This is a genomic window from Anoxybacteroides rupiense, assembly GCF_014196195.1.
GTDB lineage: Bacteria > Bacillota > Bacilli > Bacillales > Anoxybacillaceae > Anoxybacteroides > Anoxybacteroides rupiense.
The window spans coordinates 1-115343 of the sequence record NZ_JACIDF010000004.1 but is presented as its reverse complement, the minus strand read 5'-3'; the positions used below and the strand labels follow the sequence as shown (position 1 = coordinate 115343).

Genomic DNA, 115343 nt, shown 5'->3' with positions numbered 1-115343 from the left:
GCGCGAAAGAAAGTTTGGCTCGATCATTCTAAAAGCCAACGTCCGCTTTTTCTTAGGTTAAGAGCATGCGAGAAGGTAGCCTCTTTCAATTGAATATGGACCACCGCCTGTGGAAAATAGACCTTTCTAAACATGTGCTGTTGCATGAAGGAAGGTCTATTTTTTTATTATTCGGCAGACGACCCATCGTTGTCCCGACCGGAGACAAGCGTAGATGACGATTGTTATAAAATTTACTTATGGTATTTATTGAAAATTATTATTTCACTTATGAAAGAAACCGGGATATGCTGAAGAGGACCATTGGTCAGCGATCTGGACGATCCATTATAATAAAGAGGTGAAGCATCAATGAAAAACGACATCATGGCTGTTTTCAAGCAACCGTCTTCGGATCGCCGTTTGGCTTGGAGGTGGATAGGAGGAGTTGCCTTTTCTTTTTTGTTTGCGGCGCTCGGCTTTGCGTTCGCATCCATTCCCGGCTTGGAGCATTTAGGGCCGCTTGCCTGTGCGATTGTGCTGGCCGTTATGTATCGCCACTTTTTTGGCTACCCGGAAGCGCTTCGGTCTGGAATTCAATTTGCCGCCAAACACTTATTAAGGATGGCGATCATTTTGTTTGGCTTAAAGCTGAATATGGCCGTTGTCATTCATCAAGGTTTAGGGCTTCTTCTTCGCGATGCGGCCGTCATCGTTTTTTCCATTTGGATGATGATGGCACTCGGCAAAATCGTCAAAGCGAACGCTTCTTTATCGCTGTTGCTTGGAATTGGAACAGGGGTGTGCGGGGCCGCTGCGATTGCCGCTGTGGCTCCGATTATAGAGGCGAAGGAAGAAGATACGGCGATATCGGTAGGAATCATTGCGCTGGTTGGGACAGTTTTTTCATTGGCTTATACATTCATTCAGCCATTTCTGCCCGTTTCTCATAAGCATTACGGAATTTGGTGCGGAATCAGCTTGCACGAAATGGCGCATGTGGCGCTAGCCGGTGCGGCGGCCGGACAGGATGCGTTAGCTTTTGCATTGCTGGCGAAGCTGGGGAGGGTTCTATTGCTTCTACCGCTCAGCTTGTTATGTATGTATTGGATGAAGCGAAAAAAGAAGAACGCTGACATGAAAGAAAAGAAAATCGAATTTCCTTGGTTTTTACTCGGTTTTATGCTGTTAAGCTTATTTGGCAGCGTCGTTTCTATCCCGAAGCCACTTTTAAACAGCCTCTCTTCTTTGACTTCTTTTATGCTGACAGCGGCGATGGTAGGCCTCGGCTTAAATGTCAGCCTTCGCGATCTGCGGACAAAAGCGTTGCGCCCGTTGGTTGCAATATGTATCACATCGATTTTGCTATCCTTCCTCTCTTTTTTTGTCGTTTAGCCCATATATAGTTGAGAGGATGGAGCTTATAGCGGAGCGGATTGGCAAGCAGCCGCTCCATATTTTTTCGTTCGAAGGAATGGGCGGGATGTCCTTCTATGATCACCCGCCCAAAAAGCTTTTGGTTGCGCCCTGCTCCCGCAAAATATCGATAAACACTTCCATCGCTTTTGTGTAAAACGGCGTCTTTTGCGTAATAAAGGAGAATTGGCGCACAAAAGGCGCATCATCTATATGGATTTGCCGCAAAGAACCAAGCGCCAATTCCTTTCTCACCGTCCATTGTGAAAGAAAGGTAATTCCCAACCCTGCTTCTACCGCTTCTTTGATTAACTGGGTACTGCCAAACTCCATGAGCTGGCGTGGATAACAGTAGGATTTTGCAAATAGCTGATCGGTTGCTTTGCGCGTGCCTGATCCTTGTTCGCGAATGATCCATGTCTCGCGGCAAAGCTCCTCCATTGTCGCCGTTTGCTTTTGAGCGCACGGATGATGGGCGGAGGCGATGATGAACATTTCGTCCTCGGCAAATGGCTCGATATAGACATCTTTCGGTTCAATCTCCATTTCGATAATGCCGATATCTAATTGATGATTGCTTACTAATTCCGTGATTTCATGAGAATTGCCAATAGTGATGGTCGGTTGAATGTCCGGATATTGTGCACGCAATTGTGCTATCAGATGGGGAAGAATATATTCGCCGTAAGTGTAGCTGGCGCCGATCGCGAGCGTGCCGCTCGCCCGGTTCATTAAGTCATCAAGCAAATGGTTCATGCGGGTATAAAGCCCCAATATTTCTTTAGCATGATGATAGACAATCTGTCCCGCTTTATTCAGCTTTACATACTTATTATTTCGTTCAATCAGCTTTGTTCCTGTGAGGCGCTCTAATGTCTGAATATGCTGGCTTACTGCCGGCTGTGTCATGTGCAGCTCCTCCGCAGCGCGAGTGAAATTTTGTTTTTCAGCGACTTTGACAAACACCTGCAATAATGGGTCCACTTGAGTTCCTCCTGTCCGTATCCCGCTTTATGCTTCATCTTATCATGATTTGGCTTGTTTATCATCCGCTCACTTCCCCTGGAAGGTTCACCACTAGAAATCCTCCTTAATATGCTATACATGGAGAAAATCCGTTTTTGTCCTTCATGCCTATGATTTCCTCCTTAGCTGATGAATCGATGTCATTATCCGCAAAAAGAAGATAAAAAAAGCGGTTGTTTCACGAAAAGGGAGACTGTCGATAAAGCTGGTTGGAATATACATTTACAAAGAAACGAATAGAAAAGCGGATCGGTCAAGGCTGTCGCTATAAGGAGTGTTGCTATGACGAAGGTGTTGTATTTGGGATGGGTAGGCTTTCGAAATTTAGGAGACGAATTGTCATGGCGCTTGTTTCAGCGTTTTAGCAAGAAATACGGCCAATATGAAAAAATCGCTTTTTCTCTGCCGCTGGTGTGCGCCGAACAGATCGCTCCTTATGATGTGGTTGTGCTGGGCGGGGGATCGCTGATAAAGCCTGAATATATGCAAATTTTACAACAAGCGACGCAGATGGAAAAAAAGGTGTTAGTGTGGGGAAGCGGAATCGATGGAATTGACAAGCGAGATGTCGATCTTTTGCTCGCCAACGAGCTGCCCGATCTTACAAAATATTTTTCTTTGCAAGATTCATTTATGCTTAAGCATGCGATGGCCGCAGCTGCTTTTGCCGGGATTCGCGGACCGCTGAGCCAAAAACTGCTTGAAGCGTTAGCTGCCGATCATGACCATATCTATACCGTCAGCGATCCGGCTCTGCTATTGAAAACGAAACGCCCTCGCCAAAAAAGAAACGACGAAAAAATCATTGGCATTAATTGGGGAACCACTTATAATCGACTATTCGGCCAAAATGAAGAAATGGTGGAAAATGCTTTAGCCAAAGTAGCAAAAAAGCTGATGAGGCAAGGATATCATATTTATATTTACGCCGTTTGGGACAATGATCGGGCAGCGTGCAAGCGGCTTTATGATAAAATCAGCTGCCCGTACCGCGTTGTTTGGGATCAAAAGCTCTATTCAGAAAAACAGCTGATTCGGCTTTTATCCCGTTTTTCGGCCACGATTAATTTAAAGTTGCATGCCAATTTGCTTTCATTGGCTGCCAGCGTGCCGCCGGTGCTGCTCGGTTATCGCTTTAAAGTATTTGATTGTGCCGCTTCGCTCGGTCTGGAGCGATATGTCGTATCGACCGATGCGGTAGAATTGGAAGAGGAGCTTTTGCAAAAGCTGGAGCTAGTGAACCGAAACCGTCAGCACATCGTCCATCAGTATAGCGATTACAGAAGCTTTTACCGGCCGCTGCTTATGGAGCCTTTTCAAAAGGAGCTGTTTTTCTGAATCCGAGTGAAAAACAAAATCACTCGCGGTTCGATGGCTGTGCCGGCTTGTTGAAAAGGGCAGCAAACACAAACAGCCTTTCCTTGCGCCGGAGCGGGGAAAGGCTGTTTAGGCAGATTCCGAATAAAAAATCCTATTAGATGATATCATCAAGACGTTCCTTTTGCAGCTGGCGATTGACAAGTTCATCAAGCTGCTTAATTTTCTTCAATGCGAGCGCATCATCGATTTGCCGGTAATGGTGCTTGCCGCCTGGTTCTTCATCCGCCTCATCCGCCAGCTTGATAATGGTCTGCAGCGGTTTGCGTTTAAATTCGCCTTCAGGCAGATAAGAATCGGTATGCAGCAGAATCGCCAAAGCGATCTCCTTGGCATTTTGCGGATGCTCGCCCAAGCGAATGAGCAGTTTATGGGCACGCTCGGCACCTTTGATCGCATGTATATCGTTTTGTTTATATTGTTCGTAATCCCATGTTCCGTTGGAGTACCACTCATAGTGGCCCATATCGTGCAGCAGCCCGGCCTTCGTCGCCAAGTCAGCGTTGACGCCATGCTGAATAGCGAGGCGATACGCATGATACGCCGTAGCAATCGCATGAGCGATGCCAGACCGCTTCAAATACTTTTGCGCAACCGGATGGACAAACACGTCTGTTAACGTGACGTATCTCATAAGCTTCCCTCCGTCCGAAATATTTCTTCCTATCATAACACATCCCACAAAATAACGGCAATGGGAAGATATCACGGATTGATGCGAAAGCATGTCAAAAAACCTCACACAACCACTCCACCAAAATGTCCCTCCATTTTTTCAAAAAAGTATTTGACAAACCCCATGTGCGTTTATATAATAAGATATGTGTTCGATAGAGCACTGCAACAACATACGATTCCGTAGCTCAGCTGGGAGAGCGCTACCTTGACAGGGTGGAGGTCGCTGGTTCGAGCCCAGTCGGAATCATCGAGCGAAATCCCTTGAGCCACAAGGCTTCAAGGGATTTTTTATTTCTGTTGTCATTCGTTATTTTTGGTGTTTTTGGTGACTTGGTGTGATTTTTGGAGTGATTGATTTAAAACTTTATTCCTCCTCAAACAATTGCTCGAATTTTTCGGCTGCTGTTTCTTGTATGCTTGGAAGCAAATGAGAGTAAGTATCCATTGTCATTTTGATACTCGCATGTCCTAACCGTTCCGAAACGACCTTCATATGAACATTTTGTTGTAACAGCAAAGTTGCATGTGTATGCCTTAATGAGTGCAATGTAATATCCTTTTCTAATTTCATCTTTTTATAAGTATTTCGGAATGCCCGTGTTAAGTTATCTACATACACACTTGTTCCGTTTACTGTGCAAATAACTAAGTTGTTGTCCTCATAGTTTTCGTTCTCTGCTTTTTCAATTTCTTGTATTTGTTTATGTTTTTTCAATTCCTCCACAAGATAGTTGCTAATAGCAATGACTCTTGTAGATTGCTTCGTTTTTGTAGAGTGTTGAATCGTTCGTTGATGTTTAAGAAGTGTTTTATTTATTCTGATTGTTTTTCTTTCAAAATCAATATCGTCCCACGTTAAAGCGAGTAATTCTCCGCGCCGCATTCCGGTATGAGCCAGAATTTTAAAGGCAATGGCATAGCGAGTTGTCTTTTCCGCTATCTTAATAAATTCTTTTAATTCTTCAACTGTAAATACCTCAATTGGTTTTTCTCTCTGTTCACGCGGTTTTTCAATCTGATCGGCGACATTTCGTCGAATCAATTCCAAATTAACAGCATCATTTAATCCTTTCCGTAGTATGCTGTAAATTCTTTTTACATAACCGCTGGAATATCTCTGATGAAGGCTATCAATAAATCGTTGAACCATTAAAGGAGTAACATCGTTTAGTTGTACATTTTCAAAAAAATTTAAATGATTGTTAAGAAAGGTTTTATAAAGTTTTTTCGTATTTTGAGAAAGATTATGCCTTCTGCTCAACCACTCTTTAAAGTAGTCTTTTACAGTAATTTTTGACTCTTGAATGGATATTCCTTGCTGCAATTCGTATCTTTTCTGTCTCTCCGCTGCTTCTGCATCAGTTCTTCTAGCAAAACCTCTTTTTTTGTATCTTTTTTTCTTATAAACAAATTCATAATACCAACTTTCTCTTTTCTTTATGGAGTGATCTTTATACACTGGCATAACAAAACCCCCTTAAAGCGTATAGAATTATTTTAGCAGAAAAAGGTAGAGGTATGGAGGGGACTTTTTATCAACCATTGGCATTCTCAGAGAGTATATGGAACGCTCATATTTTTGTTTGAAATTTCCTGAAATTGGGTATTAGGTTATAATTAAAGTATGAACTCAACATATTTTTAAACTTTTTGTTAGTAGGGGGGATAGGATGATTGAAACCGTATGGGAACGAATCAAGGGATGTGAAGGGCAAGTTTTTAAGCAAATCCGTGGAGGAGAGTTTACGTACAAAGTTAAGGGAAATACTATTGAGTTGAGCAGAACTAATCGCTCAATATCAAAAAACACCTTTAAAGAAGCGCTGAAATATGTACCATTAGAAAATACTGTACCTGTACAGCACTTGCAGGCTCCGTCCTATTTGTTTGCAATATTGATGGATAAGAGAATAAGACAAAATGACTGGTAACAATATCACAAAGGATAGTTCAGTGGGGTGAAAAATAAGATGAATCCAGTTTTAGAAAATATAAAATTCAAATTGAGTAATAGAGCCAATAGTGTGTTATATGCACGGGAAGAAAATTTCTATTCAGAAATTAAGATTTTTCTAGATTTTATAAAATCCAATTCTTTACTTAGTGCCATTATTCATGAGATAGAAAAACTAAATTTTGACATTGAATCCTATTTAAAAGGTGACGAAAGAAGACATAGACGCTTTATAGAGTATCCGAACGACTATATTCAAAAAATTGCTTTATGTTACTCGTTAATGAAACTTTTTTCAGAAAATAAGTTAAGTGTTTTAGACACCCTTTTCTTAAATATCACACCAAGCAGAAGTATTGATGATCGTTGTCGCGTGATTGCACAACAATATTTCAAACCTTTATATGAATATATCTGTGAACAAATTGAAGATGGTAGTACAATTTTATACTTATTATTAAGGTATAAGCACCGTACTGAATGGTTTCATAAAGATAGACTTTTCTCTATTTATGAAAGTGATACAAAACGCGGTGAAGAAAATTTAACCTTAGACTTACAGGAGTATTTGCATAACCAAGGAATTGATTATCCATTTTCAACACCACATTCACCTAGCGGACGTTCTGATTTAGTTGGTTTAATTGAAACCAATGATCCAATGGTTCTAGAGGTGAAACTATTTAATTTAGAAAAAGGTTATGATAAGGCATACATCAGAAAAGGATTGGTACAAGCATACCGTTATGCAATAGATTACGGTAAGCCTACGGGTTATCTTTTAATATATAATCTGGATAAAAGAGATTTATCTTTCGAAAAAAATGACGATAGCCCAATAAAATCAGTAAAATTAGGGGACAAAGAAATTTACATTATTGTAGTTAATTTATATTCTGACGGTAAATCTGCTAGTGAGATAAAAAAGCCACTACCTTATATAATCGATGACACATACCTTTTAAACTTTGAAGAAGAATAAGTTTTTCAAAGAGAAAACAACTGCAATAAAATTGATTCTATTACCGTTTATTACCAAAAACAAATATTTTATAATTAAAGCAGACATCTATATAAGTTCACACTGAAAAATCGACATAATCAAAATGTTTGAGTCGACTGAAAGAATGATCGAAACGGTTTGCATGTGTCGGAAAATCAATCTGTACTTAACATAGATATTTTAGACCAAAATATAATTATTACGCTTTCGAATGAAGTATAATAATGCCGAAAATATATTAATCAGGTGATATTATATGGGGTTTAACACAGAAAAATATAGGTATTATCTGGGGATGGGTATTGAATATCAAGTAATTAGTAAGTTTTTTTTACTTGGTTTTGAGGCATACAAATTACCAATTGATTTTGGTTTTGATATTCACGTTACAAATAAAATGATACAAACGTATAAGGAAGAAGAGCCTCAAAAAGATTTTTATATTCAAGTAAAAAGCAGAGTGATCTTACCTCCGTCAGAGAATCCAAATAAAGAAACGGTAGTACGTTTCTATATTAAGAAAGAGGACTTTAATAATCTAATTAAAAAAAGTGATTCAGTACTAATTTTATATTATGTAAGTGGTGTAAAAACATATAATTCATATTTTTATGACCCAGTGGAGTGGACTGATTGGAATTGTTACTTTTACGGTAAAATAGAAGGTTATAAAATGGATTTGAGTGAATATAGTGACATTACAATACATGATTATTTATGGTTAAATAGTCAACATTTAAACTATTTAATGGAAAATGATTTCGTTTTAGAAGATGAAAAAAATGGAGGTTATTATTTAGAAACAGTGTATTACGCTGAACAACACTCGGTATCTGTATCAAAAAATAAAGAAAAATTTACTTTTGCCGATAACTTAATGGAATTACGCAATTTAGTAACCGGAAATTTTGAAAATGATCCGTTTTTATCAAAATAATATTTATACTTACTAAATTTAGCGAACCATATCACAAATAATAGTGATACGGAGGACTGATTTTGTTCTAGATGCTAAAAAATTAAAACACTTAAAAGAAAAACAAGAGGGTCTATCTCTTAGAGCCACTCTTGTTTTGGAAAGAAATGTATCCATTTTATTTTTAGGTTTCTAATTTAATCCATAAGGTTGTCAAAGCATTAAAGAAACAATTAGCCGTAGACTGGACGAGTCCTCACCGTCGAGATGTCTACGCTAAAGTGAAATTAGCCGTCAAGCAAGTACTCATGAAAGAGAAAATTACGGCGCAGCAATTACAATTCTTAACAAACAAACTCATGGAACAAGCCGAACAGCAATATAAAGACTGGTCAGTGAATGCGTAACAACTAGAACAGATGTCTCTTATAGGGGCATCTGTTTTTGTATAAATGGTTATGAAGGGTAGATGAGGCAGATGCAGGCAGGAATGGATAGAGCGATTACTAAAATTCTTACAAGGGAATCAGAGAGGATGTCACAATTAGAAAAGATATTTGGATATCAATCGAAAGTAATGAGGATAAACAACTTAGATTTAAATTTAAGAAAGAAATTTGATTTAAGCATGTATCAATCTGAACTTTCGAGAGCATTTAATAGAATAGGCTCACAGTTGAAGACAACACAAGTACATGCGCGCTCCATTGCTGCATCATTAGAATTAACCAAAGCGTTAAGTAATAATCGGATCAGTCAAATGTATAGGATAACTGACTCTATGCAAGCGGCTTTGAATGCATCCAGACAACTGGGTTTGTCATTTACCAAGATTTACAATAGTATAAATAGTCCGATTGCAGAACTCCAAAGGACAATTAATCAAACATTAGAATCATATAAGATTAACCTGTCACCGACGATAAAAGCATTAGAACAATGGCAGGTTCAATTTAAAGAATTGCAAAAAATAAATTTTCCAAAGATTGAGGAATTGCTTCGAAACACAGAACTCACTGTTATTGAGCAAGACGAGAACGAAAATTGGGTTTTGGATGGTGAAATTGTCAAGAAAGATGAAATTGAAGAAGTGGTTTTAGGAGTATTAGAGCGTCAAGGGGTTTTGGAAAAGCAGAACACAATTATTTCAATGTTGAATAATATAATTGAACGTTTAGACAAGTTGGGAAAAACTCCAAAAATTAAAGCCTTTGTTTTATTAATTATTATTCCCATTTTGACTAATATACTTTCAGGATATTTACAACCTTTCTTTGAAACAAATCAAAAAGCATTTTACCAAGAAGTCATGAAGCATAAAAACACTATTTTGAAACAAGTACGTAAGGAGTATAAAAACAAAGAGTATACATTTGAAGAATTAAAGCCATTCCGTATGGTCTCAACGAGCCAATTAACTGTTCGCCAAACTAATAAGAAGAATACAAAGGCGATCGATACATTACATTTTGGACAAGTTGTACGGGTGATAGAAAAAAGAAAAAATTGGACTTTCGTTGCTTATCAAAAGGAAGATGGGGAAGTAGTAAAAGGGTGGGTGCTAACAAGATATTTGGAAAAATTGACAAAGTAACATTATAAGGAATTTAATTGTGCTTATCTTCATATAAAAAATGGTCCCAGTTAATGAAGCGTAGGCTTCATCAACTGGGGATTTTCTATTTTATCCATAGATTACTTACTGCCTTCATCTTGTCCTCATCAGTTGGAGCAGAGTAACGCAACACCATATCGGCTGAGGAGTGGCCGCTAAGGGCTTGAATAATGCTAATATCTTCGCCGTTTCTTACCAATCTGGTAATAAAAGTATGACGAAGGGCATGAACATTAACCCCGTATTTTTGGAATATGTGCTGAACCGTTCGAGGGGAAATTCGTTTATTTCTGTTTGATAAGAAAAGAGCAGAATTATCATCAGTGCGCTGTTCTAGGTATTTTGTAATTGCCCGCCGGGTTTCAGAGTTTAATGGAATCTTCCGTTCTTTCGCTCCTTTTCCCTTTCTAATAATTACTTCTCCTTTGCGTTCGGATATGACAACATCTGTTTTTTCTAAAGCAACTAATTCGCTGAGTCTTATACCAGTATTAATGAGTAGTTGTGCAATTGCCATATCTCTAAGGTTTCCCGTTCGATCAATTTCTCGAAGTAGGCGATTAACCTCATTTCTTTCGAGAGCCTTCGGAGCCTCATGCAATATGTTTCTCGGCTTTACGACAGAGATGTCTTCAATAGTTTGTTCTTTGTTCGCCCAAATGCTGAATTTTTTTATAGCATTCCAAATTTTATTAATCGTAGCCGCACTTTTCCCACGACTAGCCAAAAAATCAATGTACTGTTGAACGTCCATGCGCGAGTAATGTTGTAAATCTGTTCCGGCACCTTCTAACCACTTTGAAAACTGTTCTAAAGCGTGACAATACGTTTTAATGGTCTCTTTTGACTTTCCTCTCAATGCTTCTTGGGCAAACTCCTGTATCATATTCCACTCTCCCAGAAAAATTAGGATAAATAATTCTACGACAAAATTTTCTTTTGTTAATGGCTAAAAAAAGAGCATAAAACCATGAAAAATGAGTCTAGAATGGCGTAGAATGCTAATTCTATGACAAAAATCTACGCAATTTCATCTCCTTTCTTTAGTAAAGTTATACTCTATATGTTCATAATTCGGTATTCATAAATGATTTCCTTGAAAAAACTATTGTTGACAAATATGTTATGAAATATTTCCTTTGAATATTGACTGATAATTCTAATTTCAATTAAAATCAAGACACGGTCCAATGATATGGCAAAATATCTTTTGCTGGGCCGACTTTAAAAACAGGAAAGGGGAGTTCTCATAATACAATTAAAAACATGTAATTAAAAGACTAATCATAGCATTGTAACTCTCCCTTTTTAAGAAAAAGGGGGAATGTCATATGCTAAAAGAAACATTGCCAAAAGTGAAAATTAGTCTTGATTCACAGCGTTTTCATCGAAAGCCTGAAAAATGGGAAGTAGCGATTATTTCTAATCGTATCGCTAGTTTACCGACAGAAGTAACGATGCAAGAATTTGCGAAGGCCGTTGTGACTCCAAATGGAAGAAGTTTTGCACCTGCTGTTTTTAGAGATGGGATTAGAAAAAATGCTTTTTGGCTTAGCCAACAGGTTTTTGCTCTTGATATCGATGAAGGTTTGTCAATTGCTGATGCTGTAAAGAGATGTGAGCAATACCATATCATGCCGAATTTTATTTATACAACATTTCGTTCTACACCGGATCATGAAAAATTTAGAATGGTTTTCTTGGTAAATGAAGAAGTTCATGATATCCGAGTGCGAGAGTTGATACAACGTTCGTTAATGACACTTTTTCCAGAGGCAGATGTCCAAACAAAGGATGCTTCAAGACTATTGTTTGGAGGGAAAGAACTGGTCTATGAAGCGTATGACAACGTCATAAGCGTTCCGGATTTATTAAATGCCGTTATATTGCACATAAAAGCAGGCTCTAACCCATCACGGGATATGGAACGTTACTGTCGCATTGTTGGGATTGATTTAATCAACGGTTATCCAAATTATAAGTTGATTGATGACGATGATGAAATAACACCAGAGGATAATTTGTTTATTTCAATGACTAAAAAGCGCACCAATCCTATTATATTTAATAGAGAACGCCCGAAAATTAGTCATGGTTCCTATATGATTAAGTTTTCTAAAGAAAACACTGAGGAATATCATAGAAAATTGGGTTCGAAAGAAGAAGGGGAATTGCTTAAAGATTATTGTTTCCAAATTGATAAAGTGAAAGAGGGGTTTGCGCAGATTAGAGATTTTCCGTTTGAGAAACTAGAGGAGAACTGCAAACTTTATCGAGAATCCATGCATGGTGATTATTGGTTGTATCACAACGAGATGTTTGGGGTTATGACTAATTTATTGAGAGTAAAAGGCGGTAAAACGAGAATCGAACAGATTCTTAACAGCAGACCAGAATACGCGCAAAAGAAAATAGAATGGAAGGTCATGATTAATCAAATACAGAAGTCAAATTATGCTCCAAGTAGATGTGATTCGTACTGTCCTTTTGCTGATGAGTGTGAACATGCACTCAACATGATTGAGCAAGGGAAGTTGTTCAGAGGAAGAATTCAAGTGACTCAAAAACCGAATTTTCAACCATTAAGTGAGGCAGAAAGGAAATTGAAGCAGTATTTTCATGAAGCATTAAATTCTGAAGAAAATGGCGTATTTGTGATTAAAGCCCCCACAGGAATTGGGAAAACTCAGTTGTATGTCAATGCGGCTCAAACTCATACGTTTACGATTGCATTACCCACCCATCGGCTAAAGGAAGAAGTTTCAGAGCGATTGAATCGTTTAGGCTGCAAACACGTAAAAGTGCCGCAACTGCCGGATTTAGACATTGAATTCACAGAAAAAATTGAACGTCTATACAATAACGGAGCGTATAAAGCAGTGAATGCTTTCTTAAAGAAAATGGCTCGGCAAAATGAAGAGATTCGAAACTATCTTGAAGAACTTGAAAATGTGCATAAAGCGCGAAACAAAGTCATTTTGACTACGCATCAACGGAGTTTATTTACAAAAGAGGATGCGAACGGTACATTAGTTATTGACGAGGATATTATACCGAGCCTGTTACCTGTGTCAAAAATGAGTGTTTTAGATTTCACGCTTGTGTGCTCTAAATTCATGCAAAACGAAGAAAATAGGGCGGCTATTTTAACGATTCAAAATATGGTCTTAAATGCACCGACCGACCTCGTTCAAGAGAGAGCAGCCTACTTGCTGCCGAATGCCAACGAGGTAGAAAAGATTATTGTCGAAGATAACGCGATAAAGTCCGATATTTTAGGGTTCTTAAATTGCTCATATTTCGTAAAAACGAAAGGACCAAACGGAAATGAATTCATCTATTTCATTCAGCGCCATCAGTTGCCTAAAAAGAAAGTGATTATTCTTAGCGCTACTATCAGCGAAACGATTGCTAAAATGATGTTTGGACCAGAAGTTAAATACCGTGATGTTGGATTGACGGAATCAAAAGGGGAAATTGTGCAAATTCCCATCAAAAGTTTTAGCCGCTATGCGATAAAAGAGAACGAAGAACTTTTGAACTTGGCAAAAAAGTTAATAGACATCTATAATCCTAACAGCACCATCATTACCTACAAAGGATTTATGGAACAAGATAAAGCGACTCCTACGTTCGGAAATACGGAAGGAATCGATTCTCTCAAAGGACAGAACATCACGGTGCTAGGAACGCCTCATGTTAATCCGATTGCATATTTACTTTACTCGGCTGCGTTAGGCTATAAACTTGGGCTGAATGATAGCAAAATGGAGTACCAGCAAGTTCAACGAAACGGATTCAGATTTTTCTTTAATACGTATGAAAATAATGAGATATTACAGGAAATACAATTTTATTTGGTTGAGAGTCAATTGATTCAAGCGATAGGCAGAGCGCGAACACTTAGGGAAGATGCAAAAGTATTAGTTTTAAGCAATCTTCCGGTGCAAGGTGCTCGTTTTATCCATTTATCTCAACGAGACATACAAAATTTATTGCATTCCTAAGTTTTAGAAAAAATGGAGTTACTGATCGGCACGGAGGCCACTTTCAAATAATATTACATTACATATTACTATTCATCATACATAATCACTTCACCTGCTTAAAGTTTTAACTACGAAACACTTCATATCCCACTTCATACAACACCATTTAACACTACATAATCATCTCCTTAATTTGCAAATCCGCTCACTACACATTTGATTCCTTGTATTTTCCGATTACAAAAACTGTGCAGAAGACCTTCAGTTAAAAGATACTGAAGGTCTTTTTACGTATGGACATAGTGACCCAACCAAACAGGTCATTCAGAAAGAATTTACAGCACTTAAAAACAAAATTTTTATCTACGAAAAAAGTTTTTATTTTCTGAATTTTGTTTTTATCTACGAAATAGACATAATTTTTTTGTAGATAAAAAATAATAAAATTGCTTAATAATTGGAAGTTGAAAGTCACAAAGAATCTATAGAAAAATTTTATTAATATATTAATATTGGAAATAAATGTTTTTATCTACGAAATCGTCACAAAGCCTATTAAATTAATAGATTGCGCTAATTATTAATGTGTTTTATACTCTTAATTACATCGAACAAAAATTTCGATGAATAGTTTTTGAGGAGGTGAATTAGGAGAAGTATAGCACGGTAACAATTATATTACCAAAATAATTTGATTTAACAGGAGGTGAAATATCTGAAAAATTAGTGTTTTTAAAAAAAGAAAAGGAGATGGTGTTAATGAAAAAAATTATCAACAAAAAAGTGTATGATACAGAAAAAGCAACGCTTGTTGCGGAGTACAGTAATGGTCTTCCGAGCAGTGACTTCAGACATGTTTATGAAGATTTATATATAACGAAGTCTGGTCAGTTTTTCTTGCATGCTCAAGGAGGTCCATTAACGAAATACAGTGAGTCAGAGGGGAACCTAACGTGGGGGATTGAAACGATTATTTTGTTAAGTAAAGATGAAGCGTATGAATGGCTTGAAGAACATGACAAAATTGAAGCGATTGAAAAGTATTTTGGTGATGTGATTCAAGAAGGGTGATAAGAAGAGGTAAGACAAAACATATGATTTCTGCTAAATATAAAGACTAAAACAAACGCCCTGTACATTCATAATATACATGTAATACATAACATACAACGATTTTCGGCAAAACAAAAAGTTTTAGAATTAAAAAATAACACATTTTCTAAAATACATATCAAAGATGAATTCATAGAAATGGAGGAATGGGACAGTGCTTTAGAAAAGAGGAGGATGATGCGTATGTTAAATGCGGTTGGTGTATCAGAAAATGATAAACAGATGGAAGATTTCAAAGAATTAGTTATCTTTTGGGGATTAGAACCGTTATTTACTGTTGGTGTAAAATTTAAAAATGGGCTGTATTTAGGTGTATCGCTGTATGGTCACGAAGATTTTCCAGATTGCTATGCTGTAGGGCTTAATGAGGCAAACGATGAATTCCGTTGGTTTTTTTAAGGCAGAGAAAATTTGGGGGAACAAATCGCTAGAGGAATTGGTTGGTTGGGGTATTCTATAATTGAGAGTTGTATTGTTGAGGGAATATGTACTATAGATGAACTAGGTGAATATCTAGAACATGTCTTATCTCAATTAAAGGAAGATAAGTCGCGTACATATTTCAGTGAACAAGAGATTGGTCATATAGAAGAGAAGTATAGAAGCGTATTAGAGAAATTGATTTTTGATCTTACTAACTAAAGCGATTTAAGGTTTAATTATTATATGAATAGTCAAGAAGTGAAGAATGTTGATAAATGGAAGGAGGGTGTTTCCCTCCTTATTTTTATGAAGTACGCGTTTCATCAAACTTCCTTATAGCATAATCCTTCTTGCTAATATAGGAACAAGAAGTTAATAACAATAAGAATCATGCGCTTAAAATAAGGTCATTATTATACGTCAATTCATGCACATGTTGCAAATTCTAACCGATGAAAACTACCCATGCTAATCGCTTGAATTTTGTTCAAATTGCATATAGTGGTTAAAATTGTAAATATTCATGTTAATTATCGTTTATTAATAATGAATATGAATATTCATAATTCATAATGATTAGTATTGATAAGATTCAATAATATTCATTATAAGTGGTTAATAACAAAACATAATCATCATTTACAATAAATTTTTTTCATAAAGAAGATGAAAAAAATGATTTTTTTCATACATGTGTCTCCTACATAGGTAAATTAGTCCGAAGAAATGAGATAAAAAACGAATAAATTAGGAGAAAATAGATTAATAGCAGCATAAAATCATTTTGGCTTTAAAACGGCTTATATCGCCTAAAATGGCGAATTTCGCTATACTCTTTTAACACAGGTTAAAGGAGGTAGTCGAAGTTAGGCAAAACAAATTTCAAGCGTGCATTCGATAAGGTTTTATAAAAATTTTGTCATTATCTGAAGGAATTTTAACAAACGGGGCGAATTTTTGCTAATAATTCTTGAATGATATTGTTTTTGGGGAGCGATGTTGTTATGGCAAAAATTATCTCATTGTTTAATAACAAAGGTGGAGTAAGTAAGACTACTACTACGTTTCATTTGGGATGGATCTTGTCTGAAATGGGAAAAAGGGTCTTAATGATAGACGCAGATTCCCAATGCAATTTAACTGGTTTATGTCTTAGTTTGGCTGGAACTGAGGATATAGAGGAGTTTTATAATCATAGTGGGATTGACAATATAAAAACATCGCTTGATCCGGTATTTGGAGGATTGCCTAGAAGGTTAGAACCAGCCAAATGTTTTGAGTTTCCTAACAGAGAAGGCTTGTATTTACTGCCCGGACATATTGGATTTGCTGAATTTGATATATCTATGGGGGTTGCACAGGAGCTAACAGGTAGTTTAAGAATGGCTCAGAATATTCCGGGGGCAATTAATTACTTGATTAACATTACTTCTCAGGAATACGGTTTTGATTATGTGTTAATTGATATGAGCCCAAGTGTATCCGCAACGAATGCTAATTTGTTAATGCAAAGCGATTATTTTATCGTTCCTTGCAGTCCCGATTATTTTTGCAATATGGCCATCAATTCACTAACCAGAGTTCTTCCTGAATGGAAAAATACATATGACAATATTAGAAGACATTCCATTTTTCAAAATGCGGAATATCGTTTTCCTGATACGCTTCCAAAGTTTATTGGTACAATACTTCAACGATACAGACCGAAAAACGGTGTTCCTGCAAGGGCGTTTCAATCATGGATCGATAAGATTAATCGTAATGTTGCTACGAATCTAGTGCCAACTTTGAGGGAACATGGCATGCTGATTGAAGAAGAAAGGTTCGGTCCAATCAGAGAAGATGTGGAGCCTTACAATCTAATAAATATCTCAGATTTCAATGGGCTGATTGCTCAGTCGCAAAAGTATAATGTTCCTGTCTTTGCCTTGTCTGAAGAACAAATTGAACAGTCAGGAAAAGTTTTATCTAACAGTATTAATTCAAGAGATGAATTTAGATATACATTTACGCAGTTGGCACATAAGATTATTAGATTGACTTCTTAGAAGTGTGTACTTTTTTATTGAAAAAACAAGGGAATCCCTCTCCTATTTTGAATCAGATGAGTGGAAAGGAGGGGGATTTTTATGGTTAAAATTTTGCTTGAATACGATTTGCTTATATTCCAATGTTGCTTTAAATATACGGTATTCAAATTTACAAACATCGATAAAACGTATTATGCTGCCGTAGTAGAGATGTCTGATCGAGGAGGAGAATTTGAAATCATTCAAAGCAAAGTGCTGAATGATCTGTCTGATGCCAAAAAATATCTTTTGGAGTTAAACGAATTAAATTTTCGATCTGATGATATCGATGAGTTAAATGAGTCAATTCATTTTTTGGAGGAGTAGAAATAGGGGTAAAAGCAATTCGGATAGGGGAGCCTATTTTGGATTGCTTTTTTTGTATGAAAAAGAAGGGAATGTATGTTCGTTAAATAATTATATATGTGAAATTATTTAACGAATGAAAGGATTGAGCATGCTCATGTCAAATAGGGAAAAACAACAAGGGTTAAGGGAAAAAAGTTTTATTAAGTTTAGACACGATGATTATATTATTGTAATTGCTAGGCATAATCGTTTCGCATGGATAAAACATACAGACAGCAAGTACGTGTACTTTATGTACATCACACGTTTACAGAAAAGTTTTATCGGTCACAACACATCTGAAGTGGCGGAATTTAATATTTTATGCTTTTGCGGCATGTATAACAATTTTATGCATTTAATTCAAAACATGATGCCGATTCTATCCGAATACATTTTGGACTCAAAAAAGATAGTGGAGATCGTTATGTTATGTGAAGATTTGTATGAAAATGATGCAGATTGTCCAGATTGAGAAGGAATATCATAAAACGGCAAGGAGACAATCCTTGCTGTTTTATCTTTAGCTAAAATCATTATTTTTTAAAATATGAATAATCATACAAATTAGGTCCTGTTTTTTGCTCCCGATCGAGATATAATCATTTTAATCGATTAAGAATTCGTGGGAGGAATGATTGCTATGGAAAGAATTTTGCCTAAAAAGCGAGAGAGACGCATCTTTTATACGTATAACTTCGTTTTGATGACATTCTTAATCTTGATCGCTGCTAAATTATGTCTAGATTATTTTCCGTACGGTTTTTGGTTATATGCAATTATTGCGTATATGACAATGTTCGGAGGTGCTGTCATTTATAAGCGAATGTATATTCCAACATACGAAATTATTGTTATACAAGATGGGAAAGAGAAGATACCGGTAATCTTTACTTATGCCATGCTTACAGCAGTGATGATTGTTTGCATAGTTGGTGGCATTCTGATATTTTTCCACCAACGAAATGTTTTTTCTTCTGTTTTTATCCCTTTCTTCTTTTTCATGGGCGCGTTTATATGGGAATTGACCCTTAGTCAGATGATTGATATTTTGAATGAAAAGGAAATCAAGATTTCTATTAAACGCTAGTTGGTGATTGGGTGATATGTGTCTTATTTAAAGGCTCTACCCTGAAATAATTGTGGAAACTTTTGCTGTTATTTCATTCATCAATGTGCCAATTATTATTGGCAAGGGTGTCTGTTAAAGAACTATGTTGATTTTCTTGTTCAACGAGGCAGGATAGTTGAAGAAAAATGATATAATTTCTATATTGGCACGTTGGAGAAGGGGGGTTAAAACTTGGCTGATTGTTGCAATGCAAAAGAACAAATTTTTGAAAATAGCGATTCTGCAATATGTCCCTCTTGTAAATCAAAAGGAAAAAAAGTGAAATTAATTACGTTAAAATCAATGCTAAAACCAACAAGATTAGACTCTTTGAATGCAGGTTTAACTCATTATTTTTGTTCATCAAGGGATTGTGATGTTGTCTATTTTGATGCGGGTAAAAAAACGTATCTTTTATCAGAAATCAAGGTTCCTGTGTATCAAAAGGATGACTCTTCAACAGTACCTATTTGCTATTGTTTTGGTTGGACAAAAGAGAAGATTGAGGAATATGTAAAAAAAGGACTTGGTTCTAAACCTGTGAACCATATTCGTGAAAATATAAAAGAAAACCGGTGTGGGTGTGAGGTAAACAACCCTCAAGGTAGTTGCTGTTTGGGAAATGTTACAAGTTATATCAATAAACTATCCTAATCAATTTTTTTGAACGAAAATAAAGAATTTTTGTAAAAGAAAAGAACTTTTTACAGCCGTACTTTTTTCTTTTATCGAAAAATACTTATGTTGTTTATTAAAAATGTCATTTCATACTTATCCGGTCTTTTAAAATTTATGTTAATCTATATTCAAACATAAAAAAGGGGAGTGATTTAAATGAAAAAGGCAGTTGTTTACATTACCTATGGAAAAGAACAAGTAAATCCTACATACGAAGAAGATACTTTAAAAAGAATAGAAAAATATTGTTTTATGAACAATATTGAAATTGTAAAGGTGTTTAAAGATGTATTTGATTTTGAGAGAAGAAGTCCCATTCTTCTAGAAAGGGAAGGAATAATGTTATGGAAAGAAATCAATAATAATCGAGCAATAAAACTTCTGATCACCAACGATTTCGATAATTGTGTAGATTTTGATTATGATGTTGATATTTTTGAAGAAAAACTAAATTTTTTTCAACTTGAGCATATAGATATCTCAATAATAAATTTAAGTGATGTTCAATTAGATGAAGAAACACAAAAACTTTTAGAGGATCAGGTAAAGGTTTTTAAAAATTACAGAAAAAATAATTATTTATGTTTATAAAAAATAAAAAATGATTCCGACATAAATTAGTGATATATGCGTAATAATTTGAAAATCATTGCATCATTTAAACATAATGTGTACAGCTATAAAGCTGTACCTTTTATTTATGATGGATAATACATAACACGGTTCTGGTGCGAAGACGATTCATAAAAAACTAAGACATGAATTTCCTGCTAGCTTACGGATTATGATGCGATGTGAAACAGTTTATAATGAATCTTTTCGATTTTGGGCAGACTTCACACGAAAACTTAAGTTGTACCATGGGTACCATCTCACTGTAAGAAGGATGACTTCAGGCTGATAATGTTTCTATTTGAATAAATGTTGGTTTCCCATACTAGATGGTGTTGTAAAACTAGAGTAAAAACTCAAAATTATGCATAATAATGCATAACTGTACATGCAGTAAATAGCGATGAAACCCATACCAACGCGGTTGTTCTAATCCGTCATTCTTTAACTGATTAAATGTCTGTTCAATCGTGTTACGGAAACGGAACATCCACTTTCCTAATTCTGTTTTCAAAAATGAAGGCATGACCCGACCATAGGAATCTTTTCGCTCCTCACTATTTCGTGGGTTAATCGGTGAAATAAAAAGTCTGTTTTCTAAAAGATTGTTGCTAAAGAGGTTGAATACCATTTTGTAGAATAACAGAGTGGAGGTGTGTAGAATAATGGATAAGAAAAAATCCATCCAATATGGCTATTATCAATTTTTATTAATGCAATTGCTATGGGAATACTCGCATTTAACCATTACATGTTTAAGCAGAAAGGAATAGGGCTTGTCGTTCTTTTAATGTCACTATCCTTCATGTTTTTTATCATGACAATCATTGGGTTAATAATAAACAACAAAATTGACCGTACAAAAAAATAATAAAAGTTATGCTTCACTTAGATGTTGAACGGTAGTAAAGTTTACCTTTCGACAAGATGAGAGAAGCATTTCCTTCACACGTTCTTGAAACGGCATTTTCTTATTCAATTCAAGAAAAAGATGCCAAAACAAGTAGTTATCAAGGTATTTTGTTTCTACACCTTGAAACCTGTTTATCCACTTTTTCAAGCAAGTGTGATATCCATTGACGTGCTGAATATGGTAAATTCCTTTCTTTGTATAGATACCTTTACGAACATTAATGGCTTCGTGTTGTAGTCCCTTCATCGTAGCAAATTTTTTATAGTTTGTTGCTGTATCTGTGCATAGCAAAGCAGAGGTGTCGATATGTTTTCCTAACACCCCATCAATTTCCATAGCCGTAATACGACCTCTTCCTGCCATTTGGGAAAGGATTTGTCCGTTTCTATCGTGTGCAACCACCACACAAATTTGTTCTTTAGAAATACCACGTTTTTTTTTGCTACACCGCCACGTTTACGAGCCTTTCTGTGAGCGATGAACTTCTTGCCTTTTTCACTTTCTAAAAAGTATGTCTCATCACTTTCCACTATCCCTTTTAGTGTTGAATGACCAAGCGAACGAATAACGTTAAGAATTTTATGTCTCCAATAAAACGCAGTTGAAATGTGAATATCAAGTACTTTGGATATCTTTGGCAATGTATAACCTTCAATCATCATTTCAAAGTATTTCAACCACTTGTGAGGGTATCTTGTTCCTGACAATGGGCTACCTGTCATATCATTGAATGACTTCCCGCAACCCTTACAGAGATAGCGTTGACGAGAACGATATTTTCCATTACGTTTCATAGACATACTTCCACAATGAACACACGCTAATCCTTTAGAAAAACGAGTTTCCCGAATTTCTCCAACCATTTTGGAATGTCGCCTTTTGGCTTTGGAAATAAGTTTTGTTTAATGGCTCTAAACAGTTCTAACTGTTCTTTCTTCGGAAGTGTATAAAAGTCTTTGTAAACATCGTACCAAGCCATTGCCATACGGAACACCTTTTCTACATTCTTTTTATACATTATGTTCTATATAGCAACAATTTATGCGAAAATAGCCAATAAAAAAGATCCCAGTTTCTTCAGCCATGTTACGAACATTTTCACTATCATAGGCGGCATCTCCCAAGGCAAACTCAATCTTCCATTTCTTTAAAGATGGAAATAACTCAAGTGCAACAGACGCATCATGTTGATTCGCTGTTGCGAAAGCATGAGAGAGGATGATTCCTTCCCTAGTTGTACAAAGATGCAACTTATAGCCTTTGAACCATTTATACCGAGTGAAAATTCCCCATCTAGCTTGAGAATCGTAGAAACTGCTTCGGAGTGCCGTACTGTCAATGATGACGACATTTGGACACCGAACACCTAAGTCTTTGAGAAGTTGGGAGTTAAAAACGGAAAAACCTTGTTCTCGAAACCATTTCCCTGCCCGCGAAAACGTAGAAAGATGAGGAACCTCATTAAACCCACAAATCCGCCGGAAGTAGCCAAATCGATCCAGTATGTCCACTAACTGAGGTAAAGAGTTAATAGAAAAATAAGTTTTCAAAAAGAAACACTTTAACAATGACTTTTTTGAAATCAGTGGTTGACCTGTCACATAAGGTGTTTCAGGTAAAGAAAGTTGGTCAATGTATTGAAATAAAGCCTGTAAAAGAGGATCGATTTCGCTAGACAGTGCATGTTTGATTACAATATTGGAAATCATGATAGTGTCCACCCCTTGGAATGAAGTATTTTTGGTCACTGTATATGATTTCCAAGATGGGTGGATTTTTTGCGTGCTTTTATGCATCCATTATGTGTTTTGCAACACGTTCATATTATAGAAAACCATGTTTCTCACCAATCCCCTTCATCATCATATAACAAGATAATTAGCAAATGCTTTAGTATGATAATGTGCTAAAAAATTCCGTTGACATTCATTTTTATGTTGTGTTATTTTCATCTTACGATAATTTATTACTCTAATATATTATCGAATTAAAGCGTATACGGGAGGGATATCTTCATAGAGGCAGTCATCATAGAATTTTAGTCATTCTTGTATTGAGCTTATTTCATGTAAATGTTGTCCTAACTCTTGTTGCAGATGCATTTGCTGTTGGTTTAGTGGTGACTGGCAGCGAGGGCATTCAAACTTATTGGACATGCAAGAGATTAACCAAAGATTATTAAAAATATTAATATTTTAACGACTAAAGCAAAATGATAATTAGTTAAAGGAGGTTATCTACAAAGTATGAAACGTATAGCAACTATTATTCTGACCATGGCAGCGGTATTCTCGCTCCTTATAGGATGTTCCAAATCGGAGGAAAAAGAAAAAGACAACACGCTGGTGATTGGCATAGACGATAAATTTGCACCCATGGGATTCCGGGATGAGAATAATGAAATCGTAGGGTTTGACATTGACTACGCCAAGGCAGCTGCCGAAAAAATGGGAGTAAAGGTTAAATTTCAACCTATCGACTGGAAAACAAAAGAATCTGAGTTAAGCAGTGGACGGATTGATCTTATTTGGAACGGGTACACCATCACTGAGGAGCGTAAAAAGAAGGTTCTTTTCACAAAGCCTTATATGAAAAATGCACAGGTTGTTGTCACCCTGGCTAATTCAAACATTAACAAACTTGATGATTTAGAAGGCAAAGTGGTTGGCCTTCAATCTCTATCTTCTGCAGCCGATGCGTTGAATAAAAATCCGATTAAATCCAAGATCAAGACGGTTACGGAGTATGCCGACAATGTTCTGGCATTGAAGGATCTAAAGCTGGGCCGTGTTGATGCAGTAGTTATTGATGAAGTTTTAATTAAATATTACATGTCTAAAGAGAAAAATACCTATAAACTACTCGATGAATCCCTTGCACAAGAAGAATATGGAATAGGCGTTAGAAAAGGTAATGAGGAACTACTCAAGAAACTTCAAAAAGCTCTCGATGAGCTGAATGAGGACGGTACCGCCGCCGAAATCTCTAAAAAGTGGTTTGGCGAAGATAAGGTATTAAAGTAAAATAGACCGAAATAATATTAACAAAACAGGATTTCCGTGAGAAACCCTGTTTTGTTTTTGGAGGAATTCTTTCATGTCCATAAATTATTTCATTTCAATACTTAAGCCAATGCTAGAAGGGGCGCAGATGACAGTCCTCTTGTTTTTGATCGCCATTGTGTTGTCAATTCCGCTGGGCTTCGTACTAACACTTGCTGTAAGAAGCAGCTTCAAGCCTGTATCCTGGTTTGCGCAGATCTATATATATGTGATGCGCGGTACCCCATTGCTGCTACAGCTGCTATTTATATGTTTTGGACTACCTATGCTCCCTGTGATCGGAGATTATTTGGTACTAGACCGCTTTGTCGCAGCATGTTTGGGATTTACTTTGAACTATGCTGCATATTTTGCCGAGATCTTCCGCGGCGGTCTGATGGCTATTGATAAAGGTCAATATGAGGCCGCCCAAGTCCTTGGTTTGAATAAATGGCAGACGATGACGCGAATCATACTTCCACAAATGTTCCGCATCGCACTTCCTGCCGTTGCTAACGAATCAGTTACACTGGTTAAGGATACCGCACTGCTCTATGCTGTTGCTGTACCGGAATTATTACACTATGCACAGACTGTTGTGAACCGTGATTTTACAATCGTGCCTTTCTTCATCGCAGGTATCATTTATCTGATCCTAACGCTCTTATTAACTGTTCTCTTTAAGTGGCTAGAACAACGGTTCAAATTTGACTAAGAAGGAGTAGTGAATGTGGCTCTTATTGAAGTATCCAACCTCAAAAAATCATATGGCAAATTGGATGTATTAAAACAAATTACATTTGATGTAAATAAAAACGATGTAGTTGCTGTGATCGGACCCTCTGGCTCTGGGAAAAGTACAATGCTCCGCAGTCTGATCCATCTTGAAGAAATAGACGGAGGAAGCATCTGTATATCCGGGGAATATTTGGTGAGGGACGGAATCTACTCAAAACCGCAGGAGATCAAGCGGATCACCTCTAAGATGGGAATGGTTTTCCAGCATTTTAATCTCTTCCCTCACCTCACGGTTAAAGAAAATCTGGAGCTCGCGCCTAGGTTAGTAAAGAAGGAGTTAAATGCAGAAATCGAACGACGAAGCAAAGAGCTCCTAGAAAAAATAGGACTCTCTGATTGGGCTACAGCTTACCCAGGAAAACTTTCGGGCGGTCAAAAACAAAGAGTAGCCATTGCTCGGGCGCTTATGATGAACCCTGAAATCCTGCTGTTTGATGAGCCTACTTCCGCTTTGGACCCGGAGTTGACCGGCGAAGTACTGCAAGTAATGAAGCAGCTGGCTGAAGAGCACATGACTATGATTGTGGTGACACATGAGATGGGGTTCGCCAAGGAGGTTGCAAACCGAGTCATTTTCATGGACAACGGGGAAATCATCGAATCCGGTCATCCGACTGAGTTGTTTACTAACCCAAAGTTTGAACGAACGAAAGCCTTCTTGAAACGCAGTTTGAAATAATCCGGGACGCAGTCTATCAAATGTATAGAGTGATATACGTTTCATAGGGAAATCAGATTTTGCAATTCTAAAGACTTCGATACTAAAGCTGATCGTATCTACACCTTTCTCTGATAGGTTGATACCTAATAGATCATGTATTTCACTTATTAACACCTTACTACTTAAAAGGTATAATTATTAACTAATTAACAAACAAAACGTACTTTTAGCACATCCATAGTCTTGTTTTAATTAAAAAGCACTCTGCAAATATAAGCAGAGTGCTTCCATGGAATGGATTATCCCCTACAGATAGACAGTAAAAAAGAGAACAGTTGATATGATGTTCTTAGGAGTCTATCTGGGAGGGATTTTTTATGGCGAAGACTAGGAATTTGAATATAAAATAAGGCAAATCTTTTAACAATTTATTTACAAAAAATTTTTTGCGATAGAATTCAATTAATCAATTGAATAGTTAAATTTGTTTTTAGATGGGGATGAAAAATTGAATCCGAGAGAGTTTAAAGATTTCGTTTATGAACAGTTTGCGCGTATTGGAAAGACATTATCCAGTCCAAAAAGAATCGAGTTGTTAGACTTACTAGCACAGGGCCCAAAATCAGTGGAAAGATTGGCAAAAGAAACAAAAATGAGTGTTGCTAACACTTCACAACATTTACAGAATACATATGCTAAGTCTCTATACCTATATTTCGAAGCAATAGACTGTGAAATTACACAGATTGATTTATATGGTTCGAATCATCATGTTTATAGTATTGATGTAGTCAAGCTTAATAACAGGAATGGAATAACAAGCTTTCATGATAACGACATACATAATGTTACTGTGTTTGAGCCTCTTCCAGGTCATGGATCTTCATACGATCGAATGTTGGATGTTGGTTGCATGTTTAGACATTTAAGGTTAAATTTATGAGGTGTCTCGAGATAAATTACAAAGTAGGAAAATTACATTCTTTTCTGCGTTCTTTTCTGCGGGAATTGCATTTAATCATGATGAAGATATTGATTATTAAACAATAGATGAAACGATGAAGATGGGGTACAGCAACGATTCATAAAATATGGGGTCATAAGATGATTTATTTTAACCGAAATAATCTTCGGTACAGTAATTACGCTTAAACTGCTGTCTTTTATTTACCGAATTGCTTGGTACGCAAGGCATTCTACCGTAGTGGTCCGAAATAGAATAAATTGTTGCCGTACTTCTATTTCATCTTTTATAATCTATAAGTTATGTGAATAAGAAATTCCTTCGAAACAAAGTCTGAAAGGGATTTTTATAGGTTGTTAGATACATGGACTACATTATATCAAATTTTGGTTTTTAAAGGAGGTAGTTGGTAATTTTAATGTAAAATAAATATAAAAAGTATTGGAGAGGACTTATGATGGGTTTAATTATGACATTTGTAATGATACTTGTTTTTATTGCTTGTACTGTTGGTATTACTTTGAGCATTAAAAACAAGAACATTCTCAATAAACCAAGTTGGGGTATACTCATCTCTCTTGTTTTTCAATTACTTTTATTTACATTATTTTTTACAGAAGTATTAGCAAGTTTTCCGAAAGTAATCGCTCATCTTTTATGGTGGGGGGCAGTTTTAAGTGGTCTTATTTTTGGGATAAGGGATTTTAAAAATAACTTAATTACGTCTGTTTTAAGCATTCTTTTAAGTGTTTCTTTGGCTGGTCTGATGTTTCTTATGTTAGCCATAACTTCCATGTAACGATAATCTTATTGAGCTAACGGGTGTTTGAGTTTAATTAAAAAGAAAAAGGGAGAACACATATTAGTCATGTGTAATATGTGTTCTCCTTTATTTTTTAAGGCTTTTTATAATTTAGGTCTTGATAATTATTCGTTGGCACTCCTTGTTTATTTTTGATAAATTTCCAAGATTGACGGAAATATAATTAAGAAAATTTTGAAAAATAACCTCATTACATAAAGGATTATAAGTCCTGCTATTGTTCCAGACATTACGTTTATCCATATGAATTAATTTAATAAATTTAAAAAGGACTAACTAACCGCTTGCCCACATATATGTGTACAAATAAAAACTTACAGGGAGGGATCGTTCATTGTCGATTTTATTAACCGGAATCATTGTAACGATTTTATCTTTGATTGTTATTGTTTTCGTATTCATAAAAAGAAAGAAAATCACATGTATGGTCGGAATGATGGTGGCGATGGCTTTAGGAATGTTGGTCGGGCTAACAGATGGCTTGCTGGCCGGGATTTTGTATAGCGGTAACCTCTTTTTCTCAACCGTTTTAGGAATGGGTTTTGGGTTTTTAGCCGGTTTTTTGACCGGGCTGCCGATTAGTGTCATGGCCATCATAGATGGCGTTTTGTCAGGAATAATGGGCGGAATGATGGGAGCGATGTTAGGAGAAATGATTTCGCCGCAACACCAAAATTCAATGATTCGTGTAATGCTCGTCATATTTGTTGGGATGATTGGTATTGTTTTGTACATGCTTCAACAAGAAACCGGTTTTAACCGTTTATCTTTCATCAACAAAATATTCCATAATCCATTGTTATTATCAATCGTCTTTCTGCTGTTTTTCTACACATATAATCATTTAAATAATACGCTCGATCAAGGTCATAACGTGTCCATAAAAAATTCCCATATGAGCCACTCTATGACTAATAATAAGCTGTCTGGCTCTCCGTTGAATTTCAGTACAAAGACGAAAAAAGTAGTCATTGAAGCAACCGAATTTGCTTACTTCCCTAAAGATTTCAAACTTACCGTAGGGCAACCAGTAACCTTAATTCTCAAAAATAGCGGTGAAGTTGAACATGATATCGAATTCGAAAATATGAAAGTATCTCTTTTACAACAAAGTCATCATGGGAATCATTCAAAAAATCAAACAGTCCATATTCATTCTTTGCCGGGAAAAACAGCCGAAATCAGGTTCATACCGGTCGAAAGCGGTGTTTTTCGATTTTATTGTACGGTTCCTAGACATAAAGAATCTGGTATGGTTGGATTCGTTGAAGTTTCTTAACAAAGTGAAGTGGATGCCGAGACAATGCTCGGCTTTTTTATTTATATTATTGTTTAGTTTTACATACAACTAAGTGAAATAACATGCAATATGTTGGAGAAGGGTGGTTGAATGAAGGTGTTTCATTATACGATTGAAGCACAAAAGGAAATGAATGAAACAATAAATATGTTGGAAGAAAGTTTAAAAAGAGAAGGGTTCGGAGTTTTGTGGGAATGAATTTAATGTAACGGAAAAGCTGCAGGAAAAAGGGTTTAACTTTCTCAAATACCATTTGTGATTTTGGAAATATGTAATCCGCAAGAAGCAGCGCGTGTGCTTTCTGAAAACTTATTAGCAGGTTATTTTCTGTCATGCAAAATCGTAGTGTATAAAGAGAATGAAACAACAAAAATAGGTATGCCAAAACCAACCACGTTGATCAGCATGATGAATCATGAAGAACTGAAAAACTTAGCGGGGGACATTGAAAAAAGGTTGATATCCTGTATCGATGAATGCAGATAAATAGCTGCTAAAAATAAACCGAAAATAACATTGTTTAAATCTTTTGATAAAAAGCCTTTTATTATGGAATTTGGGAAAAGCTTAAAAGTAATAACGAATGGGGATAAATATAAAAAGAAAAGATTCTTTCAGGGAGGATTACACATGATCGGTAAATTACTTAGGGGAGTCCTAGTAGCCGTGCTACCTGTCTTTATCATTACCGGATGTAACAATCAAAACAATGACCATAATCAGATGGATCATGATTCGAAAGAAATGGATCATGCAAATATGAATCATGAAGATATGGATATGTCCTCCAATGATAAAGACAAAGATAACAAAACAAATGAAATGGAGTTCGCGAAGCCACCAAGTTCTTTCAACCGTTTAGCGAACCAAAACATCATGATAACAGCGACGAAAAACGTTACCCGTATAAACACAGATGATCCCATCAAATTATCCGTCATGGTTTCACAAATGGTTTGGCCTGCCACTCATAAAGAAAACCAGCCCGGCGGAATTATTTTAGTGCCTGTTGAAAACTGGCAAATGGCATTGGCAAGTGTAGACTTAATTCATCATCCGAACAACGGTCCTGTTTTATTTACAAAAGATCAAAAAATACCGGATGCCGTTTTAAAGGAAATAAATCGTCTTCAACCTTTAGGTACAGCTAACGGTACGCAAATCATGGTGATGGGAAATCTCAAGAAAAGCGAACTAGATAAATTAAAGAATTTTAAGATGAAACAAATTAGTGAAATAGATCCAGCTGCGTTTGCGAAAGAAATTGACCAATTTTACAGCGACATTGCTGGTAAGACTCCGCAAAGTGTGATTATTGGTTCTTTGGAAGATAAGGCGAAATTGTACACTCTTACAGCTGCCAATTGGATTGCCCACATGGAAGAACCGTTACTGTATGTTACGGCAAATGACATTCCACAACCAACCAAAGAGGCGTTACAGCAAAGAAAAGGAAAAGCAAATATATATCTTTTAGGTCCCGAATCAGTAATCTCTAAAAAAGTGGAAAACGAATTAAAATCATTTGGCACCGTTGTCCGAATAGCGGGCGATACACCGGTGCAACAATCCGTTTCTTTTGCTACCTACAAAGATGAAAAAACAAAATTTGGATGGGGACTAAATAATCCGGGGCATGGTGTATCATTTATTTCAACGAAAACCCCTGAACTAGCGATTGCGGCTGCGCCATTTTCTCATCTAGGAAAACACGCACCTTTAATATGGCTAGAGAATGGAGCACTAACAAAGGACGTATATGAATTTTTAGCTCGTTTAAAACCAACTTTTACGGATGATCCAACAGTAGGACCGTATAACCACGCATTTTTATCTGGTACATTCCGTTCCATCTCTTATCAAACACAAGGAATCATCGATGAAAAGCTCGAAATTGTTCCCGCAACCGGAGAAGGACATGTAGGACATTAGAAGCACGTAAATCTATATACGCAAAACAGCTTGCAAGCCGAGCAAGCTGTTTTTTTATTTTTGAAACTCGTGGTATTAATATGACGATGCAAACATATGGCATTCAACCAACATCAAAGGTTTTTGAATTATTCGCATATCATCACATACAACTTTTACAAGCTAATTTGCAATGATTCACGTTGTTTAAGAAACATGTAAGCAACAAAGTATGATTATGATGACAGAGCCATTAGAATTCTAATCGATTTTTGAAAACATCAAATTTCCATATAATAAATCTACGACAAAATTTTGCGAATTTTTACCCACACTTTCTCCATACTTTCTCCATACTTTTCCTTTATTCTAAAACCGTAAAAGGATGAAGGTGTAGAAAATGAAAAAACTTATTTCAGGTTTGTTTGTACTTGTTTCAGCTTTTGTGTAAGCTACAGCTGTTTTTGCGGCAAATAAAAATGATAATAATGATTGGGAACAAATGTTACCAATGATGAAACAAATGCATCCATATTTCTCAGAGAAACAATTATTATGAAAAATGTATGAACAGTGTCAAAGTAATGGAGATAAAATGATGGAACATATGATGAATCATGACAGAATGAACCAATAAACGATGAAACAAGAAGGACATATAAGTAATCATATCATATTGTAGGTTGCCGGAAAAAGAATTTATTTTGAAATCTAAAGCAATGCTTGGGATTGATGGACTGGAAGTTTGACGCAGATTAAGAAAAGGTGGAAATATCTCTATTCTTAAAGATGATAAGGAGGGAAGCTTTATGTTGAATAGGAGAGATTTTCTTAGCAGATCGTTAAAAGGAGCAGCTGGATTATTTGCTGTTTCGGTATTGCCCATAGGGCTAGCTGCTTGTAGTAACGATAAGAAAAATATCGATACAAGATCCATGGCCAATCTGGGGCCTTTAAGCGAGTTAGAAAAGGGAGAATTTCCGAAAAAGGTGCCATATAAAGTAAAAATAAAAGATGCATGGACTGAGCAGGAAATCGAGGGATTTGTGTATATCAATAAAAATAAAGAAGATAACTCTTTGTTAATTATGTCCCCAGTTTGTACCCATCTAGGCTGTATAATAGGAGATGCTGAATTAGAAATGCAAAAAAAGGGTATCCGCTTTTCTTGCTCATGCCACGGAGGGCAATATGATGAATATGGTATCAATGTAGGGGGACCGCCACCAAGACCGTTAGATATATTTGACTCTTACATTCAGGATGGCAATGTTTATATTGCTGTGCTAAGTCCGATAAAAAGGGAAAATAAAAAAGACTAAAAACTGGTGATTTAATGGGATGATGCCACAATAAAAACGAAAATCGGAAGAAAATCCTTTTTTCATATTCAGTAAATAGAGAAGACAGCAGGCTTGAAAACTCAACCTGCTGTTTTTTTTCTATTTATGGCATGACGCTGATTTCACCTACTTGAACCGTTTTTATTACTTTGTTTTGTTCTTTGGCAATGACACTAACCGTGTTTTTAAACACATATTGGTGACGAAAACATATTTATGATCCGGACTTGTGACTACTCCGTGTGCCCCTTTGCCTGTTTCAATCGCGGCAACTACTTTTTTTGCTTTTATGTTTATTTTGCTTACGGAATGAGATAGTGCATCTTTTGTCTCTTGATTGGCTACATAGGCAAACGTATCGTCGGAATCCATGTACACTTGAGCCGGTCCTTGACCGACAGGAACTTTGTTCACTTTGCCGCTTGCTAAGTCAACAATGGTAAGCGAATTCTCTGCATTTAACGTTACGACTAACGTTTTACCGTCTGAAGTAATGCCTGTTGTAACAGGAGTAGATCCTACTTTCATTTTCTTTTCTTCTTTCATTGTTTCTAAATTAAGAACGCTTACACTGTCTTCTCCCATGTTGGCGATATACGCGTATTTACTATCCTTTGAGATACGGAACCCATGAGGTCCTTTTCTAGTTGGAATTGTTTGGGTTACCGAGTAACTCGCCATATCAATCACAGAAACGTTATTATCTTCATTATTGGCTACGAGAGCGTACTTTCCATTTTCAGTGAAAACGATATGAACTGGATGATTCTCGACTTTCACTTTCTTAATTAATTCGTCTGTTTCTGTATTATAAATACCGCCATTCCTTTCATCTCCATGGAGTGATTATTTCCGTGTTGCATTTCCGGAACTAAAGTAGCACCGAGAATTTTTCCGTCAGGAGAGACTTGGACATTGTGAACGGCACCGTCTACTTTGATTGTTGAGACAACTTTATTCGTTTTTAAATCAATTTTTGAAATACTTCCGCCTTCATTAGCAGTAAAATAATATTTTTTCGCTTCGTGTTCTTTACTTTGTTCTTTTGTAGTAGTTTCAGACTGCTTATTTTGTTCACTCTCCCCTGAAGTAGCATCATTTTTTTGAGACGTAACCCCGCAACCTGTTAGAGCAAATATAAATAATGATAATAAGGTTACCGTGATGATAACTTTACGCATGAAATATTTCTCCTTTTTACTGAATTTAATCTAAAAACATGATAGTAACAAAAATATTGACTTGCTGTGACGAATTTCACAATAAAAATGAAATGGTTCCTAACAGTTACAATTTATTGAAATCCATAAATTATGCAAATTTATCTTGTAAAATAAAAATTATTTTAATTTATTTATTCAATAAGAAGGTGGAACTATTGTGGGGACGAAATTCGAAAGAATGATTCAAGAGTATCGATTGGACATGGAATCAGTTTATCAAACTTGGTTTTATAGATAATGCCCAAAGGTTAAAAGCATTCCGTACTATCCGAAACGGTGTTATAGAGGTAATTGATATAGAAAACAATACATTCAGAAACGACTTTAAGGAATCTTTGTTTTTCATACATATTTTGTTATTATATGGAGGAGAATGAGCTGATAAGAAAGGGACAAAAGTGAGAAAAATTTCGTTTAAATTATGATATTTTTTGTATTTGTAAGTCAGGGTAAGCCAGATGCTTATCGACTGTGATGACACTAGGTTTACAAATATGAGAAACAGCCAAGGCTTTCTTGAAAAAGCGCTTGGCTGCTTGTTTATCTCTTACAATTGATAGATAGTATCAGTATGTCCAGTTGCAGAAATTTTTTGTACCAGAATCCTATTTATAACTTATGATTATCCTGCTTTTCTAGTTTGCTTTTTTCATCATATATTTTTGCTCTTGGTGTGAATCTTTTTGACGCTTCATTTTATAGATAAAATAAATACTTAAACCTATAATCATCCAAATGCTGAAATACAACCACGTTTCAAGCGCAAGACGAGTCATTAAGAAGATACAACACGCAATTGTCAATATTGGAAGATATGGAACAAGCGGGGCCTTAAACCCTCTTTGCAGATTTGGATGTGTTTTGCGCAGTACAATAACGGATAAGGCCACCATCACAAAGGTTAACAAAGCGCCAATATTGACTAAGTTGGACAATGCCCTCAAATCAATAAATCCAGCAATTGCCGCTCCAGTAAATCCTGCAATCCATGTCGAAAAAACAGGCGCTTGAGAGTGTGAATGGACTACTGAGAACGGTTTTGGCAGTAAACGATCGCGACTCATAGAGAACAGAACGCGCACTGTTGCGTAAAGATAAACAAATATAACTGTTGTAATGCCAGCAATTGCTCCAACTGATATAACCCCTGCAACCAAATTTTGTCCGACTGCATGAAGCGCAAATGCCATCGCGTCGGAAACATTTAATAAATGATATGGAACCATTCCTGTTAAGACTAAGCTAACAATAACGTATAAAAGAGTGCACACGAATAAAGAAACGATAATGCCAATTGGCAAATCACGCTGCGGTTTTTTCACTTCTTCTGCCGCAGTTGCAACTGCATCAAACCCTAAAAATGCAAAGAACACTGTAGCAGTTCCTGCGAGAACTCCTTTCCACCCAAATGGTATGAATGGATCCCAATTTTCCGGTCGAACATAGAATATTCCGACAATTATAAATAATAAAATGACGGATAGTTTGATGGCTACCATCGTATTATTCACTTTCTTACTTTCTTGCACACCTTTTGACAGCATCCATGTCATCAGTAAAATAATGCAGACAGCCGGCAAGTTCACCATTCCGCCTTGCTGGGGCACTGCACTTAGCATTTTCGGGATATGCAAATGAAATCCTTCTAACAATGAGCGAAAATAAGCAGACCATCCATTTGCCACTGCTGCAACGGACAAAACATAAATTAAAAGTTGCATCCATCCTATTAAATACGCAACTACTTCCCCAATTGTTACATACGCATACGTATAGACACCGCCGGAAACAGGAAGAGCCGATGCTACTTCTGCATAGCAAAACGCTACAAATCCACACACCAATGCCGCCAGCATGAACGAAAAGATAATCGAAGGACCTGCATCATTTGCTGCTGCGACACCTGTCAACACAAGAATCCCGATTCCAACAATCGCTCCGATACCAAGCAATATTAAATCATAGGCACCTAATGTTTTCTGCAATGTTTTCTTTTGACTTAACAAGTGAGTAATTGACTTTTTTTGAAGTAAATTCATGATGTCTCCTCTCTCTTATATAACTTAGTTCAAAATGCCAGACATTTTGGTATTATATCATGTTTCTACTTTTTTCGACATATTTTTTAATTTTGATTTCCTAGAATTTATACCAAAAAGAGTTGAATTAACAAAAATATCCATGATACCGAAAAATGTTACTATATTTTTAGGTCCATATAATCATAATCATGGATTCTTATCAGAAAGAGTAAACTCAATTTCTTATCAAACGCAAGGAATTATTGATGAAAAACTTGAAATTATTCTAGCGACAGGTAAAGGACACGGAGGGCATTAGGCGTCTTGAAAGTTATGTAAAAAAGCTGTCTACTATAAGTAAGTAATTCAGTTTTAAGGTAGAAAATTTATAAAAGGTGAACATGGTAATCATGGCTTTATGCATAAAATATTTTCCTTTCTATTGAATCTATGGCTATGATAGCAGTAAGAATACGGATTCGTTGTGATAAATTTCACAATAAAAGTGAAATCGTTCCTGACAGTTACAATCCATTGAAATCCATAAATTCTGCAAATTTAGTTTATAAAATAAAAATTACTTCTCCTTTATAAATCGTCCAAAGCCATAAACAAGGAGAACATACATACAGATATTTATTCCAGAGTTTTAAGTCTCAACGATTTAGTTTTAATACCAATATGTCATTCAGAGAAGTTTGACTTAATCGCTCCGAATAAACGAAAAAAAGATCAAAAAACAGCTTTTCTAAACTATATAGAAATTAATTGAATTGGGCTGAATAAGGAAGGGACCAAAAATGAGAAAAATTTCGTTTAAATTGGGACTATTATTTTTTGTATTCGTATTAGGAATAGAGACGGTTTTATTTGCGTCTTTATATGTTACTCTGGTTCATTCTAGAATTAATGAGGAATTTGAACAGCTGTTGGCAAGGGGGAATAATCATCGCGATGTGTTAGAAAAAAGTTATAACCCTTCTACGTTAGAGCATGTCACGATGATGGAATCTGAGGCGGAGACGGACGTCGTTATTACCAATGACAAGGGGAAGATACTGTATTTTTCAGATCATATTTTACCATTTGCTAAAAGAGTAATAAAAAAAGCAAATAAAAACATTCCCCATGATGGTATGATTGTACAAAAAAATTGGCAAAGAGAGTCGTATATTTCGACAGTAAGCCCGATTCGGATTGACGGCAAGATCAAAGGGTATGTCTATATGTTTCAAAATACGGATTCTATTCAAAACATGATTTATAAGTTAAAGCATCATTTCCTTATGGTTGGAATTCTTTCCGTATTTTTAATGATTATTACGATTGCTTTCTTGTCAAGAATCATTACCATTCCTCTCATTCGCATGAAACAAGCGACCGAAAAATTGAGCAAAGGTGATTTTTCTGTTCGTTTGCAAGTAAAAGGGGAGGACGAATTGACGGAATTAGGGAAAGCCATTCAAACATTGGCGAGGGATTTAGAATACTTAAAAAAAGAAAGAAATGAATTTCTCGCCAGTATTTCTCATGAACTTCGCACCCCGCTCACTTATGTAAAAGGGTATGCGGATATAGCTAGGAGACCAAACATGGAGGAAGAAGAGAGAAATCGATATTTGTCCATTATCTACGAAGAAGCAGAACATATGCAAAAATTGGTGAAGGATCTTTTTGAATTAGCGAAGATGGATCAACATTCCTTTCAAATCCATAAGGAACCTACAAACTTATGTTCTTTCTTAAAAAAATTGCATGACAAAATGCATCCTGCGTTTCAAGCTAAAAAAATGTCTCTTGTATATTACTGCGATGGAAACATTACCGTCCATATAGACCAAAAACGTTTTGAGCAAGTGATGATAAATCTGTTAGACAATGCTTTAAAATATTCAGATCAAGGCTCTACCGTCTCTATTGATGCAAGAGCGGAGAAAAACAACATTGTGATGATCGTTTCAGACGAAGGCAGAGGGATCCCTGAAGAGGATTTGCCGCATATTTTTGAGCGGTTTTACCGAGTGGATAAATCAAGATCAAGAAACAGCGGCGGAACAGGATTAGGACTAGCCATCGTCAAGGAAATTGTGGAAGCGCACGGAGGATCGATTTACGCCGCAAGTGAATATGGAAAAGGAACAAACATGATCATTACCTTGCCGGAGGGATGAGCATAGCATGTACACGATTTTACTGGTTGACGATGAAAAACGAATGTTAGATTTACTTGATCTTTATCTTTCGCCTAAAGGATATCATTGCGTAAAGTGTGAGTCCGGTTTAGCTGCGATACAGTACTTAGAAAATAACAAAGTGGATTTAGTTTTGCTGGATATTATGATGCCAGAGATGGATGGTTGGGAAACGTGCAAGCGAATTCGGGAATTTTCTAACGTCCCGATCATCATGGTAACGGCCCGAGATCAAACAACGGATATCGTCCAAGGACTGAAAATCGGAGCAGATGACTATATTACGAAGCCGTTTGACGAATCCGAACTGCTGGCGCGCATCGAGGCTGTACTACGCCGTTCAGTAGGAAAACATTCGAAAATGGAGTTTCAAGGTTTAGTGTGGGATGAAGACGAACATAAAGTCCACTATCAAAACAAACCGATTTTTCTAACGCCGAAAGAGTTTGCCATATTGGGTCTGTTTTTGAAGCACCCAAACAGAGTGTTTAGTAGAGAACAAATCATCGTGTCATTATGGGGCTATAACGCAAATACAGAAGAGCGTACAATAGACTCTCATGTAAAAAATATTAGAGAAAAGCTTAGACAAGTTGGTTTTCCGATCGATCAATTTCTGCAAACTGTTTGGGGGGTAGGATATAAATGGGAGGCATAAGGCAAGAAGAGGATGAAAGAGCAAATCATTGCACTACTCAACACCTATGAAAATGCTGCTTATCTCATCAGCATTGTGATAAATATTATAATTAGTATTTTAGGACTTGTACCAAGCGTTTTTCTCACGGCTGCCAATTTGGCTGTGTTCGGGTTTTGGAAAGGCACCTTTTTATCTTTTGCAGGGGAAGCAATCGGAGCCATTATCTCCTTTCTTTTATATCGTAAAGGATTCAGGAAGCTTTCTGAATCCAAGTTATTTGCTCACCCGAAAGTCAGACGTTTGCTTGAAGCAAAAGGTTTAGAAGCCTTTTTTCTTGTTCTGTCTTTGCGGCTTCTTCCTTTTGTTCCGTCAGGAGTAGTTACCTTTGTTGCAGCGATAGGAAAAACCTCCTTGCTTATCTTTATGATTGCTAGCTCAATAGGGAAAATACCGGCATTACTTTTAGAAGCCTATTCGGTTTATCAATTGATGAATTGGACATGGCAAGGGAAAGTAATATTAACATTTTTGTCTGTTTGTTTATTCCTTTTTACTTGGAAGAAAATCAATCGAAAAAAGGCTCAAATGAACAAAATTGAAAGGGATTTATGAAGAGCAACAAAATATCATATTCAAAGAAACAAACTCCATAAATTCTGCAAATTTTTCTGCTATAAAATTACTATGTTTACTCAATACACAAAAAGGAGTATCAGCAATGAAAAAAATGACGAAAGCTATGATGATTACATCGGCTATTCTTCTTCTAAGCGCTTGTTCATCATCCAATGAAAAAGAGCAGACCTTTATCAATAGCAGAGAACAAGCAAAATCCAACATATCTGTTACAAATAATCCTTTCTTTAAAGAAAAGAAAGAAGGAAAGTTCGAACATTTACATGGAATCGGTTATGCAGGCAACCAAAATGCGATTTACTTTGCTACACATGAAGGTTTACTTGTTTACCAAAATAATAAGTGGTATGAAACGACTTCGTATAAACATGATTATATGGGCTTTTCTGCCACAGACGATGGATTTTATTCATCGGGGCATCCAGAAGAAGGTTCATCTTTAGGAAATCCTCTTGGTCTTGTAAAAAGTTTGGATAATGGACAAACGTTGATGAATCTAGGATTTTATAAAGAATCTGATTTTCATTATATGACAGTTGGCTATAAAAGCCATACGATTTATGTCGTGAACCAAGAAGCAAATAAAACGCTCGGACAAGGGTTATTCTACAGTAAAGACGATGGCAAAACGTGGTTACAAAGTCAATTAAACGGCCTGCCGCAAACTGTTGCAGGAACGATTGCTGCCCACCCAACGGACGAAAATATGGTCGGAATTAGTACGCCTGAAGGAATTTTTGTCTCCAAAGATAATGGAAATACGTTTGAACGCTTTACTCGAAAGATCAATACGACGACTTTCGTCTTCCAAGAAAAATCCATTTTATTTGCTGCTGTAGAGAATAATAAGCCTATACTTATAAAACAATCGTTAGATTCAAAACAGGAGGAAGTTCTTTCTGTTCCTAAACTCGATGAAAAAGACCATATCATGTATATGGCCTCTAATCCGACAAATGAGAAGGAAATTGTGATCGCCACCATGAACGGGGATATTTTCATGACAAAAAATAACGGTGAAAGCTGGACAAGACTAGCATCGAAAGGGAAAATTTTTTAATAAAAGACATGCGAGGGCATGTCTTTTTGCTTACTTAAAAATATACCACTCCATAAATTCTGCAAAATTCATTGCTACAATATAGACATCAGATAGAGAAGAAGGTGAGAAGAAGGGTGTATTCGTTCTTGAGCCAAATAAGCAACCTTCTAAGCCAACCGTTTCTCAATATTGCAAATAGCACGACAGCTATTCCCATTTTGTCAGCTTTTGTTCTTGGCATTGTAGGAGCGATGGCTCCATGTCAACTCACTGGCAACTTGGGAGCGATCACGTTGTACAGTAATCAGTCCTTGCAAAAAGGGATTGCGTGGAAAGAGTTGCTCCTATTTATTTTGGGTAAAATCATTGCTTTTTCCGGTTTAGGTTTCATCGTTTGGCTGATGGGGAAAGAGATTCAAAGTACACTAACATTATATTTTCCGTGGTTGAGAAAGCTGATCGGTCCCATTCTCATTCTTGTAGGTTTATACTTGTTAGGGCTTTTTAAAATGTATTGGAACGTAACCTTGTTCAAAATCCCTGAGAGATTTTTAAAGAAAGGAAAAATAGGCTCCTTTTTAATGGGTTTCGGCTTTTCATTAGCTTTTTGTCCAACCATGTTTGTGCTATTTTTTGTTACTCTAATGCCTCTGGTATACTCAACGTCTTATGGAGTGTTATTACCGAGTATCTTTGCCATCGGAACCTCTGTGCCTGTTATTTTATTCATCCTCATCCTTTGGTACTTAGGATTTAGCGGCACTCTAATGAAAAAAGGAAAGCAAGCAGGAAGGTTCGTTCAGAAAGCAGCTGGAATCGTGATGATCTTACTTGGCATATTAGACACCATCACTTATTGGTTTTAAAATTAGGAAAAGGAGGAAAGTGAACGGTGATGTTTGGAGATTTGGCCATGATGATTGGGATGATGTTATTCTGGGTTGTATTAATCGCCATTGGTTTTTATCTCTTACATCGTTTTATCAATGACCGCAAAGAAGAGTTATCTCCGATGGAAATATTAAAAGTGCGATTAGCCAAAGGAGAGATCACTTTAGACGAATTTGAACAACTATCCAAAAAGCTATAGTAAAATCTAGCCTCTTTTATTGTATCAAGCATCAGAAATGTGATTTACAATTGTCTCCCCCTATTTCAATTTTATATAGATGAAGGAAGTTGTTGATAAGAGTATTGTCAACAACTTCTTTTGTTTTTTTTAGCTTTTCTGAACATAATAATCTCTTATATTTCATGTCTCCTTCGTTAGTTTTTTCTCCTGTTATAAACACTTCTGTAAAAGCGATATTGAACGAACTATGGAGACAAAAGAAGGTTATCTCCTAAATAAATTTTTTCATGGGTCATCATTTTTAAAAATCTTAGTTCTTTATTCTATTTACTAGATTTCATTCATAGATATTAATAATAGAATTTAGAAGGGAGAGTAAGAATGAGAAGACAGTCTTCGCCGAAAAATACAACTGCATTCTTTTACAGTTTTCTAATTACGTTAATAGTCAGTGTGTTTATTTTAAATATGATTATTGCTATTTTTTTAAGAAGTTTTTAGTTTCTGAGTATTTAAGGGACCTTTCATGGAAAGTGGAGTCCGTCTCATTTATGTACATATTGGAGATGAAAAATCATTATTTTAATCGGGGAATCAAAGGTGACATAAAAAAGTCTAATTTTTCAAAACTGCTGTTTGAAAATACCATTAATTTAAGCTTGAGTGATCCTCGCTCATTTTTTAGGAATGTTTTACCGGGGTTTTCAAGTTTCGATTCGAAAATAATTGTGGCAGGAGAAGGAACAGACTATACAAATTTAACAATCGAATCATCACCTCCGATTGAGGTTTTATTAAAAGAGAGAGAAATTAGTGAACAAAATCTGAAGAAATTAGAAGAAGAAATAAATCAAACAGAAAATATGGTAAAACCACCACCATTGAAAAATGACACTGGGAACCGGAATGTAATGTTTATTTATCATTCACATAGCCGTGAATCTTTTTTGCCCTATCTAAAGGGTACGGGTAACGAAAAAACATACCATCACTCAAAAATTAATATCACAATGGTAGGTAAACGATTAGGAGAAGCTCTTAGAAATAGGGGGATAGGTGGTATTATGTCAAGAAAATAGACACGTAAAATCGAGAAAAATTTTAAAACCCTACTACCGCACTTCGTTTAGTGGCCTCTTGAGAAGGAGAACGGTTTGGTAAACCCTTCCCCTTCTCAAGAGGAAAGATATGCCCCTTATATCGTGACTTGTGGAGAGAAGCGTTGCTGCTTTTTGCCTTGCTGATGCATCTTCTCATACTCCATCGGGGACATGTACTCATTAGCGGAATGAATTCGCTCGGCATTATAAAAACACTCCATGTATTCAAAAATCCGTTGTTTCGCTTCTTCCCTTGTCGTAAAGGTTTCGTGGAAAATGAGTTCCTTTTTAAGGATGCAGTGAAACGATTCGGCACATGCGTTGTCATAACAGTTTTCCTTTCGACTCATGCTCGTCTGGATTCCGTATTGCCTCAACATGGCTTGGTATTCATTCGATGCATACTGGCTCCCTTGGTCCGAATGGTGAATCAGACCAGGTTGAGGATTTCGCTGATGGATGGCCCGGTTGAATGCTTTGATCACTAACTCCTTTGTCATACGCTCGGAAAGATACCAACCTACAATTTTACGAGAAAACAAATCCATGATGGATGCTAAATACAACCAGCCTTCTTTCGTCCAAATATAAGTGATATCCGCCACCCATACTTGATTCGGCTCATCTGCTTCAAACTGCTGATTCAATAAGTTGGGATACACAGGCAAATGATGCTTTGAGTTCGTGGTTGCCTTATATTTTTTCTTTGTTTTTGAACGAATGTCCCCATCTTTCATGATTCTGGCGACCGTTTTTTGAGATACCTCAACCCCTTGCTTCTGAAGGATTTTTGTGATTTTTGGACTGCCATACGTTTCTCTTGACTCGATATGAATCTTTTTGATTTGCTTTTTCAACGCTTCTTGTCTTTTCTTTTGTTGGCTTTCCGGCCGTTTGGTCCATGCATAGTATCCACTTCTTGAAACACCTAGGACTTCGCACATCTTCGCCACACGAAACTCCTTTCTATGCGTATGAATGAATTCATAGATTACTTCTGGTTTTTGGCGAAGATGCTCATGGCCTTTTTTAAGATCGCGTTTTCCTCTTCAAGGTCACGGATGCGTTTTTGTAGTTCGCGCTTTTCTTGATCTTCTGGTTTAAGGTTTCCGCTTCCGACAAAACTATGTTCGGCATCTTTTTTATAATCTGCGACCCATTTATGAAGAGTTTTTGGCGAAATATCGAGTTGTCTTGCGGTTTGAGCGACCGCCTTTCCTTGCTCGACCACTAATTTTACTGCATGTATTTTGAATTCTTTATCAAAACGTCTAGCCATTATAGACACTCCCTATGATTGATAGATTTACTATACATTTCTCTATTCGTTGTGTCTATAATCTAGACTAACATCAAGGAGTAGAAGTAGATACAACGGACATTGTAGCCATGTTAAAGAAAAGAAATTTAGATTATTCTAGCTCTTACGAAATCTCCAGAGAAATTGTTGCATCTGCGAAAAGGTCTAATAGGGATCTTAGCTACTTTTTGGATATCCATCGTGATTCATAGCCAAGAAAAATAACAACAGTAACTATAAACGGAAAAACGTACGCTAGATTATTTTTTATTGTAGGTAAGGAAAATAAAAATTATGAGGAAAATTTAGCTTTTGCACAAAAGATTAACACTGAAATAGAAAAATCTTATCCGGGATTGTCAAGAGGAATTATTGAAAAGGATAGCCATTCAGGAAATGGAGTTTATAACCAAGATTTATCTCCTAATTCTGTCATTATCGAAATAGGGGGCATTGAAAATACGATGGATGAGTTATATAGAACGGCAGATGCATTGGGAGAAGTTTTAAGTCAATATTATTGGGATGCTACGAAGGTATCGAATACTCCTAAATAATATAAAAAATAAAGTGTCGAGGATTCGACACTTTCACTTTGATGACAAAGTTGACAAGCTTCAGTCTTTAGAACAACTAGCTAAGAAATTTTAATATGTTTCTCCATAAAAAATTCATATTTTTTATTTATAATAAATAAATCACATGAAATTGGGGAGAGATGCGTATTGCAATTTGGTAGTATTATAGTTCAAGGTGAAAATCTTTTACTAATAAGCGGCTTATTAATTAGCTATGTGATGTTTTATTATGGTATTAGGATATTAAAAATAGAACGAAACATCATGGATTTAATTTTTAATAGTTTTATTAATGGAGTACTAATTTGGAAATTTAGCTATGTCGTTTTACACCCTAATTCAGTTTTACAAAATCCTATGACTATAATTTATTTTAACGGGGGATATGTTGGAATTGGTATAGGGATTATTTTCATCACGATCTCTACTTGGTTATCTATCAAAAAACAGAATATTTCTTTGGTTTCTTACACACGTGCGGCCGTTCCTGCGTATTTGGGGTATTTTAGTACGTTTGTATGGATCCGCGTAATGGAAGATCCTCAGAATCATCTCATCATTTTGCAAGCAATAGTAGCTGTTTGTTTTTTTATAGCAGCCTCACGAATCAACACCCAAAAAACTTTGTTACAACTTCTCATATGGTTTCATTTAATTCAATTTGAAATAGCCCTATATAAAAACAATTTTGTATACGCTGAGATAATATCAAAAGAAGTATTGTTATATGTCTCTTTAATTATTATCTTTTTATGTATTTTATACTGGTCAGAGAGGCAAGGAAGAGAAGAGGCCACTAAGGACGAGGAAAAGGGATGGAGAAATACAACAAATAATATAATTTTAGGCGGTATATTTTTAAGTCTTGCCATAACCCCTATGCTTACCAATCAACATGAAACAGGGAGAATAGAATCCCCTAAAACAGTTATGTCTACCTCATTAGATTCTGGCAAAATCGGGACTAATAAAGGACAATTTGCTCCAGATTTTGAATTACTTTCAATTACAGGAAATAAAGTGAAGTTGTCTGATTTGCGTGGAAAGACGGTTATATTGAATTTTTGGGCTACTTGGTGTCCTCCTTGTAGAGCTGAAATTCCCGAAATGCAAAAGTTCTATGAAAACAATAAAAATAACAATGTAGAGATTTTGGCAGTCAATTTAACGAATAGCGAAAGCAGTCCTGATACAGTGAAGGATTTTGTGAGGGATAAAGGCATGACGTTTAACATTCTGCTTGATAAGCAAGGAAAGATTGGAAATCTATACGGTATAATAACAATTCCCACTTCGTATATCATTGATAAAAATGGAATTATCAGAGAGAAACATGTAGGTCCTATGTCTTATGAAACTATGGACAACTTCATCTCTAGTATTAAATAAAAACTAAAAATCTTTTTCTACACTTGATTATATCAGGTTAATGATATTGTCCCTTCTGAGTATACAGTAAAAGGAATATTCCTTACTGTTAACTCAGGAGGGGTGTTTTTGTTATGGGAAAAATTAATAGAAGTAAGAAAAGTGAGGGCAGTCCAGCCGGATTTAGATGTGCAATGGAGCTTTAAAACTATTATAAAAGAGTTTGAATTTTTTCATAAAAAAATCCCCCTAACAGTCGGCTAATCTAAGTAATAAATGAGGAAATCATACTTTCGAGTATCCAAGTTTACTTAGGGAATAAAAGGAGCTATTATCTGTAGTTGTTGTTCTGTGTTTCTAATAAATTATTTTTGTATCAGAACTGTAATAATTGGGTATTCCTATTTTCGGATGATAAACGCCTAAAAACCTGTGAATCCACCAAACAAACCTGTAAAAAAGGTAACGATTTTTGTCATCAAATCAAAAAACAGCAGAATCCCCGTGACAATCATAAGAAATCCTCCGACTTTTACGATGACAGAATTATACCTTTTTATCCAATTTAGCTTGCCGATAAAAAATGACATAATGAAAAAAGGAACGGCAAAACCTAATACATAGGCGAACATGTATAAAATTGCTGCACTTGGTTTGGTAGCTGCCAACGCTATAACTGATACAAGAATTGGGCCGGTACAAGGAGTCCAGCCTGCGGCAAATCCTATTCCAATTAAAATAGAACCAAAATAACCGGAGGGCTTGTTGCGAAAGAAGAACCGCTTATCCTTCATCATAAAGGAAGGTGAAAATACACCTAAAATTACTAGACCGAAAAAGATAATGAAAGTTCATGGTGTGGCAGAAGCATCGTTCTTTCCCTCCATTTCTCCTTCGTCCTGCCTTCATAATAAAACAGCTTGTCGACTTTGTTGACAAGATGAGCCGACTTAATAAACTGACGTTTTTTGTTATATCTAATTGTACTTTAATTATTTTCTCGTACAACGCTGCTTGTACGTATTCAACTAGTTCATATATTGATATACACTGAACGTTTTCTTGACACTTGAGGTAAACCGATTAAGTAAAATGAGTCATTTTTATTATTTTGTTACTTCTTCTACATAACTTCTGCAAATTTATTTATTAAAATACATTCATCGAATTATTAAGAACTATTGATTCAGGAGGATTGTATGAAAACTGTAAGAGTCAAAAGTCTAACAGAAGAAGTACAGGAATTAAATCAATCATTTAGCCGCTAAACTCAATATATTAGTAAATAATTTTGTCAATGGGGTTAGAATAGAATGAACAAGGAAAAGCAAGTTTTTCAAATCGTAAATCGTCTTAGAGCGAGAGGCATACCAGCAGAAATTACGAAATCAAGATTAGCTATATTAGCTTATATGTTAGAAAATTCAGAGAAAAAGAATGGAAAGGAGACTTTAGTAAGTAAATGGAAACCATTAAACCTCTAAATCCAATTGCACTGGAATTAGGTCCTTTAAGTATTCATTGGTACGGAATTATTATTGGTACAGGGCTCTTGTTAGGATTGTATATTGCTACTAATGAAGCAGTAAAAAGGGGATTACAAAAAGAGGTATTTACCGACCTTGTATTATGGGCTGTCCCTATAGCTTTGATATGTGCCAGAATTTATTATGTCATCTTTAATTGGTCGTATTATTCGCAACACCCCAATGAGATTATAGCTATATGGAAAGGCGGAATCGCCATTCACGGGGCTTTAATAGGTGCTATTGTCACAACTGTCGTTTTTGCAAAGAAAAAGAATTTGAGTTTTTGGAAATTGGCAGATATCGCAGCACCAAGCATTATACTGGGGCAAGCAATTGGACGTTGGGGAAACTTTATGAATCAGGAAGCACATGGAGGACCCGTTTCAAGAGAGTTTTTAGAAAGCCTTCACCTACCCGATTTTATCATTAATCAAATGTACATTGAAGGAAGTTATTATCATCCAACATTTTTGTATGAGTCTCTATGGGACTTGATAGGGTTTCTGATTTTATTGATATTACAACGTTTAAACTTAAAACGTGGAGAAGTATTCTTGACTTATGTTATATGGTATTCGATTGGTAGATTCTTTATTGAAGGGATGAGAACAGATAGTTTAATGCTAACAGACAATTTAAAAATGGCTCAAGTTTTATCTGTTGTTTTAGTGATTACAAGCACAGTTCTTATATTATACAGACGAACTAGAAAAGGTTTGACGGCTAGGTATAAAGATTAGATTAAACTGTTTTTTAGGCTATCGAAAAAAGATCGATAGCCTCTTTTTAATCCTGTGTATCTAATTAATAAAAAACTTGTAGCCAAAAATCCTGTCTGTGATAAGCTAAACAAATACTTGCTCTTGCCGCTAACACACTATGTTTTAATTTATAATTTTTAGATTGATGGGTTTAGTGGCGGAGTATAACGAAATAGTGCCGAATAAGGTATCAAAACTTTTATGTTTATGAATTTTTTCGAACCCTGCCCCTTTCATATATCTTTCAATTTGCCCTTGTATATTTCCATTTGTACTCTCAAAGCCATCTAACAATTGAATTGGCAGAAAGGCTGCTCTCATAAAAAGGTTAGAGGGTGGCCCATAATCTGCTATATGAACTTCTCCACCGGGTTTTAAAACCCGAAATATCTCATGGAATGTAGCTTCCTTCTCTGTTGAATCAAGATGGTGGAAGAAAAGAGTTGAAAGTATGCGATCGAATGTATCGGAATCGAAGGGAAGAGCTGTAGAGAAACCTTGAATAAAGGTTATATTGTTTGTACTATCGTTTTTTTGTCTGGCTATTTCTATAATTGAAGGATCTGCATCAAGCCCGTAAAGAGTTGTTTGAGGATATAACTTGCTAATTTGCAAAAGAAGAGTTCCAGTTCCGCAGCCAATATCAAGAATCTCATGGTTAGGTCGAAGCAAAGCCTGCTCAATAAGAGCAGTTTTAAATGTGTTTTCTCTCGTAGTCCATTTTATGATGAAATCATAAAAGGAAGTCAGCCATTCAAAACGCAAAGCTCGTTTAAAAGATTTATCGTTATTCATTAAATTTCACCTCACTTATTTAAATAGATAAACGATAAGCACAATGATACTGATTACTCCAAAACAAGATATTATACGGAACAGAAACGTGATTTTCTTTTTCGTTCTTTCACAATCGGTTGTTTCATCATTCACCTAGATAACTAGATAAAATATGAACAATTGTTATTATAAGAACAAATTATGAAGAAATTATGGAAAATAAAAACAATTCAAGAGAAAGTAATGTTAATCAGTAGTGTGATATCAGTATCTTAATGTATCACAAAGGGAAAGAGAAAATTTAATTGGAATCCAAACAAAGTAAAAGGATAAACGTGGATTTATCTTTCCTTTTTAGGGTAGTACCAACAAAAAACATACGCTAAAGACATATATTGAAAACGAAAAGTCGTTTTTTCTACGCTAAGCAAGAAAGAATCAGCTTTTCAAGAAGGAATTTCAGTTGATTATTTCTGAAATAAACATCTTGGCGATTTAACAATATATCGAATGTCTTTTCACACATAGTTGGACAATCTTGGAGAGTTTTATGTGTGCTTGGCGACATCATCATTGTGAATCCATTATCATCTCTCCTCTAAATATCCTACGCTGATAAAGTATTCATTGTGCGAATATCCTGTCACCAAGGCATTAACCTAAAAATCAAGCATAAAAATACCAGTTCACGAAAGGTTGGTATTAAATAAATTTATTGTTTTATACAGAGAAAGCTGTCAAAATTCTTTTTTGGTCCAATACATTAGATCCAGCCCGTTCAAGATGATCAATCAATTCTTTCTAAGTAAAATTCTCTGGTGGATGGTCAAATTTGAAATATATCTTAAAAAATAAGGGGCGTCCTTATCTAAATCCTCCACCATATATCACCTGATTTTAAAACGCGGTGAATTTCTGAGTGGTGATTTTCATGCAAAGGTAAATTACTTGCTATTGGGGCTGGTCAAGCTAATTGCTGATTTATGTGGTCATAGATTGTAGAGTTTATTTGCGTACATATATTCAAAGGATATTCATTAAAGCGACATCAAATATTAATAAAATCTAAATCCTTGAAATACAACTGTAGAGCGCTAATAGCCATGAAAATGTTTAGCTGCATCAAATTTGACTTTTTTCATTTTTACACCACAATATGTAGTGAACACCATATGTGTGGTTAATGCGTAGAAAGGATGAGAAACAATGGAAAATCAATGAAGAGGGGATTGAATCGTTTCTTTGGAGCTTAAAGCAAAAATAATGAATTATATCTGGGCATCAGGGGAAAGTTACCATTAGGGAAGTCCCACAGCATATCAACAATGAAAAACCAATTTCTTTTAATGCTGTTATGACTGTGTTGATAAAGGATATTTACATAAAGAAACGAGAAGAGGAATTGCTTACTTTAAATACGTTCAAACCAAAGAGCATTTTTATCTGAGCAAACAAAATCCGTAGCTTATGGATTTTTTGAGGAGTTTGGAGGATTAGCTGTGGTTCAAATGGTTGATGCTATTCAGGATGTGGATCTATACTTGCTTAAACAGCGAAAAGAAAAATTAAGTGCAGTGAAAAGAAGGAATGAACATGACTTCAAGGATGAAATCTGATGTGTCCATTTTTGCAATATGTTTAGAAAGTCAAATCTTGTTTCACAAATTCTTAATCTAGAAAGGGTGAAGTATCAATATGAAAAAAATAATGCTAATAGCTCTGATCTCCGCTTTATTGATTGCAAGTGGATGCGGCAAATCCGACAATACAAATGAAAATCAACATATGAATCACAAAAATATGCAACAAGGTGAAAATCACGAAGGAATGAATAACGAAACGAACCAGTCCCCAGATGTCACTACACAGGTTGTTTGGAAGTTTTCAAAAGAAACTCCAAAAAGCAATGAAACGGTTGATTTAACAATTCAAATTAATGATAAAGAAGGGAAACCTATTGAAAAATTTGATATTCAGCACGAAAAGCTAATGCATCTAATTGTAGTAAGTAAAGATTTATCTTATTTTGATCATTTACACCCTGAATACAAAGGTGACGGACTGTTCACGACTGCCTTAAACTTTCCTGCTGGAGGAGAATATAAATTATATGCCGATTATGTTCCAAAAGGGGCATCAAAAGTTGTAAAAAATCACACTGTTACGGTTATGGGAGAAAAAGCACAAACAACTCCACTCAAACCAGATGAAAATTTAACTAAAGTTGTCGATGGCAAGGAAATTACATTATCTTTTGACGAACTCAAAGCCGGAAAAGATGTTACATTGAATTTTAACATTAAAGACCACAAGACAGGTCGACCGATTACTAATTTACAACCATACTTAGGTGCTATTGGACACGTTGTCATCATCAGTGAGGACACAGAGGAATACTTACACGTACATCCAATGGACGAAAAGGCAAAAGGACCAGACGCTAAATTTATGACCAAGTTCCCTAAGAGTGGAATCTATAAAATTTGGGGTCAGTTCCAACACGAAGGTAAGGTTATTACCGTTCCTTTCGTAGTCAAAGTTTCATAAAAACAAAAAATCCTCCCACGGCGGAGGATTTTTTGTTTTGTTAAGGCATGTTTTATTGGTTTGTATATAAAGTAAAGACAACTTAGTACAAGGGGGACGATGGATGAACTCAATTGTCTCAATCAGCCGTTTCTCATCAGCTTAGTATGTTACGAAATATGAGACTGGTTAAGTATCGCCGTGAAGGAAAAACACTGTTTTACTCCTGCGATGACGAACACGTTATTCATTATTAAAACAAGCCATTGACCATGCTGAACATCATTAAGGAGGCGTTTTATCATGCATCATCATCACCACCATCATTCTCACGACCACCATGGTCACCACCATCACCACGGACACCATCACGATCACGGAAGAGAAAGTAATAAAAAAGGGCTTACGATTGCACTTCTCATTACCGCTGGAATTATGTTATTAGAGTTTTTCGGAGGTTTAATCACAAACAGCCTAGCCCTTCTTTCTGACTCTGGTCATATGCTTAGTGATGCCAGTTCACTTGTTCTTAGCTTAGTTATTATTTGGTTTGCCGCCAAACCAGCTTCGCCCAATAAAACGTATGGCTTTTATCGTTTTGAAATCTTAGCCGCTTTGTTTAATGGAGTTACCTTGTTTGTTATCGCTGGGTTTATCGTATGGGAAGCTATTCAGCGTTTTTACAACCCACCAACCGTAGCTAGCGGCTCTATGATGCTGATTGCTTCCATTGGTCTGTTTGCCAATCTTTTAAGTGCCTGGGCGTTAATGAAAAAAGGGGATGTGAAAAATAATGTCAATCTTCGTAGCGCCTATCTTCATGTGATCGGTGACGCTTTGGGTTCCGTAGGCGCTATCGTCGCTGGGCTTGTCATGTGGATCTTTGGTTGGTATGTAGCTGACCCCATTATTTCCGTTTTGGTTGCTTTATTAATTTTGAAAGGTGCCTGGGGAGTGATTAAACATACGGTTCACATTTTGATGGAAGGAACGCCAATTAACATTGACCAAAATGAAGTGAAAAAAGCCTTAGAAAGTATTGAAGGAGTGATTGACGTTCACGACCTCCATATTTGGACGATTACATCAGGGTTGGATTCATTAAGTTGCCATATTTTGATTGAAGATCATCAAGACAGCCAAAAGGTTTTACAAGATGCCATTCACATGATTGAGGAAAAATTTAAGATTCTGCATACAACCATTCAAATTGAAACCTCTCAAATTCATCACGGGGACATGAAAGTCTAACGAAAAATATGACCAATATAGAGCAAGGTCAGTACCTTGTTTAATATTTTAGCGAACTTAAACTAACAAACGATAAAAGTTTCCATTGACTAAAAAAGTTTCTGATGTACAATTTATTTAGGCAACATTTTCTTTGCTCTTACATATATCTAATTCTAAGTGTAGGAGCAATTTTTTACCCAAAAAGTTTCCTTAATGCAAAATATTTAGTGAAAACCAATCATGAGGTGATCATCATGGGTGAAAATATAAAAAAAATGCCGTTAACAGTGGAAGAAGGTTGGAGAAATAAACGGACGCAACCAACGTTACCCGAAGTATATAGAAGTTTACGTATACCAAAGACGGGTTCTTGGATGAAAAAGTTTCTAGCGTTTGCTGGACCAGGATACTTAGTTGCCGTGGGGTATATGGACCCGGGAAACTGGGCGACTGATATCGCGGGAGGTTCCCAGTTCGGATACACGTTACTTTCCGTTATTTTGCTTTCCAATTTAATGGCAATATTGCTTCAAGCATTGGCTGGCAAGTTGGGAATTGTAACGGGAAGGGATTTAGCACAAGCTTGTCGTGACCATTACAGCAAGCCTGTAGCAATGATCTTATGGGTTTTATGCGAGTTGGCAATCGCAGCTTGTGATCTGGCGGAAGTGATCGGTTCGGCAATTGCGTTGAATTTATTATTTGGCATTCCGTTAATATACGGCGTTATTATAACAGCTCTGGATGTACTGGTCGTATTACTCTTACAGAATAAAGGTTTTCGTTATATTGAAACGTTGGTGATTGTTTTAATTCTAACCATTGGTGCTTGCTTTGCGACTGAAATCTTTCTTTCTAAACCAGATGTAGGTGGCATATTGAAGGGATTTGTTCCAAGCAAAGAGATTATTAACAATCCATCCATGCTCTATATTGCAATCGGGATTTTAGGTGCAACCGTAATGCCTCATAATCTTTATCTGCATTCTTCCATTGTGCAGACACGTCAATACGAACAAACCAGCTCGGGTAAACGACAAGCGATCAAATATGCTACTTGGGATTCAACGATTGCCCTATTCTTCGCTTTATTTATTAATGCAGCGATCCTTATTGTTTCTTCTGCTACGTTCCATAAAGCAGGAATGAAAGATGTTGCGGAGATTGAAGATGCTTATCACTTGCTCTCTCCACTGCTTGGAACAACACTTGGAAGTATTTTATTTGGAGTTGCTTTGTTGGCTTCTGGTCAAAACTCCACATTAACGGGAACCTTAGCTGGTCAAATTGTGATGGAAGGTTTTCTAAATATTCGCCTTCCTGCTTGGTTAAGAAGACTGATAACTCGATTGATTGCCATTGTCCCAGCCGTTGTTGTAACTGCTCTTTATGGCGAAAGCGGAACGGCTCAATTACTTATTTTGAGCCAAGTGATTCTTTCTTTACAGCTCTCTTTTGCGGTAGTGCCTCTCGTTCAATTCACTAGCGATAAAAAGAAAATGGGTGAGTTCGCAAATCCATTATGGTTGAAAGTTCTTGCTTGGATGGTAGCGGTTGTGATTATCAGCTTAAACGCATATTTATTGTTCCAAACATTCTTTGGTTAAGGAATAATAAACCTCATTATCTTTTTGCGGATAATGAGGTTTATTGTTTTTATCTAATAGAATTTTTTGATGTAGCTAATTAAATGAATAACCTGGTAAATATTAGGTTGATTTTTTTAAATCCAATTCTTTTTTATTTTTCATTCAAATAAATATTTGAATAATAAAAGGAATGAGGTATAATATATTCAAACGGAAATTTGAATATGAAAGGGGGATAATTAATGAGTAAGAAAGATACATGTGAAATTTATTGTTATGACGAAGAAAAAGTCAATCGAATACAAGGGGAATTGCAAAAAGAAGATATATCCAGTGTTGTCCTGTTGTTTAAAGCACTGGCAGATGAAAATAGGGCAAAAATTGCCTATTCACTTTGCCAAGATGAAGAGTTATGTGTATGTGATATTGCCAATATCATTGGGGCTTCTGTTGCAACCACTTCCCATCATTTACGGACCCTTTATAAACAAGGGATTGTAAAGTATCGAAAAGAAGGAAAGCTAGCATTTTATTCGCTGGATGATGACCATATTAAGCAGTTAATCATGATTGCGTTAGCACATGAGAAAGAGGTGAAAGTCCATGTCTGAACAACAAGCAAAATTATCTAAATCAGAAGTGAAAACCTACCGTGTTCAAGGATTTACTTGTGCAAACTGTGCAGCAAAGTTTGAAAATAACGTAAAAGCATTGCCAGGTGTTCAAGATGCTAAAGTAAACTTTGGAGCATCTAAAATTACCGTTTGGGGTACAACAACCATCGAAGAATTAGAAAAAGCAGGGGCTTTTGAAAACTTAAAGATTCGGGAAGATAAAGAAAAAGCAGTCAAGCGTGAACCTTTTTGGAAGCAAAAAGAGAATATTAAAGTGTACATTTCCGCCGTTTTGCTTGTGATCAGTTGGTTTCTAGGGATGCAATACGGAGAAGAGCATATCTTTGCGACAATTGGATATGCTGCATCGATTTTAATCGGTGGATATTCGCTATTTATGAAAGGTTTCAAGAACCTGGTTCGATTACAGTTTGATATGAATACGCTGATGACAGTGGCGATTTTAGGAGCTGCAGCAATTGGTGAATGGGGAGAAGGTGCAACGGTTGTTATTCTATTCGCCATTAGTGAAGCCTTAGAGCGTTATTCCATGGATAAAGCTCGTCAATCCATTGAATCGTTGATGGATATTGCTCCAAAAGAAGCATTAATTCGTCGCGGAAATGAAGAAATGATGGTCCCTGTTGACGATATTCAAGTCGGGGATATTATGATCGTAAAGCCTGGTCAGAAATTAGCGATGGATGGAATCGTCATCAAGGGTACATCTACGCTAAATCAGGCTGCCATTACGGGAGAAAGTGTTCCAGTAACCAAAACAGTCGGTGATGAAGTCTTTGCAGGAACATTGAATGAAGAAGGGTTATTGGAAGTAAAAGTTACAAAACGAGTGGAAGATACAACTCTTTCGAAAATCATCCATTTAGTGGAAGAAGCTCAAGCAGAACGAGCACCTTCTCAAGCGTTTGTAGATCGTTTTGCCAAATACTATACACCAGCCATTATCATTTTTGCTCTTTTACTAGCCGTTATTCCGCCATTATTTATGGGTGCTGATTGGAGCGAATGGATTTATCGAGGTCTAGCTGTATTAGTGGTTGGTTGTCCGTGTGCGTTGGTTATTTCCACGCCTGTTTCGATTGTAACTGCCATTGGAAATGCAGCGAAAAACGGTGTGTTAATTAAAGGTGGTATTTATTTAGAGGAAGCAGGAAACTTAAAAGTGATTGCTTTTGATAAAACAGGAACATTAACAAAAGGTGTTCCTTCCGTCACCGATGTAGTCACTTATAATGGCAATGAAAATGAACTAATGACCATTACAGCAGCCATTGAAAAAGGCTCACAACATCCACTTGCTTCCGCCATTATAAGAAAAGCAGAAGAAGATGGATTGAATTTTAATGATGTATCGGTTGAAGAATTCCAATCCATTACCGGTAAAGGTGTAAAAGCCAAAGTAAATAACGAAATGTATTATGTCGGAAGTCCAGGTCTTTTTGAAGAACTTCTTCCAAATGGTATCCAATCAAAAATAAAAGAACAAATTACAGATCTTCAAACACAAGGGAAAACGGTCATGGCGTTAGGAACGGAAAAAGAAATTCTGGCGTTAATTGCCGTGGCAGACGAAATAAGAGAATCATCCAAAGAGGTTATTCGAAAACTGCATCAAGTCGGTATTGAAAAAACGGTGATGCTGACGGGAGATAACCAAAGAACAGCCGAAGCCATCGGAAAACAAGTCGGGGTTTCCGATATTAAAGCCGATTTACTTCCAGAAGATAAACTGAATTTCATCAAAGAGCTTCGCGACAAGTATCGAAGTGTTGCGATGGTTGGAGATGGTGTGAACGATGCACCAGCTCTTGCAGCTTCAACCGTTGGTGTGGCAATGGGTGGTGCTGGAACCGATACAGCCCTTGAAACAGCCGATATTGCTTTAATGTCTGATGATTTAAGTAAATTGCCATATACGATTAAATTGAGCCGCAAGGCTTTAGCAATTATTAAGCAAAACATTACCTTCTCTTTGGGCATTAAGGTGCTGGCGTTATTGTTAATTGTACCTGGTTGGTTAACGTTATGGTTAGCGATATTTGCCGATATGGGAGCAACATTAATCGTAACATTAAACAGCATGCGATTGCTAAATGTGAAAGAATAATGCAATAGTTGAAGAAGACACACAAAAAGACCGAATTTATTTCGGTCTTTTTGTGTGGTTTAAAAATCAACATTGAAATTTAACAAAGTCCTGATTAAAAACAGTCAAAACTAACAAAACAATGACCTAAATTTTAGAGATCTTAATTAATTAAATGGGATTTTAATAAAAATGCTTGGCGCTTAAAGCCAAGCATTTCTTATTTTCCTAAAATTACTTAGGTAATGTCATAGGTATAACATTACCAACATATTTTTATTTTAAATAATTTTGAGCGGGGGAGAAGGAGATGGAAGTATATAATGTTCACCAAGCACTAAAAATACTTCAGGAATATTACATTACTGACTCAATTCAAATGGTTACTCGTTGGATCAGAGAAGGAAAGATTAAAGCAGAACGTTCGGCAAATCGAAAGGAGGGTTGGCGAATTTATCACGATGATTTATTCGAGTTTATTGAAGAACAGAGACCAGGTTTGCCTGAAGTAATGGGAGTTTATGAATGGTATGTAGAAAACTCTTTTTCAATGTTGGCGAATGACCATCGTGAAAAGCATAATAAATTGGATTCTGAAGAAGTTAAAGGTGATAGCACTCACTCGGAAGAATTAATTAAACAGCTCATGGAGGAGAAGAAGCAATTAGAAAATCAACTCATTAACATGCAGGATGAGTTGAACTTGGTTTACGAGCAAATCACTGAATTAACGGTTAAAATTCAAAAGCTGGAAGAAGAAAATGCTTTTTTAATCGGTTTATATGAGCAAATAGATGAGATGTATCAAGAATTAGAAAAGAAAAATCAACAAGAAAGTAGTAATGAAACACTAAAAACAATGGAGTGCAAATTAAAGAAAGAGATGTCTGTTGAAGATTTTAAAACGATTGTTAGAGAAGTGATCAATGAATACAAAAGTGAAACAGTAAACTTAATACAGCAAGAAAATGAACTAACCAACGAAATATATCCGTTGTTTTTCAATGAAAATGAGGAGTTAAGAAATGAGATTATTGATGATGAAGAATATCGTTGTCCATTGACTAAGAAGAAGTATAAAAAAAGTTTAAGATCCATGCTCAAAAACGCTATCCGAACAAAATTAGAACAAGTCCTGAATTCAGTTGACGAAACAGTGTTAGCTAACGACTCGAGTCGTTAATCTTTTTTCTTTTTAAACAAATAAAGATTTGAAATGGAGTTAACAAACGAACTGAAACAAAATTTGTTTGCTTGCAATCTAGATCCGGAAGCAACAATCAAAGCCTATCGAGAAAAAGTTGTGGGTCCCTATCGCAAAAAGTTACCGGATTCTGTTGTTGCCTCAATGGAGGAACAATTGTCGGGGGCTTGTACAGTAGAAATTGCTGCTTTCGATGAATTTACCAACTTGTTAACCAACCTTGATACATCGAAACGAAAGAAACATTAAAACGTTTGTTTCCAAAAGCATAGCGACTAACGATCAATTAAGAAAAGGGGAAGAGAAATATGGTGATTACTGATCAAGCGAAACAAGCACTACAAGATATTTTAAAGAAACACGGTAAAGAAGGAGTTTGTCTTTATTCTGCAAACCACAGATCGGTTGGAGATTATTAATGGTATTCGGGTAGCGATGGATGAGAAAGTGGCTTCTATCATCGAGAGAGTTACACTTGATGTGGAAGAAACGGGAAAAGGCGTTCAATTCGTCTTATTAGGCTTAAATCAATGTTGTTAAAAAGTTGAATTGCTAATAGACCAAAGTAATGAGGACAAAAAAGTTGTTTAAACATAAATTAACGAAAGTAGATTTTAATAAGCTATAAAAACTTCGAAATTCATTTGACCCTGTACTATGATACAGGGTTTATACTTTATCTAGGGGTGATAAGATGAAATATCGTATTGGTGAACTGGCTGACAAATGTAACGTTAATAAAGAAACCATTAGATATTACGAGAGAAAAGGCTTAATCAAAGAAACTTCACGAACAGATTCAGGGTATCGAATGTACTCGGAAGAGACTGTGAAGCGCATTGGTTTTATTAAACGTATGCAGGAACTAGGGTTTTCTCTAAGTGAAATTCATAAATTACTTGGTGTTGTTGATAAGGATGAGGTTCGATGTGCGGATATGTATAGCTTTGTTTCTCAAAAAATAGGTGAGGTTCAACAACGAATTAAAGATTTAAAGCGTATCGAAAATATGTTGAATAAATTAAAAGAAAGCTGTCCGAATGAAGAGCAACTACATGAATGTCCAATTATTGAATCTCTGATTGATGATTAAAGAAATGAGATATCAATGAAAAATAAGACATTTATAGTGATCGGAACACTTGTTACATTATTACGACTTGTAGTAACGAAAATAATGTAGAAACTACAGCGAATGGAAATAATACTAAAAGTGCTACCTTTACCATTACTGAAATGGATTGTTCAAGTTGTCCTGTGTTGTCAAAAGTGCTCTTGAACGTGTAGAAGGTGTAAAAACAGTGGAAGTAACCATTACAGAAGGTTCCCAAGGAACAGCTAAAGTTGTGTTTGATGCTTCAAAAACAGATGTAAAAACTTAAAAAAATACCGTCTTAGAATTAGGATATGGTGTTAAACAATAGGAGGTGTTTCATTTGTCAATTCGTAAATATCGTTTACAAGTGGAAGGTATGACATGTACTGGGTGTGAAAGGCACGTTGAAACAGCTCTAAACAGCATAGGAGCTAAAAATGTAGATGTAAATTTTCGCCGTGGAGAAGCTGTTTTCGAATTGCCAGAACATATAGGTATCGAGAAAGCCAAAGAAGCTGTGAATAAGGTTAATTATAAGGCAGGTGAAGCTGAAGTTATTCATCAACAAAAAAGCTCCGTTGTTGGTGATGATGAAGGTGATTATGATTATGACTTTATTGTCATTGGTTCTGGGGGAGGAGCTTTTTCTGCTGCTATTAAAGCAGTGGAATATGGGGCAAAAGTGGCGATGATTGAGCGTGGTACCATCGGTGGGACTTGTGTAAACATTGGATGTGTTCCATCAAAAACACTGCTACGTTCTGGAGAAATCAATCATTTAGCAAAAAACAATCCATTCCTTGGTTTAAATACTTCAGCTGGTTCGGTAGATTTGAAAAAACTAATGGAACAAAAAGATGAACTGGTGAGAGAATTACGTCAGCAAAAGTATGTTGATTTAATTGATGAATATGGGTTTGAACTAATACAGGGAGAAGCAAAATTTGTCAATGAAAAAACAATAGAAGTAAACGGGAATAAAATAACAGCTAAACGCTTTTTAATCGCAACAGGAGCTTCCCCATTGATTCCTAATATTCCGGGATTAAAAGATGTTGACTACTTAACAAGCACTTCTTTGTTAGAGCTTAAAGAACTGCCAAAAAGTCTTGCTGTTATTGGTTCAGGATACATCGGATTGGAGTTAGGTCAGCTCTTTCACCATTTAGGAGTGGAAGTAACGTTAATGCAGCGTAGCCAAAGAATTCTTAAAGAATATGATCCTGAAATTTCAGAAGCTGTAGAAAAAGCATTAACAGAACAAGGCATTCATGTTATTACCGGTGCTACATTTGAGCGTGTAGAACAGAATGGAGATATGAAACAAATTCATGTTACTGTTCATGGTGAAAAGAAAATCATTGAAGCTGAGCAGCTACTTGTAGCTACGGGGCGCAAGCCAAATACGGAAGCACTAAATCTTCAAGCTGCAAACGTAGAAGTGGGTTCTCGCGGTGAAGTTAAAGTTGATGACTATTTACGAACCTCCAATCCTAGAATTTATGCTGCCGGAGATGTAACAATGGGACCGCAATTTGTTTATGTTGCTGCATACCAAGGTGGAATTGCTGCCGATAATGCAATCGGTGGCTTGGAGAGAAAAGTAAATCTTGATACTGTTCCGGCTGTTATATTTACTAGTCCATCGATTGCTACGGTAGGATTAACTGAGGAGCAAGCTAAAGAAAGAGGATACGAGGTGAGAACTTCTGTTTTACCACTTGATGCAGTTCCAAGAGCGCTTGTGAATCGCGAAACGACAGGTGTATTTAAACTTGTTGCTGATGCAAAAACATTAAAAGTGCTAGGTGTTCATATTGTTGCCGAAAATGCTGGTGATGTGATTTATGCAGCCACATTAGCTGTAAAATTTGGTCTAACGGTGGAAGATTTGCGGGAATGCCTTGCACCATATTTAACGATGGCAGAGGGATTGAAATTGGTTGCCTTAACATTTGATAAAGATGTTAAAAAATTATCTTGTTGTGCTAGTTAAAGCTCCTTTTCATAAACATATAGGATTTTTGATTATTCTAACTGTACTTGAGCAAATTTACAATGAAGCAGAAAAAGAGATACGAACCGATTCCTTGGTTAGAATAGAATGTACCATCAAATTCCCCAATCAAGGACAAGGAGGGAAGATGGAAAATTGGAAGGGAATTTTTTATGGGAACAGAAGCTCTCCAACTGATTGGAGAGACGTTTACTTGATAAACACTCCAAATTAAAACATTTTCATTAGCATCATTGTCGATTTCTATTAGAATCGAAACAGTATGATGGAAATCATATGAACAAAAGGAGTATATAAACATGGATTCAACTGTTTCAAAGAAAGTAACGATGATTTCATATATCATTAGCATTACATTCATTATCGCGATGATTACGGCTTCGGTGATGTTGAAAGATCACGAAATTATTTTGCCGGAAGTTGCGGCAATGGCGATTGCCATGTGGGTGTACCGAGAAGCAGGATGGATCAGGCAACCATCGAAAATTTTTCTTGCGCCGTCCATCACGGCAGTGATCGGTTTCGCAGTGAATCAACTACACATTTCTTATTTAGGAAAAGTAAGCCTTACCCTTATACTTTTAATGCTCTTTTTACGTATCATTCAATCAAATTTGGGACCGTCCATTGCAACGGGCTTACTGCCAGTGGTGACAAATGCAAATGAATGGTCATTTATTATATCCGTTTTTATTTTTACCTTTATATTGATGCTTGGAGTTCTCAAATTTGGATTGATAAAGGACTTGAAAAGAAAGTGAAGATACAGTACAAGTACATGCTGGTATTCTTAGTGCTGATTTTCGTGTGGATGGGTTTATGCTGGCTCGCTGGCTACCCACTGGCAGTGATCCCGCCGATTCTCGTTGTTGTGTATGAGTCACTTCAGAAGCCGATGTACAACGGAAAAATGGCTTTTAAACAAGGGCTTGTATTGACCATATCTGCGACTGTCGGAACGCTGTTGTACTTTGCTATTGATTCGTGGATATTGGCCACCCTGTTAGATATGATTTTAATGCTTATTCTGTTACGTATTGTTGGCATCCGTGTCCCGGCTGTGTACGCCTTTCCACTGCTCCCGTTTGTCTTTCCTGATCATATCGTAGCCATGTTGCCGCTAGGTTCGTTGATTACATGTGTATTCTTGTTTACTTCGGTGTTAGCATATAAAAAGATGGAGATGAAGCGAAGTAGAAAGGTAATGCAAATGTAAAGGAGATAAAAGAATTCATGTACTCGAAGAGAGGACCTATTTTCTATTCTTCGTAGGCATCTCGTTTATCCGCATAAAAAGATTTGGTGACTAGGTTATAAAGTTAAACGTCATGTTTTAGGCTATCGGAACGGAAAACCACCGATAGCCTTTCTATTAGCGTTAAAACCTATTGAATTTATATAAATTTAATCAAAAATTATTCAATAAAAAATAATTGTAATTTATGTTGATAATTTGACTGTTATTTTGTACAGAACCCGTTACTTTAAAGAACGAGTTCCTTTTGTATCGATACAGATTTAAACAGAAAATAATTGAATAGATGTACGTTACTCTGATTCAAAATAGGAATAAAAAATTACACATAGAAAATCATACATTAAGTAAGATATCATTTGCATTTTATACCCAATACCGGTATAATGTATTAGAAGACAACTGTTATAAACAAATGAGGTGGTAGCAATGAATCAATATGAAGATGACAATATAAATGCCAAAATGGTTCCGCGAACCGAAGAAGAGATCGAAAGCATCGTCAAGCGCTTGAAGCGTATTGAAGGGCAAGTACGCGGGGTACAAAAGATGGTCGAGGACAATCGGTACTGTATTGATATTTTAGTGCAAATTTCCGCGATTCAAGCTGCGTTAAACAAAGTCGGGTTGAATTTGCTGGAACGCCATGCCAATCATTGCGTTTCCAAGGCGATCCGCGAAGGCAGCGGAGAAGAATCCATCCGGGAATTGATGGATGTGATTAAGCAATTCTCAAAGTAAAGGAGAGGAATGCTTTATGAGTGAGCAAAAGCTCGTTACACTTAGAGTGACCGGCATGACATGCGCCGCTTGCTCCAATCGTATAGAGAAAGCGTTGAACAAGATGGATGGAGTAGAAGCCAATGTCAATTTAGCCATGGAAAAAGCAACGATTAAATATGATCCATCGAAACAAAGTGTAGCCGATATCCAAACGAAAATTGAGAATTTGGGGTATGGTGTCGCGACAGAAAAAGTGACGCTAGATATTGAAGGGATGACATGCGCGGCATGTGCGACACGGATTGAAAAAGGGTTAAATCGTATGGAAGGTGTTACGAGCGCTACTGTAAACTTGGCGACAAACAGTGCCGTTGTAGAATACAATGAAGGCATTGCATCTGTAGAAGATATTTTAGAGAAAATCAAAAAGCTTGGGTACAAGGGGCAGATACGAAACGAAGAACAAGATCATGTGGGGCGGAGAGAAGAGCTGCTTAAACAAAAACAACGGCAGCTTGCCATTTCTATTATCTTATCACTGCCTTTGCTTTATACGATGATTGCTCATATGCCGTTTGATATAGGCTTACCGATGCCGCACATGTTGATGAATCCGTGGTTCCAGCTTCTTTTGGCTACACCCGTTCAGTTCTACATCGGCGGTCCCTTCTATGTAGGGGCGTACCGGGCATTACGAAACAAGAGTGCGAACATGGATGTACTAGTGGCGCTTGGAACATCGGCAGCTTACTTTTACAGCTTGTACGAAGCTTTCAAAACATTAGGAAATCCCGAATATATGCCAAGATTGTATTTTGAAACGAGTGCTGTGCTGATTACGCTTGTACTTGTCGGAAAATACTTTGAATCAGTAGCGAAAGGAAGAACAACAGAAGCCATCTCTAAACTGTTGAGCCTGCAGGCAAAAGAAGCTACTGTCATCCGCGATGGGGAAGAAATAAAAGTTCCGCTCGAGGAAGTAGTGATTGGTGATACCATTCTCGTCAAGCCAGGAGAAAAAATCCCGGTAGACGGAACGGTCATCGCCGGAGTATCCTCCGTGGATGAATCAATGATTACCGGTGAATCCATTCCGGTTGATAAGAAGGAAGGCGATTCTGTCATCGGAGCAACCATTAATAAAAATGGTGTACTCACCATTCGGGCAGAAAAGGTTGGGAAAGATACCGCACTTGCCAATATCATTAAAATCGTAGAAGAGGCACAAGGCTCTAAAGCGCCTATTCAGCGTATGGCTGATGTCATTTCAGGTATTTTCGTACCAATTGTTGTAGGAATTGCTGTCATTGCATTCATTACATGGTACTTCTTTGTGGCGCCAGGCGACTTACCGAAGGCGCTTGAGGTGGCCATCGCGGTTCTTGTCATTGCGTGTCCTTGTGCGCTTGGTCTTGCCACACCGACATCCATTATGGTCGGTACAGGCAAAGGTGCAGAAAAGGGGATCCTCTTTAAAGGAGGTGAGTACCTAGAGGGAACGCATAAAATCAATGCAGTATTACTGGATAAAACAGGAACAGTGACAAAAGGAAAACCAGAAGTAACCGATGTACTTAAGTTCCGTGAAGACATGCTCGATTATGCCGTTTCTGCCGAGAGTGCTTCGGAACATCCGTTGGCTCATGCCATTGTGGAATATGGGAAGAAACGATCGATTTTGGTTAAGCCACTGGAGCATTTCTCCGCCATTACCGGTCATGGAATTGAAGCTGTCATTGATGGCAAAAATGTCCTTGTTGGAACGCGAAAACTTATGAAGGAACGCTCTGTAGAGATTGCCATGCATGAAGATAAAATGATAGAACTTGAAAAACAAGGAAAAACTGCCATGCTAGTTGCCATTGATGGGCAGCTTGCCGGCATCATCGCTGTCGCGGATACGGTAAAAGAAAGCTCCAAAGAAGCGATTCAAACATTAAAACAAATGGGTATCGAAGTGTACATGGTAACGGGAGACAACAAACGTACAGCGGAAGCCATTGCAAAGCAAGTGGATGTGGATCGCGTCTATGCAGAAGTACTTCCTGAAGAAAAAGCGAATATCGTTGAAGAACTGCAAAAACAAGGAAAACGAGTGGCGATGGTCGGTGATGGAATTAATGACGCTCCAGCTCTTGCGAAAGCGGATATTGGCATGGCCATCGGCACAGGAGCGGATGTCGCCATCGAAACGGCCGATGTTACCTTGGTCGGCGGAGATTTAGCTCATATCCCGAGAGCGATTGAGTTAAGCCGTAAAACAATGAAAAACATTCGACAAAACCTGTTCTGGGCTTTGTTCTATAATACCATTGGCATTCCTGTAGCCGCTGCTGGATTATTGGAGCCTTGGATTGCCGGAGCGGCAATGGCATTCAGTTCTGTATCAGTTGTGACCAACGCGCTTCGTTTGAAACGCGTGAAAATATAAAAAATGAAAATAAATGAAGGAGGAATAAAAAATGGCGATTACATTACAAGTAGAAGGAATGACTTGCGGACACTGCAAAATGGCGGTGACAAACGCTCTTAAAAAGTTAGACGGGGTAAGAAATGTAGAAGTACATTTACAAGAAGGCACTGTGGATGTAGATTATGATGAAACAAAGGTAAGTGTAGAAAAACTCAAAGAAGCGATTGAAGAGCAAGGTTACGATGTGAAGTAACATACATGGATTTATACTCCCTGATATGATCCCCTCCAAGTAGAATTGGAGGGGGTCTTTTTTATAGTGTGGGAAGGGCAACTTAATTGCTTATACCAAATCTGCTATATGAACTTCTCCACCGGGCTTTAAAATTCGAAATTTCCTATGGAATGTAGATTTTTTCTTTGTGGAATCAAGATGGTAGTCGAAAGTACGTGTTCGAATGTTGCGAAATCGAAGAGAAGAGTTGTGAAGAATCCTTGAATAAAGATTTATGTTGTTTGTACTTTCGTTTTTTGTCTAACTATTTCTATATTTTAAGATTTTCAACAAGTTCATAAAGCGTTTGTTGAGGATACAATCGGTAGCAAAGAAATGTATACACACAAAAGAATATAATATCAGCATCTATCTCCATATTTTCTTCAAAATTTTTTAATAAGATTAATCATTGTAAAAATCAACGAAAAATAGTGATAGAAGGTGTACGACTTCTTTAATCAAATTATTAATATTTTGAGTCAGCCTTTTATGATACGGCTCATCGTTTCGAAGGAACACCAGTTTTATTTGCGTTTTTGTTGGGGATAGCCTTTTACATTACTTAGGAGATCATTTTTTGCGCTCATATGTTGGAACAATTGTTAATTTATATAGTTTTACCACCTTTACTGCTGTTAGGTTTGCCAAATCGAATGATGGTATCAATTCTTCATTTAGGATTAAGATACAAATGGATCAATTTTTTAAAATATCCGTTGATCCCGTTACTTTTATTTAATGTGTTGTTTTCGTTTTATCAAGTCCCATTCATATTTAATACAATCGTTTCACATAATATCTTGCATAACTTAACCCATATTATATTAACCATCTCCGCATTGTTCATGTGGATCCCTTTAATTCCGGTCACTAAGGAATTAGATTGTTTATCAAATATCCAAAAAATTTACTATATTTTACATCAGGAATGTTACTGACTACAGCTTGTGCCTTAATTATTTTTGCGAATGAACCGTTTTATACCGTCTATTACGACGCACCACAATTGTTTAAAACACTTTCACCGCTTGTGGATCAACAAGCAGGTGGAGTTATCATGAAAGTGGTTCAAGAAATCGTATATGGGACGATGATTGAATGTGTTTTCTTTAACTGAAAAAATGAGAGGTTAAAGGACAAACAATTGACCGGATCATTTATTAACAAATTATAAACAGGGATTGTGATATAAGGATGAAGAAAGAAAGAGTATTAATCGTTGATGATGAATGGAACATGAGGCATTTACTAAAAATCAATCTTTCTCCATATTTTCACTTAACTGAAGCGGCAAGTGGACAAGAAGCATTAACCTTATTGACAAAAGGAAGAATCGACGTAGTGATTTTAGACATCATGATGCCCGATATGGATGGATGGGAGGTATGCAAAAAGATAAGGGAAATGAGTCAAGTGCCCATCCTTATGCTTACGGCACGTGGTGATGTAAAAGATAAAGTACAAGGATTTGATGTTGGAGCCGATGATTATCTTGTAAAGCCTTTTGAACCCGAAGAATTAGTGGCAAGGGTTAAAGCACTAATAAGACGTTCAGCTGCTTCTTCCAATCCTATTCAAACGGAAGGAATCATTAAGATTGCAGATTTAAAAATCGATCAAAATGAAAGACAAGTTTTTGTAAACGATCGTCCATTAGAATTGACACCAAAAGAATTTGATATTCTCTTGCTATTAGTGTTAAACCCAAAAACGATATTTACAAGGGATATGTTACTAGATCGGGTATGGGGAGTTCATGACGTTTTAGATATTCGTACAGTTGATACCCATGTGAAAAATATAAGGGAAAAGTTTAGAAAAAACGGGCTTTCCTTTAATCCGATTAAAACGGTTTGGGGAATGGGCTATAAATTCCAAGCTCCTGAAGAAGACCAATGAAATGGAATAGTATCGTTGTAAAATTAGGGGCAAGTATTCTAGTCATTGTGTTAACCATTTTGCTTCCACTTGGTTTTATTATCAATGAAATATTTTCTGGCTTTTATTACAGTAAAATGAAAGATCAAATTTACGATTTATCCAATCGTTATGCGAATTCCATCACATCGTTAGAGGATAAAAATATCCTCCGTATGTTTGAATTACTTGCCGATATGATAGATCAGGAAATTGTAATCGTAGACGAACAAGGCATCGTCGTTGCAAACTCTGGGATCCCAAGCTTATCGAAAGGAGAAAGAATCGATGCAAATGACATTTCTCTTTTAAGGAGAAATTCCGTCATTGAAAAGGAATATTACGATGAAATCTTAGATAAACGTTTTCTAAGCGTTGGAAGACCTATTTTTGCACAAAATCGCTTTATCGGCGGAATTTTTGTATTGGCTTCCATCGATGAGATACATCAATCAATTCATCTAATAAGGAATTTAATTGTTTGGGCTGGCATTGGTGCCATTCTTTTAGCCCTTGGCTTTACCTTTATTGTATCACGCAAGTTAGCCAATCCACTTTTAGAAATGGAAAGAGCAACCCGCAAAATGGCTGAAGGTGATTTAAATACAAAAGTTTTGGTTGAAACAAAAGACGAAATTGGCTCCCTAGCCAAGGCGATTAATGATTTAGCCGTTGAATTATACAGGTACCGGTCAAACCAGCGGGAATTTTTTGCAAACATTTCCCATGAATTGCGGACTCCTCTTACGTATTTAGAAGGGTATGCGAGAGCATTAAAAAACCAACAGTATCAAACAGAGGATGAAAAAGAAATGTATATACAAATTATCGAGCAAGAAGCCAATAGAATGTCCAAGCTAGTCAATGACTTGTTTGAACTGGCAAAGATGGAGGAAGGAAAGTTACCATTACATTTGGAGGAAATTGATCTGATTGAAGTGATTGAAAATGCCGTATTAAAAACAAAAGTGAAAGCAAAGGAGAAAGGGTTACAGTTATATTTTCATAAAATTTATCAATTGCCGAGTATTTATGCGGATGGTTTAAGAATGGAGCAAATTGTCATTAATTTAATCGAAAACGCCATTCGTTATACAGAAAAAGGGTTTATAAAAATAGAATTGTCTTATGATCAAGACAAAGTAAAGATTTTGATTGAAGATACGGGGATAGGGATACCGAAAGAAGATCTTCCATTTTTATTTGAACGATTTTATCGTGTGGAAAAATCAAGATCAAGAGAATTCGGGGGTACCGGGCTTGGACTGGCAATCGTCAAACAACTTGTGAAACTGCAAAATGGGACTATACATGTAAGTAGTGAAGTGGGAAGAGGGACAAGCTTTGAACTTACATTCCCGATTTATAAGGGGGATGCCCAATGAAAAAATTTGAAATCATTGTGCCTGTTTTGTTGATCATGGCTGGATTGTTATGTTTGACGATGTCCGGTTCGTTCATGTTCCGGCCGGAATTAAGGGTATATATGAAAACGTTTGTTCAAATTTGTCTATGGATGGGAGTTCCCATTCTTCTTGCGGGAATTTTCTATCTTTTACTTTATAAGAAAAGGGGAGAATAGGATTGAAGTTAAAACTTTTTACTTTTTTGATCTCAGCATTATTTATGATTCCGGTTGGTGTATTCGCGCATGGTACTGAAGAAGAACACCAACGGGAGATGTTGACCGCTACTTTGTTAAATTATAGCTTTATTGTGTCGTCGATTTTGTTGGGGTTAGGAATCATTTTATTTTTCCTAATCAGAAATCAATTAAAAACTGTTAATGTGAAAAAACAAGAAGGACGCTTAAAACGGGACAAGCTGCAAAGATGGTTAAAATTAAGCCGATGGGTATCAGTTTTAGCTTTACTAGCCTTAGCTGTTTCTGGAGTATTTGCATTAACAAATGGGACAGGAGAAGAAGAGGACATTGATTTTATGCATATTCACGGGTTAGGTTTTACGAATGATGGGACTGAAATTTATGTACCGGCGCATGATGGATTGAAGGTCTATAAAAACGGTAAGTGGAAAATTCCAGAAGGAGAAAAACATGATTATATGGGATTCTCTATGGTTGATAACGGGTTTTACAGCAGTGGACATCCAGCTCCGGGTTCTTCTATGAAAAATCCATTCGGTGTAGTGAAAAGTACAGATATGGGGAAAAACCTACAAACGCTTGATTTATATGGGGAGGTTGACTTTCACGGAATGGGGGTTGGATATTATTCTCATGCCATTTATGTTTTAAACCCAGAACGGAATTCAAGAATGGATGACGCTGGATTGTACTACTCGTTAGACGAAACAAAAACGTGGACGAAAAGCGATATGAAAGGACTAGAAGGGCAACCATCAGCTATTGCTGTTCATCCAGAGAAAGAAAATATGGTTGTGATCAGTACAAATCGAGGGGTTTATTTATCTAAGGATTATGGTAATTCTTTTGATAACATTGCAAAAAATACTCCAGTCACATCCGTTTCCTTTACAAAAGAGGGAAAACTTCTTGCCGGAGTTATTACTGATAAGCCTTCTTTGATGGAAATTAATCTTGAATCCGGAGAGAAAAAAAACATCCCTATTCCAACTTTAAGTGAGGATAATGCTATTGGATACATTGCGGTAAATCCAAACAATGAAAAGCAAATCGTTTTCACAACGTTTGAAAAAGACATTTATTTAACGGATAATCATGGTGGAAATTGGATACAAATAGCAAAACAGGGAAAAGGGATGAATAGTCAAACAACTACTAATGAGGGGAAGTCATGATGATGAACATGGGTATGATGTTAAATATGTTATTTTGGATCATCATTATTGGATTTGCAATATATTGTATGATCTTGTTAATCATGAAACCATTTGAAAATAAATCAAATCATGCATTGAATATTCTCAAAGAGCGACTTGCTCGTGGAGAATTGATGCAAATGAATATGAAGAGAAAAAACGGCTATTGAAAGATTGATGAGTCGTCTTTATATTTTCTCCCAAAAGTTCCAAGTACATTTGTAAGATAGCATGAGACATGTTAGAGAATAGACAAATCTCCATATTTTCATCAAATTTATTGTCTATAATGGTTTTAAAACGAAGGGAGGGGATCATAAATGAAAAAGAAAATTGCATTTGTTTCTTCATTTGCGCTGGCAGCATTGTTAGTAGTCGGACAGTTTTCTTATGCGGAAAAGTCAGATAGTATGACGAACATGATGAATGGAAACGGTATGATGAAGATGATGGAAGCGATGAATTCTCCTCAAGGACAAAAAATGATGAAGGCATGCGGAGAATTCATGGAATCTTATAATAAAGCTGAATAAAACCATCGTGTAAAAATTGATAAAAGTTCTTCTTTTTTGAAGGGCTTTTTACCGAAGTTGCCCTGTTCTAATGGGCGGTAGGACAGCCTCAAGCATCTTCGAACGAGGAATTACCGACCGAAAGAACCTCATTCGTGGACGAACTTGTAATATAAAGGAAGGAGATCTCCTACTGAAAGAGGTTTCAATTTATATGAAAGGGGATCAGGAAATATGGAATGGTTGATATACTTATTATGTCCTTTAATGATGTTATTCTGTATGAAAGGGATGTTTACACGAGGGAAAAAGGACTGTCACACAACTCAATCAACAAATCAATTGAATGAACTGAAATCATTGAAGATGCAAGTGAAAAATTTACAAGAACAAAATATGAAATTAATGGAAGAAATCGAACTCCTTAAACAAACTGATGATTCCAATGTCATTATATTGTCTAAGACAAAACATACTACATAATGCGAAAAAGGCAACCAAATTTGGTTGCTTTTTTTTATTTTATAAAATACTAGTAAATTTATAATTTTTTGGTCTTCTTCATATTTTCTTCAAATTTTTCTTCTATAATTCCATAAGGCAATGGAAAAGTATTTATAGAAAGGTGAGGAAATTGCAATTGATAGAATGTGAATGTGGGCATAAAAACCCTATTGGAACGGAATTATGCGAATCGTGCGGCAAACCGTTTCATGAAGAAACAGAACAGAAACTTCTGGATATGCGATATGAAGGGGTTGCAAGGAGATCGAAAACATATCAAACAACAATAATTGATAAAATTTGGAACTTCTTCTCGTCTGTAAAAGTTGGAATTTGGATTATCGTGTTAACTCTTATTGCGTCAGCTATTGGTACAATATTGCCACAGGAAATGTATATTCCACCTAATGTATATCCAGCACAATATTATAAAGAACAGTATGGGGTAGTTGGATATATTTTCTACACATTAGGATTCCATAATCTGTATGGCTCTTGGTGGTATATGCTTTTGCTTGCATCAATGGGTTTATCCTTAATTATTGCAAGTTTAGATCGGGTTGTTCCCCTATATCGGGCTTTAAAAAAACAGAGTGTTACAAGGCATACAAGCTTTTTAAAACGTCAAAGAATCTTTGGAATATCACGAGTTCCAAATCCTCACGAAACGATAAAACAAGTTGAGCAGAAATTAAAAGAAAAACATTATCAGATACGTAAAGAAAACGGAAATATTCTCGCGGAAAAAGGACGTTTTTCCAGATGGGGACCGTATGTTAATCATCTTGGTCTGGTGATTGTATTAATTGGCGCGATGTTAAGATTTTTCCCAGGAATGTACGTGGATGAAGTTCTCTGGATTCGTGATGGAGAAACAGAAGCAATCCCTGGTACAGACAGAAAATACTATTTAAAAAGTGAAAGATTCATATTAGAGACTTATGATCAAGATGATAAAAAGTTTCAAGAAATAATAAAAAAAGTCGGTAATGGAATTCCAAAAAACTATCAGACTGATGCTATCCTTTATGAAAACAAAAATGTAGGAATTGCTGGTGCTGAACCTAAACTAGTTAAACTTAAACAACAATCGATTAAGGTCAATCATCCTTTAAAATTCGATGGATTTGCTCTTTATCAAACAAGTTACAAGTTGAATGAGTTTCATAAAATGTATTTTAAGTTGGAGGAAAAAGAGACCGGAAAAACCTTTGGAGAAATAGAAGTTGATTTATTGAATCCAAAATCTACTTACAATTTAGGAAATGGGTATAAAGTGGAAATTCTCGAATATTTTCCTGATTTTGAATTTGGCGATAAAGGTCCAACAACAAAATCCAAAATTCCAAATAACCCTGCATTTGTATTTAAAATGTACACCCCTAAAACAAAGGATGGAGAAATCAGTTTTGTTGCTATTCGACAAAATTTGGAGCCATTCGGTGAAAACAAATTTAAAATGACGTTTACAAAATTGGATGTACGTAATGTTACTGCTTTAACTGTAAGAAAAGACCGCACCTTAGGAGTCATAGCATTCGGCGGCTTAATTTTTATGATTGGTCTTGTTCAAGGTATGTATTGGAACCATCGAAGAATCTGGGTGCAAATCGTCGGAAATGAAATTTGGATGGCAGCACATACAAACAAAAACTGGTATGGACTTAAAAAAGAGATTGATTATGTAATTAAAGATACAGATTTAACCAAGCCTCAGGATCAAAAAGAGCATAAAGGAGAGGTAGCATGATTAATGTGAGCAGTAATCTTTTAGCTAGTTCATTTTTTGCTTATTTTATAGCAACCATTCTAGCATGGGGATCTTTCGCGTCAAAACAAAAGAAAGCTTCTTTGAAAATCAAAAAATGGGAACGTATTTCAATCATTGTTGCTGCTTTAGGTTTTTTATTGCAAATCGGTTATTTTATTACTCGCTGGATTGCCATTTCTCATGTACCAGTAAGCAATATGTTTGAGTTTACTACATTTTTAGGCATGATGATCGTTTTGGGGTATTTAATAATCTATTTAATTTATAAAACAAACATCATTGGACTATTTGCACTTCCTACTGCGATGACGGTTATTGCCTATGCCAGTGTATTTCCAAAAGAGGCATCGCCATTAGTGCCAGCTTTACAAAGTTATTGGCTGAAAATTCATGTGACAACAGCAGCATTAGGAGAAGGAATTTTGACCATTAGTTTTGTAGCAGGTTTTATTTACTTATTGCGAGTTGTTGACCAAACGAAGAGCAGCAAAAAAACCTTTTGGATTGAATTTGTGATTTATTCTATATTAAGTACATTAGCTTTCGCCATTGTTTCTTATATTTTTAATGCCATGAATTTTGAAACAACATTTTCATGGGTAAATGAAACACAACAAGAACAAGAGCTTGTTTATCATATGCCAGCCATAGTAGGGCCTCCTGACGGGGAAATCGTGAAGAGTTCTCATTCTTTTAAACCAATTGTAGAAGCTCCTTCATGGATGAATGGGGTCAATGCACCAAGAAAACTAAATTCATTGATTTGGTCATTATTAATGGGACTCGTGTTATATATAATGTTGCGACTTTTATTCCAAAAAAGAATTGGGGCAAAGATTCAACCATACTTAAAAAATATTCGTCCGGAATTAGTAGATGAAATCAGTTATCGTTCAGTAATTATTGGTTTTCCGGTATTTACATTAGGTGCGTTAATATTTGCAATGATATGGGCACAAGAAGCATGGACAAGGTTTTGGGGATGGGATCCAAAAGAAGTCTGGGCATTAATCACTTTTCTTTTCTATGCAGCATATCTCCATCTCCGATTATCAAAAGGTTGGGAAGGAGAAAAGTCTGCTTGGCTGTCTGTGATAGGTTTTGTCATCATAATGTTTAATTTAATTGTCGTAAATCTTGTCATTGCTGGATTGCATTCATATGCTTAAAAGAATTTGTAAAGGAGTGTTTTTCGTTTTGGCTAAAAAAAGAAGACTTATCGTGCGAATTGGGATTTTAATTGGATTTGTTGCTACGATCATTTATGTACTATATTCAAGTATTTTTAACAATGACAATGGAATGGTCTCTCGTGGCGACCAAGCCCCGGATTTTCAATTACAAACTCTTGATGGAAAAACGGTAAGATTAAGTGATTATCGAGGACAAGGTGTGTTTTTAAATTTTTGGGCCACCTATTGTCCGCCTTGTAAAGAAGAGATGCCTTATATGCAAAATCAGTATGAGAAATTTAAAGACAAAGGAGTTACGATTTTAGCAGTTGATGTAGGTGAACCAAAATTAACAGTAGAAAAGTTTGTAAAACGTTATGGTCTGACTTTTCCAATTTTGCTAGATGAGAAAGAAGAAGTCATTGATTTATATGGTGTGGGGCCAATCCCAGTTACATTTCTAATTGACAAAAATGGAAAAGTAGTTGATCGAATCACAGCCAGTCTAACTGAAGAAGATATAGAGAAATATATGACTCAAATTATGCCATGATAGGGAGGGAGCTCCCTTTTTGTTATTAAAGGAGCTGATATCATGACAGAGGTTAATGCGATTTTATCATTTGGTGCAGGAGTTTTATCGTTTATTTCACCATGTTGTCTCCCGCTTTATCCCGCATTTTTATCTTATATTACGGGTATTTCGGTTGAAGAAATAAAAGAAAATAATGGATTATTGCAGAAGAGGGCACTTTTACATACAGCTTTCTTCTTGCTTGGTTTTACAGTGATTTTTATCGTGATTGGTTTTTCTACGTCCGTTATAGGATCCTTCTTTTTAAAATACGATGATTTAATAAGGCAAATAGGTTCCATTTTAATCATTTTCTTCGGCCTGATGACCATCGGTGTATTTAAACCATCTGTTCTTATGAAAGATAGGAAGATGTTTTCGTTTCGGAATCGCCCAACAGGTTACTTTGGATCAAGTCTCATTGGAATTGGATTTGCTGCCGGTTGGACACCATGCACAGGCCCGATTTTGGCTTCCGTAATCGCTTTAGCTGTAACAAATCCCAATCAAGCACTGTTTTATATGATAATGTATTCACTTGGTTTTTCAATTCCTTTTTTTACTATGGCGTTTTTTATTGGAAAATTACATTGGATTAAAAAATATAACCGGACGATTTTAAAAGTCAGTGGTTACATTATGGTTTTTATGGGAATATTCTTGTTTTTTGATTGGATGACAAAGTTAACATCATTTCTTATCAACAGATTTTATGGGGGTTTCACCGGTTTTTAGTAATATTAAGTTTTCAGGAGGGGAAAAGCTAAAACACTTTTTTCTAATGATGGGTATGGTTGGTTATTTATTGTGAATAACATGTTGCTTACAAATTTAAAGACGTGTTTAATGCAAAATAAAACTTTAGGAAAATGCAAGATAAAAAATTAAGCACTAAATTGGAAACAAAACAGGTCAGTTTTCTCACAAAATATAATTCAGAGACACGGCTTTACATGGAGTGGCGTGCATGGTAGGCTGGTTGTCTCTGCGAACTCCTTTTGTGCTGCAGCCTTCGCAAAAGAATCCATGCACGCAGAGACTCCATGTCAAGCCTTATAGAGTAAGATAATTATATTGGTATATGGATTATATTTACTTTTATGGAACTATGGTGCTAAACTTTTTCATTGCATTTCGCTTAAATTTTTAGTTGCAGAAAACAAAGATGTGGACAATAGGCAACATAAAGTGAATATTATCAAAGGAAAAATTTGAAACACATTAATTTTGTGAGGAGTATTATATGGAATTATACAACCAATTTGTAGATGTATTCTTATTAAATATTCACGAGTTTTTTTGGAGTCATTATCATGAAAGCCAAACGAGGATATTAAAAACAATATACTTAGGTCTATTGGCTTTATTTACACCAAGCCAAATTTATATAAACATTTTGTTTATTTGTTACCTTTTTAAACAATTTCATCAAAATTGGATAAGAGAACTATGTTATCTCGTTCTGGGGAAAACAATTGGGTTATTCGTGATGATATTTTGGGCGACAAAATTTGGAGATCTCTGGTTACTGTCATTTATCCAAATCATAGGTAAGGTTGTCAGTGCTATAGTCATGGTGTATATTTTATTTTTGTTATTTTCATTTAAATTTAAGATGATGAGTTTAAGTCTCGGATTTTTGACGTCATTCCTCTTCGATCCAATAATCTCTGCAGTGTCAAAATTCTTACCATTTTATTTTTATAAAAGTGTAAATAGCTTTTTAATGCCAATTTTATTCTCAGTAACAATAGTAACTCCAATTTTAATCATGAGTCTGCTAGTATACGGATTTGAAATAGACCAACAATTAAAAGACCAAAGATGTTTCAACTATGTAAGAAATTGGGTATCTATTGTTTTGGTTTTTCTAGTAAGTTTGAATTTATTCTTTATTTTTTTCGTGTAAAAACTATTGTTTGGAAGGAGGAAATTAAATGTCAAAAACGTAATATCATTTACAAGTTGAAGGTATGACATGTACTGGTTAAGAAGGAGGAGTTGAAACAGCACTTGGCTTACTGGCGAGGTAACTATTCTTAAGGAGACTCTATGTCAAGCCACTAAGTGACAAGCAAAAATAAACACTAAAGAAAAAGAAAAGGGAGTTATTTCCTTCTATAGGAAATAACTCCAGGGATTTTTTAAACATCCACTTTTTGGGGTTAGTTCACATTGTTATTCAGGTTTATTTGTTGTGTCATTAGAGTTTGGTATATAGTCAGATTTGTAATCTTTATATTTTACTTCTGTGACCATTCCGGCTGAAGCATGGTGCAAGTCATGGCAATGGAACATCCAATTTCCCGGATTATCTGCTTTAAATGCGACTACATATTCTTCACCCGGTTTTAAATTCAAGGTATCCTTAATCAATGGGGAGCCTGTAATTGGCTTACCATTTTTACTTAATACTTGGAAGAAATGTCCGTGTAAATGCATAGGATGTAAATCTTTCGGTGAATTGTTCACCAATTTTACTTTTACTAGATCTCCTTTCTTCACATTTACGGGTGCTGTTTCAGGATACGTTTTCCCATTAATCGTGTAGACCATGCCATCTTTGCCCATGGCTGTTCCTAAATCCATTGTGTACTCTACATCATATTTTTGGTCTAATGTAAATTGACCTAATTCATGTTTTCCGTATTTTGTAATATCAACGATACGGAGATCCTCTTTTGCGTTTGCTTTGTCCGTATTGTTTGCCTGTCCTACGTATTGAATTTTTACTTTCATGCCATCGGTGCCTTTCATATCACCATGGCATTCTAATAACCATTCTCCCGGATTATTCGCTGTAAATTCAATATCATAACGTTCACCCGGAGCAATATTTAAAAGTTCATCTTTGATTGGCTGCGGATCTTTTAACGGCTGCCCGTCTGTTGCGACAATTTTAAACTCATGGCCATGCAGATGAAGCTTGTGAGGCATGTATCCTGCGTTTACAAGGCGGAGCCGTACTTTTTCGCCTTTTTTTACTTTTAAAGGTTCTACAGCGGAACCGCTTTTCCCGTTAATCGTGAAAATATCATACATACTCATATCATGGCCCATGCTGCTCATATCCATATGTTGGTCATCAGAGCTATTTCCATGTCCCATATTACTATGATCCATACCACTCATATCCATATTTCCTTCATCTGGATTGCTCATCCATTCATCTAACACAAGTGTATAATCTCGATCTACTTTTTCCTCATTCTTAGGCTCTACAATTAATGTACCGTATAATCCCTTGTCCACTTGTTTCGCGCTTTCTTGATGGGAATGATAAAAATACGTTCCCGGTACAGTAGCTGTAAATTCATACGTAAAGGTTTCCCCCGGTTTAATTGCGTTCATCGTGACACCCGGAACTCCATCTTGACTATTCGGAACAGGGTAGCCGTGCCAATGAATGGTCGTCGGTTCCGGTAATTCATTTTTAAAATTGATTTTCACTCTGTCCCCTTGTTTAATACGGATTTGTGCACCGGGAACAGATCCATTGTACGTGTAGACCGGAAGTTTTACTTTATCATTTATTTGTAATAATGCTTCCTTAGCAGTAAGATTAATCTCTTTACCGGATAAAACTTCTGTGTTTGTTGCCAAAGGCAGTTTCTTACTGGAGTCCTGTGCGGTGTTTTCTTCCTTCATATTCATGTTTGACATATCGTGTCCTTGCATGGAACTGTGCGAAGTATTATTTGAGCAGGCTGTACCGATAGCAACGACTCCTGCTAAGATGGTTCCAAACAATAATTTCTTCATGCATACATCCCTCCGTAAACATGTAATCTGAATCACTACTGATATCATCATAAAGAATAAATGTGCAAAATTTATGGAGAAAAATTATATTTTTTTCACACGAAGTAGTTCGAAGATTAAATTATTGTTTGACATTAATAGGAGTCAAATTACATTTTGAAATAAAAAAGATAAGCCACTATCTATAACCGGTTAATTGCGGTTATAGGTAATAGCTTGTTTGCCCATTTGTATCCAAGCTTGAATAAATTCAGACTTAGGTGCTTTTTTATTTTTCGTACCTGTCAATGGGTCATTAAAATAAATATATTTCTCATCATATCCGGTGATTAACACGGAATGCTCCCGGTATGTTATTTTTATAGGGCCTTGCGGGGTCTGCCATTCAATAAATTCAGACGGAGGAAGTATACGAAAGGTTGTGTTGGTAATAACCCAAACTGGGGTACCTTCAGACAAATACTTATATATTTCTTCAAATGATTGTCCTGTTAAATCAACGATTTGGTTTGGTAAATAAATCTCGGCTAATTCTTTTATAGGTTTATGATAGACACCATATCCCGGTTTCTTTATTGTATACATGTCACCAACAAACCCTTCATTTGGATGTCCATAAAATACTTTTCCATTATGTATTCGATAAGGGGTTGGATTTTTCTTTATTTGCTTCGCTAGTGTCATCTTGTCTACATTGATTCCCGCGTGATTCAAAAGCATTGCCAGACTTGTTACCTCGCACCCCCTTGGTAGTTCTGGGAGTTGCGAGAAAAGGGGGGCATCAATGAGAGCTGATTTAACCGGGATTTGTTCTTTTGAATGTCTAGATGATGGATTTCTCGCTTCAACTTTATTTTTATATGATGTTTTCTGTACTAGATTGTTTATAGCGTCGACCATATTTTCAGAATTTACATAATGGAAAAATAGAGTTAAAAACAATAGGAAAAAAGCGATATAGGATCCTATTGCTAGTTTATATAACTTCTCATTGGTTGGCTTTCGTAAAAGAAAAATAGAAAGTGAAACAATCATAAAGGCTAAAAAAAGTATAATCCCTAACATGACAGTTGCAACTCCTTTGTTAAACTTGCTGTTTTTATATTATCAACTAAATTTGCAGAAACAATGGAGATGATTCTTATCATGTAATTATTGTAACAATCTCTAAAAAATCCATAATTTCTCCACATTTTATTGTTTTAATATGTTTGTGTTTGAGGAATGAGAATATCATTGAGTGAAAAGCTACTAATTTTTGTGTTGATATGTTTCTAGTATGAGAATATCGTAACAGGTTTCAGGAGGAATAATTTATGTTAAAAGTTCATTACAGGAACCTATAGATGGTATAAAAATAGAGTTTGTTAAATTTAAATAAGATCAAAATATTATATTTTGCTAACCCAAGTCTTGATACAATCTATAAAATTTAAATTTGATAAAGTGGGGGAATAGCAATATCATGTGCGGTTTTATTGGTTGTATTCATGATCATCCAAGAATCGTCGATGAAAAATGGAAAGAAACGTTTCAAGAAATGAATGATATCATTACTCATCGCGGTCCTGACGATGGTGGTTATTTTTTTGATGAATACGTGAATTTTGGATTTCGACGCTTGAGTATTATTGATCTTGAGACAGGGCACCAGCCATTGTCCTATGAAAATGAACGATATTGGATCATATTTAATGGGGAAATCTACAACTATGTGGAATTGAGAGAAGAATTGCTTGCAAAGGGATATAAATTTACTACTCATTCCGATACAGAAGTCATTATTGCTCTTTATAGTGCTGAAAAAGAAAAAGCTGTAGAAAAGCTTCGAGGTATGTTTGCTTTCGTCATCTGGGACAAACAAGAGAGAACGATTTTTGCGGCACGTGACCCGTTTGGCATAAAACCATTTTTCTACATGGAACAGGGCGACCGTACGTTTTTTGCTTCCGAGAAGAAAAGTATTTTGCTCGCTCTTAAAAATGATTTATTAGACTATGATTCACTGCAGCATTATTTAACATTCCAATATGTACCTGAACCGATGACGATGTCTGTTGGTATTAAAAAGTTAGAACCGGGTCATTATATTAAGAAAAAAATCGGTGAAAAATTAACCATTCATCGCTATTGGAAAGCCCAATTCCAACCTATCATCAAATCAGAAGATGAACTTGTCAAAGAAATTCGCAACGCGCTGTTCGATTCCGTGCAAGTGCATATGCGCAGCGATGTGCCGGTAGGTTCGTTTTTATCAGGAGGAATTGATTCATCCTTCATTGCAGCAATTGCTAAACAATTCAATCCTAATATCAAGACATTTTCTGTCGGCTTTGAGCGGGAAGGCTTCAGTGAAATTGATGTGGCAAAAGAAACAGCGGAAAAGCTGGGCGTTGAGAATATTAGCTATGTCATTTCACCAGAGGAATATATGGCGGAATTACCGAAAATTATGTGGCATATGGATGATCCACTTGCCGATCCTGCGGCAGTACCGCTTTATTTTGTTGCCCGGGAAGCAAGAAAGCATGTAACGGTCGTTCTTTCCGGTGAGGGAGCTGACGAGTTATTTGGCGGTTACAACATTTATCGTGAGCCACAGTCATTGGAACTTTTTGAGCGAATGCCAAGTACGGTTAAATCAGCTTTGAGAGTGATTGCAGGGCTACTCCCGGAAGGAATAAAAGGAAAAAGCTTTATTGAGCGCGGTACAACACCAATGGAAGAACGATATATCGGCAATGCGAAAATGTATAGCGAGACAGAAAAACAAGAACTGCTAAAAGGATATAAGAGGGGATTAGAATATACATATATTACAGCTCCTTTTTATAGAGAAACAACTCATTATCCTCCTGTAAACCGGATGCAATATATTGATATTCATACATGGCTGCGAGGCGATATTTTATTAAAAGCCGACAAAATGACGATGGCCCATTCATTAGAGTTGAGGGTTCCATTTTTAGATAAAAAGGTATTTGAAGTAGCCGCCAAAATTGCTCCGGAAATGAAAACGACAAACAAAACGACGAAATATATTCTACGAAAAGCAGCAAAAGGAATTGTTCCAGATCATGTTTTAAATCGCAAAAAATTAGGATTTCCGGTGCCAATTCGTCATTGGTTAAAAAATGAAATGCATGATTGGGCGAAAAACATTATAAAAGAAAGCGCAACCGATCATTTATTTAATAAAGATGTATTGTATCGTTTACTAGACGAACATTGCAAAAATAAAGCAGACCATAGCCGAAAAATCTGGACCGTCCTTGCTTTTATGATTTGGCATCAAGTATACATGGAAAAGAAATACGATTTTACAAATATATATAGAAAAGACAAGCTGTCGCTATTAATCTAATTTGACTGATTTTCGTTGCCTGTCTTCTATTTGCACCCAAGCTTCTAAAAATTCAGCTTTGGGTGCTTTTCTATTTGATGGATATGAGTTTACATTAAATGATGTGTTTAATTATTTTCTAGACCATCCAAAGCGGAAAGTAGAAAAGGTAGATGGTTTTGAAGTATTGATTATTTCAGGAGGAATTAAACCAGAAAGACTCGATTTAAACTTGATAGAAACAACGAATCCAGTTTATGATAAGTCGATAACGAAATATTTAACTGAGAGTTCAAAGAGCGCCTTTATTTTTCCTTTTGGAGGTAATACGTTAGTCCCCGATGAGATAGCGTATTATTAACAAAAAATTCGGGGAGAGAATGGTTTGACAGTATTACAGGAGTTAACCAAGATATATGCAGAGTATAAAAAACAAAATAAAAAATGATTTTTTATTACATAAAACATTATTACATGTTTAATATACATAAATTGGTGTATTAATAATTAATTGACAGTAAATGTAGTTACTACCTGACAATATTTATTTAAACACGGGGCTTTGGCTCCGTGTTTTTATATTTGCATATTCAATAATTATCAATAATTATAAATTGATTCCGTAACCACATCGCATGTTCAATAAAAAAGCAGGATTGAACCCCTTGAAATTTAAATGATGCTTAGTAAGAGAGCAAAATAACGTAAGATAAAAAAGGAGGAGTTCTCATGTCAGAAATACAGTCGTTAATTGCATGGGCAGAAAAGGCCTCAGATTTTTGTTTGTTGCTGTTTGTTTTTATAATCATCGTCGCATTCGCTGATTTAGCCATTCATCTTTGCTTTAAAAATTTTTCCCAAACGAAGGTTTACAGATACGTGAAATATGTTATTGGAATTGTAATTTTACTGTCGATTTTTGGGGCAGTCATTTATTCGTTTTTAATGATTTGAGCAGAGGGTGAACATGGATGAAGCAGAAGGAAAACGATAAAAGTGGGATTAAGTTTTTGATTAGTTTAATCACTTTGATCATTTTGTATTACATCCGCGATTTGCTGAAATGACATACGGATTAAGGTATAGGGAGGGGAACAGTAGGCTTTTTAAGCTTAACTGTTCTCTATTTTATTCATAACGGTATTATATAAGACTTTTGCAATAAATACAGGTGATTATAAACATAAAGGTAAGAGATGAAATAATGTAAGAAGGGAGGGAACGGACATGAAATACACAGTAGAAGAATTAATTGAAATCAATTTTCTGTATAAAGATTCTGTTTTGAAAAGTGCTGTTGAGATTGAGCCGTATAAACAGGTTTCTTTAGTACTTAAAACAGAAAACGGAACCGTTTTACACTGTGTCTTGCCTTATTTTGAATACATGCAGATTAACAAGAATTTTTACATAGAAGAAATTCCGATGTTGATTGACCTGTTTAAACAAGATGTCACTTATGAAATTGTGAAGACTCCAAAGTATAACTACTACAAATTAAGTTTTCCAGACATTAAACAGAACTATATATTGCAGGAAAAAGTGTTTCATTACATCATGAGTAATTATTTGATGGCAATTAGCCGTAACTAACAAATAATTTAATAAAGATATACTCACAAGTGGAATTTTTCCAGAATAGTCCTAACAAGGTATATAAACAGCGTTATACTTAAACATCATTTACACTTTTTGCTACTTTTTCATCTTCATCTTTTCGTGGGGAGAAGAGAGGTTTAATTATAGCCTCTTTTCTCATTCGAAAGGGATGCAGGAGATAAGAGAAAAAGCACGAAACTCAATAAAATATAGATGATTAGTTTAGGGGGGAGGAATGGGGCAATTTTCCTATTTTATTAATGGAATCGCTTGACTTCTTTATTTTGTTTATGTATCTGATAATGTAGAATTTTATATTTCAGTTTATAATATTTACTATACAGATAACGGTAATTTCGTTAGGGAGGGGAATATATTTGTTAATACAACCGAATTCTGTTGTATTTGATGGGGAAGAAAATAGTTATAAAGTATTAGAGCCTATTGGAAATGGGAGTTTTGGATATGTTTATAAAATCGAAAAAGAATCTGATAAAAGTATTTGGGCATTAAAAACTTTGCCGTCTAATTTCCCGAACAGCGAGCAACTTCTGAGTTTTCAAAATGAGAGCGTCATGGCTATGAAGGTTTCGCATGAAAATGCAGTGAATTATGTTTTTGTTCATGATGGAAGCAAATATTCTGAATTGCCTCCATACATTATAATGGAATATGCTAACGGAGGAACTCTTCAGCAGGTAATAAAGACTGCAATCCGAAAGAATGAATTTATTTCTAATAAGGATTTGCTTGACTATTTTCACCAGTTAATTAATGGCATGGAGCATATCAATAGTATTTTAATTCATAGAGATATTAAGCCGGATAATATCTTGCTGCATAACGGAATAGTAAAGATATCGGATTTCGGTTTATCCAAAATAGTTCATGATGGAACTAGGCAAATGACTTTTAAAGGGTTCGGCCATATTAGATATATGGCACCAGAAGGATGGAAACTGGAGAAGAACACTATACAAATGGATATTTACTCAATGGGTATTATATTTTATGAACTAGCCACCTTACAGCATCCTTTTAATCTGCCGCATCACGCAGATGTTCAGGATTGGAGAAACGCTCATTATTTTACTAATCCGCCATCGCCTAAATCAATAAATCCTGCTTTAACTACTACAATGACACAAGTAATTATGAAAATGATAGAAAAAAGTACTGCAAAGAGATATAAAAGTTGGCAGGAAATTAGAAATGACTTGCTTATTGATAATGAACCACCCACTGAAAACTCTAAAATCATTGAAAATATGATTAATATTCGTTTAAGTAAGGATATCTCAATTCGGGAAGAACAATTAAAGCAGGAGAAAGAGAGGCAAGAGAGAAAGAACTACTTAAAAATGATTAACTATCAATACGCCAATGATATTTACAATCCTATTAAAGAATTTATTGAAGAGTTTAACAGAAGATATACTGGCGGACAAATAACAATGACACCGCTGAACTCGATGGATTCAAGTGAGATATATACTAAGATCCACCTTGTCTCAGGCAAAACACTAACAATCCAATTAAAAGCATTATTTGACAATGATTTTATCCGAGAGGTGCCATCACAATTTGACAGGGGAATAACTCATAAAAAAGTTGTAAGACCTGTACTTAGAGATAATAAGAAAATACTGGCTTGGGGATATTTAAAAAGCCCGGATAATACAGGGTTTAATATTCTGCTTGTAGAGAATAAAGAAGATATATATGGCGAGTGGGTTATGCTAATCAATACAAATAGTGGTTTTGGCAGAGTGAGAAGACCAGAGCCGTTTCCATTTGAATTTAATGAACTTGAAAAAGAAATTCCATTAATATATGCACTGCATATTTATAACACAGAAGTTCTTCCCTTAAATATTGAGAAATTTCAAGAGTTTATCGTAATGTATAATTAACAGCCTAAACACTAAATAACTTTTGATAAACGGTAGTAGTTCATCATAATCAGTAATACATTAATTGCACGCGTTTTTTAATACGGGAAAAGAGACTAATCACAGACCACTGGAAATTATTCAGTGGTTATTTTTTACTAAAATATTTGGTACAATCGCCAAAAACAGTTTAGAAGTTGGAGTATATTTTTACAGAAGTAACTTTATATAGTAAAATATTGTAAGAAATTAGTGGACTATAATAAAAAACATTGTTGGAGGGAATTATGAGTCTATATCGGTACCAAATTGAAAGAGCAGTGTTTTTTAGAGTTCCCGGAATAAAGAAAATTAATTCAATCGAAAATGGTTTAGGAAGAATTACATTATTTATTGGAGATGAGAACGGTAATGCTACGAAGGAAATCATTGATTTAGCCAGACAAGTGGTAGAAAAAAACAGACCTTTAGGAATACAAGTAATCATTGAGCCTTTTTGTAATAGTCCTTTTCCAAATAAAGGTTTATATGAACTGCCTGAGCATATAAGAAGAGCGCACATATTTTCTGCTACTCATTCTGATATAGAATTTTTAGTAAAAAGTTGTATTCCTAACTGTGTTTATTTTGACTTAATAACTGTAAGTGGTGGAGTTATTCACGTATATATTGCTGATAAAAACTTTGAAGCAGACAAGGAGATGATTGAAAAAGCAAAATCTATATTAAAAGAGTTATTTCCTTCTGATATGTCTATATCGGTTTATAAATTTGAGGAAAAGATGTTAGACTCTATTGAAGAAAGAAGAAAAAATTTTTTTATTCAAACTAGTCGCTTTGATGTTTTGGATTATGAGGATGATCATATAAGAGATATTGCTAAGCGTGATGAAGAGCGTTTCGGTGATACGTTAGGTAAATTAATAAACGGTGAAATCAAATACACATCTATTATCGATAATAGGTTACCTAAAGGTGGAACAATTTATGTCGATCCCTTTATTACAGAACAACAACTTTCAATTCTTTTAACACTATATTCTAAAGTGTTTTATCCCATTTTACCGGATAAAAATAATTCTTATAAGGCATTAAATTCTTTACCTATAGATTTAGTTCTTGCATTGGCTAGAAAAGGTAAACTTATACCCATTTTCAAAAATCCTTTGCATAAATACAAGCCATCTACAGTTAGAAAATTTTTAGAGGATAAGGACATAAATGTTATATTACCTCGTCAATTAGATGGTTTGACTATCCTTACCTTAGCAAATCAATTCCCATTTTGGAAAACGTTTAGGGAGAACCCACAAGTTGCTGCAGAAGTGAGTTATAACGTATCTTTGATTAATAAAAAACTGTTAGAAAAAAATCCAACTCAAACTTTACTAGTAAACGCATTAACAGAAACAACTGATATCCACATACAAGTTGCTGAGGCTGGAGAAGCATGGTTTATGAATGAAGGACATATTGCTGCCGGAAGTATAACTGCTGGAGGAGCCGTACAATCATTAATTTCATATTTGAGAAATAAATTGTCTTCAGAAGTATCCGATACAATATTTATAGAATCGCATATGTACAGCACGCAATTGTCAATAGCAAGAGCGCTTGGAGCAGTATTTTATCCTAGCATTGTTCGTAATGAAAAAATTTTAAATTTAGTATCCCATTTACATGCTGGTTCAGATACAAATTTGTTGGTTCCTAAAATCGATGAAATGGGCGTTGTATTAAAGAATTTAAAAATAATATGTCCAGAAAATGTATCGATTCTTGATTATATAGATGTTTTGAATGATTCTGAGGTGAAGAAATTAAGGAACATTATCACAGAAATAGTCAACCAGTCTAGTGGTTCGTATGAGAAATTGCTTGAACAAGTAGAAGTTGTTAATAATGAAATTCGTAAATGGAATAAATCCTGTGGTCGTCTTATTCAAGAAAAAATTGATATACTAGGTTTAGGTTTAGAATTTGCTTTATTACCTACCGGATTAACTGTTCCGCCACTAACCACCTCTTTTGTAGGAATAATTTTAAAGGCGTTGCTTGGGGAAAGAATTGAGGATATCGAAGATCGGATTTATGCGAAAATAGGCGGTGTTTCTCCTGCTGCATTAAGAATTCAGAGGATTCGAAGCAATATTCAAAGGTTGGAGTAAAGAGTTGCTTTTACTGCAAACTTAAATTTTTTGATGATCCGGGTGAGACGGTGTTTAGCGAAAAAATTTACAAAGAAGTCGATAGTGCTATAAAAAGTTTTGGTTAGAAGATTATTAAAAAAGATTAATTATTTGCAGTATAGTTTGCTGAAAGAGGATTCATTGAAAAATGCTTTTTATTATCACTTGAGAAGACGATTGGGCGATCATTACTTATTGAATAATCATTTAAGGATATATACAGAATTTTATTATATGGGATTGCGTGCAGATTTGGTTGTTGTCAAACTGAATGAAAATCCGGGGGAAAATGGCCATTTGAAAAACGACGTAGACGAAATCATTGCAGTGGTTGAAATGAAATATAAATATGATTTATCAGACAAACCATTTCTAAGTGACATTGAAAAAGTGCGGAGGAGTATTGAAGAATATAAAATAAATGCTCTCTATTATTTAGCGTTTATCCATGAAGTTGAATATGAAATAAATTCAACATTTTCTTGGATAGACATAGAGAAAATCTCCATGGGCAAAAGGGCGAGTCGTTGAATTGAATGGCTATTTTGTTGCAGAAAAACAAGAGCCTGTTTGGGAAGTTGTTTCTTATAACGGACTAAACGAAGATAATATGTAAACAATAGTGCTAAAAATATAATTGAAACTGCATTAGCGTAAGTCAAAAGAGGAACAAAAAATTCCTTCTTTATTATTTTGGATCTTTACAAAATTATAGTTATATAGTAAGATTTTTATAAATAATTAATATTTGTAAAAAAACGAAAAAGGTCAGCAATAAGAAAACCAATCAAAACACTTTAATTCAAAGCACTAATCAACACCCTTTACTGGAAACATCGGTTAGAACACTTTATTTAAAACACTAATTAAAATACGTCTGACCTCCGAATGGAGGTAGATTGTATGTATAAAAACGAAGATGAATTACCAATTACTTTAACTGCAGAAGACATCAAGGAGATCCTGCAAATTGGTATAACAAATGCATATGAATTACTCAATAGTGGACAGTTTCATGTTGTTAAAATCGGAAGACAATTAAGAGTAAGCAAAACTGTGTTTCTTAAATGGTTAAATGGTACAAACGAGGCTGGATGATGTACAGCCTCGTTTTTTATTGCTTTTCGTATTAATTTGGAGGATTTGGTGTGGATTTTGGCGGAGGAATAGGTGAAAAAAGATAAAAAAGGATATAATTAAATAAGAATTTAATTTCTATGAGTATCAATAAAATATTGATTTAATAAGGTTTTTTAAGGTTAGATAAAACTAATTAAAATTATGTATAAATAATAAATTCCACCTTGACAGGGTAGAGGTCGCTGGTTCGAGCCCAGTCGGAATCATTGAAACAGGAGACCGCAGATCCTTAGTTGGATTTGCGGTTTTTGTTTTTATACAAATGGATTTATCTTAGTATTGTGGCAACAAACGATTAGGATAATATGAAAAATTGTAAAAAGTTAAAAATCGTTTGCTTTCCGCTTCCGAAAAAACGAGTTTTTCCTTCCGAAGTGACGGCTACCGCCGGAAATTTAATTCCTAAATCGACTCCCATCACCTTTTTAGTTTTCTTTTCGCTTACAGGAACGTGAATAGAAATTTGTGCATACCATTTTCCGCCCTTTTCTACAATGAGCATTAGTCCGAGTTTAGCATGGCGTAAAAACCTCCAATCCCGCTTGGTCACGACGGCTCGAAAGACGGTTTTTCTTGTTTTTTCTCCTGACATAATTGGAAAAGCAATCGCTCAGGTCCAATCGTATAGTTTTGGTTATTCACGAAGTAGACGGGTTTTTTAAGGATGGGACGCTTGCCTTCTTTTTCATCTTCTTGTAGACGCTTTTCGCATCCCGAATAGCTTGATTTAGAACGGCGGAAGGAAGACGAGCAGTCACATCTTTGGTTGAAATTTTCGGGAATGAGCTTTGTTTCTCTGCTTGTTCGCTCATCTGATTGACAATGCGGATATACTCTTCACTCAAATCGAGAAGTCGTTCGAGATCATCTGGGAAAAAGCGGATTTTAATGGTTAATGCTTGCAAAGAACCTCACTCCTTGTTTTTAGTTCTTCGCGTTATAGGTGGTGATGTCATTTTATTTTCTATATGGTTGACGAAATATTGGAGGTAAGAGGAGACTACTTATAAAAGGAAATGACAACGTTATGAATTTATGTTCATTGCTAAGATGTTGCTAACGGTGTTTGAAGTTGCTTCTGGCACTAGTTCTTTAATTTAAAATTCACTTTTTGCATTTCCTTCGATCGATAAGCAAAGGGGAGTTATTGCAAAGAAATGTTTGTAGTGTAACTATACTCTTGTTTCCTCTATATTTAATTGTATCTGTTTTATGGAACAGTGACAATAAATAATATGATGAAAAATTGTCTCATTTCTGGCTTCTTGATTGTAATTAGGCTGATAGCAATCGTATGGAGTGAAAGGGTGTATCCATGCTGCATTTTTTATAAATATAAACGATTTGACACGACATAATTCGACATTATTTTTCGTCGAGATTCGCTATAATAGGTCTGAAATCATGGTAATGTTGTAATAGTCGATAAAAACTATATGTTCAATAGAAATGGCAATGGGAGGGAGTTTCTATTTTGCAGGAATCAACTGTAAAAAATTTAATGGAGGAATTATTGGCTTTCAATGGTAGCAAAATAGAAATTGGAAAACTTGAAAAAAAGATTTTATCAACATTGGAAGATATTATTTTAAATAAGCTTAATGTTGCAGTTTGTTATCCAGATCAATACTTTTTCCCATTCTTAGTGCTAAACACTGTTTTAAAGGATTATATAGAAAATTATAAGTTCAGAGAAGATTTTACTAAAAGAATTTCTGTTCTTGTAATAACGAATAAGAAGAATTTTTTTGATTTTTTAGGAAATAACAGTTTTATATATTCGGAATTAAAGTATGAATTTTTTGGTAAACATAAATTTTTTAGAGATAGAGAAGTTTTTTGTGATTTAAATGATGGCTATTATGCTCAGTGTAACTGGAATCATATTCTGAATGGTTACTATAAGGGAAAAATTCCTGAAGTGATACCACTTAATTTTATTTTGCCGATTGCAATAGGATATTTTAATTTTAGGGAAATTAATAGAGGAACAAGAAATAAAATAGGAAGAAAGGATAATAAACAACATCCTGTATTTTATATTACTGACAATATCAATATATTAGAGAAGATAAAATCTGAAATAGATTACACCTTTATTGACTATACTTTCACAAAAAAGTTCCTCAAATCCGTTCCAACTGGGGCTCTATACTATTTCGATACTTCTATTGACGATCGGCTTGTTTACTTGTCGGACAGGGTTCAACTTTGGAATTTTGATGCAAAATTATTATCTCAATTATCAAAAGACTGTATGGAAAGTAAAACAAGTTTGAATAATAAGGAATATTCAATTGTAGATTTAGTGAAAAAAAGAGATGTAAGCAATGTTCATATTGTATATGTAAAGTCGGAATTTGAGAATGAGGTAGCTAAGGCACTAAATTTGCTTAACCAATTATCGAAGAAGAAATTTACTCCGTATGACTTAAAAATCATTGCTTCTCTACTGTATAGTGCGATTAGGATGCCAATAAGTGCAACAGAATATGACCTTATTGCAGAATTAGAAATGGTTTACGATCCAATCAATGAACTATTGAACGAACTAAAAGAAAGCGATAATCGTTATGAGGATGAGGATTTTGAAGAAATATTAATCTTAATCGAAGATATTTTTTTGAAAAAAGGATTAGACCATGAATCACCGAAATCTAAGGAAATAATAAACTCGATTATTAGTGAGGTTAATCGAGGGCAGAGGGTTGGCATAATTGTATTTAATAAAATCGTTTCTTTAGCTCTCAAAGAGAAATTATCGTTAGTACTAAAATGTTCGATTGATGATTTAAAATCGAAGGGTATACATTTTTACAATAAAAAAGAAGTATTAGAGGGAGTAGAAAAAGTAGATTGTGATTGTTTAATGCTACATTCGGCTATTAATTTAGAAGATTTACGAATATTAGAATTATGTAACTATAAAAAAGCGATACTTTATCTATATAAAATCGAATTATTGCTCCTAGGGAATAAGTTAGGCAAATTGTATAATAAGTACAATCATAGTATGCAGCTAATACAGTCTTCTGCTAATTCTCTAACCTCCATGTACCACTATTTCTATAATCGAGTTAAACGTTTTATACAGGGAAATGATACAAAGAGAGACTTTGCGAGTAACATTAGCGAGGTTAGCTTAAACAATGGAAACTTAACTTCTATTCGTAAAAAGAGAATGTATAAAGGGAAAAATGCCATAAAGGCAAAATTAATTGAGTTTGTTGATGAAAGTTATATGTTTATAAATAATGACTTTAGGGCGAGAGTATTAAAGCGTTTAGAAAAGAAGTATGAAATGTGTGAATATTCAGGTTTAAAAACAGGAGATGAATTGTTATTTATCGATAATGATGCAAGGAAAGAATTGTTTGAATTGTTTATCGATTATATGGATGAAAACGAAAAAAGCATCAAATGTTACCATATAATACAAAAATGGCGTCAGTTATACGAGGAGAGGTTCTATAATAATCGTCTTACTGACGAAGAGTTATATAAAAAAATGAAAAATAATGGATGGGATAAAGTAACAAAATCTATTTTAAAAAACTGGAGAAGCGGTTATAGCTATGGTCCTAGGGATTTTGAAGACATTATTTGCCTAGGTGAGGTGTTGTCGCTTGATGAATTTATTAATAATACACAGGTATACTACAGTGCTATGCAGCATATCAGGAATGAACGAAGAAAAGCGGCACGCATTCTAAATAAATATATTTTTGCAAGTAGAGCAGATCGTGAAAAAGTTTTAGAAGAGTTAGAAGCTTATAATTTATCCATTGATCAATTAGATGAGGTTGTTAAAATAAAGAAAATCAAAAATATTTCAGGAAAATTCTACTATATAAAGCCAAGTGAGCTAGGGATTTTATTTGAGGAGCAGAAGGAGGATCACCATGGAAGTCCATAAGTATAAAGAGTTGCGAAAAATGATGATCGAAGCTTTGAAAAGGGATTTAATAGGTCCAGATCATAATGAACAAGACATCTTGGCTGAATCCCCAACACAAGCCTATTTGACGGGCATTCTACACCCTCTAGATAAAGAGGGGGTAGAGGAAGACTGGGAGGAACTCTCGGACTCAGCAATAAACGAGGAAGAAGTTAATAAAAATGATAACTCTATGGCAGATGAAGTAGTTGAAAAAAATATTCAAAATCGTTCTAAAAAACTTAAAAAACAATCAACAATGGGAATAAGATTTTATACTGAAAAAGAAGATGCGAACTTTAACGTGTTAATCCGATGGGGAGAATACGAGAAAAAGGAAGAAATTAATCAAGAGGGCCGCAAGAGGGTATTATACGTTCGAACTTCAAAAGAGGAAACCATACATTTTGATTATTCTATGTTATACAATGGAAAAAAAGAATTTTTGGTTCATCAACATCTTCAGCTAGTTGTTATTTGTAGAAATCTAAAAAATACAAATAGTCTTCTTTTCAGCGTTTTTTTGAAAAATACAAGTAGGGATAAAGGAAATGCATTTTTTCAAGTGGAACTTGAGATATTTAATAGTGAGGGAAAAGAAATTTTTATCGCAGAGAATATTGCACGCTCTAATCTTTCAAATGAGCCATTTGAAGAGTTCATTTATCGAAATAAACCGACTTTTGCCAAAGGTTATGGATGTGCTGCAAGTTGGGAAGCAAACAATGAGATTCGGGCATATAGATTGAAAACGGAGTTTATCCCTACGCATGAAGTGGCTAAAATGCAAACAGAATTGCCGCATAGTCGAAGATATGGGGCTATCCCTGATAATTTCCTTTCCATCAAATATTTCTCACAGGGAGGAAACCAACAGGAAGTAATCGCTCGATTGAATAATTTGGCAGATCGTTATGAAGAGTGGATAAATGGTTTATCATTACGGGAAATTTCGGAGCAACACCAAGCTAAACAGAATATCAGCGACTGTATGTTTACATTAAGTAGAATTCGCAATGGAATTAAACTTTTACATGATGAAAAGGTTTTTGAAGCTTTTGTTTTCATGAACAAAGTAATGCATGCTCAAAGTGCTATGAAGGCGTTTTCGAAAAATAAAACTAGTCTAGAAGAGGAGATGGAGAAAGAGCACTTTAATTGGCGGCCTTTCCAAATCGCTTTTATTCTTCTTAATTTAGAGGGAATTGTAGATCCACAGTCAAAAGAACGAGGAATTGTTGACTTGCTATGGTTTCCTACAGGTGGTGGAAAAACAGAAGCATATTTAGGACTAGCTGCTTTCCTTTTAGGATATAGACGATTAAGTGCACCAACGGAACAAAATTTTGAAAAAGATGGCGGAGTAACTATTCTCATTAGGTATACGCTTCGCTTATTAACCACTCAACAGCGGGATCGTTTGCTTCGAATGATTTGTGCTTGTGAATACATTCGGCAAACAGACCGAGAAAAAAGATTTGGCAAAAGTGAATATTCAGTCGGATTTTGGGTTGGGGGACAGGTTACAGCTAATGATTTAAAAGACTTAAAGGTTTCTAGCTATAGAGATAATAGGGGCGTAGAGTCAGAATACGGTCGCTTAGAAAAGCAAATTATTAATTGCCCTTGTTGTGGAGCCAATAAAAGTGAATTAGTTTACAAAATTATACCAAATAAAGACCCGAATACTGAAAAGGAAGGTTTTAGAATTTATTGCGGGAATCCGAAATGTCATTTTTACAGTACTCACATTCCAGTTTACTTAATTGATGAAGAAATTTATAGAAGACTACCTACTATAGTGATTTCTACAGTTGATAAATTTGCTCGATTACCTTGGGATGAAAGGACAGCATCTTTATTCGGTAAAGTAGACCGATATTGTGAACGATGCGGTTATATAGCAACAGGAGAAGAACATCCTAGTTCACATAGAAATCCAAGGGCGATTGTTTATCCAGTAAAATCTTTTTATCCACCAGAGTTAATTATTCAAGATGAACTTCACTTAATAACAGGACCATTGGGCTCAATATATGGTGGATATGAAACGGCAATTGAAGAGTTATGTAGTTACCGTTTAGAAAATGGTGAAAAAATAAAACCAAAGTATATTGTTGCTACTGCAACCATTAAAAATGCTGATGAACAAATTAAACGTCTATATGCGAGAAAAGAAATGAAGCAGTTTCCGCCGTCAGGTTTAGAAGTAGAAGATTCGTTTTTTGCAAAAGAAATTCCAATCGAAAAGGAACCTTTTAGAATGTATGGTGGGGTGTGTGTATCTGGCCACTCCATGAAGACGGTTTTAGTACGTGTGTATGCTGTTCTCCTTCAATTTACAGAAAACTTGAAAGATGACCCAGACTATTCGAAATTTCTTGATCCTTACCGCACATTAATTGGGTATTTCAATAGTATACGAGAGCTTGGTGGTACTGTTCGTTTGTTAGATGATGACATCAAAAAAAGATTACAAATTATCACCAATAAATATAAATTTCCTCTTCAACGTTATATTAACAAATACAGGGAATTAACATCTCGTATTCCTTCTTACAGAATCCCTGAGGTATTGGGGGAATTGGAAAAGGGGATTGGAAACGAAGAACTTGATGTTGTTTTAGCAACTAACATGATTGCGGTTGGTATGGATGTTGATAGACTTGGCTTAATGGTAGTCACAGGACAGCCTAAGCAAACATCAGAATATATTCAGGCATCGAGCCGGGTAGGAAGGAAGTTTCCTGGATTAGTAATCACTGTCTATAATCCATATCGTCCAAGAGATATGTCTCATTACCAAAACTTTAAAGGATACCACGGTCGTTTATATTATCATGTTGAAGGAACAACAGCTACTCCTTATGCGTCAAGAGCAAGAGATCGTTTTTTACATTCAATAGCAGTTGCTTTACTTCGTCTAAATAATCCAGAACTAGCAACAAACGATAGTGCAAAAAATATTAAATATATGGACCTTTCAAATCTAAGAAAGATAATTAAGGAAAGAACATTCATTGTAGAGACAAAGAATGTGTATGATACATTAAGTGAATTAAATCAGTTTTTGGATAGTTGGATTAAAGATAGTGAGCTTCAAACAGCTCTTGAGTACCATTTTTCAACCTCGAATAAACAATCGATAAGAAATGCTATAAGCAAAAATCGTTTGCTTAGAAGATATTCAGAGAGAGAGTTACGTAAAGCGGAAAAACCGACATTGGATTCAATGCGAGAAATCGAAACGACAAGTAGTTTAAAGCTCTATGATAGGGAATGGTGGTTAAAATGAAAAATAAAATTGGAGAAATCCGACCAGGGCAATTAATTACTACTTTTGGCCCTGGTGCTATTATAGACTCAGTGAATGATTCTTTAATGATTTTAGATATTCGATATTGGGATAGAGCAAAAGATATTGTTTATGATAAAAATCTTGCAAATTTCTTAGGTAAACATTATTTCAAGAAAGTGCCTGCAACAAATGGAATAACCGATTTACCAGTAATTCCATTTCCTTTTTACCATGAGTGTAGCAATATTAAATGTAGGCATCTGTTTGATATAAGAGATAATTTTGGTGGTAGTGATTATCGGGAAAAAATTAGAGAATATTTAGAGAAAGGACCAAGATGTCCTTCTTGCAATCGGAGAGCACATCCTGCAAGGTTTGTCATATCATGCGAGGACAACCATTTAGAGGATTTTCCATGGAAATGGTGGGCACATGGAAAAGAGCCTAAAGAATGTAATGGAAGATTAACTTTATCAAGTGCTGGGGATTCATCAGGTTTAGAGTCACTAAGTGTAAAATGCTCGTGCATGGATAGCGGGAAATCTTTACGAGGTGCTTTAGACCCAAAATCATTTAAAGGGTATAAATGTAAAGGGGCACATCCACATAAACTTGAATTTAATGACGGGTGTGGTAAAGATGTTATACCGCTTCAACGTGGTGCGTCCAACGTTTATTTTGCAGCGGTTAGAAGCGCTATTTCATTCTCGGAGAATTCAGATTTTAGGAGAACGTTTATCGATCATCGGAAGGAGCTTATTGCAAGGGAAGAAGATTATGGTATAGACGGATTAAAAAAATACTATGATAGATATTTAACGAATTGTGGATTTGATGACTTTAAACAATTTTATAATGAATGGATAAGATTCAAAGGAAATGAGAATAACGAAAAACTGAATTATAAGCAAATTAAAGAATTTGAATACGAAAGGTTTACTAGTTTTAAAGATAAAATTAAAATCCCAAAAGAGAACCCAGAATTTGAGGCGGAAGTACAGCCTGTTCCGAAAGAGTTACAACGTTATTTTAGTAAGATTGTTCAAGTGCATCGGTTAAAAGAAATTATGGTTTTGCTAGGTTTTATGCGTAATGATAGCCCTGAACCAGAAGTTAAAAATCCAAAAATTGTATGGTTAGAATCCGGAACTGAAGAAAAATGGTTGCCTGCAGTTGAAACATTCGGGGAAGGAATATTTATCGAATTTAATCGTGAAACGGTTAATAATTGGCTGCAGTCTGTGGAAGAACAGTCGAAAAAATTTAGTGTCGTATATGATAAATGGCTAAAAAAGAAGGGATGGGCAAAGTTAGAAGATCGTAATGCGTTATATGTGATGATGCATACATTATCTCATCTTCTTATCAAACAGTTATCTTTGAAATCTGGTTATTCATCTGTAGCGATTAAAGAGAGAATATATTGCAGTGAAACAATGGCCGGAATTTTGTTATACACGGGGAGTGCAGACCAAGAAGGAACTTTAGGTGGGTTAGTTGAGATGGGGAGTATCGATAAGTTTAGAGAAATTTTAAACGAAGCATTAGAAGAAGCGCTATTTTGCACAAATGATCCAGTTTGTTCCTCTTTAGAGGTAGACGAAGAAAATGACTTAAATGGTTCAGCGTGCTTCGCATGTTCTATGATTTCGGAAACTTCTTGTGAAGCAGGTAACCGTTTATTAGACCGATCTTTAGTTGTACCTCTTCAAGATAGTGTAATTAAACCTTACTTTGATGAGTTGATATGAAATGTTTAGTGAAAAATCGTTATTCAAGTTGAACGTGTTATATCAAAAGTTAGAAGGAGATATTTTACCTAATATTAATAGCTCTAAGGATTTGGACTTATACTCTCATCTAATTCAGGCTGAGCGTATATTCCAGGAATTGTTTCCGAATTTGAGTGTTGATGAGGTAAGAAATTTACTGTTGCTCTTAAAAATAATTAGTAACAGAAGTAAGGAAGGTTTGCACAGAGTAGAAATTGTATCTTCGGGAATACCAAATACGAATATACCAATACGTGAAACAGTTGGTGTTATTAGGCAACTTTTGTTTGAAGCATCACAATATATTGGTATGACGGGATACGCTATATCCCCCTACTTTCATCAACTATCTGATTTATTAGAGCATAAGGGGAGACAAGGAGTAACACTTGAAATATTTATTGAGAATAATCATAACGAAAACTTAAAGTATTTTTTAGAGCATTTGAATATTGAAAATTTAAAGGTGTATAAATATAATAATACAAGTCGTCATTCTGCGTTGCATGCAAAGACAATTGTAGTAGATTACCGGGTAGCCCTTATAACCTCGGCTAACTTGTCCTATAATGGCATGATTAATAACATTGAAATTGGGGCTTTAATCGAAGGGAAACAGGTTGAAAATATTGTTAAAATCTTTGAGGAACTGAAGACTCGGGGATTATTTGAATCTATAAACTAGTTTAAAGGGGATCAATATGATAGTAATTGATCTTTTTACAGGGGCAGGTGGATTAAGTGAAGGGTTTCATGAGGAAGGGTATAAAATCGTAGCCCAAATTGAAAAGGAAAAATGGGCATGTGAAACTTTAAAAACTCGATCAATATATCACTTTTTAAATAAAAATAATGATTTAGAGCTTTATTTTGAATTTCTGAGAAAAAGTTTTAGTTACAAAAATTTAGATCAAGATCGTATGATAATTTTTGAAAAATACCCAGAACTAAAGGAAAAAATTGATTATGAGATTCTAAATCGGAAATTTGGAAATCCTGCAAATGATCGTGAAGCGACTTCTTCATCCGACATCATTAGAGAAATACACGAATCTTTAAAGTATAATACTGCAACACGTGTCGATTTGATTATTGGAGGGCCGCCTTGTCAAGTATATTCAGTCATCGGGAGAAGTCGGTTGAAAGAAGCTGCTATTAGAGATTCGAGAAATTATTTATTTTATTATTATTTGAATATCGTAAAAGAATTCCACCCCAAGGCGTTTGTATTTGAGAATGTTCCTGGTATTTTAACAGCTAAAAACGGACGAATATTTTCTGTAATTCAAGAAGAGTTTGATAACATTGGATATACAATATTATCTGGAAATGACCCAGAACATAAGAACAATATTATTGACTTTTCTGATTATGGAGTCTTTCAAAGAAGAAAAAGGGTAATACTATTTGGTTTTAGAAAGGAACTTAATTATCACTATCCAGACTTTTCACGTTTTGCAGAACACTGGGATGAAGAAAAAAGTACAAAGAATGCCATCAGTGATTTGTTCCCCTTGCTACCGGGAGAAGGGGAAGATTTAAAATTAATAGAGTATCCACAAAGTGGTATAGTACTATCAGAGTATCAAAAAAAAATGCGAGAAAATAGTGTAGGAATTATAAACCATAAAGCAAGAACTATTCAAGAGCGTGACCGAGAAATTTATAAAATGGCTATAGAGCGATCAAATCGAGGAGAGCAATTAAAATATAATGAACTGCCTGATAATCTGAAAACTCACCAAAACGAAACATCATTTTTGGATCGATTTAAAGTGCATAATTGGAATGACATTCCTCATACCATTGTAGCTCATATTGCCAAAGATGGACATTACAATATTCACCCTGATATTGAACAAGCACGTTCACTGACTGTGCGCGAAGCAGCAAGAATACAAGGTTTTCCTGATAACTACAAGTTTGAAGGACCTAGAACAGCACAATTTGTACAAGTAGGAAATGCCGTCCCACCTATTATGTCAAAGGTCATTGCTAAAGCGCTCAAACATGTATTAGTTTCAAGTTAAAAAATTAAGAGAATAATAAATTACCAATATTATTAGGTGATTGTCATTATGAACAATCAAATAAATTAGGTTAAAGAACATTTTTTATTCGAACGTGTTGCAAAACGCATAACGGGTGCATAAAAGGACGCAAAAAATCCACCGTCTTGGAAATCATATACAGTGACCAAAAACACATTTCCAAGGGGTGGACACTATCATGATTTCCAATTTTGTTATCGAACATGCACTGAATAGCGAAATGGATCCTCTTTTACAGGCTTTATTTCAATACATCGACCAACTTTCTTTACCAGAAACACCTTATATAACCGGGCGACCACCGATTTCGAAAAAATCATTGTTAAAATGTTTCTTTTTAAAAACCTATTTTTCCATTGATTCTTTACGTCAGTTAGTGGAAACACTCGATCGATTTGGCTACTTCCGGCGTATTTGTGGACTCAAAGAGGTTCCACATCTTTCTACGTTTTCACGTGCAGGTAAGTGGTTTCGAGAACAAGGATTTTCCACATTTAATGCTCGACTTCTAAAAGATTTAGGTGTTCGGTATCCCAAAATTGTCATCATCGACAGTACGGCACTCCGAAGCAGTTTTTATGATTCTCAAGCGAGATGGGGGATTTCGACTCGGTATAACTGGTTCAAAGGATATAAGTTGCACCTTTGTACAACCACAGAAGGAATCGTCCTATCCCATGTCTTCACGACTGCGAATCGAAATGATGCAGCCGTTGCGCTCGAATTATTTCCATCTTTAAAGGAATGGAAGATTGAATTTGCCCTTGGAGATGCCGCCTATGACAGCGAAAAAGTCCGTCAAATAGCCGAACAGACAGGAATTTTTTTCGTTTCACCTATTAATCCTCGAAATAGCGATGAACGAAAAGATGCCTATGGTCGGATGATTCGTTCGTTTTTGAAAACAGAATTCGGAAAGTGGTTGTTTGGTTTTCGCAACTCGATTGAGCAGACATTTAATCAGTTAAAGAATGACGGATTAGAACAGCCGCGTTGGTATGGGTTTCATCGCTATTTACTGCATGTACAATTATGCATTCTTATGCACAATTTTGAGTTTTTACTCTAGTTTTGCAACACCTTCTATTCCATAAATGGGAATAGATATCTAAATACAAATTTATGTATATCATCTTTTTATAATTTTTTTGATTATAAGTAAAAATGACCCATTTCACTTTAGCAGGGTAGAAGTCGCTGGTTCGAGCCCAGTCGGAATCATCAATTCGAGAAGCTTGAAGTCCTTGTGTATCAAGGGTTTCAGGCTTTTTCGTTTTTATAGGCAAAACCTTGCTTTACTGGTCACAAGTTTGATCACACATATAAGAGTCAGTGTGTATTTGTTAATACACAATGTGGGGACATGGTAGTATAGATTAAAGAAGGAATACGATGCAGCAACACGAAGCTGTGCCAAAGTTCATTTGAATGATCCAAAATGAAGGCGGTTGGAACGGCAGAAGGGAACGGAATGGTAAAAAACAAATTGCTGTGTTGTTTATGATGGAAAAAACGATAATTATAGATATATAGATATATAGATATAGACTTCTACGTTGGAAGTGAGCGAAGAGGATTAATTCATTTAAAGAGGTTGTGATGATGAGAAAAAAATTAGATAACGAAATAATTCCAGGTAAAAGAATAGGAATTTATGAACTTGGTTGGGATTTTGAAACTCTAAAGAGATATTTGGGGAATGATTACCAAATCGAGGAGAGAGAAAGGGTAACAGTAATCATTGGAGATTGTATTATGTTTTGGATTGATAAGGAGACGAATACTGTGACCCAAATTTCAGTCTATGGCGACTTTCGAGGAACGTTTAAAAACGTTATAGGAATAGGTTCTACATTAGCTGATGTAGAGCGGTACATTGGACGATGGGAAGAGGAATTAGATGTTTATATTCTTCCAGATGATCCGGGTATTTGTTTTGAATTGCGTGATGAAGATGAATGGAAAGAGTTAAAAACACCTATTGAATATATTTCAGTATATTAATGAGTAGAACCTTGAGAGGCAAGGATAGTTGTTGGAAAGAATGCTCCTGCCGGACTCATAGGACAATTCGCTAAGATTGCAACTATAGAAATAAGATATTAGGGGTGATTATAGTTGACTAAAAAAGAACTAAAATCCAAATTGTTAAAGAGTCTATCCGAAATGCTTACAGTATATGGGTTTCAAAAGAGAATTTTTGGTCAGTCGCTAAGGAAACCATTCGAAGGTGGATATGCCGTGGTTCATTTGACATTCATTAACCACGAAGATGATTTTGATATAACAGTAGATGTAGGGATTAGATTTGATCAATTAGAGAATCTGATTCATGAAAATAATAATCTTATCACTGAAAAGGAAAAGGCCCAAACCTGTACTATTGGTGTAGAAATAGGAAACTTAACTATAGGTGAGCAAAAGCGATGGACTGTTAAGGATGAAAATGATATTGAATTTGTGTCTCAAGATATCTTTCGTTCTATCAAAGGGGTGGTTATTCCTTATATTAACAAATATTCAAATATAGAGAATGTCTTTCATTTATGTTTAAAGGATGATCAAGAAGCTAGTTTAAATGCTCCCATTGCTTATGTAAGAGCAATGCACGCTGTAGGTCTAGCTAAACTTTTAAACAAAACAGAATTACTAGAAGATGTGATTCAGCAAAAAATGAAGTATCTCCAAGAAAAAAAAAGACTTTGGTTTGCCTATATTTATGGATTTTGTAGAACATATAAAAAATCACTAAATTAAGCTTAAGTGACTTAATGGAATATGTTCCTTAAGTCTTTTTTATGTAAATATATACTTGTTACAAACCTGTACAGCAGTAGGATCGCCTTGAAGTAATAGATAAGGCCAGAAAGGTAATGTATGTGTTGAATCTAGATGGAACTCTTAATGAAGCTAAAGCTAAAAAACTCTTGAAGGATGGTAAGGGAAGTTTATGGAACATCAATTAGTTCGAATTATAAATATTCTTCAGAAACTAAATTCCTTATGCCAAAACGTTATTACTAAAGATGAGATGGAAGATTGTATAGAGAATATTGGGGATTTCCGTATGTTGATGAAAGAACTAGATGAACTTCTCGAAAGACTAGAAAGTAGAAATGAATTTGATAAGGATGAAATAGAAAAAGACTTGTTTGAATTGCATCGAATTCTAGCCACATTAGAATGGTATTTTTCAGAAGTTGGGGAGATAAATGAAAAAATATTGAAACATTTTTAGGGCAATTATAGGAGGCTCATAATTCTTTGGGTTAGAGGAAAGTTAAAAGACGATCCATTTGATTTGGATAGTCTTTGTAATTTTTTCACGATGGCGGCAACTTAGGGAATATATGATTTGACTTAACGAGAAAGCAACATACATGATGTTTCGGATTCAATTGATTGGTGTAAGGTGAAGGCAATGTTTTATTTAGTTTTTTTTGCATTGAATTCCATTGGAAATGATTAAGGTATATTGTTAATTTTGTGGTAAAATAGAACTAAGAATCTCTTAGAGAAATAAAGGTATTTCTTATCATTTATTAAGTGATTAGAGTAATAGAGATAAGGAAATATGCAAAAACGAGGTGTCCATATGCCGCACAATTTTCATTTTCTTGAGGAAAAATGGGAAGTTCTCGCTCGGGTGGGGGAAACGGCGGAACGGAATGTGTATCAAAATCCAAACGTCGCTATTAGCGAATTGAGAAAATTTGCGGAAACGATTACAAAATATATTTTAGCGTTGGAAGACATTCGCGAAGAGAGGGGAACAGACCAACAAGAACGTCTAAGAGCGCTCTTTTACGATCAAATCATCCCAAAAGAAATTTATGATTTATTAAACGTCATTCGCCAAAAAGGGAATAAAGCGGTGCATGAACCAAGTTATGGGGACGTGCATGAAGCGAAAGCATTATTGCAAATGGCGTTCCGAATCGGCGTCTGGTTTATGGAAGTGTACGGCGATTGGTCGTTCCAGGCTCCCGAGTATATCGAACCGACGCCGCAAAGTGCGATTTCAGCCGACGAGTTAAATGAAGTCGTGAAATCATATGAAGAAAAATTGGCGCAGCTAGAAACAGAGCTTGAGAACATTAGAAAGCAACAAATTTATACAAGCAGCGAAGAGAAACAAAAACGGCGCGAGTACTCGCAGCGTGTTGCAGCGAATTTGGAATTGACGGAGGCAGAAACGCGGCTTCTCATTGACCAGCAATTGCGGGACGCTGGCTGGGAAGCAGATTCGGAAACGATCCGTTTTTCTAAAGGAGCCCGTCCGGAAAAAGGAAAGAATATGGCGATTGCCGAATGGCCGTTAAAGAAAGGCTACGCTGATTACGCTTTATTTGTCGGACTCGAGCTAGTGGGCATTATTGAAGCGAAACGCGCCAGCAAAGACATTCCGTCCGACATTGAGCAAGCAAAAGAATATGCAAAGCTTGTCGTGCCACATGGCAACGAAGTGATTCACGAGCCGTGGGGCGATTATTTTGTGCCGTTTTTATTTGCGACAAACGGCCGCCCTTACTTCAAACAGCTGGAACAAAAATCGGGCATTTGGTTTTTAGATGCCCGGAAATCCACGAACCATCCGCGTCCGTTGCAAGGATGGTATACGCCTAAAGGCTTGCAAAAGTTATTAGAAAAAGATGTCGAGCGTTCCGAGCAGTTGTTGCGCGACGAAAAATTTGATTATTTGAAACTAAGAGACTATCAAGTCAACGCGATTCGAGCCGTTGAAAAAGCGTTGGAAGAGAAAAAGCGCAGCATTTTAGTCGCGATGGCCACCGGAACGGGAAAAACGCGGATGGCGATCGGCCTCATTTATCGCTTGCTTAAGGCGAAGCGCTTTAACCGCATCTTGTTCCTTGTCGACCGGAAAGCGCTTGGCGAACAGGCCGAGAGCGCGTTTAAAGAAAGCAAGATGGAAAGCTTCCATACGTTCACCGAGATTTACAGCTTGCAATCGCTGTACGCGCAAAAGCCGGATCCGGAGACGAAAGTGCACATCGCAACAGTGCAAGGAATGCTCAAACGTATTTTTTATAACGACAAAACGGAAGACATCCCGCCAATTGACCAATATGATTGCATTATTGTCGACGAAGCGCATCGCGGCTATACGCTCGATAAAGAAATGAGCGAGATGGAAATCGAAATCAGAGACCATCACGATTACGTGAGCAAATACCGAAAAGTACTCGATTATTTCGATGCCGTCCGCATCGGGTTAACGGCTACACCTGCGTTGCATACAACCGAAATTTTTGGGCCGCCCGTTTTTACGTATTCGTATCGCGAGGCGGTGGTCGATGGCCATTTAGTTGACCATGAGCCGCCGTACCAATTTGAAACGGTGCTCAAAAAGGAAGGCATCACGTGGGCGAAAGGGGACGCAGTCGATGTATACGACACCGTTTCCGGCACGATTTCGCAAGAGTACTTGGAAGATGAAGTGAATATCGAAGTCACCCAATTCAACACAAAAGTCATTACCGAAAGTTTTAACCGCGTCATTATTCGCGAACTGACGAACTATATTTCTCCGGACGATGACGGAAAAACGTTAATCTTTGCTGCGACGGACGACCATGCCGACTTAGTCGTGCGCCTTTTAAAAGAAGAGTTTGCCAACGTATACGGCGAAGTGGAAGACAATGCGATTATGAAAATTACCGGCTCCATTAAAGACCCGTCCGGCGCGATTCGCCGTTTTAAAAATGAAAAATATCCGTCGATTGTCGTGACGGTCGATTTATTAACGACGGGCGTCGATGTGCCGGCGATCACTAACCTCGTCTTTTTGCGCCGCGTTCGTTCGCGCATTTTGTATGAACAAATGCTCGGGCGGGCGACGAGAAAATGCGAAGAGATTAAAAAAGACCATTTTAATATTTTCGATGCCGTCGGAATTTATGAATCATTAAAGCCGTATACGAGCATGAAACCTGTCGTCACAAGCCCGAACATTTCGCTGACGCAGTTAGTAGAAGAGCTCGACAAGATGGAGAAAGAAGAACATCTCGAGCAGCAACGCGAACAAATCGTCGCCAAAATGCAACGGAAAAAACAAAAATGGTCCGATAAGCAGCATCAAGACTTTAAAGTGCTATCAGGTGGCCAAACGGTCGATCAATTTATTCAATGGGTGAAAACGCTGGCGTCGGACGAATTGTCGGCGCAGTTGAAAGAATACAAATCGATGTTCCGCTACATCGACGAAAACCGGTACCGCGAAAACAAGCAGTACATTTCAAATCACGAAGATCAACTTCTTGGCGTGAAGCGCGGATATGGAAACGCGGAAAAGCCGGATGACTACTTGCAATCGTTTGGCGAATTTATCAAGAGCAACATGAACCAAATCCCAGCGTTAATGATCGTGTGCCAGCGGCCGACCGAGCTAACAAGGGAAGAGCTGAAAAAACTATTGCTGGAATTGGACCAAAAAGGCTTTTCCGAGAAAAAGCTGCAAGCGGCATGGCGCGAGGCGAAAAACGAAGACATCGCGGCCGACATCATCGCCTTCATCCGCCAGCAAGCGCTCGGCGATCCGCTCATTAGCCATGAAGAACGCATTAAAAATGCCATGAAGAAAATCTATCAAATGAAAGCATGGCCGCCTGTGCAAAAGAAATGGCTCGAACGCATCGAAAAACAATTGCTGCAAGAATCCGTCCTTCATCCGGACCCGGAAAAGGCGTTTGACTACGAGCCATTCAAAAACCACGGTGGATTCAAACGGCTGAACCAAATTTTCGACGGGCAGTTAGCGCACATTGTCCGGGAAATTAACCATAACTTGTACAACTATCAACAACAGAAGGAGAATGCGTAGATGAACAACCGAGAGATTGTGCAAAAGCTTTGGAATTTATGTAACGTCCTTCGCGATGACGGGATTACGTACCACCAATACGTGACGGAACTGACGTACTTGCTGTTTTTGAAAATGATGAAAGAAACAGGCCAAGAGTATATGATCCCGGAAAAATATCGTTGGGATTCGCTCGTGACGAAAGACGGTATCGAATTAAAAGAACATTACCGCCAGCTATTGCTTGATTTAGGGAAAGAGAGCAACGAATTATTAAAGCAAATTTATACAGACGCGACGTCCAATATTAGCGAGCCGAAAAACTTAGAGAAAATCATTCAGTCGATTAACGACCTGGATTGGTATAACGCAAAACAAGAAGGGTTAGGCGATTTATACGAAGGATTGTTAGAAAAGAACGCGAGCGAAGTGAAATCAGGAGCGGGGCAATATTTTACGCCTCGCGTCCTCATCGACGTCATTGTAAAGCTCGTTAATCCGCAACCGGGGGAGCGCTGCCACGACCCGGCCGCCGGAACGTTTGGCTTTATGATCGCGGCCGATCGCCACGTTCGCGAGCAAACCGATGACTATTTCGATTTATCCGAAGAAGAAATCGAGTTTCAAAAATATAAAGCTTTTTCCGGCGTCGAGCTTGTGAAAGATACGCACCGTCTTGCCACGATGAATGCGCTTCTTCATGACATTCATGGGGAAATTTTGTTAGGCGACACGTTATCATCATTAGGCGAAAGCTTGAAAAACTACGACGTCATTTTAACGAACCCACCGTTTGGAACGAAAAAAGGCGGCGAGCGGGCGACAAGAACGGATTTTACGTTTACGACATCGAACAAACAGCTGAACTTCTTGCAGCACATTTACCGCGCGCTTAAAGCAAACGGAAAAGCCCGCGCGGCCGTCGTTCTGCCAGATAACGTCTTGTTTGAAGGCGGAGTCGGCGCCGATATTCGCCGCGATTTAATGGACAAATGCAATTTGCATACGATTTTGCGCCTGCCAACCGGCATCTTCTACGCCCAAGGGGTGAAAACGAACGTCTTGTTCTTCACGCGCGGCACGAGCGATGTCGGCAATACGAAAGAAGTATGGGTGTATGATTTACGCACGAACATGCCGTCTTTCGGCAAGCGCAACCCGCTCACCGCAGAACATTTTGCCGGTTTCATTCAAGCGTACGCAGCCGAAGACCGCCGCCAAGTGCAGGACGAGCGCTGGAACGTATTCACGCGCGAAGAAATTGCCAAAAAAGGCGACAGCTTAGACATTGGCTTAATCGCCGACGAATCGCTGTCGATTTACGAAAACTTGCCAGACCCGATCGACTCGGCCGAAGAAGCGGTCGAAAAACTCGAATTGGCGATTTCTTTATTAAACGAAGTTATCGCTGAATTAAAAGCGGCGGAATCGAACTCAACGTCCAAAGAAGAAACAGCTGAGGTGCTGAAACAATGAGTAAAACAAAACAAAAATCGATCGACGAACTATTGGAAGAAGCGCTAGTGCCAGAAGACGAACAGCCGTATCAAGTGCCGGGGAATTGGGTGTGGGTGAGATTAGGTAGTGTAATTAGTAGTGTAAAAGGGAAAAAGCCAAAAGAGCTACTAGAAACTAGAGAAAGTAAATCTATTCCATATGTCACCATAGATTATTTAACAAATGGTGTTACCGAAGAAACAAAATACGTTCCTGAACAAATATCTAAAGTTAGATGTAATAAAGAAGATATACTAATGGTTTGGGACGGTGCAAGGTCAGGATTTGTTGGAAGAGGAGTTGAAGGCGAGGTAGGCTCAACCCTTGCCAAACTAGAAAAGAGAAATTTTGACACAGGTTATCTTTATTACTTTCTTAAATCGAAATATGAGTATATTAATAACAATCATCGAGGAACTGGTATTCCTCATGTTAATCCTGAAATCTTGTGGAATATTCCATTTCCAGTTTCGCCCCTAAATGAACAAAAACGCATTGCCGAGAAGATCGAGCGGCTTTTTGCGAAAATTGATGAAGCGAAGCGGTTGATTGAGGAAGTGAAGGAGTCGGTTGAACTAAGGCGGGCGGCGATTTTGGAGAAGGCGTTTAGGGGGGAGTTGACGAAGAAATGGCGTCAACAAAACAATGTACAGCAAAGTGCGGAAGAATGGCTGGAAGAAATTTTGAATCTAAAAAATACAAAAACCAATAAATTTAATGATCAGTTAGATCCTGCTATTCTAGACAAACTTTTTGAGCTGCCCGAAGGATGGAAATGGATAAGGCTAAACGATTTGATAGAATCTTCTGTATATGGGACATCGGCTAAAGCAACTGATGATAGCAGCGGAATACCTGTTTTAAGAATGGGGAATATTGTTGATGGCTCTATACAGTTTACAGATTTGAAATATCTATCTAATGAACATATTGATGTTCAAAAACTTGGGCTAGAAGTTGATGACCTTCTTTTTAATCGTACCAATAGTTACGAATTAGTAGGAAAAACTGCCTTAGTAGATGAAAGTATTGCAGGTCAAGCCACTTTTGCATCTTATTTAATTCGTGTTCGTTTGTTTTATAAGGATATATTAGCATTCTATGTATGTCACTATATAAATAGCCACATTGGACGGAATATGTTGCTTTCAATGGTGACACAGCAAGTTGGACAGGCGAATATAAACTCGCAAAAACTTGCCTCTTTACCTATTCCTCTCCCTCCAAGAGAAGAGATAGTGGAGATTTCTAAATATCTTAGCTATTATAGGGAAAAAGAGGAACAACTAAAAAATATATTAAGTATTGAAGCCAAAATTGAGTCACTAAAACATTCAATCTTGTCCAAAGCCTTCCGCGGCGAGCTTGGCACAAATGATCCGAATGATGAACATGCGATTGAATTGTTAAAAGGAGTGCTAAGATTTAAATAACAATTTATGTAATAAGGAGCTCGCTTAATAGGTGGGCTCTTTTTCACCCCATATTAAAAATTGCATTACTAATATTTGTTTTCTACAAGAGAGAAACAGGGGCCTTTAGTATATAAATAAATTTATTTACATTATGGTTATTGATTATCGAAATTTAGGAATAACCCTGTCATAAAAAAAGAAATGCTCCGATAAGGCAACGTCTATCCAAAATTTACAACTTGGAGGAAGTTGCTGAAGGAATAGCTGAGGTACAATAATAGTTGACGGTCTCTTTTTCTCTGTTTGACTGTATGGATATATTAACATACACAATGGGGATTGTAAAAAAGTGGTTATAGGTGGTATTTTTGGTGGTTCCAAGTAATGCGGGAATGCTTAAATATTGCTTGATCCAACGAAAAAGATCCTAATTGTCTAATGTTCTCGATACATGTTTGCGATCTTTTTCTTAGCCAATATATGAAAAAACATTCGGTAAGATTCGAATCTCATGTTGATGTGCATCCTAAAAAAAAGGACTGATGGCGTTTCTTCGAACGTCATTACTTCGTTCTAAGATGGCACGTGAAAGCCGGCGATAACGGTGGAATTAGAAGCCCTTAAATGCTGAAACAGCTGACAACAGCATACCTTGATGTTATGTTTCATTTGAATAAAACTTGATCTTCTTGGGCAAAATGATCGATTCTCTCAATCTAAAGTGTGCTCGATCCTCGGAGAGAATGTGCTTCAGGTTTATCAAGGGTTCCCTATTGGTGGTTCATCATGATGAAGCTCCGTTGTTTCCAAATCTTCCATCGGGGTTCGAGTTCCAAAGAATAGGCGACATGTAGTTTAATGACAGAACGTTCCCTGTCATACAGAACACATGAGGAGTAGTTCCTTCCGACCGTCCCTACCTTGGAATCGACGATGCGAAGGGGCTTTGGGAACGACAAGGCTAGGAAACGATTAGCTCCAATAAACGCTTCATGATACTAGGAGGAGCGGATTTGACTCTGTTAATCAAGGTGGAACCATAAAACTGAGGAAGAACATAAATGGTGTGACATTGTTTTCTGCAGCTAAAAAGTTAAGCAAAATGCAATGAAAAAGTTAAGCCCCTCACGTCCCATAAAAGTAAATATAATTCATATATCAATATAAATTACTTTCCTCTGGCAGGCTTGACATGGAGCCTCTCTGCGTGCATGGATTCTTTTGCGAAGGACTGAGCACAAAAGGAGTTCGTAGAGGCAACTAGCTTACTATGCATGTCATTCCATGTAAAGCCGTATCTCTAAAATTATATTTTGTGAGGAAAATAACCTATTTTTTTCAATTTAGCGCTTAATTTTTATCCTGCATTTTGCTAAAGTCTTATTTTTCGTTAAACAAGACATCACTCTCATGTCGAAGATTTTCTGTTCATGAGTAGTAGCGAGAAGAACAAATGGATCAGTGTGCTAACAGCAAACTTTTTAATAATATACCTATTATGTAACTAGTTGTAATGTAATTCTGTGTTTGAAACCATTTTTTACAACAAGCTCGGGAGTATAGTATGTTTGTTCACAGAGAGTACCTCCTATGTTTGTTGGTTTGGTCACTTACAGTCCATAGGAATGGTGTTCTTTTTCCATGTTCTCTTTGGACTTTACTAGATAGCCAGCATGCGTGATTAATTTTCTTTTTTAGCAACAAAGTTCTGTGAGGGATAGATATAGATAAAGGAAAAACCTTAATAATATTGTTAGACAAATAAAAGGTTCGTTATCATTGTAATAGTGAACCTTTCGTTTTAAGAAAAAATATTAATTAGATATATTTGGTTATTTCCTTTAATAGTGATTTTATAGGAGGGGGCACCTTGAAATCCTATCATGAAAAAACATCCGCAGATAATAAATCTATTGGCTTCGACTATCAATACTATTATTTCCTATATCTTTTACTCAATTTAAAAGAAGGAGAGAGTATAGGAATTGAAGTTAAGGACGATATCCACATGGATTTAAGTAATGGAAACCAGGTACTGCTGCAATTGAAGCATACTATCCAAACCGATTCTTCAGGAAAAAGCATTAATTTAACCGAATTAGATAAAGATTTATGGAAGACTATCTACAATTGGGTCGGAGTTATTAACGATAGAGCACAAGGACGCGATAGTTTAGAGAAACAGATAGAGTTTATAAAAAAAACCGAATTTGTTTTAGTTTCTAATAAATCAATGAGTAATACAAATACTTTCTTGAAAAATGTTATAGAATTTAAGCAGGGAAAGAAACATATTGATGAAGTTATAGCAGTTTTAAATAAGCTATTAAAAAAGACTAAAGATCAAACTACTAAAGAGTATGTTAATAAACTAGTTAAACAGGATAAAAAGTGGATAGAGGGGTTCTTGTTGAATTTAAGATTTGAATTAGAACAAGATGATTTAATTAATCGAATTAAGGCTGCTATTAGAGAAAAGCTTGTAAAGGAAAAACGAATTGATTATGTATTTGAATCTCTTGACAGCAATATAAGGACCCGGAATTATTTGCAGATTAAAAGAGGACAGAAAATAATAATAAGTTTTGAAGACTTTCGAAAAATGGCCGAAATCTATTTTGAAAAAGCAAGAGATTATAAACTCCCTATTAGAAAAAGGAAACTGACTATAGATGGTAATTTAACAGACCAAACTTTTATTAAGCAACTATTAGCTATTGAAATATTGGAGAATGGTGATGTTGATGAGATGATTAGATTGACGGGATATAAATTACAGACTTACTCAAATTTGGAGTCTTGGGAACAAGAAGGGGAGATAACGGCTTTACAGAGAGAACAATTTGATCAAGAATGTATCTTGCAATGGCGTAACACCTTTAATTCTGTTTATAGAAAAGAGAAGAAGCGTTATCGAAGGGGTGAGATAACTGAGGATAAGTTGATTGAACTAGCCCAAGATTGTTATGACAGGGTTATGGAAAAAATTATTGAGTTTGAAGATATAAAGCTAGATACGGAGCTCAGTAACGGACAGTTTTATTTATTATCTGATATCCCAAAAATAGGATGGGAAATTAACTGGGAGGAAAAACATAAATAATGGTAAGATCGCACAGCATTTATAATAATGAGTTGATTGGATCTATTGCAATTTTGGCTGTTTTAGAAAAATTAGAGAGCTTGAGCGTTTCTAAGGTTTTTTTAATACTACCATTAGTATTCCATAAAAATACTGTAGACTTTTTAAAAAAGAAGAATACTGTTATAAGGGGGATGGAGGAGTTTGTTATTAAAAAACCTGAATATTTTACCAACTTCAATGAGAGATATTTTTCTTTACTTCTGGTTTCATTAAATTCTTTAATTTTATTAATTGAACTTAAGCTGATCAGAATTGAGAAAGAAAAAGTATATTTATTGGATAAAGATATTTTAGAAGACTATAAATCATATGATCTTGGTAAAAGAGCTGAAGATATTATCAAGAGTTCTGAAAAAATAGCAATTTTGCTACAAGATAAGGCTGAAAATTTATATTTACAATTGAGGGTGGAAATATGAAATTTGTAATTAATAAAATATTACTTTGGCTTAAAGATGGTTCTCTACGTGAAATTAAATTCGAAGCAAATAAGGTTAACGTGATAACAGGTGACAGTAGTACTGGAAAATCAGCAATTATAGACATCATTGATTACTGTTTTTTTTCAAGTAATCCAAAGATTCCAGAGGAAAAAATAAACGAAAATGTAGAGTGGTACGGACTAAATTTGGATATTAATGATAAAAATTTTACGCTTGCAAGAAGAAAGTTTTCTCCAAATAGAAAAGGATCAAAAGAATACTTTTTTTCTGGTATTGGAGAAATACCGAGGAATCTGTCTGCCAATATTAGTGAAACAGACTGTAAACATATAATAGAGAAGGAGTTTTCCATTGATAGTAAGGTAGTGATTCCATATGGAGGCAAAAAGATAAAAGCTGGTAATAAAATTTCACCTAGATATTTTTTATTATTTAACACCCAGTCTGAAGATGTTATAACACATAATGATATTTTCTTCGATAAGCAGAACGATGAAAAATATCGGGAGGCACTTGAAAGAATCTTTGATTTAGCTACTGGTATCGAGACAGTAGAGAATATACTTATTAGGGAGAAAATTGAAGGGGTAGAGAAGGAATTAAACAGACTTGAAAAAAAGAAATTGCATTTTGAAAATGAGTCTGATCTTTATGAGAGAAATAAGTTGAACTTAGTCAAAGAGGCTAAAAAGTACAATTTAATAGATGATACTAGTAATGATGTTAACAAGGATTTAGTTAAACTAAAGAAATTAGTTTTTGATTTCCAAGAAGATAAAATTTCCCCTAACTTAACCAAGTTAAATGATCTAAAACGTCAAAGAAACCGCATTATTAATAAAATTAGGAATTATAAAAAATTTAAGATACAATATAATGAATACAAGAGAGTTGAAGGCAATAATCTTGAAAGTTTAAAGCCGATCAATTATATAACGGAAAAATTCAATGAAGTTATAGAGAATACAAAGATAAAGCAGCTTCTTTCAAACTTTCAAGATGAGTTAATAAAAATTAAAAGTAATATAAGTAATAAAAATCCCTTTGACTTAAATATTGATGATGAAATTAGAAATCTTGAAAAAGTTTTGGATGATATTGAATATCAAATGAGTCTTATTCCGGAGACTAAAGAAGATTTTTCAAATGAAATTCACAAATATATCTTTATCGGGGAGTTAAAGTACAAACTCAAATACTTTGAAGAAAATTTAACTGATGAAAACTTTGATGAGCAGATAAAAATCAAGAAAAGTGAATTAGAGCAATTAAATAATTTATTAAAAGACCATATTGATAGGGAAAGTGTCATAAAGTTACTCGAAGAACTAATACAAAGATACCTAGATCAAGCAAGTGATGCTCTAGGTACTTATGCGGGTTATAAGGCTTATTTTGATTATAGATCTAAAACATTAAAATTAAGAAAGCCAGGTTCTGTGGCACCTTCTATAGTGGGAAGTAGTTCAAATCATATGTTCTTGCATATATGTTTTTTTCTAGGATTACATGAACTCATAATGAGGCTAGAAAGTCCTTATGTACCTCAATTCTTAATACTTGATCAGCCAAGTAGACCATACTATGGAGAGGATACTAGAAAAAGTGTTGCAGAACAATGGGAAAAAGTCAATTCAGATGATAGAGAGAAAATAACCATTGCGATGAAAATCTTAAATGACTTTATTCTTTACGTTAATAAGAACTTACAAAAGGATTTTCAGATAATTGTATTAGAACATATTCCAGAATCTATATGGGAAGAAGCTAAGTTAGAAACGTTCCATTTGGTAGAAGAATTTAAAAAAGGAAAAAATGCATTAATTAATATTTAAAGGAAAGATTACAATTCGGATTTGAAAAATGGTTTAAAGTAAGCTTTCTAGGGTTTTTAGTATACAACAGGAAATTGTTATTTAGTACTTGGAGAGGGTAGAGGTCGCCGGTTCGAGCCCAGTCGGAATCATCGAAATGATGAGCTTGAAATCCTTGTGCAGCAAGGGTTTCAGGCTTTTTTGTTTTATTAGTGACTTTTCTTACAATGTCATGTGAGTATAAATCTAGGATAAAGGTACCGTGTGAGTTTGAATCTCCTTATTATGTGTCAAGGCCGATTATTTTTTCCCAAAAATCGCCGGTTTAAAATTCCCCAGAAGGACCTTTCATTGATCCTTCTGTTTTTCTTGTTGAATCCTCTTTTCCCGTAATCGATAGCTTTCCCCCTTTAGATTAAAAATGATGGAATGATGCAGTAATCGATCTAACATCGCTGTCGCCAACACCGAGTCTCCCACGACTTCTCCCCATTCCCCGAAGCTTTTGTTGGAGGTGAGGATAATTACAATGAACCCATAGAGTGCGACACAAGGAGGAGATAAATAAGTTATACTGAAGCTATGGAAAAACGGAATCGATACACCGCAGAATTTAAGAC

General features: G+C 36.0%; 92 protein-coding genes, 1 tRNA gene and 14 pseudogenes (1 of these 107 running past the window's edge). 88 read left to right on the top strand and 19 right to left on the bottom strand.

Translation table 11 applies throughout. The features are described 5' to 3' along the window. Both metC and GGQ95_RS08355 read left to right on the top strand, forming a co-directional pair. Positions 1 to 32, top strand: partial view of a cystathionine beta-lyase gene (gene metC / locus GGQ95_RS08360; protein WP_183186599.1) — the final stretch only. The gene continues 1150 nt to the left of window position 1, outside the view; 32 of the gene's 1182 nt are visible here — the last part of the coding sequence; the start codon falls outside the window, past its left edge; the stop codon is at positions 30 to 32. Positions 33 to 366: 334 nt separating this feature from the next. Next, positions 367 to 1374 carry a YeiH family protein gene (locus GGQ95_RS08355; RefSeq protein ID WP_244963662.1) on the top strand — a complete coding sequence of 336 codons (1008 nt, stop codon included), beginning with the start codon at positions 367 to 369 and terminating at the stop codon, positions 1372 to 1374. 102 nt (positions 1375 to 1476) lie between these two features. On the opposite strand, the gene GGQ95_RS08350 is transcribed toward GGQ95_RS08355, so the two are convergent. Next, positions 1477 to 2379, bottom strand: coding sequence for a LysR family transcriptional regulator (locus tag GGQ95_RS08350; protein ID WP_183186597.1), 903 nt, complete (start codon positions 2377 to 2379; stop codon positions 1477 to 1479). A 324-nt stretch (positions 2380 to 2703) separates the two neighbouring features. Here GGQ95_RS08350 and GGQ95_RS08345 point away from each other — a divergent pair, with 324 nt between their 5' ends. Beyond that, complete coding sequence (locus GGQ95_RS08345) at positions 2704 to 3759, top strand: polysaccharide pyruvyl transferase family protein (RefSeq protein WP_183186596.1); 1056 nt, start codon at positions 2704 to 2706, stop codon at positions 3757 to 3759. Positions 3760 to 3895: 136 nt separating this feature from the next. Here the strand turns inward: GGQ95_RS08345 and GGQ95_RS08340 are convergent, their stop codons facing one another. After that, a complete protein-coding gene (locus GGQ95_RS08340; protein ID WP_044744196.1) occupies positions 3896 to 4432 on the bottom strand; it encodes an HD domain-containing protein in 537 nt (178 codons plus the stop codon). 218 nt (positions 4433 to 4650) lie between these two features. Here GGQ95_RS08340 and GGQ95_RS08335 point away from each other — a divergent pair. Continuing rightward, positions 4651 to 4723: transfer RNA gene (locus GGQ95_RS08335), tRNA-Val, on the top strand. A gap of 117 nt (positions 4724 to 4840) precedes the next feature. On the opposite strand, the gene GGQ95_RS08330 is transcribed toward GGQ95_RS08335, so the two are convergent. Then, positions 4841 to 5941, bottom strand: a complete 1101-nt coding sequence (locus GGQ95_RS08330; protein WP_042412340.1) for a tyrosine-type recombinase/integrase — start codon at positions 5939 to 5941, stop codon at positions 4841 to 4843. 205 nt (positions 5942 to 6146) lie between these two features. On the opposite strand from GGQ95_RS08330, the gene GGQ95_RS08325 reads away from it, so the two are divergent. The 5 genes from GGQ95_RS08325 to GGQ95_RS08305 all read left to right on the top strand — a co-directional run bounded on the left by GGQ95_RS08325 (position 6147) and on the right by GGQ95_RS08305 (position 9943). Continuing rightward, positions 6147 to 6407, top strand: coding sequence for a hypothetical protein (locus GGQ95_RS08325; RefSeq protein WP_042412337.1), 261 nt, complete (start codon positions 6147 to 6149; stop codon positions 6405 to 6407). Positions 6408 to 6446: 39 nt separating this feature from the next. Next, a complete protein-coding gene (locus GGQ95_RS08320) occupies positions 6447 to 7412 on the top strand; it encodes a hypothetical protein (protein WP_052510073.1) in 966 nt (321 codons plus the stop codon). 277 nt (positions 7413 to 7689) lie between these two features. Beyond that, a complete protein-coding gene (locus GGQ95_RS08315) occupies positions 7690 to 8370 on the top strand; it encodes a hypothetical protein (RefSeq protein ID WP_042412333.1) in 681 nt (226 codons plus the stop codon). 179 nt (positions 8371 to 8549) lie between these two features. Next, positions 8550 to 8756, top strand: coding sequence for a type I restriction enzyme endonuclease domain-containing protein (locus tag GGQ95_RS08310; protein WP_231883487.1), 207 nt, complete (start codon positions 8550 to 8552; stop codon positions 8754 to 8756). Between the two features lie 71 nt (positions 8757 to 8827). Further along, entirely contained in the window at positions 8828 to 9943 is a 1116-nt protein-coding gene (locus tag GGQ95_RS08305) for an SH3 domain-containing protein (protein ID WP_044744197.1), read from the top strand. Positions 9944 to 10028: 85 nt separating this feature from the next. On the opposite strand, the gene GGQ95_RS08300 is transcribed toward GGQ95_RS08305, so the two are convergent. After that, positions 10029 to 10850, bottom strand: coding sequence for a tyrosine-type recombinase/integrase (locus GGQ95_RS08300; RefSeq protein WP_042412212.1), 822 nt, complete (start codon positions 10848 to 10850; stop codon positions 10029 to 10031). A gap of 445 nt (positions 10851 to 11295) precedes the next feature. On the opposite strand from GGQ95_RS08300, the gene GGQ95_RS08295 reads away from it, so the two are divergent. From GGQ95_RS08295 to GGQ95_RS08260, 8 genes are all read left to right on the top strand, one after another. Beyond that, the gene (locus GGQ95_RS08295) at positions 11296 to 13971 is read left to right on the top strand and encodes a hypothetical protein (RefSeq protein ID WP_042412208.1); all 2676 of its coding nucleotides are present in this window, start codon (positions 11296 to 11298) and stop codon (positions 13969 to 13971) included. Positions 13972 to 14712: 741 nt separating this feature from the next. Then, positions 14713 to 15024, top strand: a complete 312-nt coding sequence (locus tag GGQ95_RS08290) for a hypothetical protein (protein ID WP_042412217.1) — start codon at positions 14713 to 14715, stop codon at positions 15022 to 15024. 225 nt (positions 15025 to 15249) lie between these two features. Continuing rightward, positions 15250 to 15465 (top strand): hypothetical protein, encoded by a 216-nt coding sequence (locus GGQ95_RS08285; RefSeq protein ID WP_042412206.1) that lies wholly within the window; start codon positions 15250 to 15252, stop codon positions 15463 to 15465. 1028 nt (positions 15466 to 16493) lie between these two features. Beyond that, positions 16494 to 17537: a ParA family protein gene (locus GGQ95_RS08280; protein WP_042412200.1), complete on the top strand. Its 1044-nt coding sequence runs from the start codon at positions 16494 to 16496 to the stop codon at positions 17535 to 17537. An 81-nt stretch (positions 17538 to 17618) separates the two neighbouring features. Then, positions 17619 to 17885 (top strand): hypothetical protein, encoded by a 267-nt coding sequence (locus GGQ95_RS08275; protein ID WP_042412198.1) that lies wholly within the window; start codon positions 17619 to 17621, stop codon positions 17883 to 17885. A gap of 664 nt (positions 17886 to 18549) precedes the next feature. Continuing rightward, positions 18550 to 18996, top strand: coding sequence for a hypothetical protein (locus tag GGQ95_RS08270; protein ID WP_042412194.1), 447 nt, complete (start codon positions 18550 to 18552; stop codon positions 18994 to 18996). Positions 18997 to 19209: 213 nt separating this feature from the next. After that, positions 19210 to 19671: a putative iron-sulfur cluster-binding metallochaperone gene (locus GGQ95_RS08265; protein WP_066329618.1), complete on the top strand. Its 462-nt coding sequence runs from the start codon at positions 19210 to 19212 to the stop codon at positions 19669 to 19671. Positions 19672 to 19851: 180 nt separating this feature from the next. After that, positions 19852 to 20286 (top strand): hypothetical protein, encoded by a 435-nt coding sequence (locus tag GGQ95_RS08260; protein ID WP_042412221.1) that lies wholly within the window; start codon positions 19852 to 19854, stop codon positions 20284 to 20286. Between the two features lie 249 nt (positions 20287 to 20535). Here GGQ95_RS08260 and GGQ95_RS08255 read toward each other — a convergent pair. The 4 genes and pseudogenes from GGQ95_RS08255 to GGQ95_RS08240 all read right to left on the bottom strand — a co-directional run. Beyond that, positions 20536 to 20631 (bottom strand): annotated as a pseudogene (locus GGQ95_RS08255) (IS6 family transposase); the annotation flags it as partial. A gap of 19 nt (positions 20632 to 20650) precedes the next feature. After that, a pseudogene (locus GGQ95_RS08250) lies at positions 20651 to 20896 on the bottom strand (ISNCY family transposase); the annotation flags it as partial. A gap of 288 nt (positions 20897 to 21184) precedes the next feature. Next, a pseudogene (locus tag GGQ95_RS08245) lies at positions 21185 to 22205 on the bottom strand (IS1595 family transposase). A gap of 25 nt (positions 22206 to 22230) precedes the next feature. Continuing rightward, entirely contained in the window at positions 22231 to 22929 is a 699-nt protein-coding gene (locus GGQ95_RS08240; protein ID WP_240371505.1) for a transposase, read from the bottom strand. 537 nt (positions 22930 to 23466) lie between these two features. On the opposite strand from GGQ95_RS08240, the gene GGQ95_RS08235 reads away from it, so the two are divergent. From GGQ95_RS08235 to GGQ95_RS08195, 9 genes and pseudogenes are all read left to right on the top strand, one after another. After that, entirely contained in the window at positions 23467 to 24243 is a 777-nt protein-coding gene (locus tag GGQ95_RS08235; protein WP_042412223.1) for an amino acid ABC transporter substrate-binding protein, read from the top strand. Between the two features lie 73 nt (positions 24244 to 24316). Continuing rightward, the gene (locus GGQ95_RS08230) at positions 24317 to 24976 is read left to right on the top strand and encodes an amino acid ABC transporter permease (protein ID WP_042412226.1); all 660 of its coding nucleotides are present in this window, start codon (positions 24317 to 24319) and stop codon (positions 24974 to 24976) included. Between the two features lie 15 nt (positions 24977 to 24991). Beyond that, entirely contained in the window at positions 24992 to 25738 is a 747-nt protein-coding gene (locus GGQ95_RS08225; RefSeq protein WP_042412228.1) for an amino acid ABC transporter ATP-binding protein, read from the top strand. A gap of 490 nt (positions 25739 to 26228) precedes the next feature. After that, positions 26229 to 26414 (top strand): annotated as a pseudogene (locus GGQ95_RS18310) (ArsR/SmtB family transcription factor); the annotation flags it as partial. A 727-nt stretch (positions 26415 to 27141) separates the two neighbouring features. Further along, positions 27142 to 27483, top strand: a complete 342-nt coding sequence (locus tag GGQ95_RS08215) for a hypothetical protein (RefSeq protein WP_043968591.1) — start codon at positions 27142 to 27144, stop codon at positions 27481 to 27483. A gap of 358 nt (positions 27484 to 27841) precedes the next feature. Continuing rightward, entirely contained in the window at positions 27842 to 28786 is a 945-nt protein-coding gene (locus GGQ95_RS08210) for a plastocyanin/azurin family copper-binding protein (RefSeq protein WP_042412237.1), read from the top strand. A gap of 117 nt (positions 28787 to 28903) precedes the next feature. Further along, a pseudogene (locus GGQ95_RS08205) lies at positions 28904 to 29293 on the top strand (DUF302 domain-containing protein). 147 nt (positions 29294 to 29440) lie between these two features. After that, positions 29441 to 30739 carry a cell wall-binding repeat-containing protein gene (locus GGQ95_RS08200; protein WP_369818787.1) on the top strand — a complete coding sequence of 433 codons (1299 nt, stop codon included), beginning with the start codon at positions 29441 to 29443 and terminating at the stop codon, positions 30737 to 30739. A gap of 788 nt (positions 30740 to 31527) precedes the next feature. After that, a complete protein-coding gene (locus GGQ95_RS08195) occupies positions 31528 to 32040 on the top strand; it encodes a QcrA and Rieske domain-containing protein (protein ID WP_042412420.1) in 513 nt (170 codons plus the stop codon). Positions 32041 to 32164: 124 nt separating this feature from the next. Here GGQ95_RS08195 and GGQ95_RS18830 read toward each other — a convergent pair. The 3 genes and pseudogenes from GGQ95_RS18830 to GGQ95_RS08185 form a co-directional block, all read right to left on the bottom strand. Beyond that, positions 32165 to 33242, bottom strand: a pseudogene (locus GGQ95_RS18830) (YncE family protein). Positions 33243 to 33730: 488 nt separating this feature from the next. Continuing rightward, positions 33731 to 33850 (bottom strand): annotated as a pseudogene (locus tag GGQ95_RS18140) (DDE-type integrase/transposase/recombinase); the annotation flags it as partial. Between the two features lie 69 nt (positions 33851 to 33919). Continuing rightward, on the bottom strand, positions 33920 to 35326 hold the full coding sequence (locus GGQ95_RS08185) for an amino acid permease (protein WP_231883488.1): 1407 nt from the start codon (positions 35324 to 35326) through the stop codon (positions 33920 to 33922). 166 nt (positions 35327 to 35492) lie between these two features. Between GGQ95_RS08185 and GGQ95_RS18295 the strand changes: the two are divergent. From GGQ95_RS18295 to GGQ95_RS08150, 8 genes and pseudogenes are all read left to right on the top strand, one after another. Then, positions 35493 to 35624 (top strand): annotated as a pseudogene (locus GGQ95_RS18295) (ArsR family transcriptional regulator); the annotation flags it as partial. 481 nt (positions 35625 to 36105) lie between these two features. Beyond that, on the top strand, positions 36106 to 37476 hold the full coding sequence (locus tag GGQ95_RS08180) for a sensor histidine kinase (protein WP_183186595.1): 1371 nt from the start codon (positions 36106 to 36108) through the stop codon (positions 37474 to 37476). Positions 37477 to 37483: 7 nt separating this feature from the next. Continuing rightward, positions 37484 to 38155, top strand: a complete 672-nt coding sequence (locus GGQ95_RS08175; RefSeq protein WP_042411692.1) for a response regulator transcription factor — start codon at positions 37484 to 37486, stop codon at positions 38153 to 38155. Between the two features lie 12 nt (positions 38156 to 38167). Continuing rightward, positions 38168 to 38749, top strand: a complete 582-nt coding sequence (locus GGQ95_RS08170) for a TVP38/TMEM64 family protein (protein ID WP_183186594.1) — start codon at positions 38168 to 38170, stop codon at positions 38747 to 38749. A gap of 106 nt (positions 38750 to 38855) precedes the next feature. After that, positions 38856 to 39833: a F510_1955 family glycosylhydrolase gene (locus tag GGQ95_RS08165; protein ID WP_042411697.1), complete on the top strand. Its 978-nt coding sequence runs from the start codon at positions 38856 to 38858 to the stop codon at positions 39831 to 39833. Positions 39834 to 39949: 116 nt separating this feature from the next. Continuing rightward, entirely contained in the window at positions 39950 to 40681 is a 732-nt protein-coding gene (locus tag GGQ95_RS08160; protein WP_042411700.1) for an urease accessory protein UreH domain-containing protein, read from the top strand. A gap of 29 nt (positions 40682 to 40710) precedes the next feature. After that, entirely contained in the window at positions 40711 to 40905 is a 195-nt protein-coding gene (locus GGQ95_RS08155; RefSeq protein ID WP_141103885.1) for an SHOCT domain-containing protein, read from the top strand. 533 nt (positions 40906 to 41438) lie between these two features. Further along, a complete protein-coding gene (locus GGQ95_RS08150) occupies positions 41439 to 41966 on the top strand; it encodes a stage II sporulation protein P (protein WP_052510060.1) in 528 nt (175 codons plus the stop codon). Positions 41967 to 42082: 116 nt separating this feature from the next. Here the strand turns inward: GGQ95_RS08150 and GGQ95_RS08145 are convergent. Then, positions 42083 to 43266 (bottom strand): IS3 family transposase gene (locus GGQ95_RS08145; protein ID WP_197478853.1). Its coding sequence is split into 2 segments (ribosomal slippage): positions 42083 to 43011 and positions 43011 to 43266, totalling 1185 coding nucleotides; the frame shifts between segments, so codons are not numbered across the junction. An 89-nt stretch (positions 43267 to 43355) separates the two neighbouring features. Here GGQ95_RS08145 and GGQ95_RS18825 point away from each other — a divergent pair. The 4 genes and pseudogenes from GGQ95_RS18825 to GGQ95_RS18600 form a co-directional block, all read left to right on the top strand. Further along, a pseudogene (locus GGQ95_RS18825) lies at positions 43356 to 43499 on the top strand (stage II sporulation protein P); the annotation flags it as partial. 9 nt (positions 43500 to 43508) lie between these two features. Further along, entirely contained in the window at positions 43509 to 43844 is a 336-nt protein-coding gene (spoIIP, locus tag GGQ95_RS18820) for a stage II sporulation protein P (protein ID WP_081804213.1), read from the top strand. Positions 43845 to 44012: 168 nt separating this feature from the next. Next, positions 44013 to 45254 carry a peroxiredoxin family protein gene (locus GGQ95_RS08130; protein WP_081804214.1) on the top strand — a complete coding sequence of 414 codons (1242 nt, stop codon included), beginning with the start codon at positions 44013 to 44015 and terminating at the stop codon, positions 45252 to 45254. Positions 45255 to 45362: 108 nt separating this feature from the next. Then, positions 45363 to 45497 carry a hypothetical protein gene (locus GGQ95_RS18600; protein WP_255212297.1) on the top strand — a complete coding sequence of 45 codons (135 nt, stop codon included), beginning with the start codon at positions 45363 to 45365 and terminating at the stop codon, positions 45495 to 45497. Between the two features lie 158 nt (positions 45498 to 45655). On the opposite strand, the pseudogene GGQ95_RS08125 reads toward GGQ95_RS18600, so the two are convergent. Continuing rightward, positions 45656 to 46081: pseudogene (locus GGQ95_RS08125) on the bottom strand (urease accessory protein UreH domain-containing protein); the annotation flags it as partial. A 465-nt stretch (positions 46082 to 46546) separates the two neighbouring features. On the opposite strand from GGQ95_RS08125, the gene GGQ95_RS18815 reads away from it, so the two are divergent. Then, the gene (locus GGQ95_RS18815; RefSeq protein WP_369492354.1) at positions 46547 to 46717 is read left to right on the top strand and encodes an Lmo0850 family protein; all 171 of its coding nucleotides are present in this window, start codon (positions 46547 to 46549) and stop codon (positions 46715 to 46717) included. Further along, entirely contained in the window at positions 46696 to 47502 is an 807-nt protein-coding gene (gene lgt / locus GGQ95_RS08120) for a prolipoprotein diacylglyceryl transferase (RefSeq protein ID WP_042411707.1), read from the top strand. The genes GGQ95_RS18815 and lgt overlap by 22 nt, the downstream gene beginning before the upstream one ends. A gap of 144 nt (positions 47503 to 47646) precedes the next feature. On the opposite strand, the gene GGQ95_RS08115 is transcribed toward lgt, so the two are convergent. Beyond that, a complete protein-coding gene (locus GGQ95_RS08115) occupies positions 47647 to 48318 on the bottom strand; it encodes a class I SAM-dependent methyltransferase (RefSeq protein WP_042411710.1) in 672 nt (223 codons plus the stop codon). A gap of 1677 nt (positions 48319 to 49995) precedes the next feature. Between GGQ95_RS08115 and GGQ95_RS08105 the strand changes: the two genes are divergently transcribed. The 26 genes and pseudogenes from GGQ95_RS08105 to GGQ95_RS07970 all read left to right on the top strand — a co-directional run bounded on the left by GGQ95_RS08105 (position 49996) and on the right by GGQ95_RS07970 (position 75341). Beyond that, positions 49996 to 50847: a DUF8832 domain-containing protein gene (locus tag GGQ95_RS08105; RefSeq protein WP_042411712.1), complete on the top strand. Its 852-nt coding sequence runs from the start codon at positions 49996 to 49998 to the stop codon at positions 50845 to 50847. Between the two features lie 113 nt (positions 50848 to 50960). After that, positions 50961 to 51115: pseudogene (locus GGQ95_RS08100) on the top strand (ArsR/SmtB family transcription factor); the annotation flags it as partial. A 14-nt stretch (positions 51116 to 51129) separates the two neighbouring features. Then, entirely contained in the window at positions 51130 to 52077 is a 948-nt protein-coding gene (locus GGQ95_RS08095) for a cation diffusion facilitator family transporter (protein ID WP_042411715.1), read from the top strand. Positions 52078 to 52313: 236 nt separating this feature from the next. Then, positions 52314 to 53666: an Nramp family divalent metal transporter gene (locus GGQ95_RS08090; RefSeq protein WP_172798646.1), complete on the top strand. Its 1353-nt coding sequence runs from the start codon at positions 52314 to 52316 to the stop codon at positions 53664 to 53666. 224 nt (positions 53667 to 53890) lie between these two features. After that, positions 53891 to 54259, top strand: a complete 369-nt coding sequence (locus GGQ95_RS08085; RefSeq protein WP_015863926.1) for an ArsR/SmtB family transcription factor — start codon at positions 53891 to 53893, stop codon at positions 54257 to 54259. Further along, positions 54252 to 56390, top strand: coding sequence for a heavy metal translocating P-type ATPase (locus GGQ95_RS08080; protein ID WP_042411719.1), 2139 nt, complete (start codon positions 54252 to 54254; stop codon positions 56388 to 56390). The genes GGQ95_RS08085 and GGQ95_RS08080 overlap by 8 nt, the downstream gene beginning before the upstream one ends. A gap of 289 nt (positions 56391 to 56679) precedes the next feature. Further along, complete coding sequence (locus GGQ95_RS08075; protein ID WP_042411721.1) at positions 56680 to 57552, top strand: MerR family transcriptional regulator; 873 nt, start codon at positions 56680 to 56682, stop codon at positions 57550 to 57552. Between the two features lie 27 nt (positions 57553 to 57579). Further along, positions 57580 to 57819 (top strand): annotated as a pseudogene (locus tag GGQ95_RS08070) (arsenical pump-driving ATPase); the annotation flags it as partial. A gap of 448 nt (positions 57820 to 58267) precedes the next feature. Continuing rightward, positions 58268 to 58666, top strand: coding sequence for a mercury resistance transcriptional regulator MerR (gene merR, locus GGQ95_RS08060; RefSeq protein WP_035067772.1), 399 nt, complete (start codon positions 58268 to 58270; stop codon positions 58664 to 58666). A 349-nt stretch (positions 58667 to 59015) separates the two neighbouring features. Then, complete coding sequence (merA, locus tag GGQ95_RS08055; RefSeq protein WP_042411656.1) at positions 59016 to 60665, top strand: mercury(II) reductase; 1650 nt, start codon at positions 59016 to 59018, stop codon at positions 60663 to 60665. Positions 60666 to 60985: 320 nt separating this feature from the next. Continuing rightward, positions 60986 to 61902 (top strand): annotated as a pseudogene (locus GGQ95_RS08050) (hypothetical protein). A 468-nt stretch (positions 61903 to 62370) separates the two neighbouring features. Next, complete coding sequence (locus tag GGQ95_RS08045; protein WP_042411649.1) at positions 62371 to 62682, top strand: metal-sensing transcriptional repressor; 312 nt, start codon at positions 62371 to 62373, stop codon at positions 62680 to 62682. A gap of 16 nt (positions 62683 to 62698) precedes the next feature. Further along, a complete protein-coding gene (locus tag GGQ95_RS08040; protein ID WP_042411647.1) occupies positions 62699 to 65095 on the top strand; it encodes a heavy metal translocating P-type ATPase in 2397 nt (798 codons plus the stop codon). Between the two features lie 31 nt (positions 65096 to 65126). Then, positions 65127 to 65330: a copper chaperone CopZ gene (copZ, locus tag GGQ95_RS08035; protein ID WP_042411645.1), complete on the top strand. Its 204-nt coding sequence runs from the start codon at positions 65127 to 65129 to the stop codon at positions 65328 to 65330. Between the two features lie 611 nt (positions 65331 to 65941). Then, a pseudogene (locus GGQ95_RS18810) lies at positions 65942 to 66471 on the top strand (cytochrome c oxidase assembly protein). A 77-nt stretch (positions 66472 to 66548) separates the two neighbouring features. Next, on the top strand, positions 66549 to 67253 hold the full coding sequence (locus GGQ95_RS08020; RefSeq protein ID WP_042411642.1) for a response regulator transcription factor: 705 nt from the start codon (positions 66549 to 66551) through the stop codon (positions 67251 to 67253). Then, positions 67250 to 68656 carry a sensor histidine kinase gene (locus GGQ95_RS08015; protein ID WP_042411641.1) on the top strand — a complete coding sequence of 469 codons (1407 nt, stop codon included), beginning with the start codon at positions 67250 to 67252 and terminating at the stop codon, positions 68654 to 68656. The genes GGQ95_RS08020 and GGQ95_RS08015 overlap by 4 nt, the downstream gene beginning before the upstream one ends. Then, the gene (locus tag GGQ95_RS08010; protein WP_042411639.1) at positions 68653 to 68853 is read left to right on the top strand and encodes a hypothetical protein; all 201 of its coding nucleotides are present in this window, start codon (positions 68653 to 68655) and stop codon (positions 68851 to 68853) included. Before GGQ95_RS08015 ends, GGQ95_RS08010 begins: the two co-directional genes overlap by 4 nt. A 2-nt stretch (positions 68854 to 68855) precedes the next feature. Then, entirely contained in the window at positions 68856 to 70052 is a 1197-nt protein-coding gene (locus GGQ95_RS08005) for a F510_1955 family glycosylhydrolase (protein ID WP_052510056.1), read from the top strand. Continuing rightward, entirely contained in the window at positions 70052 to 70243 is a 192-nt protein-coding gene (locus GGQ95_RS08000; RefSeq protein ID WP_042411636.1) for an SHOCT domain-containing protein, read from the top strand. Before GGQ95_RS08005 ends, GGQ95_RS08000 begins: the two co-directional genes overlap by 1 nt. Positions 70244 to 70393: 150 nt before the next feature. Beyond that, positions 70394 to 70606: a hypothetical protein gene (locus GGQ95_RS07995; protein ID WP_042411632.1), complete on the top strand. Its 213-nt coding sequence runs from the start codon at positions 70394 to 70396 to the stop codon at positions 70604 to 70606. Between the two features lie 213 nt (positions 70607 to 70819). After that, positions 70820 to 71068, top strand: a complete 249-nt coding sequence (locus GGQ95_RS18595) for a DUF2933 domain-containing protein (RefSeq protein WP_042411630.1) — start codon at positions 70820 to 70822, stop codon at positions 71066 to 71068. 151 nt (positions 71069 to 71219) lie between these two features. After that, entirely contained in the window at positions 71220 to 72839 is a 1620-nt protein-coding gene (gene resB, locus GGQ95_RS07985; RefSeq protein WP_042411627.1) for a cytochrome c biogenesis protein ResB, read from the top strand. Next, positions 72836 to 74029, top strand: coding sequence for a c-type cytochrome biogenesis protein CcsB (gene ccsB, locus GGQ95_RS07980; protein ID WP_042411624.1), 1194 nt, complete (start codon positions 72836 to 72838; stop codon positions 74027 to 74029). Before resB ends, ccsB begins: the two co-directional genes overlap by 4 nt. A 28-nt stretch (positions 74030 to 74057) precedes the next feature. After that, a complete protein-coding gene (gene resA, locus GGQ95_RS07975) occupies positions 74058 to 74585 on the top strand; it encodes a thiol-disulfide oxidoreductase ResA (protein WP_231883423.1) in 528 nt (175 codons plus the stop codon). A 42-nt stretch (positions 74586 to 74627) separates the two neighbouring features. Beyond that, entirely contained in the window at positions 74628 to 75341 is a 714-nt protein-coding gene (locus GGQ95_RS07970) for a cytochrome c biogenesis CcdA family protein (RefSeq protein ID WP_042411620.1), read from the top strand. Between the two features lie 1443 nt (positions 75342 to 76784). Here the strand turns inward: GGQ95_RS07970 and GGQ95_RS07965 are convergent. Together GGQ95_RS07965 and GGQ95_RS07960 are read right to left on the bottom strand one after the other, a co-directional pair. Then, positions 76785 to 78368, bottom strand: coding sequence for a multicopper oxidase family protein (locus GGQ95_RS07965; RefSeq protein ID WP_042411614.1), 1584 nt, complete (start codon positions 78366 to 78368; stop codon positions 76785 to 76787). A gap of 192 nt (positions 78369 to 78560) precedes the next feature. After that, positions 78561 to 79433 (bottom strand): C39 family peptidase, encoded by an 873-nt coding sequence (locus GGQ95_RS07960; RefSeq protein ID WP_042411611.1) that lies wholly within the window; start codon positions 79431 to 79433, stop codon positions 78561 to 78563. 400 nt (positions 79434 to 79833) lie between these two features. Between GGQ95_RS07960 and asnB the strand changes: the two genes are divergently transcribed. From asnB to GGQ95_RS07925, 7 genes are all read left to right on the top strand, one after another. Beyond that, positions 79834 to 81732, top strand: a complete 1899-nt coding sequence (asnB, locus tag GGQ95_RS07955; protein WP_042411608.1) for an asparagine synthase (glutamine-hydrolyzing) — start codon at positions 79834 to 79836, stop codon at positions 81730 to 81732. Positions 81733 to 82440: 708 nt separating this feature from the next. Beyond that, positions 82441 to 82665, top strand: coding sequence for a hypothetical protein (locus GGQ95_RS07950; RefSeq protein ID WP_042411605.1), 225 nt, complete (start codon positions 82441 to 82443; stop codon positions 82663 to 82665). 273 nt (positions 82666 to 82938) lie between these two features. Continuing rightward, positions 82939 to 83304 (top strand): hypothetical protein, encoded by a 366-nt coding sequence (locus GGQ95_RS07945; RefSeq protein ID WP_042411602.1) that lies wholly within the window; start codon positions 82939 to 82941, stop codon positions 83302 to 83304. Between the two features lie 383 nt (positions 83305 to 83687). Then, positions 83688 to 85223, top strand: a complete 1536-nt coding sequence (locus GGQ95_RS07940) for a serine/threonine-protein kinase (protein ID WP_042411600.1) — start codon at positions 83688 to 83690, stop codon at positions 85221 to 85223. Between the two features lie 266 nt (positions 85224 to 85489). Next, entirely contained in the window at positions 85490 to 87370 is a 1881-nt protein-coding gene (locus tag GGQ95_RS07935) for a hypothetical protein (protein WP_044741690.1), read from the top strand. A 162-nt stretch (positions 87371 to 87532) separates the two neighbouring features. Beyond that, a complete protein-coding gene (locus GGQ95_RS07930; RefSeq protein ID WP_042407524.1) occupies positions 87533 to 87922 on the top strand; it encodes a hypothetical protein in 390 nt (129 codons plus the stop codon). A gap of 372 nt (positions 87923 to 88294) precedes the next feature. Further along, positions 88295 to 88489: a helix-turn-helix domain-containing protein gene (locus tag GGQ95_RS07925; RefSeq protein ID WP_042407523.1), complete on the top strand. Its 195-nt coding sequence runs from the start codon at positions 88295 to 88297 to the stop codon at positions 88487 to 88489. 337 nt (positions 88490 to 88826) lie between these two features. On the opposite strand, the gene GGQ95_RS07920 is transcribed toward GGQ95_RS07925, so the two are convergent. Both GGQ95_RS07920 and GGQ95_RS07915 read right to left on the bottom strand, forming a co-directional pair. Further along, positions 88827 to 89123, bottom strand: coding sequence for a hypothetical protein (locus GGQ95_RS07920; protein WP_159719454.1), 297 nt, complete (start codon positions 89121 to 89123; stop codon positions 88827 to 88829). Between the two features lie 46 nt (positions 89124 to 89169). Continuing rightward, entirely contained in the window at positions 89170 to 89436 is a 267-nt protein-coding gene (locus GGQ95_RS07915) for a hypothetical protein (RefSeq protein ID WP_159719455.1), read from the bottom strand. Between the two features lie 569 nt (positions 89437 to 90005). On the opposite strand from GGQ95_RS07915, the gene drmE reads away from it, so the two are divergent. From drmE to GGQ95_RS07840, 15 genes are all read left to right on the top strand, one after another. Beyond that, entirely contained in the window at positions 90006 to 92447 is a 2442-nt protein-coding gene (gene drmE / locus GGQ95_RS07910) for a DISARM system-associated protein DrmE (RefSeq protein ID WP_244963650.1), read from the top strand. After that, positions 92434 to 95763: a DISARM system helicase DrmA gene (gene drmA / locus GGQ95_RS07905; protein WP_183186593.1), complete on the top strand. Its 3330-nt coding sequence runs from the start codon at positions 92434 to 92436 to the stop codon at positions 95761 to 95763. The genes drmE and drmA overlap by 14 nt, the downstream gene beginning before the upstream one ends. Continuing rightward, entirely contained in the window at positions 95760 to 97517 is a 1758-nt protein-coding gene (drmB, locus tag GGQ95_RS07900) for an MrfA Zn-binding domain-containing protein (RefSeq protein ID WP_183186592.1), read from the top strand. Before drmA ends, drmB begins: the two co-directional genes overlap by 4 nt. A 1-nt stretch (position 97518) precedes the next feature. Then, on the top strand, positions 97519 to 98223 hold the full coding sequence (locus tag GGQ95_RS07895) for a phospholipase D-like domain-containing protein (protein WP_183186591.1): 705 nt from the start codon (positions 97519 to 97521) through the stop codon (positions 98221 to 98223). Between the two features lie 16 nt (positions 98224 to 98239). Continuing rightward, positions 98240 to 99568, top strand: a complete 1329-nt coding sequence (locus GGQ95_RS07890; RefSeq protein ID WP_183186590.1) for a DNA cytosine methyltransferase — start codon at positions 98240 to 98242, stop codon at positions 99566 to 99568. 199 nt (positions 99569 to 99767) lie between these two features. Then, a complete protein-coding gene (locus GGQ95_RS07885; RefSeq protein ID WP_080862805.1) occupies positions 99768 to 100658 on the top strand; it encodes a transposase in 891 nt (296 codons plus the stop codon). A gap of 533 nt (positions 100659 to 101191) precedes the next feature. After that, complete coding sequence (locus tag GGQ95_RS07880) at positions 101192 to 101593, top strand: hypothetical protein (protein WP_183186589.1); 402 nt, start codon at positions 101192 to 101194, stop codon at positions 101591 to 101593. A gap of 114 nt (positions 101594 to 101707) precedes the next feature. Further along, positions 101708 to 102346 (top strand): DUF4304 domain-containing protein, encoded by a 639-nt coding sequence (locus GGQ95_RS07875; RefSeq protein ID WP_183186588.1) that lies wholly within the window; start codon positions 101708 to 101710, stop codon positions 102344 to 102346. A 193-nt stretch (positions 102347 to 102539) separates the two neighbouring features. Next, positions 102540 to 102827, top strand: a complete 288-nt coding sequence (locus GGQ95_RS07870) for a hypothetical protein (protein WP_183186587.1) — start codon at positions 102540 to 102542, stop codon at positions 102825 to 102827. Positions 102828 to 103184: 357 nt separating this feature from the next. Further along, complete coding sequence (hsdR, locus tag GGQ95_RS07865) at positions 103185 to 106430, top strand: type I restriction-modification system endonuclease (RefSeq protein ID WP_183186676.1); 3246 nt, start codon at positions 103185 to 103187, stop codon at positions 106428 to 106430. Then, positions 106431 to 107885, top strand: coding sequence for a class I SAM-dependent DNA methyltransferase (locus GGQ95_RS07860; RefSeq protein WP_183186586.1), 1455 nt, complete (start codon positions 106431 to 106433; stop codon positions 107883 to 107885). Further along, positions 107882 to 109339 (top strand): restriction endonuclease subunit S, encoded by a 1458-nt coding sequence (locus tag GGQ95_RS07855; RefSeq protein WP_183186585.1) that lies wholly within the window; start codon positions 107882 to 107884, stop codon positions 109337 to 109339. Before GGQ95_RS07860 ends, GGQ95_RS07855 begins: the two co-directional genes overlap by 4 nt. Positions 109340 to 111191: 1852 nt before the next feature. Beyond that, a complete protein-coding gene (locus GGQ95_RS07850; RefSeq protein WP_183186584.1) occupies positions 111192 to 112424 on the top strand; it encodes a hypothetical protein in 1233 nt (410 codons plus the stop codon). Next, positions 112424 to 112885: a three component ABC system middle component gene (locus GGQ95_RS07845; RefSeq protein WP_183186583.1), complete on the top strand. Its 462-nt coding sequence runs from the start codon at positions 112424 to 112426 to the stop codon at positions 112883 to 112885. The genes GGQ95_RS07850 and GGQ95_RS07845 overlap by 1 nt, the downstream gene beginning before the upstream one ends. Then, positions 112882 to 114744: a DUF3732 domain-containing protein gene (locus GGQ95_RS07840; RefSeq protein WP_183186582.1), complete on the top strand. Its 1863-nt coding sequence runs from the start codon at positions 112882 to 112884 to the stop codon at positions 114742 to 114744. The genes GGQ95_RS07845 and GGQ95_RS07840 overlap by 4 nt, the downstream gene beginning before the upstream one ends. 327 nt (positions 114745 to 115071) lie before the next feature. On the opposite strand, the gene GGQ95_RS07835 is transcribed toward GGQ95_RS07840, so the two are convergent. Then, a partial coding sequence (locus GGQ95_RS07835; protein ID WP_244963648.1) for an ATP-binding protein occupies positions 115072 to 115343 on the bottom strand: 272 nt, incomplete at its 5' end.

Excerpts from the sequence above, each read along its gene's own strand:
- GGQ95_RS08355 (WP_244963662.1), top strand. The coding sequence starts at position 367 with ATGGCTGTTTTCAAGCAACCGTCTTCGGATCGCCGTTTGGCTTGGAGG.
- GGQ95_RS08345 (WP_183186596.1), top strand. The coding sequence starts at position 2,704 with ATGACGAAGGTGTTGTATTTGGGATGGGTAGGCTTTCGAAATTTAGGA.
- GGQ95_RS08340 (WP_044744196.1), bottom strand. The coding sequence starts at position 4,432 with ATGAGATACGTCACGTTAACAGACGTGTTTGTCCATCCGGTTGCGCAA.
- GGQ95_RS08330 (WP_042412340.1), bottom strand. The coding sequence starts at position 5,941 with ATGCCAGTGTATAAAGATCACTCCATAAAGAAAAGAGAAAGTTGGTAT.
- GGQ95_RS08325 (WP_042412337.1), top strand. The coding sequence starts at position 6,147 with ATGATTGAAACCGTATGGGAACGAATCAAGGGATGTGAAGGGCAAGTT.
- GGQ95_RS08320 (WP_052510073.1), top strand. The coding sequence starts at position 6,447 with ATGAATCCAGTTTTAGAAAATATAAAATTCAAATTGAGTAATAGAGCC.
- GGQ95_RS08315 (WP_042412333.1), top strand. The coding sequence starts at position 7,690 with ATGGGGTTTAACACAGAAAAATATAGGTATTATCTGGGGATGGGTATT.
- GGQ95_RS08305 (WP_044744197.1), top strand. The coding sequence starts at position 8,828 with ATGCAGGCAGGAATGGATAGAGCGATTACTAAAATTCTTACAAGGGAA.
- GGQ95_RS08300 (WP_042412212.1), bottom strand. The coding sequence starts at position 10,850 with ATGATACAGGAGTTTGCCCAAGAAGCATTGAGAGGAAAGTCAAAAGAG.
- GGQ95_RS08295 (WP_042412208.1), top strand. The coding sequence starts at position 11,296 with ATGCTAAAAGAAACATTGCCAAAAGTGAAAATTAGTCTTGATTCACAG.
- GGQ95_RS08290 (WP_042412217.1), top strand. The coding sequence starts at position 14,713 with ATGAAAAAAATTATCAACAAAAAAGTGTATGATACAGAAAAAGCAACG.
- GGQ95_RS08285 (WP_042412206.1), top strand. The coding sequence starts at position 15,250 with ATGTTAAATGCGGTTGGTGTATCAGAAAATGATAAACAGATGGAAGAT.
- GGQ95_RS08280 (WP_042412200.1), top strand. The coding sequence starts at position 16,494 with ATGGCAAAAATTATCTCATTGTTTAATAACAAAGGTGGAGTAAGTAAG.
- GGQ95_RS08275 (WP_042412198.1), top strand. The coding sequence starts at position 17,619 with ATGGTTAAAATTTTGCTTGAATACGATTTGCTTATATTCCAATGTTGC.
- GGQ95_RS08270 (WP_042412194.1), top strand. The coding sequence starts at position 18,550 with ATGGAAAGAATTTTGCCTAAAAAGCGAGAGAGACGCATCTTTTATACG.
- GGQ95_RS08260 (WP_042412221.1), top strand. The coding sequence starts at position 19,852 with ATGAAAAAGGCAGTTGTTTACATTACCTATGGAAAAGAACAAGTAAAT.
- GGQ95_RS08240 (WP_240371505.1), bottom strand. The coding sequence starts at position 22,929 with ATGATTTCCAATATTGTAATCAAACATGCACTGTCTAGCGAAATCGAT.
- GGQ95_RS08235 (WP_042412223.1), top strand. The coding sequence starts at position 23,467 with ATGAAACGTATAGCAACTATTATTCTGACCATGGCAGCGGTATTCTCG.
- GGQ95_RS08230 (WP_042412226.1), top strand. The coding sequence starts at position 24,317 with ATGTCCATAAATTATTTCATTTCAATACTTAAGCCAATGCTAGAAGGG.
- GGQ95_RS08215 (WP_043968591.1), top strand. The coding sequence starts at position 27,142 with ATGGGTTTAATTATGACATTTGTAATGATACTTGTTTTTATTGCTTGT.
- GGQ95_RS08195 (WP_042412420.1), top strand. The coding sequence starts at position 31,528 with ATGTTGAATAGGAGAGATTTTCTTAGCAGATCGTTAAAAGGAGCAGCT.
- GGQ95_RS08180 (WP_183186595.1), top strand. The coding sequence starts at position 36,106 with ATGAGAAAAATTTCGTTTAAATTGGGACTATTATTTTTTGTATTCGTA.
- GGQ95_RS08175 (WP_042411692.1), top strand. The coding sequence starts at position 37,484 with ATGTACACGATTTTACTGGTTGACGATGAAAAACGAATGTTAGATTTA.
- GGQ95_RS08170 (WP_183186594.1), top strand. The coding sequence starts at position 38,168 with ATGAAAGAGCAAATCATTGCACTACTCAACACCTATGAAAATGCTGCT.
- GGQ95_RS08165 (WP_042411697.1), top strand. The coding sequence starts at position 38,856 with ATGAAAAAAATGACGAAAGCTATGATGATTACATCGGCTATTCTTCTT.
- GGQ95_RS08155 (WP_141103885.1), top strand. The coding sequence starts at position 40,711 with ATGTTTGGAGATTTGGCCATGATGATTGGGATGATGTTATTCTGGGTT.
- GGQ95_RS08150 (WP_052510060.1), top strand. The coding sequence starts at position 41,439 with ATGTACATATTGGAGATGAAAAATCATTATTTTAATCGGGGAATCAAA.
- GGQ95_RS18815 (WP_369492354.1), top strand. The coding sequence starts at position 46,547 with ATGAACAAGGAAAAGCAAGTTTTTCAAATCGTAAATCGTCTTAGAGCG.
- lgt (WP_042411707.1), top strand. The coding sequence starts at position 46,696 with ATGGAAACCATTAAACCTCTAAATCCAATTGCACTGGAATTAGGTCCT.
- GGQ95_RS08115 (WP_042411710.1), bottom strand. The coding sequence starts at position 48,318 with ATGAATAACGATAAATCTTTTAAACGAGCTTTGCGTTTTGAATGGCTG.
- GGQ95_RS08105 (WP_042411712.1), top strand. The coding sequence starts at position 49,996 with ATGAAAAAAATAATGCTAATAGCTCTGATCTCCGCTTTATTGATTGCA.
- GGQ95_RS08095 (WP_042411715.1), top strand. The coding sequence starts at position 51,130 with ATGCATCATCATCACCACCATCATTCTCACGACCACCATGGTCACCAC.
- GGQ95_RS08090 (WP_172798646.1), top strand. The coding sequence starts at position 52,314 with ATGGGTGAAAATATAAAAAAAATGCCGTTAACAGTGGAAGAAGGTTGG.
- GGQ95_RS08085 (WP_015863926.1), top strand. The coding sequence starts at position 53,891 with ATGAGTAAGAAAGATACATGTGAAATTTATTGTTATGACGAAGAAAAA.
- GGQ95_RS08080 (WP_042411719.1), top strand. The coding sequence starts at position 54,252 with ATGTCTGAACAACAAGCAAAATTATCTAAATCAGAAGTGAAAACCTAC.
- GGQ95_RS08075 (WP_042411721.1), top strand. The coding sequence starts at position 56,680 with ATGGAAGTATATAATGTTCACCAAGCACTAAAAATACTTCAGGAATAT.
- merR (WP_035067772.1), top strand. The coding sequence starts at position 58,268 with ATGAAATATCGTATTGGTGAACTGGCTGACAAATGTAACGTTAATAAA.
- GGQ95_RS08045 (WP_042411649.1), top strand. The coding sequence starts at position 62,371 with ATGAATCAATATGAAGATGACAATATAAATGCCAAAATGGTTCCGCGA.
- GGQ95_RS08040 (WP_042411647.1), top strand. The coding sequence starts at position 62,699 with ATGAGTGAGCAAAAGCTCGTTACACTTAGAGTGACCGGCATGACATGC.
- copZ (WP_042411645.1), top strand. The coding sequence starts at position 65,127 with ATGGCGATTACATTACAAGTAGAAGGAATGACTTGCGGACACTGCAAA.
- GGQ95_RS08020 (WP_042411642.1), top strand. The coding sequence starts at position 66,549 with ATGAAGAAAGAAAGAGTATTAATCGTTGATGATGAATGGAACATGAGG.
- GGQ95_RS08015 (WP_042411641.1), top strand. The coding sequence starts at position 67,250 with ATGAAATGGAATAGTATCGTTGTAAAATTAGGGGCAAGTATTCTAGTC.
- GGQ95_RS08010 (WP_042411639.1), top strand. The coding sequence starts at position 68,653 with ATGAAAAAATTTGAAATCATTGTGCCTGTTTTGTTGATCATGGCTGGA.
- GGQ95_RS08000 (WP_042411636.1), top strand. The coding sequence starts at position 70,052 with ATGATGAACATGGGTATGATGTTAAATATGTTATTTTGGATCATCATT.
- GGQ95_RS07995 (WP_042411632.1), top strand. The coding sequence starts at position 70,394 with ATGAAAAAGAAAATTGCATTTGTTTCTTCATTTGCGCTGGCAGCATTG.
- GGQ95_RS18595 (WP_042411630.1), top strand. The coding sequence starts at position 70,820 with ATGGAATGGTTGATATACTTATTATGTCCTTTAATGATGTTATTCTGT.
- ccsB (WP_042411624.1), top strand. The coding sequence starts at position 72,836 with ATGATTAATGTGAGCAGTAATCTTTTAGCTAGTTCATTTTTTGCTTAT.
- GGQ95_RS07970 (WP_042411620.1), top strand. The coding sequence starts at position 74,628 with ATGACAGAGGTTAATGCGATTTTATCATTTGGTGCAGGAGTTTTATCG.
- GGQ95_RS07965 (WP_042411614.1), bottom strand. The coding sequence starts at position 78,368 with ATGAAGAAATTATTGTTTGGAACCATCTTAGCAGGAGTCGTTGCTATC.
- GGQ95_RS07960 (WP_042411611.1), bottom strand. The coding sequence starts at position 79,433 with ATGTTAGGGATTATACTTTTTTTAGCCTTTATGATTGTTTCACTTTCT.
- asnB (WP_042411608.1), top strand. The coding sequence starts at position 79,834 with ATGTGCGGTTTTATTGGTTGTATTCATGATCATCCAAGAATCGTCGAT.
- GGQ95_RS07950 (WP_042411605.1), top strand. The coding sequence starts at position 82,441 with ATGTCAGAAATACAGTCGTTAATTGCATGGGCAGAAAAGGCCTCAGAT.
- GGQ95_RS07945 (WP_042411602.1), top strand. The coding sequence starts at position 82,939 with ATGAAATACACAGTAGAAGAATTAATTGAAATCAATTTTCTGTATAAA.
- GGQ95_RS07935 (WP_044741690.1), top strand. The coding sequence starts at position 85,490 with ATGAGTCTATATCGGTACCAAATTGAAAGAGCAGTGTTTTTTAGAGTT.
- GGQ95_RS07925 (WP_042407523.1), top strand. The coding sequence starts at position 88,295 with ATGTATAAAAACGAAGATGAATTACCAATTACTTTAACTGCAGAAGAC.
- GGQ95_RS07920 (WP_159719454.1), bottom strand. The coding sequence starts at position 89,123 with ATGTCAGGAGAAAAAACAAGAAAAACCGTCTTTCGAGCCGTCGTGACC.
- drmA (WP_183186593.1), top strand. The coding sequence starts at position 92,434 with ATGGAAGTCCATAAGTATAAAGAGTTGCGAAAAATGATGATCGAAGCT.
- drmB (WP_183186592.1), top strand. The coding sequence starts at position 95,760 with ATGAAAAATAAAATTGGAGAAATCCGACCAGGGCAATTAATTACTACT.
- GGQ95_RS07895 (WP_183186591.1), top strand. The coding sequence starts at position 97,519 with ATGTTTAGTGAAAAATCGTTATTCAAGTTGAACGTGTTATATCAAAAG.
- GGQ95_RS07890 (WP_183186590.1), top strand. The coding sequence starts at position 98,240 with ATGATAGTAATTGATCTTTTTACAGGGGCAGGTGGATTAAGTGAAGGG.
- GGQ95_RS07885 (WP_080862805.1), top strand. The coding sequence starts at position 99,768 with ATGATTTCCAATTTTGTTATCGAACATGCACTGAATAGCGAAATGGAT.
- GGQ95_RS07880 (WP_183186589.1), top strand. The coding sequence starts at position 101,192 with ATGAGAAAAAAATTAGATAACGAAATAATTCCAGGTAAAAGAATAGGA.
- GGQ95_RS07870 (WP_183186587.1), top strand. The coding sequence starts at position 102,540 with ATGGAACATCAATTAGTTCGAATTATAAATATTCTTCAGAAACTAAAT.
- hsdR (WP_183186676.1), top strand. The coding sequence starts at position 103,185 with ATGCCGCACAATTTTCATTTTCTTGAGGAAAAATGGGAAGTTCTCGCT.
- GGQ95_RS07860 (WP_183186586.1), top strand. The coding sequence starts at position 106,431 with ATGAACAACCGAGAGATTGTGCAAAAGCTTTGGAATTTATGTAACGTC.
- GGQ95_RS07855 (WP_183186585.1), top strand. The coding sequence starts at position 107,882 with ATGAGTAAAACAAAACAAAAATCGATCGACGAACTATTGGAAGAAGCG.
- GGQ95_RS07845 (WP_183186583.1), top strand. The coding sequence starts at position 112,424 with ATGGTAAGATCGCACAGCATTTATAATAATGAGTTGATTGGATCTATT.
- GGQ95_RS07840 (WP_183186582.1), top strand. The coding sequence starts at position 112,882 with ATGAAATTTGTAATTAATAAAATATTACTTTGGCTTAAAGATGGTTCT.